The organism is Falsiroseomonas sp. (genome assembly GCF_041690465.1).
In the GTDB taxonomy this organism is placed as follows: domain Bacteria; phylum Pseudomonadota; class Alphaproteobacteria; order Acetobacterales; family Acetobacteraceae; genus Falsiroseomonas.
This window is the reverse complement of record NZ_JAWLHG010000005.1, coordinates 1-115,343: the sequence shown is the minus strand read 5'-3', so window position 1 is coordinate 115,343 and position 115,343 is coordinate 1. Positions and strand designations below refer to the sequence as shown.

General features: G+C 71.7%; 74 protein-coding genes (1 of these 74 running past the window's edge). 38 read left to right on the top strand and 36 right to left on the bottom strand.

Annotation, left to right across the window (positions count from 1 at the left end; translation table 11 throughout):
• The 6 genes from ACESM1_RS07935 to ACESM1_RS07910 all read right to left on the bottom strand — a co-directional run.
• Positions 1-165, bottom strand: partial view of a DUF4089 domain-containing protein gene (locus tag ACESM1_RS07935; protein WP_372619166.1) — the 5' portion only. 39 nt of this gene lie to the left of the window's left edge; only the first 165 of its 204 coding nucleotides appear in the window; it begins with the start codon at positions 163-165; its stop codon lies off the left edge, out of view.
• 63 nt (positions 166-228) lie between these two features.
• Positions 229-2,208: a hypothetical protein gene (locus ACESM1_RS07930; protein WP_372619165.1), complete on the bottom strand. Its 1,980-nt coding sequence runs from the start codon at positions 2,206-2,208 to the stop codon at positions 229-231.
• Positions 2,209-2,272: 64 nt separating this feature from the next.
• Positions 2,273-4,420: a hypothetical protein gene (locus tag ACESM1_RS07925; protein ID WP_372619164.1), complete on the bottom strand. Its 2,148-nt coding sequence runs from the start codon at positions 4,418-4,420 to the stop codon at positions 2,273-2,275.
• A 4-nt stretch (positions 4,421-4,424) separates the two neighbouring features.
• Positions 4,425-6,299 carry an HlyD family efflux transporter periplasmic adaptor subunit gene (locus ACESM1_RS07920; protein WP_372619163.1) on the bottom strand — a complete coding sequence of 625 codons (1,875 nt, stop codon included), beginning with the start codon at positions 6,297-6,299 and terminating at the stop codon, positions 4,425-4,427.
• Between the two features lie 18 nt (positions 6,300-6,317).
• On the bottom strand, positions 6,318-31,952 hold the full coding sequence (locus ACESM1_RS07915; protein ID WP_372619162.1) for a LamG-like jellyroll fold domain-containing protein: 25,635 nt from the start codon (positions 31,950-31,952) through the stop codon (positions 6,318-6,320).
• A gap of 264 nt (positions 31,953-32,216) precedes the next feature.
• Positions 32,217-33,080, bottom strand: coding sequence for an efflux RND transporter periplasmic adaptor subunit (locus ACESM1_RS07910; RefSeq protein WP_372619161.1), 864 nt, complete (start codon positions 33,078-33,080; stop codon positions 32,217-32,219).
• Between the two features lie 155 nt (positions 33,081-33,235).
• On the opposite strand from ACESM1_RS07910, the gene ACESM1_RS07905 reads away from it, so the two are divergent.
• Positions 33,236-33,511 carry a DUF3467 domain-containing protein gene (locus ACESM1_RS07905; RefSeq protein WP_372619160.1) on the top strand — a complete coding sequence of 92 codons (276 nt, stop codon included), beginning with the start codon at positions 33,236-33,238 and terminating at the stop codon, positions 33,509-33,511.
• An 84-nt stretch (positions 33,512-33,595) separates the two neighbouring features.
• Here the strand turns inward: ACESM1_RS07905 and ACESM1_RS07900 are convergent, their stop codons facing one another.
• The gene (locus ACESM1_RS07900; RefSeq protein WP_372619159.1) at positions 33,596-33,814 is read right to left on the bottom strand and encodes a hypothetical protein; all 219 of its coding nucleotides are present in this window, start codon (positions 33,812-33,814) and stop codon (positions 33,596-33,598) included.
• A gap of 230 nt (positions 33,815-34,044) precedes the next feature.
• Between ACESM1_RS07900 and ACESM1_RS07895 the strand changes: the two genes are divergently transcribed.
• Complete coding sequence (locus tag ACESM1_RS07895) at positions 34,045-35,058, top strand: glycosyltransferase family 2 protein (RefSeq protein WP_372619158.1); 1,014 nt, start codon at positions 34,045-34,047, stop codon at positions 35,056-35,058.
• Here ACESM1_RS07895 and ACESM1_RS07890 read toward each other — a convergent pair.
• From ACESM1_RS07890 to rfbF, 4 genes are read right to left on the bottom strand one after another with little or no spacing between them, the layout of a single operon-like run.
• Positions 35,044-36,270 carry a class I SAM-dependent methyltransferase gene (locus ACESM1_RS07890; RefSeq protein ID WP_372619157.1) on the bottom strand — a complete coding sequence of 409 codons (1,227 nt, stop codon included), beginning with the start codon at positions 36,268-36,270 and terminating at the stop codon, positions 35,044-35,046. The two genes, ACESM1_RS07895 and ACESM1_RS07890, sit on opposite strands and share 15 nt — an antisense overlap.
• A gap of 4 nt (positions 36,271-36,274) precedes the next feature.
• A complete protein-coding gene (locus tag ACESM1_RS07885; protein WP_372619156.1) occupies positions 36,275-37,537 on the bottom strand; it encodes a methyltransferase domain-containing protein in 1,263 nt (420 codons plus the stop codon).
• Positions 37,534-38,592, bottom strand: a complete 1,059-nt coding sequence (locus ACESM1_RS07880) for an NAD-dependent epimerase/dehydratase family protein (RefSeq protein ID WP_372619155.1) — start codon at positions 38,590-38,592, stop codon at positions 37,534-37,536. Before ACESM1_RS07880 ends, ACESM1_RS07885 begins: the two co-directional genes overlap by 4 nt.
• A 36-nt stretch (positions 38,593-38,628) precedes the next feature.
• A complete protein-coding gene (gene rfbF, locus ACESM1_RS07875) occupies positions 38,629-39,417 on the bottom strand; it encodes a glucose-1-phosphate cytidylyltransferase (RefSeq protein ID WP_372619154.1) in 789 nt (262 codons plus the stop codon).
• A 213-nt stretch (positions 39,418-39,630) separates the two neighbouring features.
• On the opposite strand from rfbF, the gene ACESM1_RS07870 reads away from it, so the two are divergent.
• On the top strand, positions 39,631-39,894 hold the full coding sequence (locus ACESM1_RS07870) for a hypothetical protein (RefSeq protein ID WP_372619153.1): 264 nt from the start codon (positions 39,631-39,633) through the stop codon (positions 39,892-39,894).
• Positions 39,895-39,901: 7 nt separating this feature from the next.
• Here ACESM1_RS07870 and ACESM1_RS07865 read toward each other — a convergent pair whose 3' ends face one another.
• Positions 39,902-40,834 (bottom strand): LysR family transcriptional regulator, encoded by a 933-nt coding sequence (locus ACESM1_RS07865; protein ID WP_372619152.1) that lies wholly within the window; start codon positions 40,832-40,834, stop codon positions 39,902-39,904.
• A 132-nt stretch (positions 40,835-40,966) separates the two neighbouring features.
• Here ACESM1_RS07865 and ACESM1_RS07860 point away from each other — a divergent pair, with 132 nt between their 5' ends.
• The 15 genes from ACESM1_RS07860 (at position 40,967) to ACESM1_RS07790 (ending at position 61,193) form a co-directional block, all read left to right on the top strand.
• Entirely contained in the window at positions 40,967-41,401 is a 435-nt protein-coding gene (locus ACESM1_RS07860; protein ID WP_372619151.1) for a DoxX family protein, read from the top strand.
• Positions 41,402-41,647: 246 nt separating this feature from the next.
• Positions 41,648-42,412 carry a winged helix-turn-helix domain-containing protein gene (locus ACESM1_RS07855; RefSeq protein WP_372619150.1) on the top strand — a complete coding sequence of 255 codons (765 nt, stop codon included), beginning with the start codon at positions 41,648-41,650 and terminating at the stop codon, positions 42,410-42,412.
• A 110-nt stretch (positions 42,413-42,522) separates the two neighbouring features.
• Positions 42,523-43,350 carry a calcium-binding protein gene (locus ACESM1_RS07850; protein WP_372619149.1) on the top strand — a complete coding sequence of 276 codons (828 nt, stop codon included), beginning with the start codon at positions 42,523-42,525 and terminating at the stop codon, positions 43,348-43,350.
• A gap of 19 nt (positions 43,351-43,369) precedes the next feature.
• Complete coding sequence (locus ACESM1_RS07845; RefSeq protein ID WP_372619148.1) at positions 43,370-45,580, top strand: glycosyltransferase family 2 protein; 2,211 nt, start codon at positions 43,370-43,372, stop codon at positions 45,578-45,580.
• 5 nt (positions 45,581-45,585) lie between these two features.
• Positions 45,586-46,860, top strand: a complete 1,275-nt coding sequence (locus ACESM1_RS07840) for a glycosyltransferase (protein ID WP_372619147.1) — start codon at positions 45,586-45,588, stop codon at positions 46,858-46,860.
• Positions 46,861-46,883: 23 nt separating this feature from the next.
• Positions 46,884-47,612: a hypothetical protein gene (locus tag ACESM1_RS07835; RefSeq protein WP_372619146.1), complete on the top strand. Its 729-nt coding sequence runs from the start codon at positions 46,884-46,886 to the stop codon at positions 47,610-47,612.
• Positions 47,612-49,324, top strand: a complete 1,713-nt coding sequence (locus ACESM1_RS07830; protein ID WP_372619145.1) for an ATP-binding cassette domain-containing protein — start codon at positions 47,612-47,614, stop codon at positions 49,322-49,324. Before ACESM1_RS07835 ends, ACESM1_RS07830 begins: the two co-directional genes overlap by 1 nt.
• A complete protein-coding gene (locus ACESM1_RS07825) occupies positions 49,321-50,961 on the top strand; it encodes an ATP-binding cassette domain-containing protein (protein WP_372619144.1) in 1,641 nt (546 codons plus the stop codon). The genes ACESM1_RS07830 and ACESM1_RS07825 overlap by 4 nt, the downstream gene beginning before the upstream one ends.
• The gene (locus ACESM1_RS07820; protein ID WP_372619143.1) at positions 50,958-52,313 is read left to right on the top strand and encodes an HlyD family type I secretion periplasmic adaptor subunit; all 1,356 of its coding nucleotides are present in this window, start codon (positions 50,958-50,960) and stop codon (positions 52,311-52,313) included. Before ACESM1_RS07825 ends, ACESM1_RS07820 begins: the two co-directional genes overlap by 4 nt.
• A gap of 150 nt (positions 52,314-52,463) precedes the next feature.
• Positions 52,464-53,543 (top strand): dTDP-glucose 4,6-dehydratase, encoded by a 1,080-nt coding sequence (gene rfbB / locus ACESM1_RS07815; protein ID WP_372619142.1) that lies wholly within the window; start codon positions 52,464-52,466, stop codon positions 53,541-53,543.
• Between the two features lie 5 nt (positions 53,544-53,548).
• Entirely contained in the window at positions 53,549-54,883 is a 1,335-nt protein-coding gene (locus ACESM1_RS07810) for a glycosyltransferase (RefSeq protein WP_372619141.1), read from the top strand.
• Positions 54,880-55,977, top strand: coding sequence for a hypothetical protein (locus tag ACESM1_RS07805; RefSeq protein WP_372619140.1), 1,098 nt, complete (start codon positions 54,880-54,882; stop codon positions 55,975-55,977). The genes ACESM1_RS07810 and ACESM1_RS07805 overlap by 4 nt, the downstream gene beginning before the upstream one ends.
• A 4-nt stretch (positions 55,978-55,981) precedes the next feature.
• Complete coding sequence (locus ACESM1_RS07800) at positions 55,982-57,754, top strand: glycosyltransferase family 2 protein (protein WP_372619139.1); 1,773 nt, start codon at positions 55,982-55,984, stop codon at positions 57,752-57,754.
• Entirely contained in the window at positions 57,751-58,890 is a 1,140-nt protein-coding gene (locus tag ACESM1_RS07795) for a polysaccharide pyruvyl transferase family protein (protein WP_372619138.1), read from the top strand. The genes ACESM1_RS07800 and ACESM1_RS07795 overlap by 4 nt, the downstream gene beginning before the upstream one ends.
• 47 nt (positions 58,891-58,937) lie before the next feature.
• A complete protein-coding gene (locus ACESM1_RS07790) occupies positions 58,938-61,193 on the top strand; it encodes a polysaccharide pyruvyl transferase family protein (protein WP_372619137.1) in 2,256 nt (751 codons plus the stop codon).
• A 42-nt stretch (positions 61,194-61,235) separates the two neighbouring features.
• On the opposite strand, the gene ACESM1_RS07785 is transcribed toward ACESM1_RS07790, so the two are convergent.
• The 7 genes from ACESM1_RS07785 to ACESM1_RS07755 all read right to left on the bottom strand — a co-directional run bounded on the left by ACESM1_RS07785 (position 61,236) and on the right by ACESM1_RS07755 (position 68,157).
• Positions 61,236-62,228: a calcium-binding protein gene (locus ACESM1_RS07785; protein ID WP_372619136.1), complete on the bottom strand. Its 993-nt coding sequence runs from the start codon at positions 62,226-62,228 to the stop codon at positions 61,236-61,238.
• A 139-nt stretch (positions 62,229-62,367) separates the two neighbouring features.
• Positions 62,368-62,676, bottom strand: coding sequence for a Na+/H+ antiporter subunit G (locus ACESM1_RS07780; protein WP_372619135.1), 309 nt, complete (start codon positions 62,674-62,676; stop codon positions 62,368-62,370).
• A gap of 10 nt (positions 62,677-62,686) precedes the next feature.
• Entirely contained in the window at positions 62,687-62,956 is a 270-nt protein-coding gene (locus ACESM1_RS07775) for a K+/H+ antiporter subunit F (protein ID WP_372619134.1), read from the bottom strand.
• A complete protein-coding gene (locus tag ACESM1_RS07770; protein ID WP_372619133.1) occupies positions 62,950-63,447 on the bottom strand; it encodes a Na+/H+ antiporter subunit E in 498 nt (165 codons plus the stop codon). The genes ACESM1_RS07775 and ACESM1_RS07770 overlap by 7 nt, the downstream gene beginning before the upstream one ends.
• A complete protein-coding gene (locus ACESM1_RS07765) occupies positions 63,444-64,973 on the bottom strand; it encodes a monovalent cation/H+ antiporter subunit D (protein WP_372619132.1) in 1,530 nt (509 codons plus the stop codon). Before ACESM1_RS07765 ends, ACESM1_RS07770 begins: the two co-directional genes overlap by 4 nt.
• On the bottom strand, positions 64,970-65,311 hold the full coding sequence (locus ACESM1_RS07760) for a Na+/H+ antiporter subunit C (protein WP_372619131.1): 342 nt from the start codon (positions 65,309-65,311) through the stop codon (positions 64,970-64,972). The genes ACESM1_RS07765 and ACESM1_RS07760 overlap by 4 nt, the downstream gene beginning before the upstream one ends.
• Complete coding sequence (locus tag ACESM1_RS07755; RefSeq protein WP_372619130.1) at positions 65,311-68,157, bottom strand: monovalent cation/H+ antiporter subunit A; 2,847 nt, start codon at positions 68,155-68,157, stop codon at positions 65,311-65,313. Before ACESM1_RS07755 ends, ACESM1_RS07760 begins: the two co-directional genes overlap by 1 nt.
• Before the next feature lie 294 nt (positions 68,158-68,451).
• Between ACESM1_RS07755 and ACESM1_RS07750 the strand changes: the two genes are divergently transcribed.
• Genes ACESM1_RS07750 through ACESM1_RS07735 form a run of 4 tightly spaced genes read left to right on the top strand, consistent with a single transcriptional unit; the run spans position 68,452 to position 72,560 of the window.
• A complete protein-coding gene (locus tag ACESM1_RS07750; RefSeq protein WP_372619129.1) occupies positions 68,452-69,459 on the top strand; it encodes a c-type cytochrome in 1,008 nt (335 codons plus the stop codon).
• Entirely contained in the window at positions 69,456-71,660 is a 2,205-nt protein-coding gene (locus tag ACESM1_RS07745; protein ID WP_372619128.1) for a cbb3-type cytochrome c oxidase subunit I, read from the top strand. The genes ACESM1_RS07750 and ACESM1_RS07745 overlap by 4 nt, the downstream gene beginning before the upstream one ends.
• Positions 71,661-71,715: 55 nt before the next feature.
• On the top strand, positions 71,716-72,174 hold the full coding sequence (locus ACESM1_RS07740) for a c-type cytochrome (protein WP_372619127.1): 459 nt from the start codon (positions 71,716-71,718) through the stop codon (positions 72,172-72,174).
• Complete coding sequence (locus ACESM1_RS07735; protein WP_372619126.1) at positions 72,174-72,560, top strand: DUF1622 domain-containing protein; 387 nt, start codon at positions 72,174-72,176, stop codon at positions 72,558-72,560. The genes ACESM1_RS07740 and ACESM1_RS07735 overlap by 1 nt, the downstream gene beginning before the upstream one ends.
• Here the strand turns inward: ACESM1_RS07735 and ACESM1_RS07730 are convergent.
• The 8 genes from ACESM1_RS07730 to ACESM1_RS07695 form a co-directional block, all read right to left on the bottom strand.
• Positions 72,499-73,527: a hypothetical protein gene (locus tag ACESM1_RS07730; protein ID WP_372619125.1), complete on the bottom strand. Its 1,029-nt coding sequence runs from the start codon at positions 73,525-73,527 to the stop codon at positions 72,499-72,501. The genes ACESM1_RS07735 and ACESM1_RS07730 overlap by 62 nt on opposite strands.
• Positions 73,524-73,928 carry a c-type cytochrome gene (locus ACESM1_RS07725; RefSeq protein WP_372619124.1) on the bottom strand — a complete coding sequence of 135 codons (405 nt, stop codon included), beginning with the start codon at positions 73,926-73,928 and terminating at the stop codon, positions 73,524-73,526. Before ACESM1_RS07725 ends, ACESM1_RS07730 begins: the two co-directional genes overlap by 4 nt.
• Positions 73,925-74,458, bottom strand: a complete 534-nt coding sequence (locus ACESM1_RS07720) for a DUF3341 domain-containing protein (RefSeq protein ID WP_372619123.1) — start codon at positions 74,456-74,458, stop codon at positions 73,925-73,927. Before ACESM1_RS07720 ends, ACESM1_RS07725 begins: the two co-directional genes overlap by 4 nt.
• A 55-nt stretch (positions 74,459-74,513) precedes the next feature.
• Positions 74,514-75,848: an NrfD/PsrC family molybdoenzyme membrane anchor subunit gene (gene nrfD / locus ACESM1_RS07715; protein WP_372619122.1), complete on the bottom strand. Its 1,335-nt coding sequence runs from the start codon at positions 75,846-75,848 to the stop codon at positions 74,514-74,516.
• 11 nt (positions 75,849-75,859) lie between these two features.
• Positions 75,860-78,589: a 4Fe-4S dicluster domain-containing protein gene (locus ACESM1_RS07710; RefSeq protein WP_372619121.1), complete on the bottom strand. Its 2,730-nt coding sequence runs from the start codon at positions 78,587-78,589 to the stop codon at positions 75,860-75,862.
• Positions 78,586-79,212 (bottom strand): cytochrome c3 family protein, encoded by a 627-nt coding sequence (locus ACESM1_RS07705; protein WP_372619120.1) that lies wholly within the window; start codon positions 79,210-79,212, stop codon positions 78,586-78,588. Before ACESM1_RS07705 ends, ACESM1_RS07710 begins: the two co-directional genes overlap by 4 nt.
• 108 nt (positions 79,213-79,320) lie before the next feature.
• Complete coding sequence (locus tag ACESM1_RS07700; protein WP_372619119.1) at positions 79,321-80,349, bottom strand: TauD/TfdA family dioxygenase; 1,029 nt, start codon at positions 80,347-80,349, stop codon at positions 79,321-79,323.
• Positions 80,349-81,137: a hypothetical protein gene (locus ACESM1_RS07695; protein ID WP_372619118.1), complete on the bottom strand. Its 789-nt coding sequence runs from the start codon at positions 81,135-81,137 to the stop codon at positions 80,349-80,351. The genes ACESM1_RS07700 and ACESM1_RS07695 overlap by 1 nt, the downstream gene beginning before the upstream one ends.
• Before the next feature lie 378 nt (positions 81,138-81,515).
• On the opposite strand from ACESM1_RS07695, the gene ACESM1_RS07690 reads away from it, so the two are divergent.
• From ACESM1_RS07690 to ACESM1_RS07680, 3 genes are read left to right on the top strand one after another with little or no spacing between them, the layout of a single operon-like run.
• Positions 81,516-83,603: a hydantoinase/oxoprolinase family protein gene (locus ACESM1_RS07690; RefSeq protein WP_372619117.1), complete on the top strand. Its 2,088-nt coding sequence runs from the start codon at positions 81,516-81,518 to the stop codon at positions 83,601-83,603.
• Positions 83,596-85,347 carry a hydantoinase B/oxoprolinase family protein gene (locus ACESM1_RS07685; RefSeq protein ID WP_372619116.1) on the top strand — a complete coding sequence of 584 codons (1,752 nt, stop codon included), beginning with the start codon at positions 83,596-83,598 and terminating at the stop codon, positions 85,345-85,347. Before ACESM1_RS07690 ends, ACESM1_RS07685 begins: the two co-directional genes overlap by 8 nt.
• Positions 85,347-86,324 carry a Bug family tripartite tricarboxylate transporter substrate binding protein gene (locus ACESM1_RS07680; RefSeq protein WP_372619115.1) on the top strand — a complete coding sequence of 326 codons (978 nt, stop codon included), beginning with the start codon at positions 85,347-85,349 and terminating at the stop codon, positions 86,322-86,324. Before ACESM1_RS07685 ends, ACESM1_RS07680 begins: the two co-directional genes overlap by 1 nt.
• Before the next feature lie 9 nt (positions 86,325-86,333).
• Here the strand turns inward: ACESM1_RS07680 and ACESM1_RS07675 are convergent, their stop codons facing one another.
• From ACESM1_RS07675 to ACESM1_RS07665, 3 genes are read right to left on the bottom strand one after another with little or no spacing between them, the layout of a single operon-like run.
• The gene (locus tag ACESM1_RS07675) at positions 86,334-87,320 is read right to left on the bottom strand and encodes a D-2-hydroxyacid dehydrogenase (protein ID WP_372619114.1); all 987 of its coding nucleotides are present in this window, start codon (positions 87,318-87,320) and stop codon (positions 86,334-86,336) included.
• On the bottom strand, positions 87,320-88,291 hold the full coding sequence (locus ACESM1_RS07670; protein ID WP_372619113.1) for a Bug family tripartite tricarboxylate transporter substrate binding protein: 972 nt from the start codon (positions 88,289-88,291) through the stop codon (positions 87,320-87,322). The genes ACESM1_RS07675 and ACESM1_RS07670 overlap by 1 nt, the downstream gene beginning before the upstream one ends.
• Before the next feature lie 57 nt (positions 88,292-88,348).
• Positions 88,349-89,566 (bottom strand): mandelate racemase/muconate lactonizing enzyme family protein, encoded by a 1,218-nt coding sequence (locus ACESM1_RS07665; protein ID WP_372619112.1) that lies wholly within the window; start codon positions 89,564-89,566, stop codon positions 88,349-88,351.
• A 153-nt stretch (positions 89,567-89,719) separates the two neighbouring features.
• Here ACESM1_RS07665 and ACESM1_RS07660 point away from each other — a divergent pair, with 153 nt between their 5' ends.
• The 4 genes from ACESM1_RS07660 to ACESM1_RS07645 all read left to right on the top strand — a co-directional run bounded on the left by ACESM1_RS07660 (position 89,720) and on the right by ACESM1_RS07645 (position 96,377).
• Complete coding sequence (locus ACESM1_RS07660; protein WP_372619111.1) at positions 89,720-91,315, top strand: ABC transporter substrate-binding protein; 1,596 nt, start codon at positions 89,720-89,722, stop codon at positions 91,313-91,315.
• Between the two features lie 131 nt (positions 91,316-91,446).
• Positions 91,447-92,076: a TetR/AcrR family transcriptional regulator gene (locus ACESM1_RS07655; protein WP_372619110.1), complete on the top strand. Its 630-nt coding sequence runs from the start codon at positions 91,447-91,449 to the stop codon at positions 92,074-92,076.
• 75 nt (positions 92,077-92,151) lie between these two features.
• A complete protein-coding gene (locus tag ACESM1_RS07650; RefSeq protein WP_372619109.1) occupies positions 92,152-93,264 on the top strand; it encodes an efflux RND transporter periplasmic adaptor subunit in 1,113 nt (370 codons plus the stop codon).
• Positions 93,265-93,566: 302 nt separating this feature from the next.
• A complete protein-coding gene (locus ACESM1_RS07645; protein WP_372619108.1) occupies positions 93,567-96,377 on the top strand; it encodes an efflux RND transporter permease subunit in 2,811 nt (936 codons plus the stop codon).
• A 55-nt stretch (positions 96,378-96,432) separates the two neighbouring features.
• Here ACESM1_RS07645 and ACESM1_RS07640 read toward each other — a convergent pair whose 3' ends face one another.
• Together ACESM1_RS07640 and ACESM1_RS07635 are read right to left on the bottom strand one after the other, a co-directional pair.
• Complete coding sequence (locus tag ACESM1_RS07640; protein WP_372619107.1) at positions 96,433-98,640, bottom strand: response regulator; 2,208 nt, start codon at positions 98,638-98,640, stop codon at positions 96,433-96,435.
• A gap of 182 nt (positions 98,641-98,822) precedes the next feature.
• Positions 98,823-100,457, bottom strand: coding sequence for a gamma-glutamyltransferase family protein (locus ACESM1_RS07635; protein ID WP_372619106.1), 1,635 nt, complete (start codon positions 100,455-100,457; stop codon positions 98,823-98,825).
• Between the two features lie 84 nt (positions 100,458-100,541).
• Between ACESM1_RS07635 and ACESM1_RS07630 the strand changes: the two genes are divergently transcribed.
• Positions 100,542-101,012 carry a GlcG/HbpS family heme-binding protein gene (locus tag ACESM1_RS07630; RefSeq protein ID WP_372619105.1) on the top strand — a complete coding sequence of 157 codons (471 nt, stop codon included), beginning with the start codon at positions 100,542-100,544 and terminating at the stop codon, positions 101,010-101,012.
• Between the two features lie 94 nt (positions 101,013-101,106).
• Positions 101,107-101,715: a glutathione S-transferase family protein gene (locus tag ACESM1_RS07625; RefSeq protein WP_372619104.1), complete on the top strand. Its 609-nt coding sequence runs from the start codon at positions 101,107-101,109 to the stop codon at positions 101,713-101,715.
• A gap of 42 nt (positions 101,716-101,757) precedes the next feature.
• Here the strand turns inward: ACESM1_RS07625 and ACESM1_RS07620 are convergent, their stop codons facing one another.
• The gene (locus ACESM1_RS07620) at positions 101,758-102,405 is read right to left on the bottom strand and encodes a Tat pathway signal protein (protein ID WP_372619103.1); all 648 of its coding nucleotides are present in this window, start codon (positions 102,403-102,405) and stop codon (positions 101,758-101,760) included.
• 149 nt (positions 102,406-102,554) lie between these two features.
• Between ACESM1_RS07620 and ACESM1_RS07615 the strand changes: the two genes are divergently transcribed.
• The 3 genes from ACESM1_RS07615 (at position 102,555) to ACESM1_RS07605 (ending at position 105,676) form a co-directional block, all read left to right on the top strand.
• A complete protein-coding gene (locus tag ACESM1_RS07615; RefSeq protein ID WP_372619102.1) occupies positions 102,555-102,878 on the top strand; it encodes a hypothetical protein in 324 nt (107 codons plus the stop codon).
• A gap of 128 nt (positions 102,879-103,006) precedes the next feature.
• Complete coding sequence (locus tag ACESM1_RS07610; protein ID WP_372619101.1) at positions 103,007-104,719, top strand: tetratricopeptide repeat protein; 1,713 nt, start codon at positions 103,007-103,009, stop codon at positions 104,717-104,719.
• A 48-nt stretch (positions 104,720-104,767) separates the two neighbouring features.
• Positions 104,768-105,676, top strand: coding sequence for a 4-(cytidine 5'-diphospho)-2-C-methyl-D-erythritol kinase (locus ACESM1_RS07605; RefSeq protein ID WP_372619100.1), 909 nt, complete (start codon positions 104,768-104,770; stop codon positions 105,674-105,676).
• A 42-nt stretch (positions 105,677-105,718) separates the two neighbouring features.
• On the opposite strand, the gene ACESM1_RS07600 is transcribed toward ACESM1_RS07605, so the two are convergent.
• The gene (locus ACESM1_RS07600) at positions 105,719-108,037 is read right to left on the bottom strand and encodes an Ig-like domain-containing protein (RefSeq protein ID WP_372619099.1); all 2,319 of its coding nucleotides are present in this window, start codon (positions 108,035-108,037) and stop codon (positions 105,719-105,721) included.
• A gap of 427 nt (positions 108,038-108,464) precedes the next feature.
• Between ACESM1_RS07600 and ACESM1_RS07595 the strand changes: the two genes are divergently transcribed.
• Entirely contained in the window at positions 108,465-109,217 is a 753-nt protein-coding gene (locus ACESM1_RS07595; RefSeq protein WP_372619098.1) for a lipase family protein, read from the top strand.
• Between the two features lie 27 nt (positions 109,218-109,244).
• On the opposite strand, the gene ACESM1_RS07590 is transcribed toward ACESM1_RS07595, so the two are convergent.
• Both ACESM1_RS07590 and ACESM1_RS07585 read right to left on the bottom strand, forming a co-directional pair.
• The gene (locus ACESM1_RS07590) at positions 109,245-110,414 is read right to left on the bottom strand and encodes a pyridoxal phosphate-dependent aminotransferase (RefSeq protein WP_372619097.1); all 1,170 of its coding nucleotides are present in this window, start codon (positions 110,412-110,414) and stop codon (positions 109,245-109,247) included.
• Between the two features lie 16 nt (positions 110,415-110,430).
• The gene (locus ACESM1_RS07585) at positions 110,431-111,762 is read right to left on the bottom strand and encodes a gamma-glutamyltransferase (RefSeq protein ID WP_372619096.1); all 1,332 of its coding nucleotides are present in this window, start codon (positions 111,760-111,762) and stop codon (positions 110,431-110,433) included.
• A 100-nt stretch (positions 111,763-111,862) separates the two neighbouring features.
• Between ACESM1_RS07585 and ACESM1_RS07580 the strand changes: the two genes are divergently transcribed.
• From ACESM1_RS07580 to ACESM1_RS07570, 3 genes are all read left to right on the top strand, one after another.
• Positions 111,863-113,272, top strand: a complete 1,410-nt coding sequence (locus tag ACESM1_RS07580; RefSeq protein ID WP_372619095.1) for a M48 family metalloprotease — start codon at positions 111,863-111,865, stop codon at positions 113,270-113,272.
• A gap of 11 nt (positions 113,273-113,283) precedes the next feature.
• Positions 113,284-114,069: a DsbA family protein gene (locus tag ACESM1_RS07575; RefSeq protein ID WP_372619094.1), complete on the top strand. Its 786-nt coding sequence runs from the start codon at positions 113,284-113,286 to the stop codon at positions 114,067-114,069.
• 230 nt (positions 114,070-114,299) lie between these two features.
• Positions 114,300-115,247, top strand: a complete 948-nt coding sequence (locus ACESM1_RS07570; RefSeq protein ID WP_372619093.1) for a succinylglutamate desuccinylase/aspartoacylase family protein — start codon at positions 114,300-114,302, stop codon at positions 115,245-115,247.
• Positions 115,248-115,343: the final 96 nt, after the last annotated feature.

Sequence of the window (115,343 nt, the reverse complement as noted above, 5' to 3'; positions counted from 1 at the left end):
GTCCGCCGGCCCGAGCGGCATGCCCTCGAGGGCCGCCGCCATGCGCGCTGCGATGCGCAGGTTGGCGGCAACGCCGGGCAGATGGCGCGCATCGAGCGGCAGGCCGACCAGCGCGGCCGCGGCACGGGCATAGGCCTCGGCGTCAAAGGGGGCAGGGTCACTCATGCGGCGGCCGGCTCCACTGTGCGGTGCAGCATAGTGGCCGAGCGCCTGCGATCGGGGAAGCCGCTACTCCGGCAGGCCGGCGAAGCCCAGCTGCTTCCGCGTCTCGGTGTCCGAACGCAGCGTCTGGCGGCGCGTGCCGGCATGCATCGCCTCGGCCCGCCATTGCGAGACGCGCCGCAGCAGGACGACGCCGCCACCCGGCAGCAGCCGCGCAAGTTGCGCCGCGCGGCCGCCGCCATGCTTGCGGAACAACTCGTCCTCCAGGCTGACGATGGCCTCGAAGCTGCCCGGATTGCCCTGCCGCGCACCACGACCGATCAGCTGGCGATCGATGCGCGGGCTGTCATGGTACTCGGCCACGATCACGTGCAGGCCGCCAAGTTCCTCCATGCCTTCGCCCAGATGGATGTCGGTGCCGCGGCCGGCCATGTTGGTCGCGACGGTGATGCGGTTTCGCTCGCCGGCGCGCGCGACGATCTCCGCCTCCTCCTTGTCGAAGTGCGCGTTCAGCACGCTGTGCGCCAGGCCGAGCGCATGGAGCCGCATGGAAAGCTGCTGCGACGCCTCGACACTCTTGGTGCCGATCAGCACGGGCCGGCCGGTGGCGCTCATCGTCCGGGCGGCCTCGGCCACCGCGTCCCATTTCGCATCCATCGTCGGCAGCAGCCGCGCGCCGAGATCGCGCCGGCGGCTGCGCCGGTTCAGCGGGATGCGCACGACCGGCAGGCCGTACACGGCGCGCAATTCGCCCGAGAGCTCCCAACCGGTGCCGGTCATGCCGGACAGGCGCAGGTAGCGGCGGAAGAAGCGCTGGTAGGTGATGCGGGCCAGCGTCTCGCGCCGGCCACTCAGCTCCACGCCCTCCTTCGCCTCGATCAGCTGATGCAGGCCGCGCTGCCAGGTGCGGCCATCGGCGATGCGGCCGGTGTACTCATCCACGATCTGCACCTTGCCCTCGGCCAGCACGTATTGCTGGCCGCGCTGGTAGAGATGCAGCGCCGCGAGCGCCTGCTCGGCCAGTTCCTCCCGGGCGCGGCGGATCGCCCAGAGGCCGCCGCGCAGCCGGGAGTCCTGCTCGACCCGCGCGCGGCCGGCATCCGTCAGCCGCACCAAGTGGCGCGCGCGCATCAGCTCGTAGTGCGGCCCCTCGTTGAGCCGCGAGGCGATCTGCAGGGCGAGCGCATAGGTCGCGCCGTCGTCCTCGCCCCCCGCCTCGGCCGAGATGATCAGCGGCGTGCGCGCCTCGTCCACCAGCACGCTGTCGGCCTCGTCCACGATGGCGAAGCCGAGGCCGCGCAGCAGCAACGGCGCGGCGGCGCCATCGCGGAGCACCGCCTGAACCGCCCGCCCCGCGCGGTGGCGGCGGCGGCCGAGCGCGATGCGGTCACGCAGGTAATCGAAGGCGATCTCCTTGTTGGCGCCGTAGGTGATGTCGGCGGCATAGGCGGCGCGCCGTTCCGGCGGTTCCTGGCCGTGGCGGCAGATGCCGACGCTGAGTCCGAACATCTCGTAGAGTGGCATGACAATCCCGGCGTCGCGCTCGGCCAGGTAGTCGTTGACAGTGACGACATGCACCGGCAGGCCAGCCAGCGCCGCGGCGATGGCAGGCGGGCCGGCCGTGATGGTCTTGCCCTCGCCCGTCGCCATTTCGGCGAGCCAGCCTTCCACCAGCGCGCGGCCGCCCATCAGCTGTACGCGGTAGTGCCGTTTCCCGAGCACGCGCCGGCTGCCCTCCCGCGCGAGCGCGAAGCAGCGCACCAGCAGGTCGTCGCGCAGGCCGTGTCGCAGGAAAAGCGGCCGGAGCGCCTGCGCGGCGTCGCGCAAGCCGTCATCGGTCAGCGCCTGCACCTCCGGCTCCGCGGCGTCCACCAGGTCGCAGAAGCGTTCCAGCATCCGGCGGCGATGGCCGAGACCGCGCGCCAACGCTTCGCCCCACGCCATCAGCGCACGATCGGCAAGGTTGGGGTCGCGCTCCGCGCGTTCGGGATAGGGGCCGGACTGGCGCTCCTCGGTGCGCCAGGGCTTGAGGCGCTCCGCGCTCATGCGGCCCGCCGCGCTTCGGGCGCGCAGAGGCCGCGAGCGCGGTGCCCGGCGTCCGAGGGCATCATCAGAGCTGCAGGCGCGCCAGCACCAGCTGCCGCACGCGCCGCCACCACTGCACGCCAAGCGGCTCGACACCATGGTCGAAGCGCACGAAGACGCGGGCGCCGAAGCCCTCGGGCACCGCGGCTTCGGGCAGCGCCAGGTCGAACTGGAACAGCCGCTCCAGGCTCCGCGGGTTCTCGCCGGACGCGGCCGGATCGGCGGCGAAGCGGCCACCGCCCTCCACCGAGAGCGCGCGGCTCGGCAAGGTGTCGGACGCCGCCGGCACCTCGCGCACGAGCCGGGCGGGCAGCGGTTCCCAGATGCGGCCGGGCAGCTTCACCTCGACGCCTTCCAGCCGCTCCCGCACCAGCTCGATATCCGCCTGCGGCACCACCACGCGTGCGAGGTTGGCGGTCGGCTGCGTGACGAAGCCGAGCACATCGCCGCGCTTCACATAGCGGCCAGGCAGGTCCTCGGCGCGCGGCACGCGGAAGGTGCCCTCGGCGGCGCTCAGCACCAGCAGTGCCGACAGCCTCTCCTCGGCGCGGGCGAGTTCGGCGGTCTTCAGCGCGATCTCCTGCCGCGTGACGCCGGCCTGGACACGATCGGTGAACTGCTCGGAGTCGAGCCGCGCGCGCAGCGCCTCGATCTGTGCGCGCAGCACCGCGGCCTCGGCCACGAGATCGGGATGCTCCGCCTGCACCAGCGGCGTGCCTCTTCCCACCCAGCTGCCGGGCGCGGTGGCGACGAGGCGAACGAAGCCGTCGCTGCCGGCGCGCACGATCGCTTCCTCCGGCAGCCAGAGCACGCCCTCCGTCGTGGTGCGCAGCGGTGCCGGCACGACCGTCAGCAGCAGCGCGGCCGCCACCAGGCCGCCGAAGGTCATGGCCATGGCCCGGCTACGCTTCAGGTGCAGCCGCGGGCTGGTGCCGACATGCCAGAGCGCCTTGGCCATCGGCCAGACGACGCTCATCAGGATGCCGGCAATCGCCATCAGGGCGCCGATGACGAAGAAGCTCTCGGCGACGAACAGCGCGATGCCGATGATCACGCCGATGCGCCAGGCAAAGGAGGTCGGCGCGTACAGCGCGAACCAGAACCGCTCCCACGCCGTCGCGTTCGGCTCCTCGACGTCCGCGCCGAACAGCTTCCGCTCGGCGAGCCAGCCCCACCATTTGTTGGCCCGGCCGCCGAGATTGGGGATCTCCAGCAAGTCGCACGCGATGAAGTAGCCGTCGAGCCGCATCAGCGGATTCAGGTTGAACACCACCGTCGAGACGCCGGCGACCAGCATCACGTTGAAGCAGATGGCGCGCGCGAGCCCGGGCTCCAGCAATGTCCAGGCGATCATCGCCAGGCCGGCGATGAACGCCTCCACGATCACGCCGGCCGCGCCGACGCCGGCACGCCGCCACTTACTGCGGAAGGCCGCGGAGGCAGAGCCATCCACATAGGGAACCGGGGCGAGCGCGATCATCATCACGCCCATCTCGTGCACCTCGCCGCCGCCGGCCCGCGTGGCATAGGCGTGCCCGAGCTCGTGCAGCAGCTTGAGGACGGGAAAGACCAGCGCAACCAGCAGCAGCCCGTCCGGCGTCAGCACGCGGTCGGCCAAGTTGGCGGTCAGCTCCTCCCAGTGCATCCCGGCGAGCAGCAGGCCGAAGCCGACCACGGCGAGCCAGACCAGCGCACCGAAGCGCGACATCAGCGGCCGCAGGAAGGGCAGCGTGGCGACCAGGAAGCGGTCGGGATCCCAGAGCGGGATGCGGATCGCGATCGGGTTGCCGGCGCGCTGCATCACCTTGCGCCGCTGCTGCTTGCCACGCCGCTGCAGCATCTCGGCCGGGTCCGCCGCCACATCGGTCTGCAGCAGGTCGGCCGCGTGCAGTTGCGACAGCAGGTTCACCACCGAGGTCTGGGTCGGCGCATCGTCGCCAAGCTGCGCAACGAGCTCCTTCCACAGATCGTCCACCGTCCGCTCGCCATCCATCATGCCGGCGAGTGAATAGGCGGAGGGGCTGAAGCGGTGGTGGCGGCCGGAGGCGTGGTCCTGCAGCACGTACCAGGTGTGCCCGCGGTAGCGGTGCCGGTGGATCTTCACGTGAGATCGCAGCCGCGGCTTCAGCCGCGCGACGCGATGCCAATCCGCGCTGAGGAATGCCTCGGCCATCTGCTCAGGGCAGCCAGGTCCAGAGGCTCATCCGCACCCAGTCGATCAGGCTGCGGGTCCAGATCCAGACCAACGAGCGCTCCTCGACCGCCAGCTTGGCGACACCTTCCATGCCCGGCCGCAGCCGCGCCTGTGCGTCCGTGACGGTCGCCTCCACGCGGAAGACGTTGCGGCCATCCTGCGCATTGGCGACCGGCGTCACCTTGGTGACGCTGACCGGGAAGGCTTCGCCGGCGAGGCCGGTGAGCACCAGCTGCCCACCCTGCCCTTCGGCCACGTAGCGCATGTCGCGCTCATCCACCCGCAGCACGACGCGGAACCCTTCGAGCGGCGCGATCTCGAACAGCACCTTGCCGGTTTCCACCGGTGCGCCGAGCTGCTGCGAGAGGTCGCCCGACACCACCACGCCACGGAACGGCGCGCGGATGCGGGCGCGCTCCAGCTTGCCTTCCACCAGCGCGAGCTGCGCTTCCGTCTGCCGCACCTGCGCGGCGAGCATGCGGGCCTGGGCGCGGTCCTGCTTGCCGAGCGCTTCCTGGTAGCGCAGCAGCTGCTGTTCGCGCTCGGCACGCCAGCGTGCCGCTTCCAGCGCGAGCTCACGGTCGTCCAGCGTGGCGAGGATCTGGCCTTCCTCGACGATGTCGCCGGCACGCGCCGGGGCGGTGGCGACGAAGCCCTCGAAGGGCGCCACGGCAGCCCGCTGCACGGAGCCCTCGATCGCCGCCCGCGCGGCCACGCGGAACTCGCCGGTGGCAAGCGCGAGCCAGGCGATCGCAGCCACCGCGGCGGCCAGTGCGAGCTTCAGCGCTGGCCGGCGGGGCCCGAAGACGGCGCGCAGCGCGTCGCCCATCGCGGTGACGATGCGGCCGGTGACCAGCTTCTCGGCATCGGCCTTCGCCGCGACGACGGGGCCAAGCGCATGGCCCACCGCCTCGAGCATGCGAAGCGTGGTGGCGTCGAAGGGCTGGTCTCCTTCGCGTTCAAGGGTGAGCACGCCGATGGTTCGCGCGCCGCTGGTCAATGGCACGCCTGCCACCGAGGTCGCGCCCGAAAGCCGCGCGAGCTCGGCGGCGGCGAGCGAGATGCGGCGTGCGGTCTCCGGCAGGGCGGGCAGCACCACGGCGCTATCCTGATCGAGCACTTCCTCCATCGCCGCCTCGATGGCGGCGACGGTCTGCGCCTTCTCCTCGAACCACGCGGCGTGCGAGATCGCAACCAGCTTCGCGCCGCGCCGTCTGGTCAGCCCGAGGCAGACGCGCCGGCAGCCGAGCCGCGTCGCGAGATCGGTCGCCACCGCCACCGAGCTGGCGTGCAGCCGGGCATGTTCGCCGGCCACCGCCACGACATCGAGCGCGACCGCCGTGCGGCGCAGCTGCTCGCCATCCAGCGAGGCCTGGCGGCGGCGGAACAGCGTCTCGAGCCAGCCCGCGCCCCAATGCAGCTGGCGAAGCGCGGTCTGCAGCGCCGTGCCGGAGGCGCGCAGCTCCAGCACCACCGCGCCCTGCACCGCACCGTCGAGTTCCAGCGGATAGGCGACTTCCGAGGTGCCGTCGCGGCCGGGCAGGACGATGCCGCGCTTTTCGGACAGTGCCTGCTGCGCGGCCTTCGCCAGGTGCGTGACGTCGCGCGCACGGTCCGGCCAGACCGCTGCCGGGGTGAAGCGCCCGCGGCCTTCCTGCAGCAGCAGCAGGCCGCTCACCGCATCCGGCACCGTACGGCACTGGATGCCGAGCCAGGCGTGGCAGAATTCGCTCGCCTGGCTCGCGCCGGCGAAGGAGGCCCAGAGCGCGGCCTCCTCGGTCTGCGGCACCACCAGCCGCAGCTTGGGTCCTTCCTGCGGGGCAGGGGCGGGACGCTTGGAGTCCTCGGCGATCGACATCGTCCTGCCTTCCCGTCCCTACGCGACGTGCTCGATGGAGACGGCGAGATCCTTGTTCGGATCCTCGGCTTCCGCCCCCTCCGCGACAAACCCGACCTGCCAGGATGACATGCCCGCCGTCGCTGCCGCCGCCTCGAACCCCGCGAATTCGGCGGCAAGATCGATGACGATCCCATCCTCCTCGGGCAGCACGGGCGCGGTCCGCCGGAAGCCGGAACTCGCCGTCGCCAGGCTGCTGGCCTGCACGGCGGGTTGGCCCGTCACCGTGACGACGACCGCGGCGGTGGAGCGGACGCCGAACTGGTCCGTGATGGTGTAGGTGAAGCGGTCGTTGCGCACCGCACCCTCCGGCAGCGCGGCCAGCGTGGCGGAGGAGCCCGGGTCGTAGTGAAGCGTTCCGTCAGGGTTGATCGAGACCGCGACACCGAAGCGGCTCAGCCCCTGCACCTCCAACACCGTCAGCATGGCCCCGTCGTCGGGATCGTTGTCGTTGTCGAGCACCGCGATGTCGATCGGCGTCAACGAACCGGTGGTCGCCCGGTCCAGCGATGCTACCGGTGCATCGTTGCGTCCGACAACGGTGATGCTGACGGTTGCCGTGGTGCTGCCGCCGGCACCGTCGGAGACGGTGTAGCTGAAGCTGTCGGTCGCCACCTGCCCGAGGGCGAGCGCCTGCAGCGCCGCCGCGCCGCGCGGGTTGTAGACCACGCGGCCCTGCACATCGACGCTGAGCGCCGCGCCGAGCGCACTGGTCGCGCCCGTCGCAACCGACAGCACCGCGCCGGCATCCCGGTCGTTGTCGTTGGCCAGTACGCTGATGCGCAACGCCCTGTCCTCGTCCGCGGTCGCGACATCGTCGCGTGCGACGGGCCCGTCGTTGCGGCCGGTCACGGTCATGGTCACCGTTCCGCGCGAGCGGGCGCCGGCATTGTCGCTGACGAAGTAGTCGAAGCGGTCCTCGATCACCTGGCCGGCGGCGAGGGCCTGCAGCGCCGCCGAACCGGTCGGGTCGTAGCGCACCGAGCCATCCGCAAGCAGCGTGAGCCGCGCCCCGAAGGCGCTCCGCGCCACCACGCCGGTGACCGCGATGGCAGGGCTGTCCACGTCGCTGTCGTTGGCGAGCGGGTTTACCACCGTGGCGGTATCCTCGTCCGTCGCGCCGGTGTCAGGCGCTGCGTCCGGCGCGTCGTTGCGGCCGATCAGCGTGACCGTGGCCTGCGCGGTGGAGCTTGCACCGTGCTCGTCAAGCAGCGTGTAGGTGAAGCTGTCGGTCGCCGACTGGCCAACATTCAACGCCCGGAAGGCCACGACCGAAGTGGGGTCATAGGCGACCTTGCCGTCAACCACCGACAGGGCCGCACCGCCGGCGCTGACCGACGGCACCTGCACCAGCAGCACCGCGCCGGCATCGAAATCGGCGTCGTTGCGCTGGACGTTGAGCTGCGTGGTGCCGCGATCGAGGGCGAAGAAGCCATCGTCCTGTGCGGCCGGCGCATCGTTGACGCCCGCAACCTCGACCGCGATGCGCACCTGGCGCGTGACGCCGAGCGGATCCAGCGCGGTCAGTCCGATGCTGTCCTGCGCCGACTGACCCTGCGCCAGCGCCCGCAACGCAGGCGCCACCTGCGGTGCATATCGCACCTGTCCGCCGATGATGGCCACCGCCGCGCCCATCGGCGTGCGTGCCTCCACGTCGAGCATGGTCCAGCCGGCATCCAGCGCAAACCGGATCGTGCTGTCCTCATCGGTTGCCCGCGATGCGAAGGGACTCTCGGGCGGCGCCGTGCTGCGGCCGGCGACGGTGATCGTCACCCGCGCGGTCGCGCTGCCGCCCTCGCCGTCCTCGACCTCGCATTCGAAGCTGTCGGAGGCGTATTCGCCGATGCGCAGCCCCTGCAGCAGCGCCGAGCCGCTCGGATCGTAGAGCACCTGGCCGCCGACCAGCGACAGGGCTGCCCCGAAGCGGCTGCTCGCAGGCATGTTGGCGATCGTCAGCACATCGTCGCGGTCGCGATCGTTCGCCGCGGCCAGCACGTCGATCTGCAGCGTCGTGTCGGCTGCAACCTCGAGCGCGATCCGCGGCACGCGCGGACTGTCGTTCACGCCTCCCACCAGGATGGTCAGCGTGCCCCGCACCGTCTCGCCGAGCGTGGTGGTGCCGGTGAATGTCACCACGTCCGTCAGGCTTGAGCCGGAGGAAAGGCCCTGGGTCCGTGGGTGGGCGGTGGGATCGTAGAGGATCTTGCCGGCGGACAGTGCCACCGGCACGGTCTGCTGGCTGACGGAGCCGACCGCGGTCACCACCACGTCCGGGATCTGCACCAGCAGCGAGGTGTCTTCGTCGGTCACGGCAGCGTGCTGTACTTCCGGGTCCGGGCGGCCGGTCACCATGACGGTGACTGTCGCCTCGTCCTCGCCGCCGGCAGCGTCCGAGATGCGGTAGGTGAAGCTGTCCACCAGCGCCTCGCCGAACAGCAGCGCCTGCAGCTCCGCCGAGCCGCGCGGATCGTAGGCGACGCGGCCGTCACCCAGCACACTCAGCGCCGCGCCGCGCGCGCTGGCCGCGGGCAGGCTCAGCAGCGAGAGAAGCTGGCCGGCATCGACCTCCACGTCGTTGGCAAGGACGCGGATCGCGATCCCGGCGTCCTCATGCGTCACCGCGTTGTCGTCGAGCGCATCCGGCGCGTCGTTGAGGCCGGAGACGGTCACCGTCACGGTGGCCTGCGCGGTGGCGCCGAGCTCGTCCTTCACGATGTAGCCGAAGGTGTCCAGGATGCTCTGCCCCGGCGCAAGCGACCGTAGCGCACCGGCCGGATCATAGGTCACGCGGCCATCCGCGCCGAGCTCAAGGCGTGCACCGAGGGTCGAGCGCGCCGGCAGCCAGCTCAGCGTGAGCGCTGCGCCGGCATCCGCGTCTCCGTCGTTGCCCAGCACGTCGATCAGGACGCTGCTCGCCTCTTCGGTCGCCGCCGCGTCATCGGCGGCAACCGGCGCGTCATTGGCGCCCGCGAAGGTGAGCGTGACCGTGCCCGTCGCCTCGCCGCCCAGCCCGTCGCCGACCACATAGGTGAAGCTGTCCGCCAGCGTCTCACCCGGTCGCAGCGCCAGCAGCGCGGCGACCGCCGAGGGGTCAACCGCCACCTGGCCGCCCTGGACCGACAGCGCTGCACCCAGCGCCGTCGTCGCGGGTACGGAGACGATCGCCGGCGTGTCGCCATCCGAATCGCTGTCATTCGCCAGCACGTCCACGAGCCCGCCCGCGGAGGCGTTGAGCGTCGCCGCATCGCCCACCGCGACCGGTGCCTGGTTGGTCGGCTTGGCGCCGAACAGCAGGGTGAGCGCCGCACCGCTGGTGGGCGCGACGGGAAGCGGCTGCGGCGTGGTGGCGGACCACTCGGCCGGCAGTTCCTGCACCAGGGATACCGTCCCCGGGCCGAGCAGCCCGAGGTCGAACGCGCCAGCCATACCGGTCAGCGCGAACACCTCGCCGTCGTCGTGCGACTGGTTGCCGTTGCTGTCCACGAACACCTTGCGGCCGGCGATGCCGTCCTCGCCAGTGCCCTGCGAGCCGTTGCCATCGGCATCAAGGAACACCACGCCAGTCGCGGTCGCCAGCCTGAAGTTGCCGAACTCCACCGAGCTGCGGCTCTCGCCGGCGACCAGCGTCACGGTGTGCACGCCCGGCGCTGCCGTCTCCTGCGGCCGGGCCGTGCCGGCGCCGGTACCTCCGCCGCTGCCCCCGCCGCCACCGGTCGGCGGCGCCGAGGTGTAGGTGAGGATCTCCTCGAACAGCCGCGTGAACTGGATGCGCGGGAAGCTCGCGGAGGTGTTCCGGACGTTGTCGTTCTCGTCGTCGCCGTCCAGCACCAGGTCGCCCGTACGCTTGAGCAGCTCGGCGAACTCGGCGGTGGTGAGCTTGCGGCCCAGCACCTCCATAGCAAGCTGCTGCGACAGCGCGGCGGCACCGGAGACGAAGCCCGCTGCCTGGCTGGTGCCCTGCATCGTCTGCACGCCGCCGGTCGCGCTCGCCCCGTTGAAGCGCGCGCCCGGTGCCATGATGTCCAGCAGCTCGTCGTCACGCTGCGAGAAGGCGGCGATACGGTCGGCGTCCGTGGTGTAGTCGGTCGCACCGGTGGCCACCGTCCAGGGGCCGCCGAAATCGCCCGCCCAGACAGCGCCCACGGCCAGCACGGCCGGGTCCGCGGCCGGGTAGGCGACGCCCATCGCGTTGAACTGGTTGTAGTAGTTGCCCGCCGCGCCGACCGTGATGATATCCATCCCCGCCAGTGTGGCGAACTCATCACCCAGCCCGTAACGCGGGGTGGTCGTGCTCCAGTTGCCGTTGTCGCCGAGCGACATGTTGATCACGCCGATGTCGAAGGCCTCGGCGTTGGCGATCACCCATTGCAGCGCCTTCTCGACATTGGCGAAGGTGCCGCGGCCGCTGTCGCTGAATACCTTCAGCACGATCAGGTCGGTGCCAGGCGCCACGCCGCCATAGCGTGCATCGTCGCTCGCGATCAGGCTAGCCACATGCGAGCCATGCCCCTTCGCGATGTCGGAGGCATCGGCGTCGTTGTCGGCGAAGTCCCACTGATAGACGATGCGATCGGCCACGCCGTCGCCGTCGGAATCCGGCCCCCAGAAGCTGTGGTCGAGGTCGATGCCGGTGTCGATGAGCACCGTCCGCACACCGCTTCCCGTCAGCCCGGTGAAGCGCCCGTCCTGCAGCGCCGAGGTCAGCCCCGTCAGGTCGCGCGAGGCGCGCGTGGACATCGCGCCAAGGTCCACCACGTCCGTGCCGTCCGGAAGCACCCAGCTGCCGCCGCAGCTGCAGCCTTCCATCGTCAGCTCGACGTCGGAGCCGGCGAGGCTCACCTGGATACCGCTGCCGGCGGCCGAGGCGGTCGGCGTGGTCTGCACCCAGCCGGCTCGCTGCACCTCCGCGATGATGTAGGTCCCGGGCAGCAGGCCCTCGAAGCGGTAGGTGCCGTCCGCACCGGTCAGCACCCGTGTCTCGGTCTCACCGAGGGCGCCGTCGCCATTGGCGTCGATGAAGATGGTCCAGCCCTCGACGCCGCCCTCGCCCTCGTCGCGAAGCCCGTTGCCATTCACGTCCTCGAACTTCATGCCCGAGATCGAGACGGTCTCGACATTGCCGATCATCACGTCGGGCTCGGCGAATCCGCTGATCACCCGCATCGAGGCCGGCGGCGTGGTGCGCGCCCAGCCCTGCTGCGCCACCTCCCCGATCCGCACGGTGCCGTAGGAAAGCCCCTCGAAGCTGAAGCTGCCATCCGCTGCGGTGACGGTGCTGACCTCGCCATCATCCAGCAGGTTATCGCCGTCGCGGTCCACGAACAGCGTCACACCCGCGAGCCCGTCCTCACCGCCGTCGCGCACGCCGTCCGCGTCGAGGTCATGGAACTTCACGCCGGAGATACCGCCCAGCTTGAAGCGCGCGAAATCCGCACCGCCGAGGATCTGCTCGGCGGTCACCGTCACGTCGATCCGGTTCGACAGCGGCCCGGTCGAGATCCAACCGTCGCGCAGCTCCGCCACCAGGCTGTACTCACCGGCGGCAAGGCCGCTGATCTCGTAGCGCCCATCGGCGCCGGTGATGGTCGAGACCTCGCCAGCATCGAGCTCGCCATCGCCATCGCCGTCGACGAACACCGTCCAGCCGGAGAGGCCCGCATCAACCGTCCCGAAGGCGGCGGTACCGAACACGCCGTTGGCGTCGAAATCCTCGAAGATCCGGCCGCGAACGCCGGTCGGCAGGTTTTCCGCCCGCGTCCAGGTGACCGCCTGGCTGCCCGTGCCCGCATTTCCGGCGCGATCCGTCAGGCCGACTCCGGCGACCGTCAGCTCGTAGTCGCCCGCCAGTGCCGTGACGGCATCAAGGCCGGAGAGGCGGTAGGTGCTGCCGCTCACCAGCGCCACCGTGACGGCACCCGAGATATCCACCGCGCCGCCATTGCGCGTCAGCGCCACGTCCTGCCAGTCGAAGCCGGCCAGATCCACCTGCTCCGACAGCGTCACGTCGAGCGTGGAGACGGAACTCGTCCGCGGATTGGGCGAAACGCCTTGCAGGCCAGTCACCGCCGGCGCGGAGACATCCACGAACACGGAGAGCACCACATCGGTCGTGTTGCCCGCATCGTCCACCGTGCGCACGCGGATATCGTGCTTGCCCGGGCTGGACAGCACGACCGCGCCCTCGAAGGCGAGCCCGTTCACCACCGCAACGCCGAGATCGGTGCTGGTCGTGAGGTCGTAGAGCCGCACGGTGAGGTCCGTCTCGCCGAGGTCGCCAAGGATCGAGAAGGACTGCGTGTTGATCAGCCGGTCGTCATCCGCAACGCCGGTATCGGGCGTGACGCGCAGGTTGCCCGCCTCCGGCGGCGCACCGATATCCATGGTCCAGCTGGAGCTGGCTACGCCGGTGCCGGCGTTGCCCGCGAGATCGAGCACGCCCGCGGCATCCACCGTCAGTACGTAGTCGCCGGCAAGCCCCGACACCCAGTTGAAGCCGGCGATGCGCCATTCCGTATCGCTCAGCTGCGTCAACACGATGTCGCCGGGAATGACCAGGTTCGCACCACCATCGCGGGTCAGCGTGATGTCTGCCGCCGTGAAGCTCGTGGGATCGATCGCCTCGGAGAAGGTGACGTCCAGCGAGAGCAGCACGGTGTTGCGCGGATTGGTCGCGACGTCCTCGACATCCAAGACCGACGGCGCAGTGGTATCGGTGGTCCAGTGCTCGCTGAGCTGCCCGGTGCCCGCTGCGCCGCCCGCATCCGCCACGCCGGCACCGAAGACGGTCAGCGCATAGGCGCCCGCCTCGCCGGTGAGCGTGCCGAGCCCGTCCACGCGGAAGCGCGTGTCGCTCAGCTGCGTCACCACCACGCGCCCGTCGAGCGGAACGCCCACGCCGTCGCGCGTCAAGCTTAGATCCGCCGCGGTGAACGTCGCCGGATCGATCGCGCGCGAGAACTCCACCTCCAGCGAACCGACGGCGATGTTGCGCGGGTCGGGCTCGACCGTCTCGACGCTCGCCACCACGACGGAGACGGCGGACATCGCCCAGGCGACACTGCGGGCGTTGGTACCGGCATTGCCGCCGAGATCCGCCATGCCCCGGCTGTCGACCGTCAGCTCGTAGTTGCCGTCCACGCCGGTCAGACCGGCCAGGTTCGCGATCCGATAGAGGCTGGTCGAAACCTGGGTGATGGTCGCCGCCGAAAGATCCAGCGCCACGCCATTCCGGGTCAGCAGCAGGTCATCGATCGTGAAAGTGGCGAGATCCATCGTCTCGCTGAAGGTCACGTCGAGCTGATCGACGGCCGTGGTCGCCACCGCTGCCGGCTGCTCCACCGCCGTCACGGAGGGTGCCACGCGGTCATCCACCGCATAGTGCAGCGTGTACTCGCCGGTGCTGTCGCGGTCGAGGATGTGCAGCAGGTTTTCAAGCGTCGCGCCGGGCTCACCCGGGCGGAAGGTGCGGTTGGTCCGCCACGACATGCCCTCGAGCGGCACGTCCGTGCCGTCGGAGCGCTCGATCCGCGTCAGCTTGAAGCCGGGCGCCGGATCCATGGCCTTGAGATAGGTCCAGCCCGCCTGAACATCCGCGGTCAACGTGCGCGTCAGCCCCCCGCCGGCGATCTGCACGTTCTCGGCAACCGTCACCGGCGCCTTGCCGCCAGTGGAGAAGTAGAGCGTATCGGGCAAGTGGTCGGCATCTGCCAGGTCGTTGACCAGGTAGTCCGGGATGTCGTCGCTCGTCGGGTGGTCCACCTCCACCTGGCGGATCAGCTCGTGGATGTTGACGCTGTCGATCAGCGAGGTGCGCAGTCCGCCGAAGCTGTCCAGGTGCTCGAAGGTGGCGTTGTACTCGATGAACTTGCCCTGCAGGGACGAGATCATGTTCCACTGCGCGGTCACCGTCTCCCCGGCTGCGATGCGGCCGAGATCCACGGTCAGCGAAGGCTGCGCCCCCGCGGCGCCAACCTGGGAACTGATGATCTCGAAGTCGATCAGCAGGCCCTTCTCGTTCTCGATGATCTCCGGCTGTGCGGAGGTGATGGTCATGCGGTTGGCGTCGCCCTTGCCGACATTCACCACCTGCAGGCCAAGCGCGAAGGCCTCCGATTCCTCGATCTCGTCGGTGAAGGGATCGTCGCCGATCACATCGCGCTGCCAGAAATAGTCGAGCTGCAGCTTCGCTTCCGGATAGACGGTGATCTTGGCGGACAGCAGCGGCACGTCCACGGCATTGCCGCCGTCCTTGTACACCAGTCGCCCGCCGATCGAGTAGCGCGTCGGCGAATCCGCCGCGGCGTCCACGGTCGGCAGGAACGTGAACTTCAGTGCGCCGGAGCTCTGCGGCCCCAAGGACCAGAGGTCGGGCCCGCCGGCGAAGCCTGTCACATCCGGGCCGGAAATGAAGAACTTGTCGTTGGCGACGTTACCGTTCTCGTCCCGGATGTCCAGGATCAGCTGCACATCTTCGAGTGTGCCCGCCGTGCCGTTGTCGAGCTCCAGGGTGCCGAGGAAGGCAGTGCGTGTGATCACCGCCTCCTGCTCGAGCTTCAATCGAACCTGCGCGCACACGCCCGCGGCAAGCGGGGAAAGTTCCGTCCCGTCGCCGTCGAGCACGGTCGCGTCGGAGCTGGAAGGGCCGCAACTGATCGGCGCGGAACTCCACGTGACCGGCGTCGAATAGGGCACGCCCGGACCACCGCCGTAGCCGTACCAGCCGCCGCCGCCGCCGCCCCCTCCGCCGCCCGGCCCGCCACCCGTCCCGGTGCCGCCCCAGTCCAGGCTGCAGAGGCAGGCCAGAATGTCGTCCAGCGCGCCGCCAAGCCCCGCCGCAGCGCCCGCGGGCCCGCCGGTGAGCGCACCAAGTCCGACGCCGCAGATGGTCGAGACGATCGCCTGCGTACAGTCATCGGCGCCGGCGCATTGCAGGATGGCGCCGATCACGTCGCAGATCAGGCCGGAGGGGTTGGCGTTCTTCGGGTTCTTGATGAAATCGAGGTAGAGGTCCTTGCCGCTGCCGGCCGCGCCGAGGATGTCCTCGGCGCAGAAGATGGCATCGAGCTTGGTCGGCACCGACACCCATTGGCCGTTCTGGCATTCGTAGGTGTAGATCGTCTCGATGCCGAGGCATTTGGCGATGGTGTTGCCCCAGCCCTGCGCCGTGATCGGAATGTCGAGCTCGGAAGCCGGCACGATGCCGTCGCCGAGCGGCATGACGCCACCGGCCGATGCCGCGGCCATCTGCGCCGCCAGCGGCGATCCCTCGCGCAGCCGGATGGTGACGGGAATGGTGATCGAGCTCTTCGCCGGCAGCACGTCGATCACGTCGATCAGCGGAGTGATGATGAGGTCGGGATCGTCCGGCACCCGTACCTGCACCTGCTCGGCCTGGATCAGGCCGTGGTTGCGGAGGGTGATCTCCATCTGTGTCGTCTCGCCGGGGAGGATCAGCGGCATGAGCCGCGGCTCGTCCACGGTCACGACCGGCATCGGGACCTCGGTCTCGAACACCGTCTCCAGCACGATCTTGTAGCGGTCCTCGATCTCGATCGGCACCACGGTCCAGTTGTAGGAAACCACCTGGCGGTGCAGGAAGGCCGTGGTCTCGTTGGTGATGCCGGGCTTCACGTCGAAGGCCGTGGTCAGGCTGTCATGCTTGTCCGCGCTCACGGACAGCATGTAACGCCCTTCCTGCAGATTGCTGAACCGTACGAAGCCGTCCGCATCGGCGATGCCGCTCGCAACCACTTGGTACGTGAAAGGGTCGGTGAGCGTCACCTTTGCGCCGGCGAGGCCAGGATTGCCCTCCGCGAAGTAGGTGTACTCGTCCTCCACCTTGATCACCGCATCCCCGACCGCTTCGGAGATCGCGCGGAACTGGTAGGCGACGGAGAGCGACGTGCGCGCGCCGTTCAGCACCACGCTGCCGGTGTAGAGGATCAGCGGGATGTCGTCCGGCGGCGTCAGGCGCAACGTGACCGTGGTGCTCTCGCCGACGCCGAGCGAGGCGATGCTGGTCGGCGTCAGCGCCGAGAGCCACGGCTCGTTCGGCAGCGCGAGCGTCAGCGGCCCGGTTTCGGTGCCGCCATTGTTGGTCACCTCGAAGGAGATGAGCGTCTGCTCGCCGCGCATCATGCCGGCCTGCAGGAAGCCGGGCTGCGCGACCAGCCGCGGCGTCAGCGGGGTCACGGTGACGCCGAGCGGCACGCGCAACGTCGCGCCCTCTGCCGTGGTGACCACGAGGACCAGGCGGCCGGCCGTCTGCTGATCCAATGTCGCCGTGAGATCGACGGTGACGGTCGCCGTGCCATCCGCCCCGATGCCCTCCGGCGCGGTGATGTCCAGGTCCATCCAGGGCGGCAGGCCCTCCACCGCGATATCGAGGCCGGTCAACGCCACATCTGCCAGGTTGCGCAGGTCGAAGGTGAAGCTGCGCGGCTCCTGCGGCAGCAGGTCGACGCTGCCCGGGGCGCCGACCGCCCGCATGCCAAGCAGCACGAAGCTGTCCTGGGCGCTGCGCTGGGTCACGCCGGGATGGTCGGCGGCGACGGTGTAGCGGCCGGTCTCCTGCGCCAGCGGCGTGAAGTCGAAGGCGAAGTTGCCGTCGAAGTCGGTAACCGTCGTCAGTGTCCGCGTGTTGCCGTTCGCCGAGGTCACCTGGATGGTCACCGGCTTCAGCGCCACGCCCGCATCCGTTGCCGGATCGAACGCGCGTCCGGTCAGCGGAATGGTCGTGCCGGCCACCGCCATGTCCACATCGGTCGAGACCACCGCACGGTAGGCCGGCGTCAGTTCGACCGAGCCGAGGGACTGGTTGTTGCCGTTCGAAAGCTCCTCCAGCGCGCCGTTCGGGTCCGACACCACGATCATGTAGACCGGCCCGGTGCGGTTGCCGGCGATGAACTGCACCGTTCGCTCATAGGCCTCGTTCACGTCGAGCGCCTCGCCGGCCAGTTCCGCCACCATCACGTCATCGGCGCCGAGCGTCACGTCGGCCGAGACGTAGACGCGGTCGACCCAGGCGCCGTTCGCCGCGCCGAGCCCGCGATTCGCCACGGTGAACATCGCATTCACCACCTGGCCGGTGGCGACCGAGGTGGGCAGGGCGATGCTCGTCACCTGCAGGTCGGGCCGGTCGCGATCGGTCACCTGCAGCCCGGCGGAGCCGGCATTGAAGCCGGCGGCGCTGGCCAGCAGGGTCACGGCGTGCGTGCCATCGTTCACGCCGTCCAGCACGCCGGTCACGGTGAAGGTGGCGCTGTCCTGGCCGTCCAGGATCGTCACCGTTGCCGGGACGGTTGCTTCGCTGGTGTCGTCGCTGGTCAGCGTCACCACCAAATCGCCGGTGGTGCCGGTGTTGCGGCGCACGGTTCCGGTGGTGGAGCCGACCTCGCCGATCACGTTCTGCGCCAGCGAGACGGACAGCGTCGGCCCGTCATCGTCCAGCACCTGCACGCCGATCTGCTGCGCGGTACCGGGCACCGGCACCTTGAGAACGCCATCGGCGATGTCCACGCGCATCAGCGCCAGCCGGTTGCCGTCAACCTGCGCATTGTCCACGATCGCGATCGGCACCGTGACGGTCTGCTGGCCGCTTTCGATGAATACGCGCGTGGGGAAGCGAAGCTGGGTCGGATCGCCGCGCAGGATCAGCTCCAGCGGCTGGGCCGAGACGAGGCTGCGCGTGATCGTCAGGTAGGTCGCCGTCGCGCCCGCGCCCTCCGAGACAGCGGACTGGCTGAGCGAGAGGGCGATGTCCGGAATGTCGTTGTCCAGCACGGTCACCAGCGCCGAGCCGGTGGCGTGGCTCGCGGCTTGCGCGGTGATGCGCACGTCGCGCGCACCTTCGATCACCGTGTCGTCGATCAGCGTGACCGGAACCTGCACGCTGGACTCGCCGGCGGCGATGGTCACCGTTGCCGGCACCGTCGCCTTCCAGCTCTTGTCCACGGCGAGGGTCACCGTCAGCGGCGCATCGGTCGGCGTGTTGCGGGTGATGGTGGCCAGGACGATGCCGGCCCCTTCGCTTTCCGCTGGCGAGGGCAGCGAGACGGTCAGCGCCGCCGCGTCGTTGTCGGTGATGCGCAGCTCCGACGTGCCGTCGCCGTAGCCTGCTGCACTGGCGCTCAGGCCGGCGGTGCGGACGCCATCCACCAGGGCATTGTCGGTGACGCCGATGGCGAAGCTCGCCGATGAAGCGCCGGCGGCGATGATGACGCTGGCCGGCAGCAACAGCTCCGGCTGGTCGCTGGCGAGTTGCACGACCAGCGCCGCGCTGGTGTCACCGCTGCGGGTCACGCGGCCGGTCGTGGCATTCGCGCCCGCGGCTTCCGACACGGCGGATTGCGCGATCGAGAGCGACAGGCTGGAGGCCAGGTCGATGGCCGCATCGTCCAGCGACAGGTTGTTCGCCTCGTTCAGCTCGAATAGGGCGTTGGACGCATCGGCCCGCACGGCGAACCAATGCATGCCCTCAGCGAAGAGCGGCAGCGTCACGGTGGCCGTGCGGGTGACGGAGGCGCCGGCCGCAATGGATTGGTCCTGCACGAATTCGGTGCGCAGCAGGTTGTCGCCGCCGAGCACGGCATCGGCCGAGAGCAGGATCTGCTCGCTCCAGCTGCCGCTGGCCGTGCCGGTACCCTGGTTCGTCACGGTCCATGTGAGCTGTACGCTCTGCCCCGCCGCCGCGCCGGCCGCTGCCACGATGTCGCTGATGACGAGATCCGCGTAGGCACCGAGCGTGGCGTCGAAGGTGAGGGCGGCGACGTTGTTGTCCTCGCCGGAGGCATTGCCGGCGCGCTCGAAGACCTGGTTCGAGGCGTCGGTGGTCACCCGCACCAGGATCTGCCCGGTGCCGCGCAGCCCGTCCGGCAGGCGCACGCTGGCCTGGGCCGGGATGGATTCACCGGCCGGCAACGGTGCGGCAGCGCTGCCCCCGAAGCCCGGATAGGCGATGAACCGGTCGTGCAGTGTCTCGCCGGTGGTCTGGTTGAAGACCTGTAGCCGCTGGGTGAAGGGCCCGGCCGGCGCGATGCCGGCATTCGTGCTGTCCCACGCGATGGTCAGCAAGTCGCCCGATTGCGGCGATGCCGGGCCGACCGTCAGGTTCTGCACCTGCAGGTCGGCATAGTCCGCCAGCGCAACGGCGCGCGTGATCGTCGCGCCGTTGTTCGTCTCCGGCGCGCTGCCGGCGGCACCCTCGTAGGCGCCGTTGTAGAAGTCGGTGACGACCGTGACCTGCAGGTCGCCCACCCCGCGCTCGCCATCCGGCAGGCGGAACTGGAACTGGCGCGCCACGCCTGCGCCGGAGCCGATTGCGCCGGCCGATGCCGCATCGCGGAACAGGTTGGTGTCCAGCAGCCATTCGCCGGTGGTCAGGTTCTGCACCCGCACGCGCTCGTGGAAGGAGGCGGCGGCAGCGCCGGGCCCGGTGTTCTGCGTGGTCCAGCTGATGGTGGCCAGCGCGCCCGATTGCAGCGGCGCGCCTGTCATCTCGAGGTCCTGCACGACGAGGTCGGGCAGCGGCGCCTGCGTCACCGTCACGGCGGCGGAGACGGCGCGGTTGTTGCCCTCGTCCAGCCCCTCGTTCACCTGGTTCCAGTGGTCGCCGGAAACGATCAGGTACCACTCGCCGGAGATGTCGACCGGCAGCGTCACGTCCAGCGTCCGAACCGCGGTGGCGCCGGCCGCCATGCCCGGCGTGCCGCCGCGCTCGCCGAGGAAGCGCGCACCCGCCCCGAGCGTCGGCGTCGGCGAGAGGAATACGCGCTCCGTCCAGCCGCCCGGGATCGGCGCGCTGCCCTGGTTCTCCATCGTCCAGGAGATGCCGACGGTCTGGCCTGAGGTGGCCGTGGGCGGCACCGTCAGGGCGGTGATGACCACGTCCGGATGCGTGACGACGATCTCATCCGTCGAGGTCGCGCTGTTGTTGCCGTCCGCGCCGGCCTCGAACAGCTGGCTGGCATGGTCGGTATCGATCCGGATCCGCCAGTTTCCATCCGCCACCGCGGGCAGCTGGAAATTCGCCGAGGCAGTGTAGCTCTGCCCGGCAGCCAGCCCGCCGCTGCGCGAGACAGTCGCGAGCAGAAGGCTGCCTGGCTGGCCGTCCTGCACCAGATACACGCGGTCCGACCAGTTGCCGATGGCATCGCCGAAGCCGCCATTGGTGACAGTCCAGCTCACCGTGCGAAGCTGGCCCGGCACTGCCGCTGCCGGGACCTCGATGTCGGTGACGGTCAGGTCGGGGCTCTGCAACGTGATCGGTGAGCCGGTGGCGGCGACGTTGTTCGCCGTCAGCCCCTTCTCGTAGACTTCCGCCAATGCGTCGGTGCGCACGATCACGTGGCGCAACCCGGCAGCGCTGGATGGCAGCGTCACCGTCAGCGTGCCGTCGTAGCTGGCCCCCGCCGCCAGCGGCGTGGCGCTGCGGATGAAGGCGCCGAGCAGCGTGTCGCCGGCGTCGAAGGCGTCGTCCGCCGAGAGATAGACGCGGTCGCGCCAGGTGCCGGAGCTGGTGGCGCCGTCACCCTGGTTCTGCACCGTCCACCCGACGGTGATCTGGTCCCCGCTCGACGCCGTGGGTGGCGCGGCGACCGCCAGCACAGCGAGATCCGCATAGGGCGAGGTGATCTCGATCGGACGGAAGGCGGTGGCATTGTCGCCGCGCGTGTCGGGTTCCAGCACCGCGCTGCCGGAATCGGTGCGCACGGCGAGGTAGTAGGTGCCTTCGAGGCGCGGCGGCAACGACACGTCGAGCGTCGCATCATAGGTGCCGCCTGCGGCGAGTTCGCCGTTTCGCTGCAGGGTGCCGACAACAACGTCATCGGCATCGCCGAGCACTTCGTCATCGCTGAGGATGACGATGTCGGTCCAGCTGGTGGCATCGGTCGCGCCGGTGCCCTGGTTGGTCACCGTCCAGCCGACGCTGATGCTGCCTTCCCCACGGCCGGTCGCCGGTGCGACGAGGTCGGATGGCAGCAGGTCGGCATAGGCGCGCAGCGCCACCACCTGCTGTATCGTTGCGTCGTTGTTGCTTTCGGCATTGCCGACCGGCAGCGCCTCTGTGATCTGGGTGGCGCCGTTCGGCGCCCGGTCGGTCGTGACGGTGATGGACAGCGTCCCCGCCCCCGCCAGCCCGTGCGGCAGCGCGAAGGAGAGGCTGCGCGGCACGCTCGCACCCGCCGCGAGCGGTCCGAGCGCCGCATGGTCGTAGGCGACCGAGGTATCCAGCAGCACCGCGCCGGTGGTGGTGTTCACCACCCGCACGCGGTCCACCCAGCCCTGCGGCGTTGCGGCATTGCCGGCGTTCTCGTCGGTCCAGGTGATGGTCAGCGTGTCGCCGGATTCCGGCGCCGGGTTGGTCACGGCCAGTCCGGCCACGCGCAGATCCGGCGCGGAGACCACAGCCGTGCTGCCGGCATTGTTGGCCTCGCCGGTGCCGCCCGCATTCGCCTCGAACACGACATCGGTGATGTCGGTGGTGACCGCGAACTCGAAACGGCCGGTGGAGGACAGGCCGGCAGGCCAGGTGACCACCGTGCTGCGCGCACGCGTCTCGCCGGCCGCGAGCGGTGCGGCGGCGCTTGCGGGCAGCGTCAACGTCGCCAGCAGGATCTGCTGGTTGGTGGTGGTGTTGCGCACCACCAGGCGTTCGCTGAGGTCGGTTTCGACATCTGCGGTGCCGTCATTCCGCGTGGTCCAGCTGACGGTGACCGCATCGCCCGGTGCCCAGCCGCTGGCCGGCGTGGTGGCGATATCCGCAACCGTCAGATCGGCGTAGGGCGCAAGCTCCGCGGTCAGCGCGACCTGCGTGGCGTTGTTGCTCTCGCCCGTGCCGGAGGGGTTCTCCTCATCCAGCGCGTTGGTGAGGTCGGTTGTCACCTGCACGGTCAGCGCGCCGGCGCCGCGGTTGCCCGCCGGCAGCTGGATCACCGCCTGCCGCTCGACGAAGGCGCCCGCCGCCAGGCCGTCCACGCCCGGCGTGTAGGGCACTACGACGCCGGCGAGGATCTCGCCAGTGTCCACGCGGCGCACCAGCACCCGATCCGACCAGCCGGCCCCGGCCGCGAGGTTGCCGGCATTCACGTCGCGCCAAGTGACGGTGATCGAGCCGCCGGATTGCACGGTGCCGCCCACCGGCGCCACCGCCAGGTTCTCCACCACCAGGTCCGGCGCCGGGACGCCTTCCAGATAGGAAAGTCGGACCGGCGCCTGCACCGGATTGGGATAGACGCCGAAGCGATAGGTCTGGTTGGCGCCGGCATCGGCCGGATGGCCGTCCACCATCAACAGGTATGCGCCGGTCTCGCGGAGCGTGAGCGTGGTGCGATCGTTCGAGATGGCCTGGGCGAAGAGCACCTCGCCATAGGGGCCGATCAGCCGCCAGTTCGTGTTGCCGGAACTCCACTGCTGCGCATCGAAGAAGAAGCGTTCGCCGGCTGTTGCCGCGAAGCTGTAGAGCTCCGCCTCGCTGCCGGGGCTCAGCGTGCCGCTGATCGGCGAGCCGATGGTCAGCGGCGTCGCCGTCGCCACATCCAGCAGGCGGAAGCTGAAGCTGCCGGTGCGGTCCACGGTGGAGCGCACCGCGAGCGTGTAGTCGCCCGGCGGCAACGTGAGCACCGGGTTGCCGCCGCCAAACGGCGTGCCGTTGCCATTCTCCCAGGTACGCTCCGTGACGAGCCCGTTCGGCCCGGTGAGCGACCAGCGGAGCTGGCCGGAGGACCAGCTGGAATCCACGCCGTTCAGCAAAGTGTCCACGAACAGCCGCGTGGTGTCGGCCAGCGAGAAGGTGAAGTTCGCGACCTGGCCGGCATGCTCGATGTTGCCGGTCGTCTCGGCGCCGAGCGATACCGGCGCCGTGCTGTCGCTCACCGGCTGCAGGTTGAAGCGGTAGCCCGCGCTGCCGGTGTTGTTCGGGTAGCCCTCGACGAGCAGCGTGTACTCGCCGGTCGCCGGCAGGGTGACGAAGTTGCGGTCCGCGAAGTCGGCGCGGAACAGCTGCCGGCCCCAGGGATCGACCAGCCGCCAATAGGCGCTCGGCTGCTGCTGCACGTCGAAGAACAGCCGCTGGCCGGCAGCGCCGGAGAAGCGGTAGGCATCGCTCTCGTTGTAGGGATCGAGCGTGCCGGAGACGGGCGTGCCCGGCGTGAAGTCCGTTACCGTTGCCGGATCGCTCAGGTCGAGCAGGCGGAAGCCGTAGTCGCCGATGGTGTCGCCGTCACCGTAAACCACCAGCGTCCAGTCGCCCGGCTGCGCGAGGAAGGCCGCACCGTCCTGGTAGAGGTCACTCTGGTTGAAATACTGCCAACCGATACGGGCGCCGTTCGGGCCGTCGAAATAGTAGCGGATGTCGCTGCGGTTGGTGAAGGTATCGAGGTAGAGCAGCCGCGCTGCATCGAGCGTGAAGGTGTAGCGGTCCACCTGGCCCGGATGCGCGATGCCGTTGTCGATGCGGGCGCCGAAGGCAAGCGGCGCGGCCTCGTCGGTCACCGGCTGAAGGTTGAAGGAATACCCGTTGGCAGCCGTGTTGTAGTAGCGCCCCTCGATGGCCAGCACATAGGTGCCGTCCAGCGGCACGGCGAACGGGCCGGTATCGCCCGCCGCATGGTTGCGCCAGGTCACCAGCTGTCCGTTGGGCCCGAACAGGCGCCAATACACGTCCGACCCACCGCTGAGCCGGTCGAAGAAGAACCGGTCGCCGGCGCTGGCGGTGAAGCTGTAGAGATCGCTCTCGTTGCCCGGATTGACGGCGACGCTGCTCACCACCGTGCCCGGCGTCATCGGCGTGGCGCCGGCGAGGTCGAGCAGGCGGAACCGATAGCTGCTGCTGGCACTCGGGAAGGCGGACACCGCCACCTCGTAGGTGCCGGCCTTGAGCTTGAGCGGCAGCAGGTCGTAGCCGTCCCAGGAATCCGATTGGTAGAAGGTCCGGTTGACGATCACGCCGTCCGGCCCGGTCAGCGTCCAGCGGGTCTGGCTGTCGGTCGTCTGCCCATCGAACAGCACGGTCGTGTCGTCGCTGAGCGTGAAGCGATGCAGGTACACGCCGCCGGTACGCAGCGAAGCCAATGCATTTGCTGCCAGGATCTCGGCGCTACCGGTGCCTTCGCCGATGTTGAAATCCACGGCCGAGGAGTTGCCGGCAACCGTGGCCACCGCCACGTTGTCGAGGTCGTGGTCGGCCGACCAGCCGCCATTGCGCGCGCCGAAGGCGACCCGGCTGGTCCTGAGATCCAGCCCCCCCACGAAGACGGCGTCGATCGGCGTGATGGCGGCACCGCCGCCGGGCGGGGTCAGGGTGACTGTGACGAAAGCGCCGCCCGCCGTGCGCTCGGCGAGCACGCGCACGCCGAAGAACTGCCCCCCGCCGAGGTCGAGCGAGGCAGTGGCGATCGGGAAGTCGCCCAGCTTGCTGCCGTTGAAATGCAGCGAGACATGGTTGTTGCTCACCTCGCCATTGCTGACGATGTCGAACCCGATGCCGAGCGCACCGGCCAGGTTGGGTTCCTCGCCGAAGTTCGGCGCTCGCCCGCCCGTGCCGTAGATGTTCACCGGGAGCAGCGCCACCGCCATGCCATCCCCCGATTGCAGGCGGCCGGCAGCGGACGGCGTCATGCGCGCGTCGAAGGTGACCTCGACGGAGTCGAACGGTCCCTCGGCGGTTGAGGAGAAGCCGACCGTGTTGCGGTTGGTCGACGCCGTGGCCGCGGTGAGGCGCAGGAAGCTGCCGGTCGGACCGCCGGCGATCACCTGCGCGGCCGGGCCCTGGTAGTTCGCCAGCGCATAGGGCAGGCCGCCGCCCTCGAAATCCTGCGTCGTCTCGCCGGCGGCGGCCGGCTGTGCCTCGCTGTGCAGGGTGAAGCCGTAGGTGATGTCCACCGCCGGCGTTTCGTAGCGCCGCCCTTCCACCAGCAGGGTGTAGGTGCCATCCATGGGCAGGGTGAACAGCTCGCTGTCGGCAAACTCCGCCAGCCCGAAGACCTGACGCCCCAGCGGATCCAGGATCCGCACCTTCGGGCTGCCTGAGGAAAGACTTTCGCGGTCGAACCACAGCCGGTCGCGCGCGGCACCTGTGAACACATAGGCAGCCGTCTCGGCGCCCGGCGAGAGCGTGCCGGTGGTCAGGGTGTCGAGCGTCAACGGCGTGCCGGTGCCCAGCTCGAACAGCCGGAAGCCATAGGCCGGCGTGGCATCCGTGGTGGCGTTGATGCTGAGCGTATAGGTGCCCGGCAGCAGCGTGATCGCGGGCGAGGAGGCGAAGTTCTCCGAATCCGTGGCCTGCCAGCTACGGCCCGAAACTAGCGCATGACCAGGTGCGGAGAGCGACCAGCGCAGCGTGCTGTTGTCCTGCAGCACGTCCATCAGCACGCGCGTCTCGCTCGCCACCGTGAAGGTGTAGCGGTCCACCTGGCCGCGCTGGTCGATGGCGCCGGTTACCAGGTCCCCGAGCGTCAGCGCCGCCGTCTCGTCGATCACCTCCTCGACGATCAGGTTGAAGAATTGGCGCGCGCCTTCTCCCGGGTGGCCTTCCACCGCGATGATGTAGGTGCCGGTCACGCCCAGCGTCTGCACGCCACGATCGTGCAGGTTGCCGAGATAGACCGGGCCGAAGAGCTGCTGACCCAGCGGATCGTAGAGCCGCAGATAGGTCGAGTTGGTGAACCCCAGATCATCGAAGAAGAATCGCTGCCCCGCCGTGGCATCGAAGGCGAAGAGCCGCGTCGCGCTGCCCGGCAGCAATTCGCCGGAGAAGCTGGTGCCGGGCGTCACCGGCGTCGCCTCCGCGAGGTCGAGCAGGCGGAAATTGTACCAGCCGGTCCAATCGCCGGCACCGTCCACCGTGATGGTGTAGCTGCCTGCCGGCAACGTCAGCAGGCGGTTGCCGCTGCCTGCCGGCGAGCTGTCGGCATTGTCGAAACGCCAGCCGGAGAACTCCGTCCCGCGCGGCCCTGCCAGGGTCAGGTTCACGCTGCTGCTGTAGGGGGAGAGCAGGTCGAGCAGCACCTTCGTCTCGGTACCGAGCGTGAAGGTGAAGCGGTCGCGCTGCCCGGCATGGTCGATGCGCCCGGTGAAGCCGCCCGCGTTGAGCCGGTCGAGCGCGCCGTGATTGCCCGTGCCTGAACTGTCCGTTGCGACCTCGCCGCCGCCGTCCTCGAGGCCGAGGCGCATCACCAACCCGGCCTGCGGATCCGGCAGGGCGCTGTCCTTGCTGGCGGCGATCTCGGCGGTGCTGCGCGCGACGGACCACAGCCGCACCTCGTCCACGCGCCCCTGCATCAGGTCGTAGCTGGTGGAGGTCTCGGTGGTGCGGCCGATCAGCAGCGGCTCCGTCGTGCCCACTGCCGGGCCCGCCCGCACCGCGCCGGAAGCGCGCTCCACGCCATCCACCACGATGCGCATGGTGCCGGTGGTGCGGTCGATCACCGCCGCCACATGCGCCCATTGCCCGGCCTGCACCACGCCCGTCGCGGTCTGCACGCCCTGCTCGCCCGATGCGTCGCGCGTGCCGAGATAGAGCAGGCCGTCGTTGCGCGCCCACAGGCTGTAGCTGCGATGGCCGCTCGGCCCGTCGCCCTTGTAGAAGACCGGCGCCCAGCTGTCGTTGAAGGTATCGAACCGGACCCAGGCCTCGATCGTCAGGTTGCCCGTCTGGTCAGTGCCGGGGCCGGCCACGGTAATCGCATCGGCGCCGGTAAGCTGCACGCCGCCGCCGAAGCGGCCCTCTGCCCAGAGCGGTCCCGGCGCCGGATTGGCGCCAAAGGTCGCGGCGACGCTGTCGTCCTGCACCCGCTGCAGCACGAGCTGGTAGGTGGCGGCGCCCTCGTCCCAGACCCGCCCCTCGACCAGGACCGTGTAGGTGCCGGCCAGCGGCAGGGTGAGGTTCTCGATATCCTGGAAATTCGTGTCGGCCAGGATCTGCCGGCCGGTCGGGTCGAAGAGCCGCCACGCCGCGCGGTCGCTGCCCTTGCTGAAGCCGCGGACGTCAAGGAACACGCGGTCGCCCGCATCCGCTTCGACGCGGAAGATGTGCGTCGCATCGCCGGGCGCTAGCGTGCCGGCGACGACATCGCCGAAGCCGACCTGCTGCCCCGCCTGCGCATCCAGCAGACGGAAGGCGAAGGGCGGCGTGCCATCGCCGCTGGCATCCACCGTGATCGTGTAGTCGCCCGCAATGGCCGCGAAGAGCGGGTTCCCCGCACCGAACTCGAAGCTGTCGCCGTTGCGCAGGTTGCGCGAGAAGCCGAGGCCGCCCGGCCCCGTCACCGTCACCGTGACATCGCTGTTGTCCGTGAAGGTGTCGAAGTAGAGCAGCGCGTCCTGCGCCAGCGTGAAGCTGTAGCGGCTGACCGCGCCCGGCGCCGGGATTCGGCCGGTGATGAGGCCTGGGACGCCCTCATGCACGTCGAACACGGTCGCATCCGTCCCGGCCGGCCCGAGATCGGCAAGGGTCTGCGCGCCCGCCCCGTCGGCCATCGGCAGATAGAGTGCCAGGCCCGTTTCGTTGCCGACCAGCGGCTGATCGAGCGTGCCCTGGATCTCCGCCGCGCTGCGCGCCACGGACCAAAGCCGCACCTCGTCCAGCGTGCCTTGGAAGGCGCCCTGGCCCCAGGTCTCGGCGCTGCGGCCGATGTAGAGCGGGTTGGTGGTGGTCACCGCCTGCGCATTGCGCAGCGCGCCGGAGGCCGCCTCCTGCCCGTTGAGAAGGATCCGCATCTGCCCGGCCGTGCGGTCGAGCACCGCCGCGACATGCACCCACTCGCCGGGCAGCACCGATCCTGCGACGGTGCCGATACTCTGCGCTCCGGGCGCGTCCGCGGTGCTGAGCAGGAGATAGCCGCTGTTGTGCAGCCAAACGGAATAGCTGCGCCCGTTGCCGTCCTGCGGCGAGCCGGCGCCCTTGTAGATCACCGGCGTCCAGGTGGTGGTGGTGCTGTCGTAGCGCAGCCAGAACTCGATGGTGACGTCGTCGTGCAGGTCGGTGCTGGCGCCGCTGGGCACGGTGGCGTATTCGACACCGGTGAAGCTCAGCGCCTGGCCGATCCTTCCTTCGGCATCAAGAGGCCCGCTGTTGCCGGGCCCGCCGATGACGACCGGCGAAGCGGCATCCACAACCTTGTTGACGATGAAGCTGAAGGCACGGCTTGCGTCGCCGATCCACACCTCGCCGTCCAGCACCAGCGTGTAGCGGCCGGCGACCGGCAGGCTGATCGGCCCGGCATCGCCGGTATCCTGCTGCAGCATCTGCCGCCCGGAGGGGTCGAGCAGCCGCCAGTCCGTCCAATAGACTGCATTGCGCAGCATGTTGAGGAAGATGCGGTCGCCCGCCTCCGCCTCGAAGCTGAACAGGCTGGCGCCACGCGCCGGCGTGTTCACGGCATTCACCGTCTCGCCGAGCGTGATCGGCGTCGCCGATGCCTGGTCCGACAGGCGGAAGGCGAAGTCGCCGACGCCATCGCCGTCGCGGTAGATGCGCAGGGTGTAGTCGCCCGGCCCCGCGTTGAACGGCAGGTCGGCGGAACTGAAGGCACGGCCGCCAACCAGCGTCGCGTCGGGCCGCGTCAGAGTCCAGCGCAGCGAGCCGTCATTGTTCAGTGAATCGAAGTAGAGCCGCGTCTCGTCCGCAAGGGTGAAGCTGTAGACCACCGACTGCCCAGGCAGCGCGATGGTGCCCGCGATGTCGTCCCCGAGCGCCAGCGTCGCCGTGCTGTCGGCCACCTGCCGCAGTTGGAACCTGAATTCGGTGTCGGTGCCGGTCACCCACACCTCGCCCGCCATGACCAGCGTGTAGGTGCCCGTGTGCGCCAGCGTCATCGGGCCGGCGGCGTTGAAATTGTCCTGGAAATCGCCGCTCCGCACCTCGCGGCCCCAGGGATCGAGCAGCGTCCAATCGGTCCAGTAGAGATTGTTCCGGGTCGCATCGAAGAAGATGCGGTCGCCCGCCGCTGCCTCGAACTTGAACGTCGCGGCGCCGTTGTTCGGCGTCGCCGCATGGATCACCTCGGTGTCGTAGGCGATCTCGGTCGCGGCGGCCAGGTCGAGCAGCCGGAAGGCGTAGGCGCCGGTCACCGAGCTGACGGTACGGATCGTCAGCCGGTACTCGCCTGCCACCGGCAGGTCGATGAAGCGGTCGCCGGAGGACATCGGGTGGTCGGAGAACTCGCTCCCGCGCGGGCCCTCCAGCGCGACGCGGAAATTGCCGTTGTTGAGCAGGCTGTCGAAGTAGAGCCGCGTCGGCCCTGCCGTGGTGAACAGGTGGCCGTCCACCTCGCCGGCGACGGAGATCGTACCGTCCACCCGCGTGCCGAGCGTGAGCGGATCGCCGGTGAAGGCGGGGATCGGCGTGTTGCCCTGGTGGACCACGGTGAAGCCGTACGACGCCGGCGCATCGTTCGCGACGGCGCCCTCGATCAGCAGCGTGTAGGTACCCGCCAGGACGATGCTACGCGTGGCATCGGTGAAGCTCTGGTCCACCATCTCCCGTCCGGACGGATCCAGCAGCCGCCAGCGCACTCCGCTGCCGCCGGAGGTCGCATCGAGCAGGATCTGGTCGCCGCTGGCGAGGTCGAGGCCGTAGAGATGTGTCTCGCGCCCAAGGCTGCGGATGGTGCCGTCATTGCCGCTCGGCCCGGAATCGCTCACCGTCGGGCCCGACGCCTCGTCCAGCTTCCAATACGCGGCCAGCCCGGCCTCGTTGCCGGCAAACGGCGCGCCCATCGTCGCCTGGATGTCCGCCGCGCTGCGCGCCACGTTCCACAGGCGCAGGTCGTCGATCGCGCCACGCCAGGCATAGTCGCCGCCGCTGCCGGCGCCGACACGCAACTCGCCGCTGCTGTGGTTGATCGGCACCGCGTAAGCCAGTTCCTGCGCCAGGTTGCCGTCGATGAACAGCCGCAGCGTCGTGCCGTCATAGGTGCCGGCGACATGCGTCCACTGGTCTGCCGGCAGCACGGCACGAACGCGCACACTGCTCCAGTTGTTGACGAAGAAATTGATATGACCGTCGTTGGAGTAGTAGAGACCGTAGCCGTTGTTCCAGCTGCTGCTCGTGCTCTTCATCGCGACGCCGGCATTGTTCGGCGCGGTGGCATCGCGTTTCACCCAGGCTTCCAGCGTCAGGGCGGCGGGATTCAGGCTCGCATCGTCGGGCACGCTGGCCCAGGTCTGCGTGCCGATGCTCTGCAGCGCACGGTTCGTCGCGCCGTCCGGATAGGTGATCGGTGCGTCGGATGGCACGCGGATCGCTGCCGCCGCGAAGCCCGCATCCTGCAGCGTGCCGGAGATCGCGGCGCCCGGTGCGATACCGGCCGCGCTCGCGATGTCGAGCAGGCGGAAGCCGTAGCGGCCGGTGCTGGCGCCCGCGCCATCCACCGTCAGCGTGTAGTCGCCGGCCGGCAGGTCGAGGATGGTCGCGCCGCCGTTCCCGCTGCCGTCGGACTGGTCGAAGCGCCGCGCGCTCACCTCCGTCCCGCGTGGACCAATCAGCGTCCAGAGCTTGCCGGAGTCGTTGGAGAGCGAATCGAAGTAGAGCCGCGTCTGCGCGCCCAGCGTCAAGGTGTAGACATCCTCGCGGCCCGGCGCCTCGATGTTGCCGATCACCGTCTCGCCGATCGTCAGCGCGGCGGTATCGGCCGAGTGCAGGTGCACCGCGAAGCCATAGTCGATGGCCGCCCCGCCATTCGTCACCTGCCCTTCGACGAGCAGCGTGTAGGTGCCGCTGAGGCCGATCGTGATCGCTTCCACGTCGGTGAAGTTCGTGTTGTTGAACACCACTGCGTTGCCGGGCCCGATCAGGCGCCAGGCTGGTGCGCCGCCGGCGGTCGCGCCGCTCAGGAGCAGGCGCTGGAAATGCAGCGTATCGCCGGCCTGCGCGTCGAAGCGGTAGCTGTCGGTGAAGTCGGCTTCGGTGAGCGTGCTGGTGACCGCCTCGCCATAGCCGACCTGCTCGCTCTGTGAGGTGTCGAGCAGCCGGAAGGCATAGCTGCCGGTGGAATCGTTTCCGACGAAGCCGGATCCGCTGGCGTCCAGGCCGGCGACCGAGAGGATGTAGTCCCCCGGCAGCAGCGACAGCGTCGGCGAGCCACCGATGTTGTTGGTGAAGTTGTTGCCGTCCGACTGGTCGAAGCGCCGCCACTCCGCGCTGCCAAGGCCGAGTTCCGCCCCGCGCGGGCCGGCAAGCGACCAGCGCAGGTCGCTGCGGTTCACCTGGCTGTCGAAGACGATCTGCTTCGCTTCGGTCAGCGTGAAGGCGTAGCGGTCCACCTCGCCGGGCACGTCGAGGCTGCCGGCGATCACCGGCGCCGTGACGCCGCCGAGCGCATCGGAGGGCGCGACCACCGCATCATAGTCGCTCGCGTCGTTGCTGCCGCCGAGGTCCACCACTGTCGCCGGCGCGCCGAGGGAGGAGGTGAGCGCCGTGCTGCCGAGCAGGTCCAGGTCGGCCGACAGCAGGACCCGCGGTTCGAGCGTCTCCAGCAGCAGCCTTCGATCGGCCCGCGGCGCCGCGGCAGCCTGGCGGGGCTTGCGCGAGCCGCCGCCACCCGGGCGCCAGCGCCGCCGCCTGCGTTCCAACAGAACCGACTGCCCTTGCCGCGGATCGACGCCGTCCCCTGCCATGCGGCAACCCCTCATGCGAAGCCATGTCCGGAGCCGCTTGCAGGAGTAACGACTCCGAGCAGTTGCAGACTTCTTGTCCGGTCCAGACGAAACTGCCCGGGAGGAAAAAGCAGCCCTAACGGATCGTCAACAGAACTTTATGCTTTCGAATCATGTCAAAAAATCCATGTCCGGGTGATGACGGCGCGACTGATTCTACCTTTGCGTAAGGGAGACGGACCGAAGCGACCACCCGGCCGAGCGCCGCATGGGCCTGATCTCCGGCTATCCGCGGGCGCCGAAGCGGATCCGACACCGCAGGCCCGCGGGCAGGGCGAGGTCCGGGTTCGGCAACTGCAGCCGCACGCCGAATGTGCCACTCGCCGCATCCATCACCCGGTCCACAACCGAGACGCGTGCCAGATGTGCGCCGCCCACCGGCGCCTCCGGCATCACCGTCGCGCCGTCCCCGGGTGCGATCTGCCCGAAATAGGCTACCGGCAGGTACACCTCGACATGGATGGGGTCGATCTGCGCCAGGGTCAGCAGCTGCGCCTGCTCATGCATGTATTCACCCGCGGCGAGGTGCCGCTCCACCACGATGCCATCGAGCGGGCTGACGATCTGCCGCTGCCCCACCTGTTCCTCTGCCCGCAGCAGCTCGGCCTGCGCGGCTTCGAGGTTCATCCGGGCGTCCCGCAAGGCCAGCGCGGCGACGCGGGCTTCCGTCGCCGCCTCGTCGTAGTCGCGCTCGCTCACCGCCTGGCTGGCGCGCAGCCGCTCCAGCCGTCCGGCGCGTCGCTGCGCGTGTTCCGCCCGCAGCTCCGCGCTGGCCACCGGGGCGTCGTTGCGGGCACGCACGCGGGCCAGTGCGGCATTCGCCTCCTCCACCTCGGAAGCCAGCTGCGCCACCACCTGGCCACGGCGGACGATGTCGCCGCGGGCGACATGCACGGCGCGGATCAGGCCCGTGACCGAAGCACCGAGCTTCACGCGCTGCGCGGCATCCATCAGGCAGTCGAACTCGCCTTCAGGCAGCGCCGGAGCGGGCTGCGCGCTGGCCGGCAGCGGTGTCGCGGCAAGCCAGGAGGCCAGCAGAAGCCGGCCCCACAGCCGCCTGACATCACCGGCGATCCTCGCGATGTCCATCCAGGCCCCCGGAGCCGTTGCGCGCTGCGTTCGCCCAGCATCTGTAAATCCACGAAAAACGCAACCGTTGCGGCAGCCGCACGCCTTGTCCCGCCATGGGCCGCCGCGTATCGTCGAGCGGCGCGATCACGCGCGGTGGGGAGCCAGGGACGCGGATGAGCCAGGCGAGCGGACAGCCCGAGATGAAGCTGGACACCAGCCAGCTCAAGAGCAGCTATTGCAACGTCTGCAGTGCCACCAGCACGCGCGAGGAAGTGGTCCTCACCTTCGGCGTGAACCAGAACTGGGATCTCCAGCAGCAGCGCGGCGGCGGGCCGATGGATGTGCAGCTGCTGCACCGGATCATCATGAGCCCGGTGGCCGCGAAGCGCTTTCACGACCTGCTGACCCGGCTGATGGCGGAGCACGAATCGCGCCACGGCACGCTCTGACGGCCGCGCGCGGCGGTGCCGACCCGGCGCCGCCGAGGGCCGTCGCGGCCCGCCTTTCAGGGCTGCGGTATCGAGTCAGACCACTCAGGCCTGCGGCGCCGCATCGAACTCGCCCCGCAGCTGCTCGGTGCTGAGCAGGAGCACGCGCCGCGCGTCCAGAATCTGTGGCGCGTGGTCGCGCAGCGATTCCCAGCGCTGCTCGACCGCGTCGAGCGCCGCATCGAGGTCATCGAAGCGCTCCATCTCCGGCGCCGGAGCGCCCGTCGGCCGCCAGCGCAGGTAGACCGGCCCGGTCTGGCTCATCCCCAATTCCCCCTTCTCGACCCATCGCCGGGCCTGCCGCCCGGCCCCCACCATCGGAAACCGCGCACGCCCGATCAAGTGGGGCAGCAATGGGGCAGCCATGGCATTCCGGCAACGGTGCCGCGCGATGCCATGCCTCAAGCGCTTGTGCGGAAGCCAAGCCTGACCGCTCCCGCGTTGCGCGACCAGAGTGCCAGCCGTCACCCCTGGAGGCTTCGAGCCCGCTCAACATGGTCGCATCACCCCCTGCCCCACCCACCGTCAGCATCGGGCTTCCCGTCTACAACGGCGAGCGCTATCTGGATGAGACGATCCGTTCGATCCGCGATCAGGATTTCGCCGATCTGGAGCTGATCGTCTGCGACAACGCTTCGACCGACGCGACCGGCGAGATCTGCCGCCGGCATGCCGCGGCCGACGCCCGCATCTTCTACCACCGCCAGCCGCGCAACCTCGGCGCCGGGCCGAACTACGATGACTGCTTCCACCGCGCGCGCGGCCGCTACTTCAAATGGGCGGCGCATGACGATCTGCTCGCGCCGGACTACCTCGCGCGCGCCGTGGCCGCGCTGGAGGCGACGCCCCAGGCGGTGCTCTGCACCACCGGCATCACCGAGATCGGGCCCGAGGGAGAGGAGTTGCGGCGCTACGCCAACATCTTCCCCGGCATCGACTCGCCGGATCCCGCGCGCCGCCTCGGCGCGGTGATCCATACCTGCCACCAGTGCGAGGATTTCTTCGGCCTCTTCCGGCGCGAGGCGCTGGTCGGCTCCGGCCTGCACGGCACCTATAGCGGGTCGGACCGCGTGCTGCTGGCGGAGATGGCGCTGCGCGGCCCCTGGGTCGCGGTGGCGGAACCGGTGTTCCTGCATCGCGAGCATCCGCACCGCTACACCCGCGCCCTGCTGCTGAAGGACCGGCGGGAGGCAGCGCTGTGGCAGGACAGCACCGTGGCCACGCGGAGCACCAGCACGCTGTTCCACTGGCAGGTCTGGCGGCAATACTGGCATGCCGTGGCGCGCAGCGTGCCCGATCCCGATCTCCGCCGCGCCTGCCATGCGGAGCTGATGCGGTGGTGGCTCACCGGCGGTCACACCGGCGAGGTGGCGCGCGACCTTGTGCAGGCCGCCAGCCCGCGCCTGTTCCAGGCCATGCGCAGCCTGAAGCGGTCGCTGGTCGGATCCCCCGCCCGGCTCCCGCCCGGCGCGCTGCCGCCGCCGGGCTGGGGCTCAGAGCGCCACTAGCCGCGGCGCCAGCCCGAGCGCCGAGAGCGCGGCGCCCACCTCCTCGACATAGACACGGTTCATCACCACGACCGTGTCGGGGCGGATGTCGCGCAGTGCCGCCGGGGCGATGATCGGGTGCCCGCTGCCGATCATGTACATGCCCTGGCGATGCGGGTTGATGTCCACCGCATGCGTCACCGCACCGGCCATCTCCCCGAGTCCGCCGAGAAAGGCGACGCCCTTGGAGCCGGACCCCCACACCACGATCCGGCCCGCATCGGCCACGCGCCGGCGCCACGCGGCGAGCTTCGCCGCATGCGCGGTGGCGAAGATGCCGGCGAGGCGGGAGAGCTGCATCAACTCGGCCGCCGGCGCCATGCCGCCCGGCACGCCGGTGAAGCGCGCAAGCAGACCGAGATACTGCCCGTCATAGTCGCGCCACACCGCCTCGGCCGCGAAGCCGTGGCGGGCGAACAGGCCGCGCAGCGAGGCCTCGGTGAAGTAGCAGCAATGCTCGTAGTAGATGTCCTCGAACGCGATGTCGCGGAGGATGCGCTGGCTGTCGGGCACCTGCACGAACAGCCGCATGCCCGGCGCCGAATTGCGCGCCACCTGCGCGCAGAGCGCCGCGAAGCGGCCGACCGCCGGAATGTGCTCCAGCGTCATCTTGCTGACCAGCAGGTCTGCCTGCTCCGACGCCGCCGCGGACTCGTCGAAGAAATCGGCGACCAGTCGTACCTCGGCCACGCGCTGCTCCACCACGTCGCCGCGGCGCGCATCCACGCAGGGATCGAACCCCACCCCGGTGGCGCCCGTCAGGCCGCAGAGCAGGTGCAGGAACTCGCCCTGGCCGCAGCCGACCTCCACCACCCGACGCCCGGCCAACGGCACCGCTTCGGCAAGCCGTCCGGCCAGTTCGCGGTGATAGCGGCGGAAGGCAGGGCTCCAGCCCTGGCTCGGCTCGTAGCGTTCGGAATACTCGGTCAGCCGCGGTTCGAAGGCGCGGTTGGCGATGAAGCCGCAGCTTTCGCAGAGCTGCAGCACGATGTCGCCGCGCGGCCAGGCGCGGGCGGCGGCCTCGGTCGCCAGCATCAGGCAGGAATTGGTCGGCACGCCGCGCAACTCGGCGAGCTGCACGCCTCCCTTCGCCCCACAGGCGGCGCAGTCATCAACCGCCACGCAGGAAAGCGACGAAGGCGATGCGCGCCGCGGCCGCTGCAGATGCGTCATGCGCTCAGCTCTCCACCAGGACGGGCTGCGGGATCGGCAGGATGAAGCGGCCGCCCGCAGCGACGAAGGCGGCCTGCTGCCGCACGATTTCTGCGCGATGATTCCAGGGCAACAGCAGAAGATGCGTCGGGCGGTCCTCGGCGATGCGCTCCACCGGCACGATCGGCAGCTTCACCCCGGGCACGAAAAGCCCGTGCTTGTGCTGGTTGCGGTCGGCGACCCAGATCAGGTCGCGGCGCCCGATGCCGAAATGGTTGAGCAGGATCGTGCCCTTGGCCGCCGCGCCGTAGCCGCCGATCCGCGCGCCCTCCGCCTTCAGCCTGTCGAGCAACGCGCGAAGATCCTGGCGCAGCTGGGCCACGCGGTCCGCCAGACCACGGAAGGCCGCCGGCCGATCCAGCCCCTCTGCACGCTCCTGCGCCAGCAGCGCGGTCAGTCGCGCGCTCGGCGCCGGCGCGTGCTGCACGAACAGCCGCAGCGAGCCGCCGTGGATGGGGATGCGCTGCGCGTCGTTCAGCGCCAGCCCTTCGCGCGCGAACAGCGCCGCCAGGGCGCGGAGCGAGAAGTAGCAGAGATGCTCGTGGTAGATGGTGTCGAACTCGACATGGTCGATCAGGTCGCGCAGGTAGGGCACTTCGATGATCGCCGTGCCGTCCGGTGCGAGGATGTGGCGGATGCCGCGTACGAAGCCACGCGTGTCGGCGACATGCGCCAGAACGTTGTTGGCGAAGACCAGGGCGGCGCGGCGCCCCTCGGCCGCCAGGCGTTGCGCCAGAGGCTCGGTGAAGAAGGCGTGGACCGTCTCGATGCCCGCCTCGCGCGCCACCCGCACCGGCCCCGGCGCTGGATCGATGCCGAGGACCGAGAGGCCCGCCGCGGCGGCATGGCGCAGCAGGTAGCCGTCATTGCTCGCCAGCTCGACCGCGAGCGCGCCCGCCGGCGGGCGGAAACGCACCACCGCCTCGGCCACGTTGCGCGCCGCATTCTCCACCACGGTCGCGCTGACCGAGGAGAAGTACGGGTAGTCCTCGGCGAACAGCACCTCCGGCGCCACGGTGTGGCGCAACTGCGCAAGGCCGCACTCGGCGCAGGAGACGACTTCGAGGGGCCAGGTCGGATCGGGCCTCACCGCTTCCGCGGTGAAGCCGTCCGACAGCGGCATCCGACCGAGATCGAACACGCTGGCCAGACTGCCGCCGCCGCAGCCGCGGCAGGCGAGGATCTCGGTACAGGCTGACGGCGCATCGGCCAGGGCGGCTTCGCTCACGCGGGCACCTGTTGCGGGACACGCTGGCGCGGCCGCAGGTCCGGCGCGACCTGGCCGGCAGCGATCAACGCGTTCAGATGCGCCAGCCGCTGGTAGCGCGGCCCTTCGAATTCCTCAGGCGCGGGCGGGAAATTGCCGTACGCCTCCAGCAGTTCCTCGACCGACTCGCGTACCGCGCGGCGCGGTGCCGCATGCGGGAAGCGCTGCACGAACTTGTCGCCGCTGACGCGGTAGTTCAGGCGGTCCGGCCCGGCGCCCGGCGCGAAGCGGATCTCCGTTTCAGGCACCACCTCTGCGACGATCCGCGCGATGTCCATCACCCGCTGGTTCGCCCAGGTCGCGCCGATGTTGAAGGCCTCGGCATGGATCTGCTCGCGCGGGGCCTCGCACACCGCGAGGAAGGCGCGCGAGATGTCCTCCACATGGACCAGCGGGCGCCAGGGCGTGCCGTCCGATTTCAGCAGCACCTCGCCGGTGGAGACGGCCCAGGCGGTGAGATTGTTCACCACGAGGTCGAAGCGGATGCGCGGCGAGAGGCCGAAGGCGGTCGCGTTGCGCAGGATCACCGGCGAGAAGTCGCGGTCCGCGAGCGCGAGGATGCCGCGCTCCGCATCCACCTTGGACTGGCCATAGGGCAGCAGGGGCGCGAACGGTGCGCTCTCGTCGATCAGCGCCTCGCCCGCCGCGCCGTAGTTCGCGCAGGAGGAGGAGAAGGCGAAGCGCGGCACGCCGGCCAGCTTCGCCGCGCGCGCCACCTGCACCGCCGCGCGGTGATTGATCGCATCCGTCACCGCCGGATCGCGGTTGCCGAGCGGATGGTTCGACAGCCCGGCGAGATGCACCACGGCGTCGAAGCCAGCGAGATGCTCCGGCCGGAGGTCGCGGATGTCGAGGCCGAGATCCGGCACCTCCGCCGCCGCGCCTATGCCGTGGCCGAAGGTGCTGCCTCGGAACAGGTCGGTGTCGCAACCCGTTACCTCATGGCCGCGCTCGAGGAAGAGCGGCACCGCAACGGTGCCGATATAGCCGAGATGCCCTGTGATCAGGATTCGCATGCGCGCGCGGTCTCCTCCGTCATGCGGCCGAGCCGCTCAGTTCCAGACTTTCCAGGGCGCCCGTCCGGAGCCCCAGAGTTCTTCCAGCCGCGCGCGATCGCGCGGCGTGTCCATGCACTGCCAGAAGCCTTCGTGACGGAAGGCCATCAGCTCGCCCTCGCGCGCCAGACGCTCCAGCGGCTCGGCCTCGAACTGCGTCGCGTCGCCCTCGATCCGGTCGAAGATGTCGGGCTCGCAGACGAAGAAGGCGCCGTTGATCCAGCCTTCCGCGTCGCGCGGCTTCTCGCGGAAGCCGGTGATCCGGTCACCATCCAGTTCGAGGTGTCCGAAACGCGGCGGCGGGCGCACCGCTGTCATGGTGACCATCCGGCCATGCGCCGTGTGGAAGGCGAGCAGGGCATCGAGATCCACATCGGACAGGCCATCACCCCAGGTGAGCATGAAGCGTTCGCGGCCGATCGCCTCCCGCAGGCGACGGATGCGACCGCCAGTGTTGGTGTGGCGGCCAGTCTCACGCAGCTCGATGCGCCATCCCTGCATCGGCCACGCATCGTCCTCGGCCTCGCGCATCTCCACCGTCCGGCGGTCGTAGTCGATGCACAGATGGCCGCCCCCCAGAGTAGCGAAATCCGTCGCGTAGCGCCGGATGACATCACCGCGATGACCGAGCGCCACCACGAAATCGCGATGCCCGTAACAGGCGTAGTAGCGCATGATGTGCCAGAGGATCGGCCGCCCGCCGATCTCCACCATCGGCTTGGGACGAAGCTCGGTCTCCTCACCCATGCGCGAGCCGAGTCCACCGGCGAGTATCGCAACCTTCAAGTCAGAAGCTCCCGTGTTCGGCCCAGCCTTGCATTAACGCAGTATTCGGTCAGTGGAACGTCCGGGCGAGTCACAAGCGACGGAGAGACGCCTCGCGGCTGCGCGAGATGCGAGTTCGTTGCGGCATCAGCCGGGTTCGCGACGCAGCGCGCACGGATGCGCGCGCGGCCCTGCGATGACCGAACGGGCGCTGGCGTGCGGCGTTCGCCGCGGATGTCCGACCATCCGAACCCGAACGGGCGGCGTCTTCGCACGCCGCTGCGGCACGAACCACGCGAAGCGCAGCATCATTCCGCCGCCGTGGAGGCGCTGGAGGCGGGCATGCTGCACAAGCTGCTGGCTGCGGCCGTGCTGTTCGCGCTTGTCGCGCTGCTCTCCCGGCTGCTCGCCGCCAGTGTCGGGGTGGTGCTCTACCTCATCCTTGGTGGCGCGCTGCTGGCGATCTGTGCTGCGGCGATGGAACGCGCGCGTCGCTGAACGTCGCTCAGGCGCCGACGCCCGGCACCGGGCCCATGTCGCGGGCCACCGCCAGCAGCGTGCGACGCAGCCAGGCATGGCCGGCATCCGCCTCGAGGCGGCGGTGGAACACCAGCGAGAGCCGCACATGGCGGATCTCCACCGGGCAGGGGCGCAGCACCAGCCCCTGCGTCTCGGCCAGCCGGTACGCCAGCCGCGCGGAAAGCGTCATCACCAGCTCGGTTCGCATCAGGATCTCCGGCACCGCGCCGAGATGAGCGACCACCGCGCCGATGCGCCGCGGATGGCCGGCCTCCGCCAGCGGCCCGTCCAGCGCGCCATCGCGTGAGCCGTTCGCCGAGTGCAGGAGATGCGGGAAGGCGGTGAACCGCTCCAGCGTCATCGGACCTTCGGCCAGCGGATGGCCGGGCCGCACCAGGGTGAGGAAGTTCTCGGGCAGCAGTCGCACGCGGGTGTAGAGCGCCGGCGGCTCCGCCAGCACGGCGACGGCGAGTTCGGCGTCGCCGGCCTCGAGCAGGTCCAGCGCATTGGTGCGGTCAGCGTGACGGATGGCGAGCAGCGCGCGCGGCGCCTCCTTCGCCATCATCTCCAGCAGCGGCGGCGCCAGCACGCTTTCGGCGTACTCGCTGAAGGCGACGGTGTAGATCCGCTCGGTGGTCGCCGGGTCGAAGGGGGCATGCACCGAGAGCATCTGGCGCAGCCGGTCCAGCATCTCACGGACGGGCCCGGCGAGGGAGAGCGCAAGCGCGGTCGGCTCCACGCCGCCGGGGCGGCGCAGGAACAACTCGTCGCCGAGCGCCTGGCGCAGCCGCGCCAGGGCGTTCGAGACGGCGGGCTGCGAGAGGTTCAGCTTCTCCGCCGCCCGCGTCACGTGCCGCTCGCGCGCCACCGCGTCGAACACGCGCAGCAGGTTGAGATCGAGGTTCTGCAGATCGGCCAAGCGACGGCACCCTGTCATTCGCCACAGTGATGATGACTGTTCCGGTCCACAGTTGGAAGGCTGCGGCATCGCGGGGCCATACCGGCGGCGACGGAGGCGCGAATGCCTTCGGACCCGACAGGAGATGCCACGATGAACCTCGACGAGCGCACCACAGCCCCCTACGCGGCCTTCCTGCTGCGCGTGACGATGGGCGTGATGTTCCTGGCCCATGGCCTGCTGCTGAAGGTGATGACCTTCGGGCTGCCCGGTACGATGGGCTTCTTCGGCTCGCTGGGCTACCCGCCGGTGCTCGGCGCCGTGGTCGCGATCGCCGAGATCGCGGCAGGCCTGGCGCTGCTCGCCGGGGTGTGGGTGCGGCTGGCGAGCCTGCTGTCCATCCCGATCATGATCGGCGCCACGATCCAGCACCTGCCCGCCGGCTGGCTGTTCAGCGCCCAGGGCGGCGGCTGGGAGTTCCCCGCCTTCTGGACGGTGGCGCTGCTGGTGCAGGCCGGGCTGGGCGCAGGCGCTTTCGCGCTCGATCCGGCGCAGCTTACCGGGCGCGCCGCGGCCGCGCGCGCCTGACGCGCCTGAAGAAATCGCAACCTATGCGAGTGGGGCGGTCCGGTGCGCCGGGCCGCCCCGAGCCCGCCGGGCCGGCCAAATACCCGCGAATGTGATTGATAGGTAACAGTTTAACGTTAGATTAAAGGTTGACAATTCACGACACACGCATTGCCCCCCGACGAAGTTACTACTAGGGGTTGTGGCGACCGGGGCGTGAGCGCACGGGCGGCACCCACGTCGGCAGAGGCACCAGTGACTCCCAGGATGGCGGCGCGAGTCTTTCTCGTTGATGCGGATCCGGCGGACGGCAGCAGCCTTGCCGCCTACCTGACCCGGAACGGCCTGCCGGCCGAGACCTGGCCGGCGCGCGACCCGTTGCTGCACCGGCTGGCGGCCAACCCGCCCTGGCTGGTGGTGCTGCATCGCCGGGTAAAAATGGAACCCGACCTAGGCACGTTGCGCCGCCTGCGCGCCGTCTCCCCGGTGCCGGCGATCCTGCGGGCGATGGACACCGATGACGAGCACGACCGCGTCCTCGCGCTCGAGGCCGGCGCCGATGACTACGTCGCGAGCGGCACCAGCCCGCGCGAGCTGCTGGCCCGCATCCGCACCGTGCTGCGTCGCACCCGCATCGAAAGCCCGACGGCTTCGCGCTCCGGCTGGCGGCTCTGCCTCCGCCAGCGCGAGCTCTTCGCCCCCGATGGTGGCGCCCGCAACCTGACCTCCGCCGAGTTCGAGCTGATGCAGATCCTGGTCCGACAGCAGGGCGCGCCGGTGCAGCGCGATGCCCTCTCGCTCGCCGTGCTCCGCCGGCCCTACCACCCGGAGGACCGCGCGCTCGACAACCTGATCCTGCGGCTCAGGCGCAAGCTCGGGGACGACGGCGCCAGCGCCAGACTCATCAAGTCGGTGCGCGGGGTCGGCTACGTCTTCGTCGGCTTCGATCCGGCCGCCCCCGGGCGGCCCGCGGGCGGCCCTGACGGCGGCGACCAGGCCGCCCTGCAGGGGCAGCCGCTCGCGCTGTGTTGAAAACTGTATCCACCACCTTCCCGTTCACTATTGCATCGCAATACAACCTGGACGTGCGGATGTTCCGGTGATGCGCCGGCGCCCCGCTCCTCCAGGACAAGGATCGACGCATGGCTGATTTCGCCTCAATACCGGGCGCCTGGTACGGGACGCAGCAGTCCGACGTGATCGACGCAGACGCTGCCTTTCCCGGGGTGCTGGACAACCTGCTGGTCGCCTTCGGCGGCAATGACTACGTGTTCGCCGGAGCAGGCGACGACTTCGTGCTGGCCGGCAACGGCGACGACACCGCCCTTGGCGGTGCCGGCGACGATGTGCTCGACGGCGACAACGGCGATGATCGGCTCGAAGGCGGCGCCGGCAACGACGTGGCAGACGGCGGCAAGGGCGACGACCTGCTGCTCGGCGGTGCCGACGACGACACGCTGCTCGGCGGCGAGGGTGACGACGTCGCCGATGGCGGCGATGGCGACGACGTCATCGATGGCGGCAAGGGCGACGACCTGGCCAGCGGCGGCAATGGCAACGACCGCATGACCGGCGACAAGGGCGACGACGTGCTGTTCGGCGGCGCCGGCGACGACTGGCTCGAAGGCGACAAGGGCGACGACTGGCTGGTCGGCGCGAGCGGCGCGGACACCCTATTCGGCGGCGAGGGCGACGACAGGCTCGCCGGCGGCAGCGATGCCGACACCTTCTACTTCGAGTCGAAGTTCGGCGGTGATGTCATCCTCGACTTCCGCCCGGGCGAGGACATGCTGGCGATCAAGGCCGGCATCAACGGCACCGCCATCAACAGCCCGACCGATCTCGCCGCCTATGTGAAGGGCGGCGCGATGGGCGCGGTGATCTCGATCGGCGGCGACAGCATCACGCTGGTCGGCGTCTCGCGGAACGACCTGCTCAACAACCTCGACGACTACGTGAAGATCGTCTGAGGCGGCGGGCGGAGGCGGGATGGTCCAGCACGCCGCCCGGCAGGATGCCGGGCATCCCACGGTCGGCGTGCACGCCGCCCCGCCTCCCCTCCGCTGCGCCTGGCAGCCTTCGGGCTTCCTGTTGATCGAGCTGGCCGCACCACCGGCCCCGCCGGGCACGCTCCCGGCGGGGCCGATGGCGCTGTGCCTCGGCGGCATCCCCGTGGCGCCGCCGGTCGCGAGCCTTGCCCTGCCGGGTGCCACGCTGGTGCTGGCTCGCGCCGGCGCCGCCTGCATGGTGGGTGTGGCGGTGGAGCTGCGACGCGATGGCGGCATGCTCTGCCGCATCGAACTCACCGAGCCGGCGCCGCCGGATGCGCTGCTGCGCGACCGGCCGGCGGCCGAGCAACTCCTGCTTCTGCGCCGCCTGCTTGCCGCCGCGGCCGCCTTCCGTGGCCGCAGCGACCCCGCTTTCGGCGCGCTCTGCCATACGCTCGCGGGCGGCGTCGCGGCCGGGTTGCCGCCGGCCCGCCCGCTGGCCGGCGGCGGCGGCGATCTCGTCTCGGTGTGGCGCCTGCCGCAGCCTGCCGGGGCGCAGCCGGGCGGCTGGCATCTGCTCGCGCCGGCTGCGCCGCTGCGCCACGTGCCGGCGCCGGAACCGGGCGCGCGGCTGATCCTGCTGGACGGGCTGCCCGGCCACGGGGCGCTGCTGGTGCCGCCCGAGGGCCCGCCAATTCCGCTCGTCCGGCCAAGCCCGGCGCTGCCCGGCCTGCTCGCGCTGGCCCGGCGCGGCGGCGTGGTGCGCCAGGCATTGTTCGACCTGCTCGCGCCGCGCGCCCGCGCCGCGGAACCTGCGGCGACCCTGCTGCGCGACCTGCAACTGCTCGCCCCCGCCCGCGCCACGATGCTCGACGATGCGGCGCTGCCGGTCGGCGGGGCGCTGGAACTCGCGCTGCCGGATGGCGAGGGCGGCGTGTTCCTGCGCGGCTGGCTGCGCGACCCGCTCGGCCTGGTGCGCGGGATGGCGCTGCGTGGGCCGGGCGGCGCGGTGGCGATCGACTCCGCGGCCCTGCACCGCCAGCCGCGCCCGGACTTGGCCGAGCGGCTGCGTCGCGCGCCACAGGGCGAGGGCGGTCCGCGGCCCGGCTTCCTCGTTCATCTGCCGGCCGCCGGCCTGCCGCCCGGCACCGCGCAACTCGCGCTGGAACTGCATCTGGCCTCCGGCCAGGTGCTGCGGCTGGTGGCGCCGCCCGGCCTGCTGCCGCCGGCCACCGCGCGTGACCTGGTGCTCGCCGCGGCCGAGCCGGCCAATGCCGGCGAGGCGCTGCTCGATGGCTGCATCGCGCCAGCGGTGGCTCGGCTGCAGCGCGCCGCCATGGCGCCCGGCGGGCCAGCGGAGCGGATCGTGCTGGGCGCTGCCGCGCCGCGCCGGCCCGCCGCGCGCATCGTGGTGCCGCTCTGGCGCCAGCTCAGCTTCCTGCGCGCGCAACTCGCCGGTTTCGCCCGCGACCCGGCCTTCCGCGGCGCCGCCGCGCCCGAACTCGTCTATGTGCTGGACAGCCCGGAGCAGCGCAGCGAGGCGGCGGCGCTGCTCGGCGGCCTTGCGCTGCTGCACGGGCTGGCGCTGACGCTGCTGGTGCACGACCGCAACCACGGCTACGCCAGCGCCTGCAACAGCGGCGCGGCGGAGTCGTCCGCGCCGCTGCTCGTCTTCCTCAATTCCGACGTGGTGCCGGAGGCGCCCGGCTGGCTGGCCGCGCTGCGCCGGCGCCTGGCGCGCGATGCGCGGCTCGCCGCGGTCGGGCCGAAGCTGCTCTACCCCGACGGCGCGATCCAGCATGCCGGCATGTTCTACGCGCCGGCGGCCGAAGGCGGCTGGGGCATCAACCACCATCATAAGGGATGGCCGCGGGACCATGCGCCGGCCTGCCGCGCGCGACGCGTGCCCGCCGTCACCGGCGCCGCGCTCGCCGTGCGCCGCCCTGCCTTCGAGGCAGCAGGCGGGTTCTGCACCGACTACGTGCTCGGCGATTTCGAGGACAGCGACCTCTGCCTCAAGCTGCACGCGGCCGGCCACGCCATCGGCTACGAGCCCGCCGCCGAGCTGGTGCATCACGAACGGCAGTCCATCGCCGCGCATCCCGGCCATGCCGGCACCCTCGCTGCGGCGTACAACCGCCGCCTGCACGCGGCGCGCTGGGGCGAGGCGATCGCCGCGCTGATGCACCGCCATCCGCAGCCGCGGGGCTGAGGCGCATGCGCGCGCTGTTCCTCTCCCCCGGCCATCCGGCGCTGCAACCCGGCGGCACCGAATTGCTGACGCAGGGCCTGTTCCGCACGCTGCGCGAGCGCCATGGAGTCGAGGGCCTGCTGCTCGCCGCGGTGGATCCCGCGCAGCGCGCACCGCTGCCCGGCACGCGGCTGCAAGCGGTCGGCGGTGGCGCGCCGGATGACGAGCTGCTCGTCTCGCTCGGCGGCTTCGACCGCTTCCACCTGGCGCAGCCCGATGCGCTCGGCCTCGTCGCCACGCTCGGCCCGATCATTGCGCGGCTGCGCCCGGACATCATCCATCTGCACCACCTGCTGCATTGGGGCGTGGAGACGCTGGATCTGCTGCGCCGCCTGGCTCCGCGCGCCGCGCTGGTGGTGACGCTGCACGACTACTTCGCGCTCTGCCCGCGCGAGGGCCAGCTGCTGACCTCCGAAGGCCGCCCGTGCCACGGCCCCTCCGCCGACGCCTGCCGGCGCTGCCTGCCGGAGCGCGGCGCAGGCGACCTCGCGCTGCGTCGCAGCCATCTGGCCGGCGCACTCCGCGCCGCCGACATGCTGGTGGCGCCGAGCGAGTTCCTGCGCGAGCGCTTCCTCGCCGCCGGCTACCCCCCCGCGCGGATCGCGGTGATCCGCAACGGCATCGCCGCCGGCCCGCCCGCGCCGCATCGCGCCGCGCCGGATGGGCGCCGCGACCGCTTCGCGATGTTCGGCCAGCTCACCCGTTTCAAGGGCGCGCTGGTCGCGCTGCGGGCCTCGGCGCGGCTCTCCGCGCGCGGCATCGCACATCGGCTCGACCTGCACGGGCCGGTGGCCCGCCACGCATCTTCCTTCCTCGCCGAGTTCGAAGCCGCGCTCGCCGCCGCGCCCGATGCGCGTCACCACGGCGCCTATGCGCCGCGCGACCTGCCCGGGCTGATCGCCGGGGCGGACTGGGTGCTGGTGCCCTCGCTCTGGTGGGAAAACGCGCCGCTGGTGATCCTCGAGGCCCTGCATCATCGGCGCCCGGTGGTCTGCACAGGCATCGGCGGCATGGCGGAGCTGATCGCCCCCGGCGTGACGGGCCTGCACACCCCGCAAGGCGATCCGGACGGCTGGGCCGCCACGCTCGAGACCGCGGTCTCGAATGAGGGGCTCTGGCAGCGCCTGGCCGATCGAATCCCGACCCAGCGTGATCTCGCCGCCGTCGGCGACCAGCACATCGCGCTTTACCGTGCCCTGCTCGCCGCGCGCGCGCCGCGCCGCAGGCCGGCAGCGGCCTGAGCCCGAGCAAAGGAGAGGCAGCCTTGCCCCCCGATACCGCCCTTGACGCCGCCGCGCGCCCCGATCCCGTCACCCCGGCCGGCGGCATCCGCGGCGCGGTGGACAATGTCGGCGCCGAGAAGATCTATGGCTGGGCCTGGCATCCCGACCACCCGGACGAGCGGCTGCGCATCGAGGCGCGGCTCGGGAGTCGCGTGGCGCTGACGGCGCGCGCCGATTTCGCCCGGCCGGACCTGCCCGCCGCCGGCATCGGCGACGGCAACCACGCCTTCGAGATCAAGCTGACGCCCGAATGCGTCGCGCGCCGTGCGGAGCTCGCCATCGTCGCGGTCGCCGCCGATGGCAGCGAGGCGAAGCTGCCCTTCCGTGTCCGCCGTACCCCCGCCATCGCCGCCGCCGAGGCGCGCCGCGACGTGGAGCAGCTCGTCGCCAATCAGCGCGCGCTGCGCGAGGAGATGCGCGCCGCCATCGCCGGCCTCGCCCGCGCCTCCCGCGGCGACACAGGTGCGGCCACTGCGGCGATGCAGGTGGCCACCACGCAGGCGCGGCTGGAGGAACGGCTCGGCACCCTCGACATCTGGCTGGCGCGGCTCGACCAGCGGCTTGCCGTGCTGGCCGAGGTGGCGATGCAGGAGAAGCCGCGCCGGCGCGTGGATGCCTGGCAGATCGTGCTCGGCGCGGTGCTGGCGCTGGCCGGCGGTGCCGGCTTTGCCGCCGCCGTGCTGCTGCTGCGCCAGGGCTGGCCGGGCTGATGCAGCCATCGCCGCGCCCGCTCGATCTCGCCCGCAGCGAGCTTGCGGCGGCGCTGCGCCTGGCCCTGCCGCTGGGCGCGGTGGTGACGGTCGGCGGCTACCTGTTGCTGCTGCTGAAGCTGCAGGTGTTCAGCCTGGTGCTGCCGACCGGCAGCATGGGCACGCTGGCCGGCATCGCCTGTGGCTACCTGATCGGCGCCGCGATGCTCGCCGCGCTCGACCATGGGCGGGAGGTGCTGCTGCTGGCGGTGGGCAACCGGCTGGCGCGCGCGCTCGCACCGCCCGCGCTGCGCAGCGCCGCCGCGGTGCGCGCGCCCGGCACCAGCCCGGCCGCGCTGGCCGGCCAGGCGCTGAGCGACGTGGGCGAGTTGCGCCGCGCGCTGGGCGGACCGCTCGCCGCCAGCGCGCTCGATGCGCTGATGGTGCCGCTGCTGTTGCTGCTGCTGCTGGTGATGGATGCGCGCCTCGCCGCCTTCGGGCTTGCCTGCGGCGCGGTCGCGGCGCTGATCGGGCATTTCGGCGAGCGCCGCACCGCCGGCGCGCTGGCCGAATCCAACCGCACCGCCGCCGAGACCACCGCCATGGTCGCGGACGCGATGCGCTGCGCCGAGCCGGTCGCCGCCATGGGCATGCTGCCCGCGCTGCAACGCCGCTGGCTGGACCGCATGGCGCGCAGCGCGTCGCGGCTGCGCCAGGCGCAATCTGCCGCCCGCGGCGCTGCGACGCTGGCGCTGATGGTGCAGACCGTCTCCGGCGGCGGCGCGCTGCTGCTCGGCGCCGCGCTGATGCTGGCGGGTGCCGAGCTCGGCATCGGGCTGCTGCTGGCGATGCTGATCATGCCGCGCATCGCCGGACCCTTCGCGCGCCTTGCCGGATCGCTCAACGACCTCGCCGCCGCGCGTGCCGCCTGGGCACGGCTTGCCGCGCTGCTCGCCGCCGCGCCGCCGGCCGCCGCCGGCCGCGCCTTCCCCTGCCCCGAAGGCCGGCTGGTGCTGGAGCGCATGACGGTGCTGGTCCCGAAGGAGCCGCGGCCGCTGCTGCGCGAGGTCTCGCTGGTGGCCGCCCCCGGCGACATCGTCGCCATCGCCGGCGCGGTCGGCTCCGGCAAGTCCACGCTGCTGCGCATCATCGCCGGCGCATCGCGCCCCGCCGCCGGTGCCGCCTTCCTCGACGGCCACGCCACCTGGCAGTGGGATCGCGAGGACATCGCCCGCCATCTCGGCATGCTGCCGCAGGAGCCGGTGCTGACCGAGGGCAGTGTCGCAGAGGCGATCGCCCGGCTCGGCACGCCTGACCTGCCGGCGGTGATCCGCGCCGCGCGGCTGGCCGGTGCCGAGCGGCTGATCGCCCGCCTGCCCTATGGCTATGCCACGCGCATCGGCCCCGACACGCCGCTCTCGCTCGGCCAGCGGCAGCGGCTGGCGCTGGCCCGCGCGGTGTATGGGGAGCCGCGTCTGCTGCTGCTCGACGAGCCCTCCGCCTGGCTGGACAGCGAGGGCGAGGCCACGGTGCTGGCGCTGCTCGGCGCGCTGAAGGCGCGCGGCGCGACGGTGCTGTTCACCTCCCACCGTCCCATGCTGCTGCGCGCCGCCGACCGCGTGCTGGTGCTGCGCAACGGTGCGCTGGTGCAGGCCGGGAGGCCGCAGGCGCTGCTCGCCGCGCCGCGCCGCGCCGCGCCCGCGCAGGCCGTGGCGACGAGGCGCGCGGCATGAGCACCGCGCAGCTCCGTGTCCTCGGGCTCGGCGCGCTGGCGCTCGCGCTGTCCGTCGCCGTGCAGGGCGCGATGCTGGCGGCGCCGCTGCTGACCATGCATGTCTATGACGGCGTGCTCTCCTCGCGCAGCGTGGACACGCTGGTCGTGCTGGCCGGCGCCTGGCTGCTGGCGATCCTGCTCGGCGGGCTGCTGCGCGGGCTTCGCGCGGCGCTGCTCTCGGCGATGGCGGAGCGGCTGGCGCGGCGGCTGCAGTTCCAGACCATCGGCGCCGCGCTGCGGCGGGCGCTGGCTGGCGACCGCACGGCCGGGCTGCTCGCGCTCTCGGACGCGGCGGAGGTGCGGCGCATGCTCGGCGGCAGCACGCTCTCCGACGCGCTCGATCTGGTGGCGCTGCCGGCGGCGCTCTTCGTGCTGTTCCTGCTGCACCCGCTCTATGGCTGGACGGCGCTGCTCTTCTGCCTGCTGCTCGGCCTGCTGGGTGCGCTGGCGGACCGCACCACGCGCGGCACGGTGCGCCGGGCCGGCGCGTTGCAGGCGCGCGTGACCGCCGACCTCGCCGGCCGACTGCGGCAATCGGAGCTGCTGGACTGTCTCGGCATGCTGCCCGCCGTGCTGCGCCGCTGGCAGCCACGCTACCTGGAGATGCTGGAGGCGCAGGATGCGGCGCAGCGCCGCGCGCGCGCCCTTTCGGGCCTCGCCGATTTCACGCAGCAGATGCTGCTGCTGGCGATGGCCGGCGTCGGCGCCTGGCTGGTGACGCGCAATGCGGCCTCCGCGGGCAGCATCCTTGCCGCTTCGCTGCTCGCCGGCATGGCGGCGGCGCCGGGTGCAAGGCTGGTCGGCGCCTGGCGCGACTGGGCGTTCGGCGCCGCGGCGCTGGGCCGGCTGCGCGAGACCATTGCCGGGGGCCGCGCGCCCGCGACCGCGGCGCCACAGCCCGGCGCGCCCCGCGGACTTCGCGTGACAGGCCTGGGCATCGAGGTACCGGCAACCGGCCAGGTGCTGCTGCGGAACCTCGACCTGCATCTGCCGCCCGGCGAGTTGCTGGTGGTGGCGGGCGCGAACGGCGCCGGCAAGACCAGCCTGCTGCGCGCGCTGATGGGCATCGCGCCGCCCTCCGCCGGGCAGGTGCTGCTGGATGGCCAGGACACCACGCGCACGCCACGCCGCGTGGTCGGCCCACGCATCGGCTACCTGCCGCAAGGCTCGATGCTGCTGGAAGGCAGCGTGCTGGAGAACATCGCGCGGCTTGGCGAGGCACCCGCCGCCGCAGCCATCGCCGCGGCGCGCGAGGCCGGCGCGCATGAGGCGATCGGCCGCCTGCCGGAAGGCTACGGCTCCGCCGCCGGCCCGAATGCGGGCCTTTCCGGCGGCCAGCGGCAGGCGGTGGCAACGGCGCGCGCGATGTTCGGCGCCCCCGCCCTGCTGGTGCTGGACGAGCCCGAGGCCGGTCTCGACGCGATCGGCCTTGCGCGGCTGCAGCGCGCGGTGGCGACGGCCAAGGCGCGCGGCGCGGCGGTGGTGCTGGTCTCGCACCAGCCCGCCGGATGGGCCGAACTGGCCGACCGCCAGCTTCGCCTCGGCGCCGACGGCGCCTGGGAGATCAACGCACGCAGCATGGAGACGGCCGCATGAGCACGGCCCTGGTGACCACCACGCCGGATGACGACGCGGTGCCGGAGGCGGCCCTGGAGAAGGCGATGCCCGCGCCTTCGCTGCGCGGCATCGCGCTGGCCTCGGTGGTGACGCTGGTGCTCGGCGTCGGCGGCCTGATCGGCTGGGCCGCCGCCACGCCGATCGAGCGCGCGGTGGTCGCCAATGGTGCGCTCGTCGCCGAGGGCCGGCGCAAGACCATCCAGCTTCTCGAACCGGGCCTGCTGCGCGAATTGCTGGTGCGGGAGGGCGAGCGCGTCGCCGCCGGCCAGCCGCTGCTGCGGCTCGACGTGACGCAGGCCGATGCGCTGGCCAACCAGGCACGGGTGCAGCGCTGGGCCGCCGCCGCCCGGCTCGCAAGGCTGCGCGCCGAGCAGCGTGATGCGCGGGAGCTCGCCATGCCCGCGGAGGTTCTGGCCGCTGCCGAGGCCGACCCGGTGATCGCGGCGATGGTCGGCGACGAGCAGCGCCTCTTCGCCGCGCGCTGGCTGGCGCTTGACGGCACGATGGCGGTGCAGGAGGCGAAGCTTGCGCAGTTCCAGGAGCAGCTCGCGGCCGCGCAGGCACAGAAGGCCGCCTTCGCCACCCGCCTGCGCGCGACGCGCGAGGAGCTGGCCGGCGTGAACCAGTTGCTCGCTCGCGGCTTCGCCACGCGCACACGGCAGCTGGAACTGCAACGCCAGGAGGCCGAGCTGCTCGGCAGCCTCGGCCAGTTCACCGCGCAGGAGGCGCAGACGCGCCAAGCCATCGCGCAGTCCGAGCTGGAACGCGGCACGCTGATGCTCAACCGCCGCTCCGAGATCGCGCGGGATCTGCAGGAAGCGCAAGCGCAGCTCGCCGATTCCACGGAACGCCTGCGCGCGGCGGATGACCTGCTGGCGCGGCGCGAGGTGTTGGCGCCGGAGGATGGCGTGGTGACCGACATCCGCTTCGTCACGCCCGGCAGCAGCATCGGCGCCGGCCAGCCGGTGCTGGACCTGGTGCCGCTCGACGACCGGCTGGTGGTGGAGACGCAGGTGGCCCTGACCGATATCGAGCAGGTGCAGCTCGGCAGCCGCGTGAACATCCGCCTGACCGCCTTCCGCCAGCGCGAGACGCCGCTGATCCCCGGGCGCGTGACCTATGTCTCCGCCGACCGCCAGCAGGATGCCCGCGGCCTCAGCTTCTTCGTGGTGCGGGCGGAGATGGACGCCGACGCGCTCGCCGCCGCGCCCGGCCTGCAGCTCGCCGCCGGCATGCCGGCAGAGACCTTCATCCTCGGCGAGCGGCGCTCCGCGCTCGACTATCTCGTGCGCCCGGTGGAGGACAGCCTGCGCCGCTCGCTGCGCGACTGATGCGCGCGACATAAGGAGCGAATCCCCGACAAATTCCGACTGTCACGCCGCCGTGAGCGAGGCCATTGTGCGTCGCACAACCATGACGTGCAAAACCATCAGAATGTTTATTCAACCTTTCATGACGGCGGTCGCGCGGTGACGGCCGGGATGCGCATTCTCGTCACCGGCGGCGCTGGTTTCATCGGCTCCGCGCTGACGCGCCATCTGGTGCTCGATCTCGGCGCCGAGGTGCTGGTGGTGGACAAGCTCACCTATGCCGGCGACCGCCGCAGCCTGCGCGACTGCGAAGGCCGGCCGGGCTTCGTCTTCCTGGAAGCCGACATCGTGGATGGCGCGCGCATGGAGGCTGCGATCAACGCCTTCCAGCCCGACGCGGTGATGCACCTCGCGGCCGAGAGCCATGTGGACCGCTCGATCGCCGGCGCGACGCCCTTCATCCACACCAACATCGTCGGCACCTTCGCGCTGCTCGAAGCCGCGCGTGCCTACTGGCAGGATCTGGAGCCCGAGGCGCGCGCCGCCTTCCGCTTCCTGCACGTCTCCACCGACGAGGTGTACGGCTCGCTCGGCGAGACCGGCGCCTTCACCGAAGCGACTCCCTACGATCCGCGCAGCCCCTACTCCGCCTCCAAGGCCGCATCCGACCATCTGGCGCGCGCCTGGCACGAGACCTATGGCCTGCCGACGCTGGTGACGAACTGCTCGAACAATTACGGGCCGTTCCACTTCCCCGAAAAGCTGATCCCGCTGGTCGCGCTGAACGCGCTTGAGGGCAAGCAGCTGCCGGTCTACGGCGATGGCGGCAATGTGCGCGACTGGCTGCATGTGGAGGACCATGTGCGCGCGCTGGTCGCCGTGCTGCGCGGTGGCCGCCCGGGCGCCACCTACAACATCGGCGGCCGCGCCGAGCGCACCAACCTCCAGGTGGTGCAGGCGATCTGCGACACGCTCGACCGGCTGCGCCCGGACCCCGAGGGCCCGCGTCGGCGGCTGATCAGCTTCGTCCCGGACCGCCCCGGCCACGACCGGCGCTACGCCATCGACCCCACGCGCATCGAGCAGGACCTCGGCTGGCACGCGCGCGAGACCTTCGAGACCGGGCTCAACCGCACGCTCCGCTGGTATCTCGACAACGACTGGTGGTGGCGCCCGCTCCGCGAGCGGCGCTACGGCGGCGAACGGCTCGGCCTTGCGGGCCTGCTGCGTCGCGCAGCGGTCGCGGGGTGAAGGCGATGGCCAGGTCCCGCACCTCTCGCCGCGCCGCCGCGTCGGCCCGCAAGCTGCGCGCGCTGGTGATGTCGCACATGCACCCGGCGGTGTCGCGCGGTGGCGCGGAGATCGCGGCGTATCAGATGCACAAGGCGTTCGGCGCCAAGCCCGGCGTCGCCTCGGTGTTTCTCGCCGCCGCCGGCGGGAAGCTGCAGGACCGCCTCGGCGCGCGCTTCATCCAGCCCTTCGGCGAGGGCGAGTGGGTCTATTCCGGCGCCGGCTTCGACCACTGGATCCACGCCAACCCCGATCCGGAATTCCCGCCCGAGTTCACCGCCCTGCTGCGCGAGATCGCGCCGGATGTGGTGCACCTCCACCACTACACGAATTTCGGCGTCGAGGCGCTGCTGCACATCCGCCGCACGCTGCCTGAGGCGGCAATCATCGTGACGCTCCACGAATACCTCGCCATCTGCAACCATTTCGGCCAGATGGTGAAGCGTCCGGGCCTCGGCCTTTGCGAGCGCGCCTCGCCGCGCGACTGCGCACGCTGCTTCCCGGAACGCAGCGAGCAGGACTTCTTCCTGCGCGAGACCTATCTCAAGCGCTTCCTGCGCCTGGCCGACCATTTCGTCTCCCCCAGCCGCTTCCTCGCCGAGCGCTACGTCGCCTGGGGCCTCAACGCGCGCCGTATCTCCGTCGTCGAGAACGGCATGCCGGAGCACGGCCTACCGCCCGCCGACCCGCCGCGCGCCGACCCGGAGGATGGGCTGGTGCTCGGCTTCTTCGGCCAGATCTCGCGCCTCAAGGGGATCGACGTCCTGCTGGACGCGGCCGCACTGCTGGAGAAGCAGGGTGTCGAGGGCCTGCGCATCGACATCCACGGCGACCACACCGGCCAGCCCCCCGCCTTCCGCGAAGCCTTCGAGGCGCGGCTGCAGAAGCTGCCCGCGAATGTCCGCTTCTGCGGCCCCTACGAGAACCGCCGCGTGCACCAGCTCATGCGCTCCGTGAACGCGGTCCTGGTCCCCTCGATCTGGTGGGAGAACTCGCCGCTGGTGATCCAGGAGGCGCTGCTGAACCGGCGCCCCGTCATCACCTCCGACATCGGCGGCATGGCCGAGAAGGTGCGCGACGGGCTGGACGGCTTCCACTTCCAATCCGGCAGCGCCTTCGCGCTCGCGTCGCTGCTGCGCAGCCTGGCGGCGAAGCCGGAGCGTCTCGCCGGGTTGCAGGCCACCCTCGCCACGCCCCCCAGCGTGCAGGACAGCGCCGCCGCGATGCTGCGCCTCTACCGCCGCCTGCTGGCCGCGCGCCGCCCCGAAGCCCCCCCGACCGCACAGGAGATCGCAGCGTGAGCATCCGTGGATCCGTGGATAGCCTCACCCCTGGAGGCGCCGTCGGCTGGGCCTTCGACGGGCGTGCCGGCGAGCAGCTAGTCCTGCAGGCGCTGTGCGGCGGCCGCATCATCGGCGAGGCGACCGCCGACCGCTTCCGCCACGACCTGGCCGAGGCCGGCCTCGGCGATGGCCATTGCGGCTTCGAGCTGCCCTTCTACGAGAAGCTCGATCCCGCGCTGCTGCCCTTCGTAACAGTCAAGCCGCGCGGCGGCGACGTGGAACTGCCGCGCTACGCCGCCGCCGGCTTCGCCGACTTCTTCCGCAGCCTGTATGCGCGCCACCCCGCGGCCGGCCGGCACCGCAGCGTCTTCGGCGGCCTCTGGACCGACCGCACCGATGCCCGTCGCCTGCTCGGCGGCCGCATCGCCGCCGGGACCGCACCGGCCGACCTCGCCGGCACGCTCGGCACCCTGATCGAAGGCGGCTACGCCGTGCTGCGCAACGCCCTGCCGCCGGCCGGCGAGGCGGCGCGCGCGCATCTCGCCGCCAGCACGCCGGCGCAGCCGATCCTGGCGGAAGGCGAGGGCCGCACCGCGCTCGCCGCCCTTGCCGACCTGCTGTTCCGCGAGGCGACGCTGCGCCCGCTGCGCGCCGCGCTGGATGACCAGCCGGTCTGCACCCGCGTCGTGCCGGCGCGCGGCATCGAGCACGGCTTCCAGCAGCCCAGCACGGCGGAGGCGCTGCCCTCCCCCGCCGAATGCCTGCTGCTGGTCGCCGCGACCGGCGGCGAGATCACGCTCGACATCGTGCGCGACAGCCACGCGCTGCCGGAATTCACCGCCGACGGCCGCAGCCGCTGGATCGCCGCCTCAGCCGACACCGCGCTCGATCTGGCGCTCGCGCAGGGCCTCTCGATCGAGCAGGTGGAGCTTTCCCCCACCGACATCGCGATCGTCGGCCCCGGCACGCTTCACCGCATCCGGGTGGAGGGCGAGGCGACCGCACTCCGCGCCTGGGTGCTGCCGCGTCGCGTCACGCCGGCGCGCTTCCTCGCCGGCACCGCCGGCACCTTCTCGCTGCGCCACCCGACCGGCGCGATGCTGGCGGCCTGAGCCGATGTGTTCCGCGCGTGTCGCCGCCGCGCCCGCCGCGCTCGCGGCCGACGGCTATGTGGACTTCTACGGCCATGCCTCGGCCGCCGGCGGCTGGCTGTTCTGCGGCTGGTCGCGCGAACGCTGGCCCGAAGCGCTGCGCGCCGGCGCCGTCGTCGCGCTTTTCGAACGCGGCAGGGTGATCGCCGAGACGCTATCGGCCTGGCACGACCGGCCAGATCTCGGCCGCCAGGGCATGGGCGTGATGGTGTTCGTCCGCGCCGTCGAGCGCCCGCTCGGCGAGCTCCTAGGCCTGGAGGTGACGATCGAGCCCGGCCAGGCGCCGCTGCGCCTGCACGCCGTGCGCCCGCTGGTGCATCTGCGCGAGGGCGACCTGCTCGGCCGCGTGCGCCCGGTGCTCGTCCGCTCGGTCGGCGCGGATCGCGCCCGGCTGGCGGGGCTGCTCTCGCGCAGGCCCTTCACCGGCGCCGACACGCTCGGCGAGCTTTCGGCACCAGTGCAGTTCGAGGTGGACGAGACCATCCTTTCGCCGCCCGACGGCCTTGTGCTGCTCGGCTGGTGCGCGGATCCGGCCGGTGCCGTCCTCGCCATCCGCATCCGCCGCGGCGGCGCGACCTCGGCGCCGATTGCCGAACGCTGGCTGCGGACGCGCCGGCCGGACGTGTTCGAGGCGGTGGGCGGCAAGCTTGGCCTCGCCGATGACCGCTGCGGCTTCCTCGCCTTTGCGCCCGGCTGCGTCGGCGAGATCGGTCCGCTCTATGCCGAGGTCGAACTGCGCAACGGCGAGGTCGGCTACAAGCGGATCCCGCTGCCCGCGCGCACCGGCACTGCCGCGATCCGCCGGATCCTCGGCGCGGTGGAACTGGCGCCCGACGAGATCGGCGGCGCCTTCGACCGCGTGCTCGGCCCGGCGCTTGCGCCGATCAACGCCGCGCGGCTCGCGCGCCCGCGCCCGGTCAGCGAGATCGCCTTCGGCACGCCGCCGGAAGACCCTGTCTGCTCCGTCATCGTGCCGCTCTACGGCCGGATGGATTTTCTCCTGTACCAGCTTGCGCTGTTCAGCGAGGATCCCGGCTTCGCACGGCACGAGCTGATCTACGTGCTGGACGATCCGCCGCGCCGGCGGGAGCTGCTGGACCTCGCGCATTCCGCCCACCGACGCTTCGGCCTGCCCTTCCGCGTGCTGCTGCTCGAGGAAAATCTCGGCTATGCGCCGGCCAACAATGTCGGCCTGGCCGCCGCACGCGGCACCTTCACCTGCTACCTCAATTCCGACGTGATGCCGGAAGCGCCGGGCTGGCTCGACCGCATGGTCGCCGACCTGCAGGCCGACGACACGCTCGGCATGGCCGGCGCGCTGCTGCTGTTCGAGGACGGCACGGTACAGCATCAGGGCCTCACCTTCGAACGCCTGCCGCAGCTCGCTGCCTGGCCTTTCCCGATGCATCCCGGCAAGGGCCGCCTGCCGCGCCCGCCCGCCGAGCCGCTGCAGGAGGTGGAGGCGGTCACCGGCGCCTGCATGGTGCTGCGTACTGCGCTCGCGCGCGAACTCGGCGGTTTCGACGAGGGCTTCGCCATCGGCGATTTCGAGGACAGCGACCTCTGCCTGCGCATCCGGGCGAAGGGCCTGCGGCTGGCCGTGGACCATCGCGCACGGCTGCATCACCTCGAGCGGCAATCGCAGGTCACCCCGGACCGGATGTGGCGCTTCAACGTCACCCTGCTCAACGCCTGGACGCATACGCGGCGCTGGTTCGCCACGGAGGAATGCCGATGAAGGTCGCCTATCTCGCCGAGAATTTCGGCCGTGTGGACCGCGCCTGGAGCAAGGGTGGCGACGGGATCATGCACCACACCGGCCACAATGTCGGCAATCTCGCCTTCTGGTACGCCGCGCGGATGCTGATCGACGCGGATTGCCATCTCGTCGGCCGCAGCACGCGCGCGAAGGACGTGCCCGACGACGTGCGCGCCTTCGTCATCCCCGCGGCGAATTTCCTCAACAAGGGCGCCGACCTGACGCAGCTTGCCGCGTTCGTGCGCGAGCTGGACCGCCCCTGCCTGGTCCTCGGCCTCGGCGCGCAGGCGGAGAGCGCCGACGCACCGCCCGAACTGCGCCCCGGCACGCTGGAGTTCCTGCGCGAGGTGGCGAAGCGCACGCCCTCGCTCGGCATCCGCGGTGCCTTCACGCAGAAGCTCTGCGGCACGCTCGGCGTCGAGAACACCACCGTGCTCGGCTGCCCTTCCATCCTGATCAACCCGTCGCGCGACCTCGGCCAGCGGCTGAAGCGGAAGATGGAGGCGCTGACCGAAGACGGCCCCTTCGCCATCCACGCCGCCTGCATCAAGAGCGTGGTGCAGGGCGTCGAGCGGGAACTGGTGCGCCTCGCGCAGCTCAACCCCGGCTCGGCCTATGTGGTGCAGCGGCCGGTCGAGCTGATCAAGGCCGTCTATGGCGAGACGCTGAACGAAGCCGAAGCGGAAGGCCTGCGGAAGTGCGCGCACTTCCTCGGCTTCGGCGGGCGCGTGGAGAAGCTGGTCGCCTTCCTGCGCACCACGCTGCTGGTGCCCGATTCCATCGACGGCTGGGTGCACGGGCTGCGCCGCTTCTCGGCCGGCGTGAACACCCGCATCCACGGCACGCTGATGTGCACCGCGGCCGAGATCCCCGGCGTCTGCATCTGGCACGATACCCGCACGCAGGAGCTGACGCAGGAGATGCGGCTGCCGAACCTCTCCGTCCGTGCCTTCACCGACAACCGCTACTCCGTGCGCGACCTCTTCGCCGCGTCCGGCTTCGACGCCGAGGCCTTCGATGCACGACGGATGGAGCTCGCGCGGATGAACATGGAGGTGATCACGCAGGCCGGCCTGCTCCCCTCGCGCCACCTGCGCACCTTCCTGGACGCCTGACCGCGCGGGCGCCGCGCGCCCGTGACGCCCCTGTGAGGAAACGAACCATGACCAGGCCCATCGCCGTGATCGGCACGCCCGGCCGCGTCCCCGCCTCGTTCCGCCGCGACACGGCCGGCGCCTTCGCCGAGGTCGGCCACAACACCGGCAACCTCGCCTTCCAGCACGCCGTCTGGTCGCTGCTGGAGGAAGAGAAGATCCCCTTCGGCTTCGACTTCGATCCGGCCGTGGTGAAGGAGCGCGCGCGGCTGGTCTGCGTGCCGGCGGCCAACTTCCTCTATTCCGGCTTCGATCTCGGCGGCCTGGCGGATCGCCTGGCGGCGACGGAGCTGCCGCTGATGGTGCTCGGCCTCGGTGCGCAGGCGATGAAGGACATCGCGGAGGTGAAGCTGCAGCCCGGCACCGAGCGCCTGCTGCGCCTCTTCGCCGAGCGCTGCGCGTGCATCGCCGTGCGCGGCCGCCACACCGCCGCGGTGCTGGAGCGCCACGGCGTGACGAATTTCGAGGTGCTGGGCTGCCCGTCCAACTTCATCAACCCCGATCCGCGGCTCGGCGCCGGCATCGTGGAGCGCTGGCGCGGCGGATCGCGCGCGCATCTCGGCTTCGCGCCCACCTTCTACGGCTACAACGCCGCCTTCGAGGGTGCGCTGCACGCTTCCCTCGGCGCCGCGCTGGTCGAGATCGTCGCGCAGGACCCGCTGCATGCGGTGGCCCTGGCGCGGGGCGACCGCTCGGCAACGGTGACGCAGTGGCTGGAGGCGAAGGCCGGCTACCTCTCCGCCCTGCCGCCGGAGGAGCAGGCGCGCGCCGTCGCGCTGCTGCGCACCTATTTCGACGCCGAGGCCTGGATGGAATCCTACCGCCGGCTGGACGGCGTGATCGGCTCGCGCATCCATGGCGTGAACCTCGCCTGGCAGGCCGGGCGCGCGGCGATGGTGGTCAGCTACGACCTGCGCACCGCCGAACTCGCCGAGACCATGGGCATTCCGCTGGTGCAGGCCAAGGGCCTGGATGCAACGGCCGCGCTGCGGGTGATGGACGAGGCAGTGGAGAGCTGCGCGGTGCGCTACGATGCGCAGCGCACCACGCTCGCCCGCCGCTTCGCCGCGGCGCTCGAGGCGCATGGCGTGCGGCCGGCGGCACAGTTGCGCGCGCTGGCCGAGACCGCCCCCGCCGCACCGGCGCCGGCGGCGTCCACGCCGCGCGGCTGGGGCTTCCTGGAACTCTACAACCGCAACCGCGTGGCCGGCTGGATCGCCTGCAGCGAGAACAGCCCGCCGCAGGTCCGCATCCTGCTGGACGGCCGCGATCTGGGTCTGGCGCACATCGGCAGCCGGCGCGACGACGTGGCCGCCCATGCCTGGTCATTCAGCCTCGACGTGCCGAAGGAGGCGCTGGCCAGGCCGGTGATGCGGGTGGAGGCGGTGCTGGCCGCAACCGGCGCGCAGCTCACCAACTCGCCGGTGGTGACGAGCTTCGCCGAGGAGGATGCGCGCAAGGTGCTGCAGGGCCGCGACGGCTTCCTGTTCCTGCAGAACGACACGAATGGCGTGCTGGACCAGATCCAGGGCCGCCGGCGCCTGACCCCGGCCGAGCTCGACGCCTGGGAGGGCTTCCTCATCGAGCTGGACGCGCTGGCCGTCGCGCGCGGCGCGGAGGCCTTCTACCTGGTCGCGCCGAACAAGGAATGCGTCTTCGCCAACCGTCTGCCCGAGGGCATCGCGGTTTCGGAGCAGCGTCCCGTGCGGCAGATCGAGGCCCTCGTGCAGCGCCTCGGCTTGCGCGCGACGCGACTGGTCTACCCGCTGCAGGCGCTGGCACGCGCCGCCGCACATCCCGCCTATCCGCGCGGCGACAGCCACTGGAGCGACTACGGCGCGATGCTGGCGCTCGCCGAACTGGAAGCCCTGCGCGGCTTTGGCGCGGACACGCCGCCGGACGAGGCGTTCCGCACGGAGTATCGCAATGCCGACCTGCTCTCCAAGCTCGGTGGCGTCTGCGTGGAGCCGCAGCCGGTGCTGCGCCGGAGCTTCGCCGCGAAGCTGGTCGGCGACAACGGCGTGGTGAACACCGGCCGCCGCCGCGACTGGCGGAGCGACGCCCCACGGGAGGCAGGGCGGCTGCTGATGGCGCATGACAGCTTCGGCGAATGGCTGATCCCCGCCCTCGCCTCCCGCTTCGCCGCGGCGACGACCGTCTGGTCCGCCAGCGTCGAGCGCCGCCTGGTGGAGGAGGTCGCGCCGACGGTGCTGCTGTTCGAGCGCGCCGAGCGCTTCCTCACCACGCCCGCAAGGCTCGCCTGAATACGGCCCCGGGCGCCCCTTGCGGGGCGCCCGGGCGGCGGATCAGAAGCTGATCCAGTCCTGCCCGATGAGATCGGCCTCCGCGAGGCCGTAGAGCAGCATCGCCGGTGCCAGCACGCCGCCGAGATCGAGCGTGACCAGCAGCCCGTCCGCGGTGTCCTGCAGGTTCACCGCATCCGCGGCCCAGGACGTCAGGTCCACCCGGTCGCCGGCCGCGAAATCGGCGATGATGTCGGGCTCGGTGGCGATGCCGTCGCCGGCGCGGCCGATGAAGGTGTCGTTGCCGGCGCCGCCGACCAGCGTGTCCTCGCCGGCGCCGCCCACCAGCCGGTCATTGCCGAGGCCGCCTTCCAGCAGGTCGTCACCGAAGAAGCCGAACAGCGCGTCGTTGCCCGCCTCGCCGTACACCGCGTCATCGCCGCTGCCGCCTGAGATCACGTCGGCGCCGCCGCCGCCGCGGATCACGTCGTCCTGGCGGTTTCCGTCAACGGTGTCGTTCCCCCCGCCGCCGAGCAGCAGGTCGAAGCCGGAATTGCCGAGGATGCGGTTCGGGGCGTCATCGCCGGCGATCAGGTCGTCATGCAGCGAGCCGGTGACGTTCTCGATCCCGACCAGCGTGTCGAGGTCGCTGCCCATGCTGGTGAAACCGGCACCGAGGTCCACGAAAACGGCTTCCGGTGCATCGAGATAGAGCGCGCGGTCGCGCCCTTCGCCACCGATCAGCAGGTCGGAGCCCGCGCCGCCCATCAGCCGGTCATTGTCCGGCCCGCCATCGAGCGTATCGTCGCCGACGAAGCCGAACAGCGCGTCGTGCCCCGCTTCCCCCGCGACGCTGTCATCGCCGCTGCCACCCGAGGCGACGTCGCCATCCTCGCCGCCCAGGATGCTGTCCGCCCCGGTGTTGCCTTCGACCGTGTCAGGGCCACCGCCACCCCCAAGGAGGTCCGCCCCCGCGCCTCCTATCAGCCGCTCGGCGCCGCCGAGGCCGTTGATCGTGTCAGCTCCGTCGGTGCCCACCAGTTCGTGCGTGCTCATGCGCTTCCGCCTGCGTCAGTGAAGCTCCACGCACGGCAGCGCCGCGGCGGAGGTGCGGGCGGAATGTCCGGCATGAGCACGCCATCAACAAGAAACGGAGCAAAATCTTACAATCACGGGTTGTAATTCAACCTGTAGGTTATTGGTCTCGCCCCTTCCGGCGGCGCACCTCGGCCAGGGCCGCCTTGGCCAGCAGGTGCGCGGTGATCGGCGCGGTGATGAACAGGAACAGCGTGACCGCCAGTTCCCGCAGCCCGGCCGTGCCTTCCTCCGGCCCGGTGTGCACCAGCGAGGCCAGCACGATCGCGCCCACGCCGAGCGTCGTCGCCTTGGTTGGCCCGTGCAGTCGCATGAAGAAATCCGGCAGCCGCGCGAGCCCGATCGAGCCGAGCAGCGTGAAGCCCGCGCCGAGCAGCAGCAGCAGGCCGACAAGGATGTCGAGGATCATCGCTTGCGCCTCATTCGATGATGTCGCCGGAGAGGATGAACTTGCATAGCGCGACGGTGCCCACGAACCCCATCATCGCGAGTATCAGCGCCGCTTCCAGATAGATGACGCTCCCGAGCACGATGTCGAGCAGCATCACCAGCGCAATCGCGTTGATGCTGAGCGTGTCGAGCCCGAGGATGCGGTCCGGCAGCGATGGCCCGATCGCCATCCGCCACAGGTTCAGCGCCATGGCCAGGACCACCGCGCCGATCGCGATGGGCAGCACCAGGTTCAGCATGCGAACACCCTCTTCAGCGGAGCCTCGTAGCGGGCCTTGATGGTGGCGATTGCCGCCGCCGGATCCTCGATGTGCAGCGCGTGCACCTGCAGCACGCGCCGCGCACGGTCGATGTCCACCGAGACGGTGCCCGGCGTCAGCGAGACGATGCTGCCGAGCAGCGTGGCGACGAAGGGGTCATCGAGGTCGAGCGGCACGTCCAGGAAGCCGGGCCGGAGCGCCTCCGGCGGGCCGAGCACCTGGCGTGCGACCAGCACGTTCGCCATGACGATGTCGGCCAGCACCACGCCGGCAAGCCGCAAGGCGGCAATCGGCTGTGTCAGTTGCGGCTGGTCCGGCCAGAAACCGCGCGTCGCCCAGGGCAGCAGCACCGCCAGCACCGACCCGAGCAGCACCTGACCGAAGCTCGGCGTCGGGGCGAGGATCAGCCACAGGCCGAGGATCAGCAGGCTGAGCACCGGCTGCGGCAGGATGCGGTAGAGCAGGCTCATGGCCGCCTCTCCCGCGGCACCGGGACCGCGCCGGGCGGGAACACCGCGTCGAGATAGGCGCGCCGGCCGACCACCTGCTCGGCGGTCGCGCGCGCATGCGCCGAGAGCGGCGCCGCGCCGAGCACCAGCAGCGGCACGAGCCCGATTGCCAGCGCCAGTGCGGCCGCCGCGGCGGGGCGGGTGGGCAGCGGCGGGCATGCAGGCAGATCCGAGCGTTCCCAGAACACCGTGCTCGCCGCGCGCGCCATCGCCAGCGCGCCGACGAAGCCGGAGACGATGAAGATGATCCACATCGCCGTGCCGGCGGGGCCCGCCGGCGCCGCCGTCAGCAGCATCAGCTTGCCGAGGAAGCCGGAGAGTGGCGGCAGACCCGTCACCGCCACCGCCAGCAGCAGCCAGGCGGCGCCGAGCCGCACCGGGTGTCGCAGCCGCGGGCCATGCGCGATCGCGTCCCCCACCTCGCCGCGCGCTTGCGCGATGCGGCCGACCAGCAGGAACAGCGCGGCGCTCACCAGCGTGGTGTGCGGCAGGTAGTAGAGCATCGCAGCCAGCATCGTCGCGCCGCCCGCCGCAATCGCCGAGGCCAGCATGCCGGTCGAGAGCAGCAGCAGATGCGCGACCATGGTGCCGAGCCGCGCCGCCGCCAGCACGCCGAGCGTCGCCACCACCACCGTGGCGAGCCCCACCGGCATCAGCCAGGGCGCCACCAGGTCGGCCGTGAACGCCGTGCCGTCGAGCGCGGTGCCGGAGACCCGCAGCATGGCGTAGATGCCGACCTTGGTGAGCACCGCGAACATCGCCGCCACCGGCGCCGTGGCCGAACCATAGGCATGCGGCAGCCAGAAGCCGAGCGGCAGCAGCGCCGCCTTGAAGGCGAACACCGCAAGCAGCAGCGCGAAGGCCGCGCGCGCGGGCGCCGCATCCGCCTCCTCCAGCAACGGCAGCCGCCCCGCCATGTCGGCCAGGTTCAGCGTGCCGAGCGTGCCGTAGAGCAGCCCGAGCGCGAACAGGAACAGCAGCGACCCGGCCAGGTTGAGCACCACGTAGTGCACCCCCGCCCGTGCGCGCGCCGGGCCCGCCCCATGCACCAGCAGCGCATAGGAGGCGATCAACAGCACCTCGAAGAAGACGAACAGGTTGAACAGGTCGCCGGTGAGGAAGGCTCCGTTCAGCCCGGCGATCAGCAGCTGGAAGAAGGGATGGAAGTGCAGCCCCGCGCGGTCCGTCCCGTCGGTCGCCGCCAGCAGCGCAGGCAGCGCGACGGCCGCCGTCACCGCGAGCATCGTCGCCGCCAGGCGGTCCGCCACCAGCGTGATGCCGAAGGGTGCCGGCCAGTTGCCGATGGCCACCGCGAACGGCCCGGCTTCGGCCGTCGCCTGCAACAGCAGCGCCGCAAGCAGCGCGCAGCAGGCCGCCGAAGCCAGGCTGATCCCACGCGCGATGCCGGTGCCGGCACGGTACAGCGCGAGTTGCAGGATGGCCGCGGCGAACGGCACCAGCACCGGCAGGACGACAAGATGGATCATCGGCCATCCTCCCCGCCATCCACGTGGTCGCCGCCGGTCTCGCCCACTGCGCGCAGCGCCAGCGCGACCAGGAAGGCGGTGGTGCCGAAGCTGATGACGATCGCGGTCAGCACCAGCGCCTGCGGCAGCGGGTCCGCCGGCATGGCGCCGGCGGCGACCTCGCCCACCAGCAGCGGCGGTGGCGCGGGGGCGAGCCGCCCGGCCGCGAAGATGAACAGGTTCGCCGCATAGGACAGCAGCGCAAGCCCCAGCACCACCGGGAAGATGCGGGCGCGGAGCAGCAGGTAGATCCCGGCGGCGGTGAGCCCGCCAATGCCGGTGGCGACGACGAGCTCCATCAGGCGCGTACCTCCTCGGCCGGGGCGGGCCGCGCTGGCGCTGCCGCCTGGCGCGATTGCGGCGCCCATTCACGGGTGCTGAGCCGCCCGATCTCCGACAGGATCAGCAGCACCGTGGCAACCACGGTGAAATACACACCGATGTCGAACAGCATGGCGGAGGCCAGCGGCACCTCCCCCACCAGCGGCAGTGTCGCGTAGCCATGCGCGCTGGTGAGGAAGGGCAGGCCGAAGGGCATGCTCGCCAGCCCGGTGACGACCGCGAGGCCCAGCCCCACGGCGAACAGGCGCACATGGTCGAGGCGCATGCGCGCGCTGGTCACCTCGATCCCCACGGCAAGGTACTGCAGGATCAGCACCACCCCGGTGATCAGCCCCGCGATGAAGCCGCCGCCCGGCAGGTAGTGGCCGCGCAGCAGGATGTAGATCGCCACCGCCAGCGCCAGCGGCAGCAGCGGCCGCATGAGCATCGCCAGCATGATCGGGTGGCGATCCGCCTCGCTCTCCGCGGAGGGCGCCCGCGGCCGCAGCCGCAGCCCTTCCAGCATCGCATGCGCGCCGAGCGCGGCGATCGCCAGCACGGTGATCTCGCCCAGCGTGTCGAAGGCGCGGAAATCCACCAGGATCACGTTGACCACATTGGTGCCGCCACCGCCTTCATAGGTGTTGGCGGTGAGCCAGCCGGAAATCGTCTCGAAGGGGCGCGTCATCATCGCATAGGCCAGTGCGCCGATGCCGAGCCCGCCGCCCGCGGCCAGTGCGATGTCCACGCCGCGGCGCAGGCGTGGCGTCTCCGGCGCGGCCTCGGCGGGCAGGTAGCGCAGCGAGAGCAGCAGCAGCACGATCGTCACCACCTCGACCGAGAGCTGCGTCAGCGCAAGATCGGGCGCCGAGAAACGGATGAAGGCCAGCGAGACGATCAGCCCCACCAGGCTGGCGAAGGCCACCGCGACCACGCGCCGGCGGTGCAGCGCGGCGCAGGCGAAGGCGCCGGCCAGCAGCGCGAGCAGCGCGCCATGCGCCGCCGGATCATCCGGCGTCGGCGGCGCCCCGCCCGCCAGCCTGGAGGACCCCGCACCAAGAAAGCCGTACAGCCCGAGCGCGCCGGCCGCGAGCAGCAGATAGACCACGTACCGCCACAACGCGCGCGGATCCATCGCCGCCATCGCTGCGCGGGAGAAGGCGACGGCGGCGTTGAACACCCGTTCGAAAGCCACCGGGCTGGCCACGTTCGGCGCGTAGTTCTCATGCAGGTCGTACAGCACGCGGCGGAAGCGGTACCACAACACGCCGCCCGCCATCGCGACGAGGCTCATGACCAGCGGCAGGTTGAAGCCGTGCCAGATGGCGAGCTTGGCTGCCGGCGGCGGCGCCTGCAGCACCGCGGCGGAGGCTGCTTCCAGCAGCGCCCCGACCGCGAACTGCGGCAGCAGCCCCAGCAGCAGGCACAGCACCACCAGCACCTCCACCGGCGACCGCATCCACCGCGGCGGTTCATGCGGCATGCGCGGCAGGTCCACAGGCTCGCCGTTGAAGAAGACGTCGTGGATGAAGCGGATCGAGTAGGCGACCGAGAGGATGCCCGCCAGCGTCGCGAAGGCAGGCAGGAGGTAGTCGTAGCCGGCCACCGCGGGATGCGTGACGGTCTGGGTGAAGAACATCTCCTTGCTGAGGAAGCCGTTCAGCAGCGGCACCCCGGCCATGGAGCCCGCCGCAACGATGCCGAGCACCGCCGTATGGGGCATGTAGTGCCACATCCCGTTGATGCGGCGCATGTCGCGGGTGCCGCATTCATGGTCGATGATGCCGGCGGCCATGAACAGCGACGCCTTGAAGATGGCGTGGTTGACGATGTGGAACAGCGCCGCCGTCGGGCTCTCCGCGGTGTTCATGCCAAGCAGCAGCGTGATCAGCCCGAGATGGCTGACGGTGGAATAGGCCAGCAGCCCTTTCAGGTCGTGCTTCAGAAGCGCCACATAGGCCCCATAGGCGAGCGTCACCGCCCCCGTCGCGCTCACCAGGGCGAACCATTCCAGCGTGCCCGAGAGCGCCGGATGCAGCCGCGCCAGCAGGAAGATGCCCGCCTTCACCATGGTGGCGGAATGCAGATAGGCGCTGACCGGCGTCGGCGCCGCCATTGCGTTCGGCAGCCAGAAATGGAACGGGAATTGCGCGGACTTCGTGAAGGCGCCGAGCAGCACCAGCACCAGCACCACGGGATAGAGCGGATCGGCGCGGATCGCATCGCCCGCTGCCAGCACCACCGACAGCTCGAAGCTGCCCACGATCCCGCCGAGCAGCAGCACGCCCGCCAGCAGCGCCAGCCCGCCGCCGCCCGTCACCGCCAGCGCCATGCGGGCGGCGATTCGCGCCTCCGTGGCGTCCTGCTTGTAGGCGATCAGCAGGAAGGAGGTGATGCTGGTCAGCTCCCAGAACACCACCAGCAGCAGCAGGTTCTCCGACAGCACGATGCCGAGCATCGCGCCGGCGAAGGCCATCAACGTGCCGTACAGCCGGCCGAGCCCGTCCTTCTCCGGCATGTAGTAGGCGCCGTAGAGGATGATGAGCTGCCCGATCCCGAGGATCAGGATCGCAAACAGCAGCGCCAGCCCATCGAAGCGAAAGGAAAGATCGAGGCCCCACTCGGTCAGCCAGGGAATCCGCAGCACGCGCGTGCCGCCCGCCAACGCATCGGGCGCCAGCGGCAGCAGCAGCAGCGTGGCAAAGCCGAGGGTCGCCGCCGCCGACCAGGCGGCCTGCACCCGGCCCATTCGCCGCGCCGTCAGCGGCACCACGGCGGCGCCGAGGAACAGCACCAGCACCGCCATCGGCAGCAGCGCCGCCATGGTCATGTCCACGCCATAGCGCGAATGTTGCGTTCAATCACTGGCACGGCGCTCCCATCGTCACCTGCCCAACCCGGGCGCGACCGAACGGTGCGCGGAGGCGCCCGCTTCACGCATGCGTGCAACGCACCACACCCTGCCCGGCTCTTTCTTGCCACCAAGAATACCAGCACGGGCGCGGTCAGGAAACCGCAGCCGTTCCGAAGTGTTGCGTCCGTGCCCCCAACGAGCCCAGCGCCGGCGAGGAGGTCGAGGCTTGCCCATGCATTGCCGCCGCAACGGCCCGGCGAAAGTGTGACCATATCTCCCAGTCCGCGCGCCGGCGGCCGGGCGGGGGCGCTGCTCGCACTGGCTGCCGCGATGCTGGCCGCCGGTTCGTCCGCCGCCCTCGCTCTCGAAGCGGCGGGGCCGGATGCGCGCGAGAAGCTGGAGCTGCTTCGCACCGCGCTGTGGATCGCGCTGCCGGTCGCGCTGCTGGCGACGGCGGCCCTCGCACATGCGCTACTGTTTCCGCAACATCGTCTCGGCCCGCGCGCCGCGCGCTGGATGGTGGTCGGCGGCGGCCTCGCACTGCCGGGGATCGCATTGACGGCAATGCTGCTCGTGCTGCCGCGCGGCCCATTGCCCGCCGCGGCCGAAGCCGGTCCGACCATCGAGATCGTCGCGCGGCAGTTCTGGTGGGAGATCCGCTATGCCGGTCCCGCGCCGGGCGCGCCGGCGGTGGTGACGGCGAACGAATTGCACATCCCGGCCGGCGTGCCGGTCCGGCTGCGGCTCACCTCGCGGGATGTCATCCACGGCTTCGCCATCCCCGCGCTTGGCGGTGCGGCGGACCTTGTGCCCGGGCGAACCGAGGAACTCGTCCTGCGCGCCGATGCGCCTGGCGCGTTCCGCGCTGCCTGCTACGCGTTCTGCGGAGTGCAGCACGCGCACATGGCACTCCCCGTGCTGGCGATGCCGCGCGACGAATGGCAGACTTGGCTGCGCGCCCAGGCAGCCGCGGCGGCGGCGCCACAAGCCGGGCCGGCATTGCAGGGGCGCGACATCTTCATCGCGTCGGGCTGCGGCTCCTGCCATGCGGTGCGCGGCCATGGGGCAGACGGCGAAGCTGGCCCCGACCTGACGCATTTCGCCTCGCGCGAGACGATCGGAGCAGGGATGCTGCCGAACACCCGGGCCGCGCTGACCGGCTGGATCGCGGCGACGCAGCAGATCAAGCCCGGCGCGAAGATGCCGAGCTTCCACCTGCTCACCGGGCCCGAGTTGCACGCGCTGGCAACCTACCTGGAGGGCCTGCGGTGAACGCGGCCACCGCCATGCGCTCGCGGCTGGCGCCGCTCGATGCGGCACCGCCGCGGGGGTGGCGCCGCCTCGCCGCGCTGCACCACCGACGCACCGGGGCGCGCTATGCCGCCAGTGCGTTCGGCTTCTTTCTGGTCGCCGGCGTGCTCGGGCTGCTGATGCGCGCGCAGCTTACGCTGCCCGAGCGGGCGTTGCTGGACGCCGGACAGTATGTCGCGGCGTTCACGCTGCACGGCACGCTGATGCTCGCCTTCTTCGCCGTGCCGGCGCTGCTCGGCGCGGCGATCTGGCTGCTGCCGCCGATGCTCGGCGCGCGCGACCTGCCGCTGCCGCGCCTGGCTGCCTTCGGATCCTGGTGCCAGGTGCTTGGCGGCCTGGTCCTGCTCGCGGCCGTCCTGATCGGCACCGACGCATCTGCGATGGCGACCGGTCTCGCCGCGATCGCCGGCATCGCCGGTGCCGTCGCGCTCGCGGCCGGCATCCTGCGCGGCCGCGCTCCCGGCCTGAAGCTGGCGCGCATGCCGCTGCTCGCCTGGTACCTGCTCGCGCCCCTGGCGATGATCCTGATCGGCTTCCCGCCGCTGCTCCTGGCCTGCGTGTTGCTCGAACTCGAGCGCGGCTGGGGCTCGCCGGTCTTCGCCGCGACGGGCGGCGGCGACCCGCTGCTGTGGGACAGGCTGGTCACGCCGTTCGGCTGGCTGCAGGCGGCAATCGTCGTCCTGCCGGCGATGGGCCTCCTCGCCACCTGGCTGCCGGCATACGCGCGGCGGCCGATGGTCATGCCGCGCTGGCTGGCCGCGGCGGCGGCGGCGATGCTGCCCCTTGCGGCCGGGGCCTGGCTGCACCGCATCCTCGCCGCCGAGGCGCCGGCGCTGCTGGTGACCGCGTCGGGATTCGCGGTCGCAATCCCGGCCGCGATCTTCGTCTCCGCCGTCGTCGCGACGATCGGCGCCGGCCGTCCGCGGATGGGTGCGCCGCTGCTGTTCGCCGCGGGCTTCGTCGTGGTCTTCCTGGCCGGTGGGATCTCGGCCGCGATCCTGGCCTTGCCGCCGCTCGCGCAGGCTGCGCAGGGAACGCATGCGCTGGTGGGCACGCTGCATCTGGTGCTGATCGGTGGCGCAGTCTTCCCGCTCCTCGGCGCCCTGCACCATTGGTGGCCGGCGGTGACGGGGCGCATACCGGGCGAGCGCAGTGGCCGGCTCGGCTTCTGGCTGCTGCTGGCCGGCACGCTGCTCACCTTCCTGTCGCTGCACCGGCTCGGCCTCGCCGGCATGCCGCGGCGGGTGTACACCTATCCGGAGGGCCTTGGCTGGGCCGCCCCGAACCTGGCGGCAAGCGCCGGCGCCGCGATCCTGGCGACGGGGATGGCGGTGGTCCTGGGCGGCCTGCTGCTGGCCGCGATACGAGGCCCCCGGGCGCCGGCCGAACCGCAGGACGCAACCAGCGTCCGCGGCGGCAACGCGCAGCTGGTGCAGGACCTGCCGGAACGAAGCTGGATGCCGCTCATCACGGCGCTCTGCGTCACCGCGCTGGTGCTCGGCGCACTCGCCGGGAGCCCGCCGGTCGCGCTGGCCGGCGCCGGCGCGGCGCTGGTGAGCGCACTGGTCTCGGTGTGGCCGCTGGCGCGCGACACGGCGGCGCCCGGCGTCACCTCTCCGACCGCCCATGGCCACCGTCACGCCCCGGGCTGGACGGCGCTGTGGCTCGCCCTGGTCGCGGATGCCGCGCTGTTCGTCGCGCTCGCCGCCGCACTGCTGCGGCTGCACGGCACGACGGCCTGGTCGCCCGGCGCGGAGCCAGCCGCGGCGATGGCATTCGCGCTGGCGCCGATGGCACTTGCCGTCGCCGCGATGTGGCTCGCGGAGCGGGAAGTGCGCCGCGGCCGGCGAGGCTGGCTCGGCGGATGGCTCGCCCTTGCGCTCCTTGGTGGCGCAGCCGCGCTGACACTGCTCGGCCTTGGCCTCAGCGCGACGCCGGCGGCCATGCCGGACGCCGGCAGCACGCTGCTGCACGTGGTCGCGCTGCATCAGGGGCTCGCGGTCGTCGTCGCGATGGGGATCTCGCTGCTCGTGCTGGCACGCGCGATGCGCGGGGACCTGTCGCCAGAGCATCACGTTCCACTGCGAATCGCGACGCGCGCCTGGTCCTATGTGGCGGTGCTCTGGCTCGCCGGCCTGCCGCTGCTGCAGATCGTGCCATGAAGCCATGCGCCCGCGGCCCGCGCCGCCAAGCTGTCGAGGTCGCACCGATATGCCGATGAGACAAGCCAAGCTGCCCCTGCTGCTCCTGTTGCCCTGGCTCGCCGCCTGCGACGAGCCGGCGCCGCCACCCCATCTGCGCGTCGTCGGCGGCGATGCCGAGCGCGGGCGCGTGGCAATGGTGGAAAGCGGCTGCGGCGCCTGCCACCGCATCCCCGGCGTGCGCAACGCGCGCGCCATGGTGGGGCCGCCGCTCGACGACTATGCGCAGCGCGGCTACGTCGCCGGCCTGCTGCCGAACCGGCCGGCGAATCTGGTTGCCTGGCTGCGCGACCCGCCCGCCATCAACCCCGGCACCGCGATGCCCGATCTCGGCCTGAGCGAGGCGGTGGCACGCGACATGGCCGCCTATCTCTACACCCTCGGGTCGAGCGGCGCCGGCGTCTATCCGCCCTGGCCGCAGCCGGTGCGCACCAGGTTGCCGGACGGCCCCTCGGAGCTCCGCCCGGAGCGGTGATGCTGAGCCAGAGCGAATCCTTCATCGCCTCCGCGGCCCATTGGGTGATGACGGGGCTGGAGATGGCGGGGCTGGTGGCCGTCCTGCTCGGCGCCACAGTGACCACGCTGCGCTACCTGCGCGACATCGCCATCGGCAAGGCGGAGGAAGGGTACGAGCGCTACCGCAAGCGGCTCGGCCGCGCCATCCTGATCGGGCTGGAGTTGCTCGTCGCGGCTGATATCGTCGGCACCGTCGCTGCGCCGCTCGACCTGCAGAGCGTGATGGCCCTGGGGCTGATCGTGGTGATCCGCACGTTTCTCAGCCTCTCGATCGATGTCGAGATCAGTGGGCGCTGGCCTTGGCAGCAGCATCAGGCGGAGCGGAAGGACCCGCAGGCGGGCTGACCGCAGCGCGCAGCCACGCCAGGCAGAGCGCCAGCACGGCCAGCGCGATCGCACCATCCAGCCACGCCGGCGGCACCTCCCGCGCCGCCGGGCGCAGCAGCCAGTAGACCTGCCCGACATGCTGCGCCGCATACAGCGCCGAGACCGCCGCCAGCCGCTTCGGGCCGCTGCCTGGCGGGATCGCCACCAGGATGGCGAGCGCGAGCGCGGCAACCAGCGCGGCTTTCAGCCAGGCCCAGGCCCCACCGCGGCGCAGGTACCAGCGGGCCTCGGGCGGCAGGTCCGCCATCCACACCACCACGAACTGCACGAACCAGAGCCACAGCGTGAGCAGCGCAAGGGTGAGCAAGGCGCGTTCCGCGGCGCGCAGATCCGCGCCGCCACCGCCACGCGCCACCACCAGCAGCACCGCAACCGACAGCGCGGCGCCAAGATGCTCAACGAACAGCGCGGTGCCCTGCAGCGAGCCGAGCCACCCCGGCTCGCGCGACAGCACCAGGTCGTGCGGCAGCAGCATCCCCGCGGGAACCAGCAGCAGCAGGGCGAATGCGCTGCGCCGCCGCGATGCGCCGGGACGCGCGACAAGCCATGCCGCCAACGCGACGGCGCCGAGGAGCAGCAGGACACGCGACACGAACACCTCCGGCGCAAACCACATGGCGCGCAGTCCGGGTTGCGGCTGCTCGGACAGCCAGGGATGCAGCAGCGCCGGCGCAGCGATGAGCGGCATGGCGAGCAGCAGCACCATCGGCGTCAGCCGGGCAATGCCCATGAGCGGCGGGTGCAGCGGTGCGAACCAGTCCTCGCCCAGGATGCGCCCCGCGATCAGCGCACCCAGCGCACCGATGACAAGACCGAGCGCCAGCACGAAAGGCGGCAGCCAGGCCTCCAGCGCGGCTGCCCCTCCGAGCGTCAGCACGACGCCACCCAGCAGCAGCGCACCCGCCGCGGCAAGGGCGCGCCTCACCGCAGGCGCTCCACATGCCGCGCGATGGCCCAGCGGTCGCGCGGCGGAATGCGGTCGTCGAAGGGATGCGCGCCGGCCAGGTTGGTCGCGATTGCCGCCATGCTGCGCGCGGGCTCGCCTGGCAGCGGCGGCGGGCGCGGAAAGCCGCGCGCGACCGCCGCGCCGTCGCCGGCGCCGCCGCTTCCGTGGCAGGGCGTGCAGAAGATCGCGTAGCGTTCGGCGCCGCGCGCGAGCAGCGCCGCATCCGCGTCCGGTCCCGGCCACGCGAGGGCGGCGCGTCGGGCCGCATCGCCGCGCGGCACCGCGCCGTCCGGCGGCGGCACGGGCGGCGGTGCCGGCGCGCTGCCCGGCCAGCCATCGCATGCCGCGAGCAGCAGCGCGAACAGCCAGGCGCGCCTCATGCCGCCGGCACCGGCGAGATGCGCAGCGCATCGAAGCCGCGCAGCAGATGCTCGGCGTGCGCTGCATCGAAGCCGGGCTCGTCCACGAAGAGGCAGAGGAAGAAGCGGTCCTCGCTGGCGCGGTCGAAGCCGGGCGCTGCGAAGACCGGGTGGTGCAGCCGCGGCAGCCGGTTCAGCACCAGCATCCCCACCAGCGCCGCGATCGCCGCCCAGAGCACCGCGACGATATAGGTGGCCGGCAGGAAGACCGGCCAGGCATGCAGCGGCCGTCCGCCGACATTGATGGGGTAGTCCACCACGTTGAGGTAGTACTGCGTGCCGTATTGCAGCACCGCGCCGGCCAGGCCCGCCGCCACCGTGATCGCCGCCACCGGCCAGCCGCGCACCGCAAGAAGCTCCGCGGCTTCCGGCACGGGATAGGGCGCATAGGCATCGAGCCGCCGCCATCCCGCCTTCCGCGCCGCGCGAAGGGCAGCCAGCATCTCCTCCGCATCGGCGAACTCGGCGATCATGCCGGCGGGCTGGGTCATGTCGCCTCCGATCGGCGGAGCGTGCGCAGCGCGCCAAGCCGTGAATCGGCGGCCCTCATGCCGCCTCCGACTCCGCCTCCTCGTGCCGGGTCTCGTACATGGAGACCACCGGCACGAGTCGCGCAAACAGCAGCAGCAGCAGCACGAACAGCCCGCCGGTTCCGAGCAGCAGCATCCACTCCGCGTCGCTCGGGACGTAGAGCGGGCGCGCAACCGGCAGGTTGGTGCGCTCGATGCCCGCGACGACGATGGAATAGCGGTCGAACCAGGCGCCCGCGGCCGCGCACAGGCCGAGCGGCACCGCCGTGGCGGTGCTAAGGCCGATGCGTCGGCTCCACAGCAGCTGCGGGAGAATGGCGGTGAGCAGCAGGCCCGCCCAGTAGTAGGCGGCATAGGTGCCGGTGACGCGCACCAGCATCGCCTCCCGCGCCACCGCATCCTCCAGCACCAGGCCGAACAACAGCCCCTCGGCGTAGATCCAGAGGCTGGCGAGCGACGCCGCCGCGGTCAGCCGCGAGAGCAGGTCCATGTCGCCCGCGTCGATGAAGGCGTGCAGGCCGAGCGTCCGCCGCAGCATCGCCGCCAGCGCCAGCACCAGGCCGAGGCCCGAGGGAAGGCCGGTGACAACCACATGCAGCGGCAGCCGCGCCTGGTGCCAATCGGGCACCAGCGTCGTGGCGAATTCCAGTGCCACCACGGTCTGCGCCGCGAGCAGCAGCGGCAGCAGCAGCGCGGCGACCAGCCGGTAGGCCGCCTGGTGCCGCGACCAGTGGCACACGGAGCCTCGCCAGCCCAGCGCGAAGACACCGTAGAGACGCGCGACCACCAGCCTGCCCTGCCGCGCCGCGCGATCGCGCATGGTGGCGAGGTCGGGGATCAGGCCGATGTACCAGAACAGCCCGGTCACCAGCACATGCGCGGTGATTCCCCAGAAATCCCAGATCAGCGTCGAGCGGAATTGCGGCCAGACCTGGTACGTCGCGGGGTAGGGGAACACCCAGAAGAACAGCCAGGGGCGGCCGAGATGCAGGATCGGGTAGAGCCCGGCAGCCACCACGGCGGCCAGCGCCGCCGCCTCCGCGAAGCGGTTCACCGCGGTGCGCAGCCCGTGTCGCCGCAGCACCAGCACCACGGCGAGCAGGCTCGCCGCGTTGGCGATGCCGATCCACCAGACATAGTTGATCAGGTCGAAGCCCCAGACATGCGGGACGTTGGTTCCCCACACGCCGGTGCCGAAGCGGAGCAGCGTCGCAACGGTGACGCCGAGCAGCACCACCCCCGCCGCCGACGCCGACAGCGCAATCCAGTAGGTGGCGCCGAAGCGCTGCAGCGGGATCCTCGCCACGGGTGCGGTGTCCGCCACCTCGCGCTCCTCCGCAGCCCGCGGCATGTCTGCGCCGCTCATCGCCCTGCCTGCACGCGGGCGAGGTAGGTGGTGCGCGGCCTGGTATCGAGTTCGCCGAGCAGCGCGTAGTTGCGCTCGGCGCGCTTGGCGCGCGCGACGGCCGTGTCGGGATCGTTGACATCGCCGAAGACGATGGCGCGCGTCGGACAGGCGCGTTGGCAGGCGGTCTCCACCTCGCCGTCACGGATTGGCCGGTCCTCCATCCGCGCCTCGCTGCGCGCGGCGGCGATGCGATGCTGGCAGTAGGTGCATTTCTCCATCACGCCGCGCGGGCGGATCGGCACGTCGGGATTGCGGACCTTCACCGGCGTCTCGTCGCGCGCATAGTCGTACCAGTTGAAGCGGCGGACCTTGTACGGGCAGTTGTTCGAGCAGGTGCGCGTGCCGATGCAGCGCGGATAGACCATGACGTTCAGCCCCTCATGATCGTGCACCGTCGCGTTGACGGGGCAGACCACCTCGCAGGGCGCCTTCTCGCAATGCATGCAGGGCACCGGCTGGAAGATGGCGGATACGCCATGGCGGTAGATGTCCACGCGCAGCCAGTGCATCCGCCGCCCCATCGCCATCTGCTCCGGCCCGACCACGGGGATGTTGTTCTCCGACTGGCAGGCGACGACGCAGGCGTTGCAGCCGATGCAGGTGTCGAGGTCGATCGCCATGCCCCAGGCATGGCCCTCGTATTTCCAGTCCGGGTAGAGCGAAGGCGCAGGCGCCGGCGGCGCGAAACCCTCGCCGGGCGCCACGATGCGCGCCGCCGCCGGCCCGTCGAAGTCGCGCTCGAGCTGGCTGGCGATCACGCGGGCGTGGCGGCCGGTCGGCGCCATGGTGACGTGCTCGCCGGTCCAGGGCGTGTCGGGGTCGCGCAGGATCTGCGCATCGAGGCCGCGACCCAGCCCCACCTCGGTGCTGGCAATGCGACCGCCGCCGAGCGGCAGCGTGATGCAGCCGGGTGCGTGCCATGGCACCGGCCAGACCGGCGCCAGCACGCGCCGTCCGGCGCGCTCGATCACCACCTCGTCGCCGGCGGACATGCCGTATTCGGCCGCCGTGGACGGGGCGAGCAGCACGGCATTGCCCCAGGCGATCTTGGTCAGCGGCCGCGGCAGTTCCTGCAACCAGGCATTCTCGGCGAAGCGGCCATCCAGCGTGCAGGGATCCGGCGTGAAGACGGCAACCAGCCCCGCTTGCGACTGCCGTGCAGGGCCGGGATCCCAGCCCGGGCGCAGCGGCAGATGCAGCCGCGGTGCGGCGCTACCGGGGATGACACCGGCTTCCAGCGCGGCGCGCCAGCCTTCCTCGAACGCCGCGCCCCAGGCCTCGCGCCAGGTGGCCTGCACCAGCGGCAGGGCGCGTTCCTCCGCGCCGAGCAGGGCGGCGAGCAGCTCGTCCACCGTGCGCGCCGCGCCGACCAGCGGACGCGTGGCAGGCTGCCGGATCGCCGCGGTGCCATCGAAGGCGCGGCTGTCGCCCCAGCTCTCCAGCTCGTGCGAGAGCGGCACCTGCCAGGTGCAGAGCCGCGCCGTCTCGTCGGGGTAGAGCCCCGCATGCAGGCTGAAGGGCACGCGCGCCAGCGCCGGCGCGAAGCCAAGCTCGGCCGGCACGTCATAGACGGGGTTGACGCCGAGCAGCAGCACATGCGTCGCCGCGCCATTCGCCATGGCCTGCACCAGCGGCCGCAGCGCGGCGGGGCCCATCGGCGCCGGCCGCGCCAGCGCCGGCGCGGCGTGATGCACCACTTCCGAGCCGAGCGCCGCGTTCACCGCATGGGCCAGCGCGTGCAGCCCCGGCGCCTCGGCGCGGCCGGCGAGCATCACCGCAGCCGGGCCCGCGCGCCGCAGCGCCGCGGCGACCGCTTCTGCCTCGGGATGCGATGCCGCACCTTGCAACCCCGGCACGCCGAGCGCCGCCGCCACCGCGCGGCCGAAGGGCTCGATCTCGCGGGGGTGCAGCAGGATGTGGCGATCGGCCTTGGCGCCGCTCAGCGTCGGCGAGGCCTCGGCGACGATCAGCGAGGGCAGCACGCCGCGTCCGCGCCCCTCGGCACGCGCCAGCGCCCAGTTGCGCGCAAGATGCAGCTGCGCCGGTCCCGGGCCGAGCGGATCGGCGCCGAGTGCCAGCACCACCTGCGCCCGCGCCAGGTCCGGCCAGGTCGCGACCGGCGTGCCGAACGCAAGCTCCGCGCCGGCCAGCGCCGCATCCTCCGCCAGCGGGTCGTATTGCTGCCAGCGCGCGCCGGGCCATGCGGCGAGCAGCGTTGCCAGCAGCCGCGCCGTGGTGGGCGAGGCGATCGGGCCGGTCACGACATGCAGCCCCGCGCCGTTGCGTGCCGCCAGCTCCGCGCGCGCCGCGGCCAGGGTGGCATCCAGCGCTGCCGGCGCACGCGTCCAGCCGCCTTCCCGCAGGCGGCGCGCGCGGGCGGGGTCGTGCAGCGACAGCACCGCGGCCTCGGCGAAGACATCGGTGGCGCCGAGGCTCGCCGGATGCAGCGCATTGCCATCCACCTTCACCGCATGCCCGGCACGCGTGCGCACCAGCATGCCGCGGCCGAGGCCCTGCAGATCCAGAACCGTGGCATAGGTCGCGGCGTCCTGCACCTCGCCGCGCGGCGGCGCGTAGAGCGGCTGGCCGAACTCCGTCGGCTCGTCGCAGCCCGCCGCGGCCAGCGCGAGCGAGGCGGCGGAGAGGCGCAGGATCTCGCGCCGGCCGGGATGGCTCCCGCTCATCGGTGGCAGGTCGAGCAGCGCGTGAGCGGCGGCAGCTCCACGCCGCCGTGCCAGAGGCCGAGCGGCCCGAGCTCATCGGGCGCCCGGTTCGCGGTCGGCACCATGGCCGCGGCAGCGCGGTGGCATTCCAGGCACCAGCCCATCGACATGCTGTGCACCTTCACTGTGCGCGGCATCGTCTGCACGGCGCCATGACAGGTCGCGCAGTCCACGCCCGCCTGCACGTGCACGCCGTGATGGAAGCGCGCATGGCCGGGCAGCCGGTGCACCGAAGCCCAGGCGATCGGATCGCCGAGCTCGATGCTGTCATGCAGCGGCGCCAGGATGGACGCGCCCATCCAGACCTGCTGGTGGCAACCCAGGCAGAGCGCCGCGCTCGGCATGCCCGCATTCCCGGACCGCTCCACCTGCGCATGGCAATACCGGCAGTCGAGCCCGATGTTGCCGGCATGCAGCGCATGGCTGAAGGGGATGGGCTGCGGCGCCGGCTGCCCGATCGCCCAGGCGCGGTCCGACCGCGCCAGCGCATAGGCGAGCAAGGCCGCACCAAGCAGCCCAGCCACCAGGAGAAGCAGCGTCAGCCGGAAGCGGCCATCGGCACGGGGCGAGAAGATCTGCGGCATCGTTCCGGCTTCGGATCCCCTCGGGCGCAGGAGGACACCCGCTGGCTGCGGGGCGCACCGGAACAAGGATCGAGCGCGGCTTTGGTTCCTTGCGCCCCGTCCCCCGCCTCAGCCGGCGAAGGCGCTGCGCCCCGGCATGGCACCGCCGCGCAGCGCTCCGGCGCGCACATCGCCCCATTGGCCGGCATGGCCCGCCGGCAGGGCACGGCTGATCGGGCTCGACAGCCAGATCCGCAGCAGGTTGCGCCGCCCGCCGGCGCCATCCGCATAGGCGGTGCGGCCGTGATAGGTGACGTGCTGGTTCATCAGCTGGATCTGGCCGGGCTCGAACGGCATCTCCAGGCAGAGTTCCTCGGCGAGGGCCGCCAGCAGGTCCATCGCCTCGATCTGCGCAGGCGTCAGCGGTGGCACGCCCGGCATGCCCTGCGCGAGTTCCACATAAGTGCGGCTGTACTGGCTGGTGAAATCCCCCTGCGGGCCGCGCGCGAAGACCGGCATGGGGAAGGGCCGGGTCGCCATGCCCGCGCCCTCCTCATCCGCCGGCCGGGCGCGCCAGAAATCCGCATGCAGCACCGCCAGCAGGTCGGGCCGGCGGGCGAGCATCGCGTCATGGATCGCCACGGTGGAGACGATGCGGGACACGCCGCCGGCGATCCCGTTGGACGCGCACAGCAGGCAGAGCAGGTCGCACTTGTCCGTGTGGAAGCGCAGCGGGCCGGTTGAGCGGCTGCGCGCGCGGGCCGTGCCGCTGGCCACCGCGGCGCCGGTGCCGGTCTCGTCCTTCACCTCGGCGATGATCTCGCCGCTGGTGTTCGGCGGCAGCGGCGTGCCGAGATGGCACATCAGCCCCCAGAAGACGCGCTTGAGATCCGCCTGCGTGTAGCGCGCCGGGTCGAGGCCGATGAGGCGCACCAGCCCGCGGCCGCTCTCCAACTCGTGCGCGACCGACGCCAGGAAAGGTGCCGTGCGCGGCAGCGGAAAATCGCGCGCGTCGAATCCGGGCGGTGCGCGACCGCCCAGAGCCGCCAGCGCGGCGTCGATCTCCTCCGCCGCGCCGTCCGGCAGCGCCATGATCCAGCCGGCATCCCGCGCCAGCTCCGCGCCGGTCCAGGCGGCGCGCCCGCCAATCGGGTTCATCAATCCGGCCTCCCGCCACCGCCCACGCGTCGGGCCAGGTAGCGCCGACCCCAGCCTTCGCCGCGCACCCACGCAAGCAGGTTCTCCCCGCTCGGCGCCGCGCCATCCAGCGCGCAGACGCTCCGCCAAGCCAGCGCCAGCATGCAGGAGAGCACCGGCACGCCGCCATGGAACGGTGTGCGCTGGATCGGCGCGAGCGTCGGCATCCCGGTGCCGAGCATCGCGATGGCATCCAACCCCGCCGGGTCCAGCGCCATCAGCGCCTGATGCGCGCCCTCTCCGCTCATCGCGTAGATCGGGTGGAATCCGCCATCCTCCAGCGCGGAGCCGGAGATGCGCACCACCTCGAAGCCCATCGCCTGCCAATAGGCGGCGGCCGCGCCGGTCAGGTCCTGCGGATAGGGGCTGACCAGGCCGATCCGCCTCGCGCCGAGCGCGTGGAAGGCATCGCGCACCGCATGGCCGGCGGTGATGAAGGGCACGCCGCGCGCCGCGGAAATGCGCGCGACCGCCGCCTCCTCCTCGGCGACACCGGCGTAGTAGGAGGCGCCGGTGCAGGCGAACGCGATCGCCCCGACCGGCGCATTGGCGAACTGGTCCGACCACGCCTCCAGCGCGGCGAGGTAGTCCAGCAACCGCGCAACGATGGTGGTCTTCGCGGAGGTCATGCGCGCATTCACCATGGCGACGCCGGGCGGCAGCAGCGCCATCAGCTCGGGCTCGACCGTGGTGTTCGCCTGCGGCGTCAGCACGCCGAGCAAGCCGCGCGGGGCGTATTCGACCGCCATCCTGCTACTCCGTCCTTTCCCGTGAGCCGCGCGGCGATGCACGCCGCATCGGCAGGATCCTTGTTGCCGCGCCGGCAGACATGCCCATCCGGCCGTGCCAGCACCAGCCCCGGCGCGCCGCAGGACCGCACCGCCTCCAGCAGGCACTTCACGATGCGCGCGATCACTGCCGAGCCTCAATCCCACCGGGCCGCCGCCCGCAATCAGCACCGGCACGCTCCGGCATCCTGTGGCCTCCTTACCCGCGGGACGGTAGCCAGCGGCACGGGGCGCGGCAACCGCCCGCGCCGGACCATATTTCGAAATGCAGCCGGTTGCGTCTCGACGCAGGTGGCGGCCAGTGCGAGGCTGCCTTCCGACAGATCGCGGAGCATCCTCATGGCGCGAAGGCTGCGGATCGGCCTCGATGTCGGCGGCACCTTCACCGACCTCGCCCTGGTGGACGAGGCGACAGGGCGCATCACCTTCCACAAGGTGCCCTCCACGCCGCACGACCCCTCCGAGGCGATCGAGGCGGGAATCCTCGGCCTGCTCTCGCGCGCGCAGGGCGCAGCCGGCGAGGTGGTGTTCCTCGGCCATGGCACCACGGTGGCGACCAACATGGTGATCGAACGCCGCGGCGCGCGCACCGGGCTTCTCACCACCAGGGGCTTCCGCGACGTGCTGGAGATCGGCCGGCAGACGCGGCCCAACCTGTATGACTACACGGTGAAGCGGCCGGAGCCGCTGGTGCCGCGGCGGCGGCGGATCGAGATCGCCGAGCGCATGGCCGCCGAGGGAACCGTGCTGCGCGACCTCGACGAGGCGGAGGTGGAGGAGGCGGCGCGCGCATTGCTGGCGCAGGGCGTGGAAGCGATCGCCGTCGGCTTCGTGCATGCCTGGCGCGACCCGCGGCACGAGCTTTCCGCCAAGCGCGTGCTGCAGCGCGTGGCGCCGGACACCTATCTCTCGATCTCGGCCGAGGTGCTGCCGGAATTCCGCGAGTTCGACCGCTTCTCCACCACGGTGATGAACGCCTATGTCGGCCCGCGCATGGCCCGCTACCTGGAGCGGCTGCAATCGCGGCTGCGCGACTCCGGCATCGTGCCGGGCCCCTACACCGTGCATTCGAATGGCGGGCTGATGTCGGTGGCGACCGCCGGCGCGGCGCCGGTCCGCACCTGCCTCTCCGGGCCCGCCGCGGGCGTGATCGGCGCGGCGGTGGTGGCGGGCGCGGCGGGCTTCCGCGATGTTGTGACCTTCGATGTCGGCGGCACGTCCACCGACGTCTCGGTGATTGCGCAGGGCGCGCCGACCTCCACCTCCGCACGCGATGTCGCGGGGCATCCGGTGAAGGTGCCGGCGATCGGCATCGACGTGATCGGCGCCGGTGGGGGCAGCGTGGCGTTCATCGATGCCGGCGGCGCGCTGAAGGTGGGGCCGCGCAGCGTCGGCGCGCATCCCGGCCCGGTCGCCTATGGCAAGGGCGGTACGGAGCCGACGCTGACAGATGCCAATATCGTGCTCGGGCGCCTCGATCCCGTGGCGCTGCTGCGCGGCGCGATGCCGGTGGATGCCGCCGCGGCGCGCCAGGCGGTGGCGCAGAAGATCGCGACGCCGCTGCGCCTGCCGGTGGAGGAAGCAGCCCTCGGCATCATCCGCGTCGCGGTGGCGAACATGGGCCGCGCCATCCGCGGCGTGACGACGGAGCGCGGCTATGCGCCGGAACGCTTCGCGCTGTTCGCCTATGGCGGTGCCGGCCCGCTGCACGCGACCGAGGTGGCAGGCGAATGCGGCATCCCGGTCGTCGTGGTGCCGCGGGAGCCGGGCACGATGTGCGCACGCGGCATCCTGCTGGCCGACATCGCGCTGGATTTCGTGCGCACCGCCATCGCGCCGCTCGACGAGGCAAGCTGGTCGCGCGCCGGCGCGCTGTTCGGCGAGATGGCGTCCGAAGCGCAATCCTGGCTCGAAGGCGAAGGCGTGCCGCCGGCCCAGCGCGACGCCGCGCGCGCCGTGGACCTGCGCTACGATGGCCAGAACTTCGAGGTACGCGTGAAGCTGCCGGAAGGCGGGCTCGATCTCGCCGCGCTGCGCGAGGCCTTCGCGATGGAGCATGAACGCACCTATGGCTATGCGATCCCCGGGCGCACGGTGGAGCTGGTGAATTGCCGGCTGACCGCGCTGGGCCGCGTGCCGCGCGGCGCGCCGGAGCCACCGCCCTCCGAGGGCTCGCCGGAGGCGGCGCGCATCGGCCAGCGGCGGGTCTATTTCGATCGCGAGATCGGCTGGCGCGACACGCCGGTCTATGACCGCGACAGGCTGCCCGCCGGCGCGCGCCTCACCGGCCCCGCCGTGATCGAGGAGATGAGCGCAACCACCGTCGCCTTCCCCGGCCAGCTCGTCGAGCTCGACGGCGATGGCAACATCGTGCTGCGCCAGACCGCACGCAACGCCGCCACGCAGGAGGCGACCGCCCATGCCTGACACCCACCAGGCCCCGGCCGCCGACCCGGTGGCGATGGAGGTCTTCGCCAACCGCCTGCTCTCCATCACCGAGGAGATGGGGCACATCCTGATCCGCGCCTCCTTCTCCACCAACATCAAGGAGCGCAAGGACTGCTCGGTCGGCATGTTCGACGTGCGCGGGCGCTGCATCGCGCAGGCCGCCCACATGCCGCTGCACCTGGGCTCGCTGCTCGGCGCGGTGCGGTCGGTGCTGGAACACACGCCGGCCAGCGCAATGAAGGATGGCGACGCCTTCGTCTGCAACGACGTCTTCCTCGCCCGCGGCACGCACCAGCCTGACATCACCATCGTCACCCCGATCTTCCGCGATGGCCGCGTGGTGTTCTTCGCCGTGAACACCGGCCACCACTCCGATGTCGGCGGTCCCTACCCCGGCTCGATGTCGCAATCGGCGCGCAGCATCTTCGAGGAAGGGCTGCGCATCCCCGTCATGCGCATCGCGCGGGGAGGAGTCGGGCCGGAAGGCCGCGGAAGCGAGGTGGATGAGGACCTGCTCCGCCTGATCGCGCACAATTCCCGCGAGCCGATCGAGCGCACGCTGGACCTTCGCGCGCAGATCGCCGTGAACCGCCGCGGCGCCGACCTCATGCTGCGCCTTGTCGATGCCGACGGGATCGACAAGGTCGAGCGCGCGGTCGACGACCTGATCGCCTACACCGCCCGCCGCCTGCGCGCGCGCATCGCCGCGATGCCGGATGGCGAGTGGCATGGCGAGCGCTGGATGGACTCCGATGGCCTGCCCGGCGGCGGCAGGATACGCCTCGCCGTGCGTGTCGCGGTGAAAGGCGACGACCTGCTGCTCGACTTCGAAGGCTCCGCGCCGCAGGCGCGCGGCGCGATGAACGTCGCGGGCGTCGCGCTGGAAGCCACCTGCTACTACGCGGTGAAGGCGCTGCTCGATCCCGACCTGCCGGCGAACAGTGGCCTGTTCGAGAGCATCCGCCTCTCGGCGCCCGAAGGCAGCATCCTCAACCCGCGCTTCCCGGCCGCCACCGCGGTGCGCGCGATCACCTGCAATCGCGCCGCCGGCGCGATCTTCGACGCGATGAACCGCGCCGTGCCGCCGGAGCGGCGCATGGCGGCCAGCCACGATTCAGTCCCCCTGCTGCTGGTTGCCGGGGAGCGCCGCAACGGCGGCCCCTATGTCTATCTCGAGACGCTGGCCGGCGGCATCGGCGCGACCTGCGGCGCCGATGGCGCTGATGCCGCGCAGGTACACACCGTCAATTCCTCCAACCTGCCGGCCGAGGCGCTGGAGATCGAGTACCCGCTGCTGGTGGACGAATATGCGCTGGTGCCGGATAGCGGCGGCGCCGGCCGCTGGCGTGGCGGGCTGGGGCTCGCGCGGCAGGTTTCCTCGCGGGTGGACGGCTCGCTGCTGACCGCGCGCGGCGAAGGCTACCTCACCGACGCGCCGGGCTGCGAGGGCGGGCTGCCCGGCGGTCTCGCCAGGCTGCGCCACAACCCCGGCACGCCGGGCGAGAAGCCGCTGCCCACCGCGACCACCGCGCTGCCGCTCGCCGCCGGCGAGGCGGTGCGCATCCAGACGCCGGGCGGCGGCGGCTTCGGCGCGCCCTCCCAGCGCGACCCGCATGCGCTCGCCGCCGACATCCTCGATGGCAAGGTTTCCCGGGACGCCGCCGAACGCGACTACGGCGTCGCCCATGTGCAACAGGCTCTTGCGAACTGGGAGGACCGCTGATGACCTTCACGATCCCACGCCGTGCGCTGCTCGCCGCGGCCCTGCTGCCTGCGCCGGCGTTGGCCCAAGGGGCGGCAGGAGCGGCCTATCCCAGCCGGCCCGTCCGCCTGGTCGTGCCCTTCCCCGCCGGCGGCGGCACCGACATTGTTGCGCGGATCTACGCGCAGAAGATGACCGAGCTGCTCGGCCAGCCGATGGTGGTCGAGAATCGCGGCGGCGCCGGGGGAAATCTCGGCATCGAGAACATCGTGCGCTCCGCACCGGACGGCTACTCGCTGGTGCTGTCGAGCAACGGCCCGGTGGCGGTGAACCGGCACCTGTTCCGCGACATGAACTTCGATCCCTCGACGGATCTCGCGCCGATCTCGGTCACCTTCCGCATCGAGCAGGCGCTGATCGTGAATCCGACGCTGCCGGTGAACAGCGTGCAGGACTTCATCGCCCTGGCGAAGCAACGGGAGCTGACCTGGGGCTCCGGCGGCACCGGCAGCTCGCTGCACCTGGCGGGTGAGCTGTTCAACCTGCGCGCCGGCGTGAAGCTGACGCATGTGCCCTATCGCGGCGGCGCGCCGGCGATGAACGACCTCGTCGCCGGCAACATCCACGCGATGTTCGACAGCCTGCCTTCCCTGGTGCCGCAATTGCGCGGCGGCCGCGTGAAGGGCCTTGCGATCTGCGCCGCGCAGCGACACGCGCTGGTGCCGGAACTGCCGACCATGCAGGAGGCGGGCGTCGCCAACTACGTGGCCGGCACCTGGGGCGCCGTCTTCGCGCCGAAGGGCACGCCGGAGCCGATCATCGCCCGCCTCGCCGCGGCGACGCGCGCGGCGCTGACGCATGAGCCGACCAAGGCCGCGCTGGCCCGCGCCGGCGGCGATGCGCAGCACTCCACCCCGGCGGAGCTGGCGGATCTGCTGCAGCGCGAGATCGCGCTCTGGGGCCAGGTGGTGCGGGAGGCCAACATCACCGTCGGCTGACCCGCCAGCTCAGTATCCGCGGCCGCGCTCCACCACCTGGTGGAGCGCCTCGCCGGCCAGGAATCGGCGCAGATTGGCACGGAACAGATCGAGGCAGCGCGGGCCATACGCCACCGGGTCATAGAGCCCGCAATGCGCGGTCACCACCAGGTTCGGCGTGTCCCAGAGTGGGCTGTCCTCCGGCAATGGCTCCTGCGGCAGCGCGTCCAGCACGGCGCCGGCGAGGCTGCCCTCGCGCAGCTTCGCGGCCAGCGCCACCGCATCGAGCTGCTCGCCGCGGCCGATATTCACCACGCCGGCATGGCGCGGCAGCAGGTCGAGCTCCGCACGGCCGATCAGCCCATGCGTTTCCGGCGTCAGCGGCAGCGCGATCACCAGGAAATCGGCCGCCGGCAGGTGCGTGCGGAAGCCGTCGCCCGCCGTCATCACATCCACCGAGGGATGCGGCCGGCCGGAGCGGCTGTTGCCGACCACCCGCATGCCCTGGGCTTTCAGCGCCGTCGCCGCCGCGCCGCCGAGCGCGCCCATGCCGAGGATCAGCGCGGTCTTCCCCGCCACGACGGAGGCCGGGCGCGGCGCCCAGCGATGCGCGCGCTGCGCCGTCATCAGCTGCGGCAGCTGGTTGTTCAGCATCAGCACGGCGGTCAGCGTGAACTCCGCCGCCTTCGGCTCATGCGTGCCGCTGGCATTGGTCAGCACCACCTGCCGCGGCAGATCGAGCTTCAGCAGCCCCTCGACGCCCGCGCTGGTGCAGCTGATCCAGCGCAGCTTCGGCGCGCGTCGCGACAGGTCGTGCAGCGGCGCCTGGCCGGTGAGGAACAGCACCTCCGCCTCAGTCAGCGCCGCCTCGAACGCCTCCGCCGTCCCGCCGTGGCTGAGTTGCACGGCGCCGCCGAGATCGGCCAGCGCCGCGGCGATCCGGTCCTCGGTGAACTGCGGCGCAGTGCCGGCATCCGGGCTTACCTGCGCATGCACACGCACCGTCCGCCGCAGCATCATTCGATCCGCAGGTTGTTGGCGCGGATGATCCGGCCGTAGCTCTCGGTCTGCGCCACCAGCCGCGCCCGGAAGGCGGCCGCGCCATCGGCCTGCACTTCGCCGCCGATCTGCGCGATGCGCGCCTTCACGGCCGGCTCGTTCAGCACCGCAGCGACCTCGCGCTCCAGCCGGGCGACGACGTTGGGTGGCGTCTGGCCCTGCACCAGCAGGCCCTGCCAGGTGCCGGCATCGGGCTCCGGCCAGCCGAGCTCGCGGAAGGTGGGCAGGTTCGGCAGGTTGGGGAAGCGGCGCGGGCCGGTCACGGCGATGCCGCGCATCTGGCCATTGACCACATAGGCCATGGATTGCGTGGCGCCCGCCATGGTCAGGTTGGATTCGTTCGACACCAGCGAAAGCAGCGCCGGCGCGCCGCCGCGATAGGGCACATGCTCCATCGCCCCGCCCCAATGGTTGGCGAGCGAGAGGGCTACGATGTGCGTCAGCGTGCCGGTGCCGGAATTGGCGGCGTTCAGCCTGCCCGGATTCGCCTTGGCATAGGCCGCCAGCTCGGCGGCGTTCTGGACAGGCAGCGCATTGTTCACCGCCAGGATGTAGGGCGCGAAGACCACCATCTGCACCGGCGCCAGGTCGCGCAGCGGGTCGAACGGCATGCGCGCGAACAGCCAGGGATTGGTCGCCAGCGCGGAGATGTCGAGCAGCACCATGGTGTGCCCGTCCGGCCGGCTCTTCGCCACATGGTCGGCGCCGATATTGCCGCCGGCCCCCGGACGGTTCTCGACGATCACGTTCTGGCCGACCCGCGCCGAGAGCGGCTGCGCGATCAGGCGGGCCAGGATGTCGCTGGTGCCGCCCGGCCCGAAGGGCACGATGATGCGCAGCGTCTGGTTGAATTCCTGCGCGTGCAGCGCGGGCGCGGCCAGCGCCAGCGGCGCGCCGGCCGCGGCCTGCAGAAACCTGCGTCGTTGCATGAAACGGTTCCTCCGGTGCGGGTGCGCCTGCTACCCGCGTGCCTCTCGCAAGATCATCTACCCGCGTGCTTCCCGCACGACCGCATCCTTGCGCGATGCAACCCCGGGCAGCAAGGAGGTTCCGAGCCCCGGCGCGGTCGGCGCCTGCGCCATGCCCTGGCGGATCACCGGCAGCCCGGTCACCAGGTCCCGGTACCAGGTCGCGAGGGTTGCGCGCACCACCTCCTGGAAGATCGCGGTCGGCGCGTGCAGCGCCAGGTGCAGCCCCGCCATCAGCGTCACCGGCCCGGTGCAGTCATGCGGCGCCAGCGGCCTGGCGTAGGCCTCGGCAAGCGCGGCGATCTTGCGCCCCTCGGTCAACCCGCCGCACCAGGCGAGGTCGAGCATCACGATGTCCACCGCCTGGGCTTCCAGCATCTGCCGGTAGCTCACCGCCCCGCCCAGGGTCTCGCTGCCGCAGATCGGCGTTCGGGTGCGGCGGCGCAGATCGGCGAGCGCGCCGAAGTCGTTCATCTTGCCGATCGGGTCCTCGGCCCAGAAGACGCCGACATCCTCCAGCGCGCGACAGATCCGCTCGGCCGCCGACGCGCTCCACAGGCTGTGGAGCTCCGCCATCAGCTCCATCCGGTCGCCCACCGCGGCGCGCACCTTGCGGAACGGCTCCAGCCCCGCCTTGAGGTCGGCCAGCGCGATCATCTGCCCGCCCGTCGAAGCGGCGTAGCCGTCGAACGGCCAGATCTTCATCGCCGTGAAGCCTTCGGCGAGCAGGCTCTCGGCCAGCGCGCCGGCGTCGCGCATGAAGGCGACCTGGTCGTCATAGGGGCCGACCGCTGCCTCGTCGCCCGCGACATCGCGTCGCCCCGCCGCGCCGCCGCCCTTGTTGCCGCTGTTGTAGGCGTAGCCCGCGCAGGTGTTGTAGCTGCGGATCTCGCTGCGCGCAGCGCCGCCGAGCGCCTCATGCACGGGGATGCCATGGCGCTTGCCGGCCAGGTCCCACAGCGCGATGTCCACCGCGCTGGCCGCGCGCAGCTCGGCACTCGCCGCGCCGAAGCCGACATAGGGCGTCGTCAGGTGGCGGGAGATCGCCTCGATCCGCCGGCTGTCGCGGCCGAGCAGCCAGGGCGCGGCCTGCTCGTGGATCACCGCCTCCACCGCCTCCGCGCCGCGGAAGCTCTCGCCCAGCCCGGTCAACCCCTCATCGGTCTCGAGTTCCACCCAGACTAGGTTCGGCCGCTCCGCGATGCGGATGGTGCGGACGCAGCACAGCTTGGACATCGCGGACCTGGCTCCTGGTGCGGGCGTCGTACCCCGTCCGACTCTCCGCCGCCGGGCGGCACTGTCAATGCATGGCCGGCACCCGCTTTCTCTCTGTCGGCGCCGCCATGCCGACAGTAGTGTCGCGCCGCACACGGCAGCGCGAGAGCCACGATGGACCATGCCCACCCCCGGCGGATGATGGCGCTGCGCCGCCTGCTCGGCATGGTCGTGATGGGACCGGCGCTGCTGTTCGGCGGCCCGGCCCGCGCGCAGGATGCGACCGTCGGCGTGCGGGCCGGCCCGCTCTCGATGGACCCGCATGTCTCCTCGGCCGGCCAGCACGCATCGGCGCTGCGCAACATCTTCGATGCCCTGGTCCGCCGTGGCCCCGAGATGGAGTTGCAGCCGAACCTCGCCGAAAGCTGGCAGCGCATCGACAGCACCACCTGGGAGTTCCGGTTGCGCCGCGGCGTGACGTGGCACGACGGCACGCCCTTCACGGCGGAGGACGTGAAATTCTCCGTGGCGCGCATCCCGACCGTGGTGGCCGGCACCGGCGGGCTCGCCGCCTATGTCCGCTCGATCGCCGCCGCGGTGGTGGTGGACGAGCACACCATCCGCTTCCGCACGCATGCCCCGGCGCCGACGCTGCTTGCGGAACTCGATCGCGTCTTCATCGTGCAGGCGCGCAGCAATCCCACCTTCCGCTCCGGCGATGCGGCGATCGGCACCGGACCCTACCGCTACGTCACCTGGGCGCCGCGCGGCGAGCTGGTGCTGGAACGCAGCGACGCCTATTGGGGCGACACGAAGCCACACTTCCACCGCGTGACCTTGCGCGAGATCCCCAGCGACAGCGCACGCGTCGCCGCGCTGCTCGCGGGCAGTGTGGACCTCATCAACCAGGTCCCGCCGCCCAGCGTCACCGCGCTGCGTCGAACCCCGGGCGTGGACGTGCTGCAGGTGCCCTCAATCCAGGTGTTCCTGCTGCATCCCGACGGGCGCGAGACATCACCGCTGGTGACCGACAACGAAGGCCGCCCGCTCGCGCAGAACCCGTTCCGCGACGTGCGGGTCCGGCGTGCGCTGTCACTCGCGATCGACCGCGACGGCATGGCACGCACCGTCATGCAGGGCCTCGCGGAGCCGGCGGACACGCCGCTGCCCACCTCCTTCTTCGGCGTGCCGCGCGGGGCCGGCCAGCTGCGGCACGACCCCGCCGAGGGCCGCCGCCTGCTGGCCGAGGCCGGCTATCCGCGTGGCTTCCGGGTGCAGCTGCATTGCACCAACGACCGCTTCGCCGGCGATGCGCAGGTCTGCGCCGCGCTCGGCCGGTCGCTGGCCTCCATCGGCATCACGGCGGAGGTGATTGCACTGCCGGCCTCGGTCTACTTCACCAACTTCACGCGTGGCGACTACAGCCTGACGATGAATGGCTGGGGCACGCTGACCGGCGATGCGACCTACATGCTCGCCGCGCTGCTGCACAGCCGCGGCGTGGATCCGCGCTTCGGCACCTTCAACCGGATGCGCTACTCCAACCCGGAGGTGGACCGCATCACCCGCGCCAGCCTGGACGCGCTGGAGGAAGCGGAGCGGCGCAACCTGGTCGAGCAGGGCATCCGCACCGCGATGGACGAGAACGCGATCATCCCGGTCGTGAACCTGTCCGCGGTCTGGGCGGTGCAGGCGCAGCGCATGTCCTTCACCGCGCGGATGGACGAGGAGACGCTGGCGCTCGACATGCGCCCAGCCGCCACACGATGACCCACCCGCCGCAGGCATCCTGCGCACTGCCGAACGGATCGGGCATGGCCGCCGCAACCCCGATGGCCACAGCCGCCCCCCGTCGCGAAAGTTTATGGCAATCTGACGACTGAGGGAATATATCATAATTTATGAGCACGAGCACGGAAGCGCCCCCCCGGCGCGGCGCCTCCCCCGAGGAGACGAAGCGGCGCATCGAGGACACCGCCGAGCGGCTGTTCCGCACCATGGGCTACCAGAAGACCGCGGTGGCCGACATCGCGCGCGAGCTCGGCATGTCGCCCGCCAATGTCTATCGCTTCTTCCCCTCCAAGAGCGCAATCAACGAGGCGATCGCCGCCCGCATGCTGGGCGGGCTGGAGGCCGAGATCTGGGCCATTGCCCGCGGCGAGGGGCCGCCGGAGGAACGCCTCGCCACGCTGCTCCGCACGCTGCACCGCCGCCATCTGGCCCTGTTCTTCTCGGAGCGCCGCCTGCACGACATGGTGACCGCCGCCATGGCCGAGCATTGGGGCGTGGTGGAGCGCTTCATCCATGCCACCACCACCGCGGTCCGCCACGTGCTGATGGACGGCATGGCCAGCGGTGCCTTCGCGAAACTCGATCCGGAGGCGACGGCCAAGGCGGTCAAGCAGGCCGTGATGGCCTTCATGCACCCCGTGATGATCTGCGAATGCGTCGGGCGCAACACGCCTGAGGAGGAGATGGCGGGGGAGCTCGACACCATCATCGCGCTGCTGCTGCGGGGTCTCCGACCCTGAAGGCTCCGAACTGACGGTTATTGACTTTCATCAGTCGGTAGTCATGATAGTGCCTCCTGCACCGGAGGCCCCTCCATGCGCCACCTCGTCCGTGCTGCGCGCACTCCCGCCCTGCTCCTGCTGTTGCCGCTGCTTGCCGCCTGCCGCGCCGAGCCGCCGGCGGCGGCCCAGGCCACGCCCGCCCCCGAACCCCGCCCCGTGCAGGTCGCCCAGGTCGCCTTCGCCCCTGCCGAGGCCGGCACCGCCTACACCGGCATCGTCCGCCCCCGGCACGAGGCCGAGCTCGGGTTCCGCACCGGCGGCCGCATCACCGCCCGGCTGGTGGAGCTGGGCGAGCGCGTCGTCGCCGGCCAGGAGCTCGCCCGGCTCGACCCCGCCGACCTCGCCCTGGCGCTGCGCAGCGCCGAAGCCGATCTCGCCGGCGCCGAGGCGCAGGCCCGCCAGGCTGCCAACGATGCCGCGCGCTCCCGCTCCCTGCTGACGGCCGGCCATGTCGCGGCCGCCTTCGACGACCAGCGCCAGGCGGCCGCGCGCGCCGCGGCGGAGCGCGTTGTCGGCGCCCGCGCCGCGCTGGAACTGGCGCGCAACCGCCTCTCCTACGCCACGCTGCGCGCGCCGAGCGATGGCGTCGTCGCCGCCCTGCTCGCCGAGGCCGGCCAGGTGGTGACGGAAGGCCAGGCGGTGCTGCGCCTGGCCGACACGAGCGAGCGCGAGCTGGTGGTCCGCGTGCCGGAGGCCACGCTGCCCGCGCTGCGCGACGCCGCCGCCGAGGCGCGCTTCTGGGCGCGGCCGGAGACGCCGCTCGCCGCCACGCTGCGCGAGGTGGCGCCGCAGGCCGATGCGGCGCTGCGCACCTATGCCGTGCGCTTCTCGCTGCCCGATGCGCCCGATTGGGTCGCCCTCGGCATGACCGGCACGGTGCGGCTGGCGCGCGAGGCCGCGCCGGTCGCCACCCTGCCGCTTTCCGCCCTGCACGACCGCGGCGCCGGGCCGATGGTCTGGCGCGTCCTGCCGGAAGGCCGCGTCGAGGCGGTGCCGGTCGCGGTGCGCCATCTCGGCGCCGAGACCGTGCAGGTCAGCGGCCCGCTCGCGCCGGGCGAGCAGGTGGTGGCGCTCGGGCCGCAGTTGCTCGATCCCGCCAGCCGCGTCCGCGTGGTCTCCACGCGGCTTTCCGCCTCGCTGCGCTGAAGGGGGAGCGCCAATGGCCCGCTTCAACCTCTCCGCCTGGGGCGTGCGCAACGGCGCGCTGACGCTCTTCGCGATGATCCTGCTCGCGGCGCTCGGCGCCGGCGCCTGGCAGCAGCTTGGCCGTGCCGAGGATCCCTCCTTCACGCTGAAGGTCATGGTGGTCAGCGCCGCCTGGCCGGGCGCGACGGCAGAGGAGATGCAGGCGCAGGTCGCCGACCGCATCGAGAGCCGGCTGCAGGACCTGCCGCATCTGGGATCGCGTCGAGACCTTCGTCCGCCCGGGCATCGCCACCACCACCGTCGTGCTGCGCGACACCACGCCGCCGCGGGAGGTGCAGAACCTCTGGTACCAGGTACGCAAGAAGGTCGGCGACATCGTGCCGAACCTGCCCGCCGGGGTGCGCGGCCCCTTCTTCAACGACGAGTATTCCGACGTCTATTCCGCCGTCCTCGCGCTGACCGGCGCCGACAATGCCGAGCTGGTCCGCCAGGCCGAGCAGATCCGGCTTCGCCTGCTGCGCGTCCCCGGCATCGAGAAGGTCGCGATCCAGGGCGAGATCGAGCAGCGGATCCATGTCGAGGTCAGCCACGCCCGCCTCGCCACGCTCGGCATCCAGGCTTCGGCAATCATCGAGGCGTTGGCGCGGCACAACGCGATCCAGCCCGTCGGCGTGGTGGAGACCGGCACGACGCGCGTGCATCTGCGGCTGGAGAACGCGCTGGATGGCGTCGCGGCCGTGCGCGCGGTGCCGATCGCAGCCCCCGATGGCGGCACGCTGCGCCTCGGCGCCATCGCCGAGGTCAGCCGCGGGCCGGCCGATCCGCCCTCCGCGGCGGTGTTCCACGAAGGCCGCCCCGCCGTGCTGGTCTCGGTCGCCAAGCAGCGCGGCTTCGACGTGCTGGCGCTGGGTGAGAGCCTGGAGGCCGAGCTGGCCGCCATCCGGCGCGACCTGCCGCTCGGGCTGGAGCTGGAGGCGATCTCCGACCAGCCGCGCATCGTCGCGGCAAGTGTCAGCGAGTTCCTCACCAAATTCGCCGCTGCGCTGGGCGTGGTGCTGCTGGTTTCGCTCGCCTCGCTCGGGCTGCGCGCCGGGCTGATCGTGGCGCTGTCGGTGCCGTTGACGCTCTCGGCCGTGTTCATCTTCATGCTGTGGTGGGGGATGGAGCTGGAGCGGATCTCCCTCGGCGCCCTGATCCTCGCCCTCGGCCTGCTGGTGGACGACGCCATTATCGCCATCGAGGCGATGGCGGTGAAGCTGGAGGAAGGCTGGGACCGCGCGCGCGCCGCCGCCTTCGCCTGGGGCAGCACCGCGGGGCCGATGCTGTCCGGCACGCTGGTGACGGTGGCGGGCTTCATCCCGGTGGGCTTCGCCAACTCCACCTCCGGCGAGTATGCGGGCGGCATCTTCTGGGTGGTCGGCGCGGCGCTGATCGCCTCCTGGCTGGTGGCGGTGTGGTTCACCCCCTGGCTCGGCGTGAAGCTGCTGCCGACGCCGAAGCGGGTGACGCATCACGAACACCTTTACGACGGCCGGGGCTACCGCGCGCTGCGCCGGCTGGTGGCCTGGTGCACCGACCATCGCGCCATCGTGCTGCTGGCGACCCTGGCCGTGCTCGGCGCGGGCTTCGCCGGCATGGCGATGACGAAGAAGCAGTTCTTCCCCACCTCCGCGCGGCTCGAATTGCTGGTGGATGTGAACCTGCGCGCCGGCGCCGGCTTCGAGGCCACGCGCGCCGCGGTCGAGCGCATCGCGGCCGAGATCGCCGATGACGCGGACGCGACCACCCACACCGCCTATGTCGGCGCCGGCGCGCCGCGCTTCTTCCTCGCCCTCAACCCGGACCTGCCGAACGAGGCCTTCGGCAAGCTGGTGATCCAGTCCCGCGACGTGCCCGCACGCGAAAGGCTGCGGGAGAAGCTGGTCGCCTTCGCCGCATCGGGCGCCGTGCCGGAGGCGCGCATCCGCGTCTCGCGCCTGGATTTCGGCCCGCCGGTCGGCTTCCCCGTGCAATTCCGCGTGATGGGCGGCAGCCCCGACCAGCTGCGCCAAGCCGCCGACCAAGTGATGGCGGAGCTGCGCCAGGTGCCCGGCACGCGCGACGTGCAACTCGCCTGGGGCGAGCGCGCGCCCGCCATGCGCCTGGTGCTCGACGAGGAGCGCATTGCGCAGCTCGGCCTCTCGCCGCAGGCGGTGGCGCAATCCATGGGCTCGCTGCTCTCCGGCACCACCGCCACGCGCATCCGCGAGGGCGAGCGGCTGGTGGATGTGGTGCTGCGCGCACCGGCGGCGGAGCGCGGCGCGCTCGATGCGCTGGGCGACCTGACCATCGTCACCCCTTCCGGCGCGGTGCCGCTGGCGCAGCTCGCGCGGCTGGAGCCGACGATGGAGGAGCCGATCCTCTGGCGCCGCAACCGCGAGCCCTTCCTGACCGTGCGCGCCGAGATCGCGCCCGGCCTGCAGGCGCCCGATGTCACCGCCGCCGCCCTGCCGCGCATGGAAGCGCTGGCTGCGGACCTGCCGGTCGGCATGCGCATCGAGGCCGGCGGCGCGGCGGAGGAATCGGCCAAGGCCAATGCCAGCCTCTTCGCGCTGTTCCCGGCGATGATCGCGGTGATGCTGCTGATCCTGATGGTGCAGCTGCGCCATTTCGGCCGCACCGCGCTGGTGGTGGCGACCGCGCCGCTGGGCATCCCGGGCGCCGCGGCGGCGCTGCTGCTGATGGACATGCCCTTCGGCTTCGTCGCGCTGCTCGGCGTGATCGCGCTGGCGGGGATGGTGATGCGCAACACGCTGATCCTGGTGGACCAGGTGCGCCAGGACACCGAGGCGGGGATGGAGCTGCGCGAGGCGATCATCGAGAGCACGGTGCGCCGCGCACGGCCGGTGGTGCTGACAGCGTTGGCCGCCATCTTCGCCTTCGTGCCGCTGACGCTCTCGGTCTTCTGGGGGCCGATGGCGGTGGCGATGATCGGCGGCCTGGCGGTGGCGACGCTGGCGACGCTGCTGGTGGTGCCGGCGCTCAATGCGCTCGCGCTCGGCCGGCAGCGCGGCGGGTCGCCCGCGACGGTGCCGCTGCCCGCGCCGCGCGCCGCCGAGCACCACGCGGCGTAGAGCCGATTGACGCCTTCGGGCGATGCCGCCCCGCGGCGATCTGCGCTGGCCCGGTTCAGCGGGAGGCGGCCGCCTCCCCCGCCGCATGCAGCAGCGCCTCGGCGCGCGCGACGAGTTCGCGTGCGTCGAGCGGCTTGCGCAGCAGGGCGAAGGGGCCGTCACGCACCACCTCGGCCAGCGCCGCCTGCGCGGCGGCGCCGTCCCCCATCAGGCCGGTGAGCAGCACGGTGGGCAGGCCCGGACGGCGCCGCCGCATCTCGCGGATCAGCGCCAGCCCGCTCATCCCCGGCATGGACAGGTCGGTGACCAGCAGGTCGGGCTGCAGCGCGCCGATGTCCAGGGCATGCAGCGCGGCGGCACCGTCCGCCACCTCCAGCACCTGCCAGCCACGCTCGGTCAGTTCCGCGCCGAGCGTCTCCCGCACCAGCGCCTCGTCATCCACCAGCAGCACGCGCGGGGCGCCATCCACTCGCGCCGGCGCCGCCTGGGCGCCACCTGCCACGACGCCCGCCGCCGCGCCCGCACCGCGCGGCAGCCACAGCGTCACGGTGGTGCCGCGCCCCTCCTCGCTGTCGATCGCCAGGCCGCCGCCCGACTGCTCGGCAAAGCCCTTCGCCATGGCGAGTCCGAGCCCGGTGCCACGGCCCGGCGGCTTGGTGGTGAAGAACGGCTCGGTCGCGCGCGCCAGCGTCGCGGCATCCATCCCCGCCCCGGTATCGGCGACGGCCAGCCGCAGATAGGCGCCGGGCGCCAGCCCAGCCGGATGGGCCATGCCCGGAGCGACACGATCCTCGGCGGCCGCCAGGGTCAGCACGCCGCCGTCGCGGCCGGCCATCGCATCCCGCGCATTGGTGGCAAGGTTGAGCAGCACGGTCTCCAGCTGGCCCTTGTCGGCGCGCAGCGGCGGCAGCGAGCCGGCGATCGCCGTCCGCACCTCCACGGACGCGCCGAGCGTGTGGCCCAGCACCGCCTTCAGGTCATCGAGCATCGCCGCAGCATCCACGTCCGCCGCGCGCAACTCGCCCTGGCGGGCGAAGGCCAGCAGCCGCCGTGCCACCGAGGCGCCGCGCTCGGTCGCCTCAAGCACCATGGCAGCGAGCCGGCGCACCTGCTCGGCATCGTCCGGGCGCCGGCCGATCAGCCGCGCACCGCTGGCCGCCGCCTGCAGCACGTTGTTGACGTCGTGCGCGATGCCGCCGGCGAGCTGGCCCAGCGCCTCCATCCGCTGCGCCTGCCGCACGCGGATCTCGGCCGCCTCGCGCCCCGCGGTCTCGCGCTTCAGGTCGTCGAGCGCATGGCGCAGCCGCACGGTGGCGGCACGCTCGGCCAGCGCGCGGCGCATCGCCAGCCAGGAGACCAGCAGCAGAAGCCCGGCGGCCGCCGCGGCGACCCCGCCGTAGAGCCGCAGATTCGCGTACCAGCGGCCGAGCACGGCGGCCCTCTGCACGCCGAAGCCGACGTAGAGCGGGTAGTCGCCCACCTTGCGATAGGCATAGATCCGCGCCGCGCCGTCGATGGTGGAGACGGCGCTGTAGACGCCACCGGACGGCTGCACTGCGATGGCACGCAGCAGCGGGCTGTCGGGACCCAGCCGGTCCGGGCCACCCGCGGGCTCCCGCGCCAGCACCGCACCGTCGCTGCGGAGCAGTGCCGCGGCATGCGCCATCGGCGGTGCCGCCTCGGCGAAGAAGCGGCTGAAATATTCGGGGCTCAACGCGATGTGGATGGTGCCGTCGAAAGCGCCGTCCGGCGTGGTCAGCGGCCGGCTGAGGGCGAAGCTCGCCACCCCCGTGGCGCGCCCGCGGAAGGCGGCCGAGACGTGCGGGCCGGGATCGCCCTCGGCATGCACGCGGAAGAACTCGCGGCCATCGATCCGCATCCCGGGGTCCCAGGGCCGACTGCCGGCGCGCACCACGCCATTGCGATCCGCCACCCACATGGACACCGCCTGCTCCAGCGGCGCCTGCAGCTCCGCGAGGAAGGCGCTGGTTTCCGGCGCCGCGATCTGCTCCCAGGAGAGGCCGCGCAACCGGTCGTGCAGCCGGGCGAGCGCCAGTTCCTGCGTCTCGAACACCTTGCGGGCGTGTTCGTGCAGGATGGCGGCCGTGCGCACCACGGTATCCTCGCCCTCGCGCAGCACGTCCGCGCGATTCTGCATGGCGGCGAAGGCGAACAGCGCGGCGGGCACCAACACGGAGACGGCGATCAGCACGGCGTGCAGCCGCGGCGCGGAGACGTTCCAGAATCGCTGCTTGAAGTTCATGTCGTGCGACGTTTGACCTTCACTCGTCGAAATCCCCTGCAAGCCCAGCCGCGCTCCCTTTGCCGTGAGCAATCTTGGCTCCCTTCGCCGTTTGAGGAATGGTGCCTGTGCTGACAATCGCGCGACGGTGGTAGCCGCGGATCATGCACAACCGCACAGCCATCCGCCCCAAGCGGCTGACGTCAGGCCACGCCCATCGCCATCCCGTCGCGCTGCGGATCGGCGCCGCCCTCCGGCACGCCCTCCCACAGCGCGATGCCGTGCGGCGCGGCGAAGGGGTAGGAGTGGAAGGCCCGCTTCACCTGGTGGCCCATCCGCTCCAGCTCCCGCTGCACCGCATGCGGAATGCGGTTGGCAATGTCGATGGCCGGCGTGGTGGCGGAGAAGCGCGGCGCCAGCACCGCCTCCTGCATGCCCATGCCGAACTCCAGAAGGTTCAGCAGCACCTGGATCAGCGCCACGCCGATCCACGCCCCGCCCGGCGCGCCGAGCGTCGCAACCGGTTTCGTGCCGTCGAACACGATGCAGGGCGCCATCGAGGAAAAGCGCTTCTTGCCCGGCGCGATCGAGCCCGGACGGCCCGGCCGCGGATCGTACCAGTTCATCGCGCCGTTCAGCATGAAGCCGGTCCCCGGCGGGATCACGCCGGAGGGCACGCCGAGCGTATGGGTCAGCGTCGCCACCATGCCGTCGGCGTCCACCACGGAGATGGTGGTGGTGTCGCGCGGCTCGCCGGCCGCGGCCATCGGCCGCGCGCGTTCGCCGCGGCGGATGCGCGCCGCGACCTCCCCGGCATAGGCATCTGACAGCAGGCGCTCGAGCGGCGGCGGATGGAAGGCCGGGTCGCCGATATGCGCCTCCCGGTCGGCCAGCGCCACGCGCATCGCCTCGCTGACAGTGTGGATGTAGGTGGGGCTGTTGTGGCCCATCGCGGCGAGGTCGAAATGGCCGAGGATGCGCAGCGCCTCCGCCACCACGATGCCGCCCGAGGGCGGGGCGGGGAGTGCCACGGTGAGGCCGCGGAAGGGGATGCGCATCGGTGCGCCCTCCGCCACGCGGAAGCCCGCCAGGTCGGCGCGGGTCAGCAGGCCGCCATGCGCCGCCATGTCGGCCGCGATGCGCGCGGCAATGTCGCCCTCGTGGAAGGCCGCCGCGCCCCCCGCGGCCACATCGCGCAGGCTCGCGGCGAGGTCCGGGTTGCGCACCAGGTCGCCCGGCCGCTTCGGCGTGCCATCCTCGCGCAGGTACAGCGCGCGGCCATCGGCGGTGAAGCCCAGCTTCTCGGCGAAGGAGACGCGGCCATAAGCGGCCTCGTTGGCGGTGAACATGGCGTGGACATGCGGCCGCACGATCCAGCCCTGCTCCGCGAAGCCGATCGCGGTGTCGAACAGGCCCCTCCAGGGCCTCCGGCCCCAGCGGCGATGCGCCAGGTCGAGCAGGCGCAGGATGCCCGGCGTGGTGACGGCACCATGCCCGATCTCGTTGAGCGCGCCCTCCAGCCGGTAGCCATAGCCATCCGTGCATTCGCCGAGGTAGCGATCGGCCCACATCGTCGGCGTCGCGGCGGCGGGACAGGTGGACAGCGCATCGAGCACCACCGTCTCGCCGCTCTGCGGATCGTGCAGCTGCAGCACGCCGAGGCCCGCCAGGCCGCACATCATCGGGTCCACCACGCCCTGGGTGAAGGCGCAGGCGAGCAGCGCATCCACGGCCGAGCCGCCAGCCGCCAGCACCGCCGCGCCGGCTTCCACCGCCTCGGGCTGCGGCGCGACGATCATGGCGCGCGGGGTCGGCAGTCGGCGGGCGGGGCGAGGCATGCGCGGCGTCTCCATGGGCCGGCGAACCTAGACGGGCGGGCGACGGCCGGGCAGAGGGGACCGCATCACCCCAGGAGATCCCCCATGCCGCACGCCGCCCCCGCCGGCTTCCAGCACGGCGTCACCCTCGCCGCCGCCCGCACGATCGTCGATGCCACGCTTTCCAAGGGCCGCGAGATGGGCCTGGCGCCGCTCACCGTGGTGGTGCTGGACGCCGCCGGCCAGCTCAAGGCAGCGCTGCGCGAGGACGGGGCCAGCCTGGCGCGGGTGGATATCGCCTGGGGCAAGGCCAATGGCTGCCTTGCAATGGGCTTCGGCGCGCGGGAGCTGGCGCGGCGCGCCCAGTCCATGGGTCCCTTCATGAACGCCCTCTCCGACCTCACCGGCGGCCGCGCCGTGCCGGTCCCGGGCGGGGTGCTGGTGAAGGACGGGGCGGGCGCAGTGCTGGGCGCGGTCGGCGTCTCCGGCGATCTTTCGGACAAGGACGAGACCTGCGCGGTCGCCGGCATCCGCGCCGCCGGGCTGCTGGCCGACACCGGCGACGCACCGGCCTGATCCCGCCCGCCCGCATGGTCTTGTGCGGGCAGGCGAAACGGTGTCTCCGTGGCTCCACCCCAAGGGGAGCCCAAGGGGGGAGACGGAGACATCCATGCTGCGCATCCATGGCACCGCGAAAAGCCGCGCCTTCCGCTGCATCTGGGCGGCGGAGGAAGCGGGGCTGCCCTATGAGCACGTCCCCGTCGCCTTCGGGCCGCAGATGAAGGCGGAGCTCGCCGCGGTGAACCCGAACGGCAAGATCCCGGCCATGCAGGACGGTGCGCTGACGCTGTTCGAGAGCCTGGCGATCAACCTGCACATCGCCGCCAAGGCCGGGGCGCCCTTGATGCCGTCGGGCGACGATGCCTCCCGCGTGCTGCAATGGACGCTCTGGGCCGCCACCGAGGTGGAGCCCGCGATCATGCAATGGGCCTACAACACCTATATCCGCCCTGCCGAGCAGCGCGATCCCGCACTGGCGAAGGCCGGCGCCGCCGAGGCCGCAGCGCGGCTCGCGGTGCTGGAAGGCCATCTGGCCGCGAACGGCCCCTGGCTGCTCGGCCGCGACTTCACCGTGGCGGACTGCAACCTGGCCGGCGTGCTCTACGGCTCCTGGCTCAACGGCTTCGACTATGGCCGCTTGCCGAAGGTGAAGGCCTGGCTCGATGCCTGCTTCGACCGCCCGGCGGCGCTGAAGGCGCGGAAGCTGCGGGAAGGCTGAGCAGCCTGCCGGGCGGCGTGTGGCACGCCGCCCGGCCTGGCCTCAGCGCCAGTTCAACTGCGAGATGCTGCAGGTGTTCAACTGCCGCCGCTCCGCGGCGCGGCCATCCATGTAGACGACACGGACATCCACCAGGCAGGTGACACCGGCCGGCAGGCTGACCTGCAGCCGCTGCCCGGGCTGCAGCACATTCGCCCCCAGCCGGTCATTGCCCCAGGTGCTCTGCGTCGCCAGCGAGACATAGACCTCGCGGATCGTCAGGCCGGTCTGGTTGGCCAGCCAGAAGGACGGATTGCCCGCCACGCCGGGCGAGACCACCGCCCCCGCACCACCGCCGACCCGCGCCCCGGCGCCCGCGCCGCCGCGCCCGAAGACGATCTGCGAGATGCCGCAGGCATTCACCTGCCGCCGCTCCTCGTCGCCGCCGCCCTGGTAGGTGACGCGCACATCGAGGACGCAATCCCCGAAGTTCGGCGTCACCCACACCCGCCGCCCGGACGGCAACACGCCGGTGCCCAGGATGTCCGGCCCCCAGTTCGAGACGCGGGAGGAGGAAACGTAGGCGCGCTCGATCACCCGCCCGGTCTCGTTGACCAGCCAGAAGCGGTTCTGCGCCTGCGCCGCCGCCGGGACGAATCCTCCTAGGAGCCCGGCCAGCAGGGCCAGGGCGACAAGCAAGTGGCGACGCATGCGGGAATCTCCTCCGAATCTGCAACGTTGCGGGCGGAGCCTACCAGTCAATTCCTGGAGAGCGAGTGAAAGCGCCTTAATGTCATGCAACGCGATTGTCCGTTGCGATTCCGATCGTCACTCTGTCCCGGAAATCACAGGGACGTGATATGAGCGATCGGGCGGAAGAAGCGGGCGAGTTGCGGCGGCTGTCGGCTGCGGTGGTGGAACTCCGCGCAGAGCTGATGGTCACCCAGGCGGCGCTCGCCGCCGCCATGGCGGAGATCGCGCGCCAGGCGCCGGAGCCGCGGCCGGTGCTGGCGGACGCGGTCTCCCGGCTGCTCGGCTTCGCCGATGCCGCCGCCGCCGGCCTGCGCGGCCAGCCACTGGTGCGGCCGGACGCCCCCACCACCGCCGCGCTGCGCATGGCGGACTGGGCCGAGGGCCTGCTGCCGGCAGGCCAACCGCCCGCCGGCGGCCCCTTCCCGCGCTGACCTCGCCCAGGGCCGAGCCGGATGGATCGCAACCGCGTGGCGCAGGCGCATCAACGGCGGGTGGCATGCTGCAGCGCGGCGACAGCGCGGTGGCGCGCCAGCGGGTCAGGCTGCTAGGCTTCCAACCCATGTACGCACTCGTCCCCCCCCGCCGTGCGCTGCTGCTCGCCGCGGCCCTGCTCTCGGCCTGCGGCGCGGCGGGTTCGCCCGCCCCGTCCGGCGCGCCGACCGCCGCAGCGGACCGTCCCGGCTTGTTCGGCACCTATCTCTCCGGCCGCTTCGCCCAGTCGCAATCCGACACCGTCGTGGCCGCCGATCGCCTGCTGGAGGCGCTGCGCCACGACCCCGAACAGCCGGAGCTGATCGCCCGCACCTTCGTCGCCGCCTTGCTGGACGGCCGGCCGGAGGCGCTGCGCCTCGCCCGCCGCCTGCCGGACAACCAAGCCGCCGCGCTGCTGCTGGTCGGCGCCGAGGCGCAGGCCGGCCGCTGGGATCGCGCCGAGCAGCGCATCCGCACGCTGCCGCGCCAGGGCCCCTCGGCCCTGCTCGGGCCGCTGATGCTGGGCTGGACCCTGCACGCCAAGGGCCAGACCGACCAAGCGGTCGCCCTGCTGCGGCCACTGGCCGAGGGCGGCCGGCTGCGCAGCATCCATGCGCTGCACTTGGCGCTGATCCTCGACCTCGCCGGCCGCGGCGCGGAGGCCGAACGCTACGCCCGCATGGCGCTGGCGGAATCGCCGGACGCCTCGCTCCGCCTGCTGCAACTCGCCGGCGGCATCCTCACCCGCAACGGCCATGCGGAGGAGGCGGAGCGGCTGCTGGACGGGATGAGCCGCGGCGCCGGCGACCTCGCCCTGGCCGTGGCGACCGAGGCGGACCGCCGCGCCCTGCTCGCCGCGCGCGGCGTCGCCTCCGCCGTGGAAGGCATGGCGGAGGCGGAACTCGCCCTCGCCGCCGCGCTGCGTGGCCAGGGCGGCGGCGATTCGGCGCTGCTGCTCGCCCGCCTGGCGCTGCGGCTGCGCCCGGATTTCACCCCGGTCCTGCTGCTGGTCGCCGAGCACTATATCGATGAGAGCCACCAGGAAGCCGCGCTCGCCGTGCTCGACAAGGTTCCCTCCGGCGATCCGCTGGCCCGCGTGGCGGCCCTGCGCCGCGCGACGCTGCTCGACCGCATGAACCGGGTGGACGAGGCGGAAGCCGCCTATCGCCGGCTCGGCGCCGAGCTGCCGGCCGCGCCGCAGCCCTTCGCCCGGCTCGGCGACATGCTGCGCCAGCGCAGCCGCTTCGCCGAGGCCGCCGCCGCCTACGACACCGCCGTTTCGCGCTCCGGCGCGCTGGGCTCCGACGACTGGCCGCTGCTCTACGCCCGCGCCATCGCCAATGAGCGCTCCGGCAACTGGCCGCGCGCCGAGGCGGATTTCCAGAAGGCGCTCGAGCTCGCGCCCGAGCAGCCCTATGTCATGAACTATCTCGCCTACACCTGGGTCGAGATGGGCAAGAACCTCCCCGAGGCGCGCCGCATGCTGGAGCGTGCGGTGGAACTCCGCCCCAACGACGGCAACATCGTGGACAGCCTCGGCTGGGCGCTGTTCAAGCTCGGCGACGTCCCGGGCGCGGTGCGCTGGCTGGAACGCGCGGTGGAGCTGGAGCCCCGCAACAGCGTGATCAACGACCATCTGGGCGACGCGTACTGGGTCGCCGGGCGGCAGCGGGAAGCGGAGTTCCAGTGGCGGCGCGCATTGCGGCTGGAACCCGAGGCGGGCGACATCCCGAAGATCGAGGCGAAGCTGCGCGAAGGGCTGGCAACGCCGCCGGCGGCGACGGCACAGCGGAATGACTGAAGGACGCAGGGGCGCCGCCCCTGCAACCCCGCCAAGGGCCTGAGGCCCTTGGAACCCCACCGCGAAGACGCTCCGGCCAAGGTCAATCTGTACCTGCGCGTCACCGGCCGGCGCGACGACGGCTACCACACGCTCGACAGCCTGGCGGTCTTCGCGGGGGCGCATGACCGCATCGCCGCGACGGCGCATGGGCGGCTGACTCTCACGGTGAACGGCCCTGAAGCGGCCGCGCTGGCCGGCGAGGCCGACAATTTGGTGCTGCGCGCGGCCCGCGCCCTCGCGGCCGCCACCGGCACCCGGGACGGCGCGGCGCTGACGCTGCAAAAACACCTGCCGGTCGCCTCGGGCATCGGCGGCGGCTCGGCCGATGCGGCGGCGGCGCTCCGCACGCTCGATGCGCTGTGGGGCACGCGCCTCGGCGCGGCGGGGCTGCGGACGATCGCCGCCGGTCTCGGCGCCGACGTGCCCGTCTGCGTCGAGAGCCGGCCGGTCCGCATGCAGGGCATCGGCGACGTGCTGTCAGCCCCGCCCGTCCTGCCAAGCTTCGGGTTGCTGCTGGCCAACCCCCGCATCGCGCTGCCGACACCGGCGGTGTTTCGCGCCCGCAGCGGCGCCTTCTCGGCGCCGGCGGAGATGCCTGCGCGGCTGCCCGACGCGGCGGCGCTCGCAGCCTGGCTCCGGCCGCTTGGCAACGACCTGCAGGCGGCGGCGATTGCACTGTGTCCGCCGGCGGCAGAGGTGCTGGCGGCGATCGGCGCGCAGCCGGGCTGCCTGCTGGCACGGATGAGCGGTTCCGGCGCCACCTGCTTCGGGATCTTCCCGACGGAGGCGGCGGCGGAATTGGCGGCCGGCGCCCTGCCGGCCGCCTGGTGGCGCTGGGGGGGTGCGCCGGCTCTCAGGACCACACGCGGCCGAGGTGAAAATCGGCAGCGGCGGTTCGGCTCGGCAGTTCGATGATCCGCCAGGGCCCCAGCGACGGCGACCCTGGCGGAGCCCCGTTCAGGCGGCGAAAACGAGATCCTGCGAGCCGAAGTTCAGCGCGAAGGTCGCGTCGTAGATGTCGGCCGACCCCAGCGGCAAGGTGCCGCCGGCCTGGAACAGCGGACCGATCGTCACCTCGTCCGAGCCGAGATCCACGTCGAACAAGCCGAGGTCAAGACTGAGATCGTAGCCGGCCACGAGCTTCAGGATCGTGAAGAGGTAGCCGACATTGAAGCCGAGGTCCGTGTTGTTGGTGAGGGACACGTCGGGGTCGAGCGTGAGGGTGAAGTCCACGTCGCCGTCGTTGTTGCCCGCAGCGTCCACATCGCTGGCGTCGAGCACCGTCACGTCGTTGCCGAAGATGAAATTCTGCGACGTGCCGTCCTCGAAGTGCAGCGTGCCAGGCAGGCCCTGCACCGCCATGTCGAAGGCCTGAAGGAAGTTCAGCCCGCCAAAGAGGTCCAGGTCGATCAGGTCGAGGTTGGCATAGACGGCGCCGCCCAGGATGCTGAAGTTCAACTCGAACAGGCTCGGAAGGCCGAAGAGCCCGAAAGCGAACTGGTCCACGTCGAGGTTGAGCTGGAAGAAGTTGTTGCTCGCACCCGACGCCTCGTAGACGTTCGTGTTGTCGCTCGTCGTGTCGAGCTGTGGCCAGGCGATGCTCGCAGTCAGGCCGGGTATCGGCAGGTCGAATTCCAGGGCTATCTCGTCGCTGGTGACGTCGAGGATGTTGGCTGTGTTGTTGCTGCCGAGCGTGATGTCGATCGGGAACCAGTCATCCGCGGGGCTCGGCAGATCGAGGCCCGCCTTGGCGCGCAGGTAGTAGTTGAAGATGAAGTCGAGTACGTAGCTGCCTTCCGGCCCTTCCGTCGTGAATCCACCGCCCGTCAGCGCCGCGCTGGAGCCGATCACCAGCATGTCGGTGGTCTTGTTGTAGTTGGTGTCGATGGTGATGTCGTAGGGCAGGTTGGCGTCGATCTCGCCGCCCTCGAAGCGGAAGTTGGACTGGAAACCCGCCTTCAGCGCCGCATCGAACTCGTAGGTGATGAAGCCGCTGCCCGATACGGCGGCCGGATCCACGTCCACACCGATGAACCTGTTGTCCTCCAGCACATACTGATCGCCGGCCTGCCAGATGCTCTGGTCAGTGGCGAGGAACGTCGGATCGAAGCTATTGCTGTTGTACTCGTAGACGATGTCGAGGCTGACCGTGTTGCTCTCCTCGTCGCCGTTCGAGGTCTCCTTCGACCAGGCGGTGATGTCGAGCGTGTAGCTCGTGTCCTGGTCGAGCGGTACGGTGATCAGGAAGTCCTGCACGATCTGGTCCGGCTCGGTGCCCGGGTTGAAGGCGCCCGGCACGATGGTGCCGGCCGGCAGGCCGCCATCCACGCTCAGCAGGATGCGGTCGATGAATTCCGAGCTGTCGGCGTCGTTCTGCGTCGCGGTGACGCGCACGATGATCTCGTTCACGGCGGCGCCGGCAATCACCTCGTAGCTCAGCAGCGGCACGTCCGCCACGGCGGCCATGGTCAGCGTCACCTCGGCGAAGTCGGTGCCGCCGTTGTTGTCGGTGATGCAGTAGATGAAGCTGTCGTCGCCCGCATAGTCGAGGTCGGGCGTGTAGAGGATGGCATCGCCGGGATCGAGGTCGGCGTCGTCGCCGTCCACGATCTGCACCGTGCCGTGCAGCGGGCCGCCATCGAACCCGGTGATGGTCAGCGTGTCGCCATCGGCGTCGGTGTCGTTGGCCAGCACATGCAGCAGGATGCCCTGTGGCGTCTTGGAGGGATCGCCGAGGCCGGAGGCGCCGTCCTCGAAGAGGTCGGGGTAGCTGTCGTCCACGGCATCCGGCGCCGCCGGCGCGATCACGGTCAGCTTCGCGGACCCCTCACGCGGGCCGTCCGGTGCGCCGATGCTGGTCAGCCTTGCGCCGAACTCCATCTGCGCGATGTCGTCGAGGGTGAGGTCACCGTCCGCATTGGTCAGCGTGAAGGTGGCGGTCTGGATGTCGTCCTTGCCGATGCCCTGCGTGCCGAACTCCAGCCCGGCATCGAAGGGCTTGGCCTTGCCACGCATGTTGGCGCCGTTGCCGAGGTCGATGACGTCGTGGGTGTCGAAGTCGGTCACCTTGTCGCCCTCACTGACCGTCAGGCCCGTCAGCTGGCTGTCATCGGCGACGTTGAAGAACAGGCCCCGGAGGTCCGCCGTGAGCGTCGGTGTGGACAACACCGTGACGGTGAACACGAGGGAGCCGTTCTGCTCCTCGACATAGACCTCGACGTCCGGCGCGCTGCCGTTGCCGGGAATGGTGAACTTGATGCTGCGCACACACGTCATGTCCGGTCTCCCGCTCTTGCCGCCGGCGCCCCCGCGCATCGCGCGTTGTAACAGCGACGGTCGGAACGGAAGGATGTGTCGAAACGTTCCGATGTGGAACTACTGATTCCTTACATATCCGCTACATTTCAGATCTGTTTCGTCTTTGAAACCTGTGTTTCGTGTGCGTCGCGCAAAGACTTCGCGTGTTTCGCGAGTGAGACACGAGAAGGCGTGCGTAACCCGCTGATGGGGCAAGAACCCGCATCCCCTATGGAGGCGCGCAGCCGCGGCGGCTGCCGGCTGGTGGCGCTGGCCGGGAAATCGGCCGACGCGGAAGCCAAATCAGTTGCTTCGTCTCAGGCGCGCAAGTTTATTGGACATTTCCGCGTCTTGGTTGAATTCTTCGTGCGTCGCATGATCGGAGCATCCTGGATGGGAACCGACCATGAATCTGACGACGCTCGGCTTCGCCGTGCTGGCGAATGCCGTGTACTTCGACAATCAGCCCGAGGTGGGCGGCTTCGCGCGACACCTGCTCCGTCGCGAGGATGCCTGCGGCTTCCATGCCGCGCTCTACGTCCGCCAGGCCGAGAAAGGCGCCGAGTTCATCCTCAGCTTCGCCGGCTCCGAGCTCACCGAGGGCGCGGTGGACTGGCAGGCCGATCTCGGATTCGGCGGCAGCAGGGTCGAGGCCGGGCTGAAGGTGCTCGGGGCGATTTCCCCGATCGGCTACGTCGCCGCGAACATGGCGAATGCGCGGGCCAAGACGCTGTTCCTGTCGCAGAAGAACAACGCGCTCTCCTTCGCGACCCTGGCGCGCACCATGGCCAGGGGCCGGCCCTTGTGCATCACCGGCCATTCGCTGGGCGGTGGCTTGGCGCAGATGGCAGCTGCCTTCTCCGGGCTGCCGGCGGTCACCTTCTCGGCACCGGCCGTCACCGGCGTGGACGGGGTCCGGGCCGCCTTCGTCAGGCAGCGGCCGAAGATCGTGAACTTCCGAATCGCCAACGACCCGGTGAACGTGTCGGAGCTGGCCGGTGAGCGCATCGGCCATACGGTGACGCTGATGAGCCCGCGCAACGTCGCCAAGGCGCACCTGATGGGCGACACCATCGCCGAGCTGATGCCGCAAGGGCAGTTCGCCAGGACCGGATCGCGCCAGCCCTTCACGATCGCCGAGGCCACGGTGAACAGCTGACCGGCGACAGCCCCGGCCGGCCGCCGCTCAGCGGCCGAGCCAGGCCTTCAGCCGTGCCGGCGCCTGCGCCATCGCCTCTTCCGGCCCGCAATAGCTGAAGCGGAGGAAGCGCGCGCCACGCTCGCGGTCGAAATCCACGCCGGCGGAGGCGGCGATGCCGGCGCCTTCCAGCATGCGCGCGCAGAAATCCAGGCTGTCATTCGTCAGGTGCCCGACATCGCACCAGAGATAGAAGGCGCCATCCGCCTGCGCGATGCTGTCGAACCCCGCGCCCGGCAGCCCGGCCAGCAGCGCGGCGCGGGACCGCGCATACCGTGCCTTGTTCGCCTCCAGCTCCTCGATGCAGTCGAAGGCGGCCTCGGCGGCGACCTGCGCCACATGCGGCGCGCTGATGAACAGGTTCTGCGCCAGGCACTCCACCGGGCGCACCAGATCCTCCGGCAGCACCAGCCAGCCGATCCGCCAGCCGGTCATGCTGAAATACTTGCTGAAGCTGTTCACCACGATGGCGCTGTCGCTGAACGCGGCCGCGGTGCTCTCCGCCACCGCGCCATAGGAAAGGCCGTGATAGATCTCGTCGGAGACCAGCCGCACGCCCTTGGCATGGCACCAGCGCGCGATCGCGGAAAGTTCCTCGGGCGGCAGCATGGTGCCGGCGGGGTTGCAGGGGCTCGCCACGATCAGCCCGGCCGGCAGGGGATCCAGCTTCTCCAGCATCGCCAGCGTCGGCTGGAATCGCGTGGAGGCATCGCAGGGCAGCAGCTGCGGCACCATGCCGAGCGCCGCCAGGATGTTCGCATAGGGCGGGTAGAAGGGGGCCGCCATCGCCACCCGGTCGCCGACGTCGAAGGCGGCGAGGAAGGCGAGGGGGAAGGCCCCGGAGGCCCCGACCGTTACCGCGATGCGCGCGGCCGGCACCGCCACGCGATACTTGTCCGCGTAATGCCGCGCGATGCGGGCGCGCAGCGATGCGAGGCCGAAGGCTTCCGTGTAGCCCATCGGCGCGCCCACCTGCAGCGCCCGGATGGCCGCCTCCGCCGCGCCCCGCGGCGCGCCGGTGCCGGGCTGGCCGACCTCCATGCGCAGGATACCGGGCGCGCCGGGCGGCAGGCTCGCCGCACGCGCATTCGCGGCGGCGATCACATCCATCACCAGGAAGGGCGGCGCCTCCGCCCCGCGGCCGACCTTCAGCGCCATGGGCGTGCCCCGCCGCTCACCGATCCATGGCACCGACCGCCAGCCCGCCCCCGCGCGGATCGGCCGCCGCCGTGCAGCCTTCCGGTTGCCCAGGCAGGTAGCGCGTGCAGCCAACCGCCACCGCGCGGCCCGGCTCGGGCACGCCCGCCAGCGCCGCGCTCGCCGCCTGCCCGCGCAGCATCGCCGCAAGCGCCGCCGCCGCCGCCGCCGGCGCGGCCGCCTGGCCGCTCCCCGCCGCCGCCGCGCGGAAGGCGCGCAGGCTGTCATTGTGGGCGATGCCCGCGGCATAGAGCGGCGGCCGCACCTCGCCGAGACCCGGCGCGGCGGCCAGCAGCACGCCGGTGCCCGGCGCCACCCGGCCGGTGCCGAACAGGTTGTTCATCGTGAAGGCGCAGGACACCGCCATCCCGTCCCGGTCCAGCACGACGAGCGCGGTCGAGGCGGGCAGCGCCGCCGCCTGCGGCACCGGTGCCGCCCCCCCGGCCATCGCCGCCTGGAATGCCGCCGCGGTTTCCTGCCCACCGGGCACCGAGGCCGGCAGGAAGGAGGCGGTATCGTTGCCCACCCGGACCTGCAGCGGTGCGAGCACCTGCGGCACCGAGGCACGCAACTCGCCGGCCGTCAGCCCACCGCCGGCCGGCACGGAGGTCTCCTCCAGCCGCCGTGCCAGGCCGCCCTGGTGCAGGTCACCCACGCCGGCCGTGCGCAGGATGGCGAGCGTCGCGCTGAGATCGGTCTGCACAATGCGCTCGCCCACCGCCGGCGGCCGCCCGCCCGGCCCCGCGAAGGCCGCCGCCGCCCAGGGGTCGGCGAACAGGGGGCCCGAGACCGCCGCCAGGTCGGCGGCGAAGGCGCGGCTGACCTCGGTGCCGAGCCGCGCCGCCTGCTCGGCAGGCACCAGCAATTCCTCGAAGGGGCGTCGCCCGGCGCGGGCATGCAGCGCGAACAGGCCGCGCGCCAGCATCGGCACCGCCGCCGGCCGGTCGGCCCCGGCCGGCACCGCTTCCCGTGCGCCGGGGGGGAACACCACCGCCTCCGCCTCGTTGCGGCGCGGATGGAACAGCAGGCAGGCGCCGCCACCGCCGAGCCCGGCGCGGGAGGGCAGCGTGACCGCCATGGTGAAACCGGCTGCGACCGCCGCATCCGCCGCCGTCCCGCCGGCCGAGAGCACGTTGCGGGCGACCAGCGCCGCACGCGGCTCCTCCGCCGCGACATGGCCGAGGAAGCCGCGGACGAAGCCTTCCTGCCCCGCCTCGACCGTCGGCCCGCCCCCGGCCGCGCTGCCGATGGCCGAGCCGACGGCGCCCAGCGTGCCGCAGCCGGGCAGCGCCAGCAGCGCCAGGGCCAAGGCCGGGGCTGCCTTGCTACGGCCAGTGCCTCTGCAACGTAGGGTCACGCCACCGTATCCGGGGTTCGCCCGGCCGCCGGAATTGCCTAGGGTGGAGATCATGCGCCGCCCAACGGCCTGCCGCTGGCCCTCCCCCACCGCGCTGCTCTCCATGCTGCTCGCCCTCGCCATGCTCGGCGCCGCGCTGCCGGGCTGGCCGACCCCCGCCGCGGCGCAGGTTTCACCCCAGCGTATCGTCACCATCCGGGACGCGGAGACGGAGAACCTCATCCGTCGCCTGTCCCATCCCCTGTTCCGCACCGCCGGACTCGATCCGGCGCTGGTGCGCATCACGCTGATCCAGAACCGGGCCATAAACGCCTTCGTCAGCACGGGCAACCGCATGTTCCTCCACACCGGGCTGATCCAGCAGGCGCGCTCCGCCGGCGAGGTGGCCGGCGTGCTGGCGCATGAGACCGGCCATATCGCCGGCGGCCACCTGGCCCGCCTGCCGGACGAGATGCGCAACGCCATGCTGCGCTCGCTCGCCACCATGCTGCTGGCCGGCGCGGCGGCGGCGGCCTCCGGCGATTCCGGCGCGATGGCCGCCGGCATGCTGGGCGGCCAGGCGCTGGCGATGGGCCAGTTCTTCGCCTTCACCCGCGGCCAGGAACAGGCGGCCGACCAGGCGGCGCTGACCTATCTCGACCGGCTCGGCTGGTCGCCGCGGGGCATGGAGCGGTTGCTGGAACGGCTGCTGGACCAGGAACTTCTCGCCGTCGGCCGGCAGGACCCGTATTTCCGCACCCATCCGCTTTCGCGTGACCGGCTGGAATTCGTCCGCGAGCAGATGAGCCGCGCCCGCCACGCCGACGCCCCCCTGCCCGCCCGGCTGGAGCAGGACTTCGCCATGGTGCGCGCCAAGCTCGACGGCTTCATCGAGGCGCCGGCCACCACTTGGCGCCGCTATCCGGAGAGCGACAGCTCCGCCCCCGCCCGCTATGCCCGCGCGATCGCGCAGTTCCGCTCCGGCCGGATCGCCGATGCGCTGGCCATCCTGGAGACGCTGCTGCGCGAGGACCCGTCGAACCCCTGGCTGCTGGAGATGAAGGGCCAGATCCTGTTCGAGGGCCACCGCCCGACCGAGGCGCTGGCCCCCTATGCCGCCGCCGCCCGGCTGGCGCCGCAGGAAGGGCTGATCCGCCTCAGCCATGCCCGCGTGCTGATCGAGCTCGGCCAGCCCGCCCAGCTGCGCCAGGCCGTGACGGAGCTGGAGGCGGCGCTGCGCACCGAGCGGGAGAGCGCCTTCGCCTGGCGCCAGATGGCGATCGCCCGCGGCCGGCTCGGCGAGCTGCCGCTCGCCGACCTCGCCCTGGCGGAGGAAGCGCTGATCCGCGGCGATCCCCGCACCGCCCGCACGCTGGCGCAGCGCGCCGAGGCCGTGCTGCCCGCCGGCCCGCTGCGCCTGCGCGCGCAGGACATCGCCAATGCCGCCGCGCCGGAGAACCAGCCCGTGCGCTCCCGCCGGTGAGGAGAATCGCCTTGCAGAGCCTGACCAGGTGCCTCGCGCTCCGCGCGGCCATGTACCTCGCGCCACTTGCGCTCGCGCTGCCGCTCGCCGCCCCCGCCGCCGCGCAGGGCCTCACCGAGGCACAGCGTGCCGAGGTCGTCGAGATCCTGCGCCGCGCCCTGCGCGAGGACCCCTCGATCCTGCGCGACGCGCTGACCGGCCTCGAGGCCGCGGAGCGGACCGCCCGCGCGGATGCGCAGCGCACCGCCCTCTCGCGCCATGCCGAGGCGCTGTTCCGCGACCCCGCCGACCCGGCGCGCGGCAACCCGCAGGGCGATGTGGTGATCGTGGAGTTCTTCGATGCCCGCTGCGGCTATTGCAAGCAGATGCACCCCGCGATGGAGGCGCTGCTGCGGCGCGATGCGAATGTGCGCGTGGTGATGAAGGACCTGCCGATCCTCGGCCCGACGAGCGTGGTCGCCTCCCGCGCGCTGCTCGCCGCCCAGCGCCAGGGGCGCTACCCGCAATTCCAGGATGCGCTGCTGACGCTGCGCGTGGAGCCGACCGAGGCGGTGCTGCGCCAGCAGGCGGAACGTGCCGGCCTCGACTGGGCCAGGCTGCGCCGCGACATGGAGGATCCCGCGATCGCCCGCCGCATCGAGGCGAATATCCGCCTCGCCCAGGCGCTCGGCGTCGAGGGCACGCCGGCGCTGGTGATCGCCGGCGCGGCGGGTGCCGGCAGCCCCACCCTGGTGCCCGGCGCGGTGGACCTGCCGGCGCTGGAGCGGCTGGTGGCCCAGGCGCGCGCCGCGCGCTGAACCCAGGGGCGCGCGCCGCGCGCTGAACCCACCCCGCGCCCCGCTCGGCCCGCCCGGTTTGCCACCTCGGCGCCTGCGTATAGACTGCCATGCGCACGGGAGTGGTCATGGGATCGGGGGCAAGGAGACAGGTCGGGGAGATGCGCGCGCAGCGGCCGCTGCGGGCATGCCGCGTCCCCCGGCGCCTTGCGGCGCCTGTGGCCTGAAACATGGACCACCGCGCGACAGCCATGCCGCTGCCGATCCCGCCGCGCCTGGAGATACGGCTGCCATTGCCCGATCTCGCGCCCTGGCGCGCGGGCAATACCGGGATCGAGGGCGTGTGGAGCTTCGCGGCGGCAGAGGCCGGGCCGCACCTGCTGATCACCGCGCTGGTGCACGGCAACGAGATCGCCGGCGCGCTGCTGCTGACGCGCTGGCTGCGCGATGCTGTCCGGCCCCGACGCGGCACGCTCTCGCTCTGCTTCGCCAACCTCGCCGCCTTCGACCGCTTCGACCCCGCCGACCCGACGGCAAGCCGCTTCCTCGACGAGGACCTGAACCGGCTCTGGGCCGACCATCTGCTGGCCGGGCATCGCCGCTCCGCCGAGCTCGACCGCGCGCGCGCGCTGCTGCCGCTGGTGCGGCAGGCCGATGTGCTGCTCGACCTGCATTCGATGCTGTGGCCCTCCGACCCGCTGTTCATCGCCGGCCCCGGCCGGGCGGCGCGCGAGCTGGCGCGCGCGGTCGGCACGCCGCCGGTGGTGGTCTGCGACGAAGGCCATGCGGCGGGCATGCGGCTGATCGACCATGCGCATTTCCAGGATGGCGCCACCGCCCTGCTGGTCGAGGCCGGATCCCACTGGCAGCCGGAGACGCTGGTGCAGATGGAGCAGACCGCCGCCCGCGTGCTGCGCCGCCTCGGCATGGCGCAGGACGGCGCGAGCCTGCCTCCCGACACGAAGCTGCCGCCGGGGCGCATCGCGCGGGTGACGCGCACGGTGACGGCGCAGAGCACCGACTTCGCCTTCCTGCGTGGCTTCCGCGGCGGCGAGGTGGTGCCCCGGCGCAACACGCTGATCGCGCTCGACGGCGAACAGGAGCTGCGCACCCCGCATGACGAGTGCCTGCTGGTGATGCCGAGCCCCCGCGCGATGCGCGGCCACACCGCCGTGCGGCTGGCCAGGTTCGAGGACTAGAGCGGCGTGCCGAAATGCTGGTGCATTTCGGCCTTCAAACGCCAGCGCCGCTCCGCGGCTCGGCTTCGCCGCACTGGCGGCGGCGGCCATTCGGCC

Coding starts and splice junctions, on each gene's coding strand:
- ACESM1_RS07930 (WP_372619165.1), bottom strand. CDS start 2,208: ATGAGCGCGGAGCGCCTCAAGCCCTGGCGCACCGAGGAGCGCCAGTCC.
- ACESM1_RS07925 (WP_372619164.1), bottom strand. CDS start 4,420: ATGGCCGAGGCATTCCTCAGCGCGGATTGGCATCGCGTCGCGCGGCTG.
- ACESM1_RS07920 (WP_372619163.1), bottom strand. CDS start 6,299: ATGTCGATCGCCGAGGACTCCAAGCGTCCCGCCCCTGCCCCGCAGGAA.
- ACESM1_RS07915 (WP_372619162.1), bottom strand. CDS start 31,952: ATGGCAGGGGACGGCGTCGATCCGCGGCAAGGGCAGTCGGTTCTGTTG.
- ACESM1_RS07910 (WP_372619161.1), bottom strand. CDS start 33,080: ATGGACATCGCGAGGATCGCCGGTGATGTCAGGCGGCTGTGGGGCCGG.
- ACESM1_RS07905 (WP_372619160.1), top strand. CDS start 33,236: ATGAGCCAGGCGAGCGGACAGCCCGAGATGAAGCTGGACACCAGCCAG.
- ACESM1_RS07900 (WP_372619159.1), bottom strand. CDS start 33,814: ATGAGCCAGACCGGGCCGGTCTACCTGCGCTGGCGGCCGACGGGCGCT.
- ACESM1_RS07895 (WP_372619158.1), top strand. CDS start 34,045: ATGGTCGCATCACCCCCTGCCCCACCCACCGTCAGCATCGGGCTTCCC.
- ACESM1_RS07890 (WP_372619157.1), bottom strand. CDS start 36,270: ATGACGCATCTGCAGCGGCCGCGGCGCGCATCGCCTTCGTCGCTTTCC.
- ACESM1_RS07880 (WP_372619155.1), bottom strand. CDS start 38,592: ATGCGAATCCTGATCACAGGGCATCTCGGCTATATCGGCACCGTTGCG.
- ACESM1_RS07870 (WP_372619153.1), top strand. CDS start 39,631: ATGTCCGACCATCCGAACCCGAACGGGCGGCGTCTTCGCACGCCGCTG.
- ACESM1_RS07860 (WP_372619151.1), top strand. CDS start 40,967: ATGAACCTCGACGAGCGCACCACAGCCCCCTACGCGGCCTTCCTGCTG.
- ACESM1_RS07855 (WP_372619150.1), top strand. CDS start 41,648: ATGGCGGCGCGAGTCTTTCTCGTTGATGCGGATCCGGCGGACGGCAGC.
- ACESM1_RS07850 (WP_372619149.1), top strand. CDS start 42,523: ATGGCTGATTTCGCCTCAATACCGGGCGCCTGGTACGGGACGCAGCAG.
- ACESM1_RS07845 (WP_372619148.1), top strand. CDS start 43,370: ATGGTCCAGCACGCCGCCCGGCAGGATGCCGGGCATCCCACGGTCGGC.
- ACESM1_RS07840 (WP_372619147.1), top strand. CDS start 45,586: ATGCGCGCGCTGTTCCTCTCCCCCGGCCATCCGGCGCTGCAACCCGGC.
- ACESM1_RS07830 (WP_372619145.1), top strand. CDS start 47,612: ATGCAGCCATCGCCGCGCCCGCTCGATCTCGCCCGCAGCGAGCTTGCG.
- ACESM1_RS07825 (WP_372619144.1), top strand. CDS start 49,321: ATGAGCACCGCGCAGCTCCGTGTCCTCGGGCTCGGCGCGCTGGCGCTC.
- ACESM1_RS07820 (WP_372619143.1), top strand. CDS start 50,958: ATGAGCACGGCCCTGGTGACCACCACGCCGGATGACGACGCGGTGCCG.
- rfbB (WP_372619142.1), top strand. CDS start 52,464: ATGCGCATTCTCGTCACCGGCGGCGCTGGTTTCATCGGCTCCGCGCTG.
- ACESM1_RS07810 (WP_372619141.1), top strand. CDS start 53,549: ATGGCCAGGTCCCGCACCTCTCGCCGCGCCGCCGCGTCGGCCCGCAAG.
- ACESM1_RS07800 (WP_372619139.1), top strand. CDS start 55,982: ATGTGTTCCGCGCGTGTCGCCGCCGCGCCCGCCGCGCTCGCGGCCGAC.
- ACESM1_RS07795 (WP_372619138.1), top strand. CDS start 57,751: ATGAAGGTCGCCTATCTCGCCGAGAATTTCGGCCGTGTGGACCGCGCC.
- ACESM1_RS07790 (WP_372619137.1), top strand. CDS start 58,938: ATGACCAGGCCCATCGCCGTGATCGGCACGCCCGGCCGCGTCCCCGCC.
- ACESM1_RS07785 (WP_372619136.1), bottom strand. CDS start 62,228: ATGAGCACGCACGAACTGGTGGGCACCGACGGAGCTGACACGATCAAC.
- ACESM1_RS07780 (WP_372619135.1), bottom strand. CDS start 62,676: ATGATCCTCGACATCCTTGTCGGCCTGCTGCTGCTGCTCGGCGCGGGC.
- ACESM1_RS07775 (WP_372619134.1), bottom strand. CDS start 62,956: ATGCTGAACCTGGTGCTGCCCATCGCGATCGGCGCGGTGGTCCTGGCC.
- ACESM1_RS07770 (WP_372619133.1), bottom strand. CDS start 63,447: ATGAGCCTGCTCTACCGCATCCTGCCGCAGCCGGTGCTCAGCCTGCTG.
- ACESM1_RS07765 (WP_372619132.1), bottom strand. CDS start 64,973: ATGATCCATCTTGTCGTCCTGCCGGTGCTGGTGCCGTTCGCCGCGGCC.
- ACESM1_RS07760 (WP_372619131.1), bottom strand. CDS start 65,311: ATGGAGCTCGTCGTCGCCACCGGCATTGGCGGGCTCACCGCCGCCGGG.
- ACESM1_RS07755 (WP_372619130.1), bottom strand. CDS start 68,157: ATGGCGGCGCTGCTGCCGATGGCGGTGCTGGTGCTGTTCCTCGGCGCC.
- ACESM1_RS07740 (WP_372619127.1), top strand. CDS start 71,716: ATGAGACAAGCCAAGCTGCCCCTGCTGCTCCTGTTGCCCTGGCTCGCC.
- ACESM1_RS07735 (WP_372619126.1), top strand. CDS start 72,174: ATGCTGAGCCAGAGCGAATCCTTCATCGCCTCCGCGGCCCATTGGGTG.
- ACESM1_RS07725 (WP_372619124.1), bottom strand. CDS start 73,928: ATGAGGCGCGCCTGGCTGTTCGCGCTGCTGCTCGCGGCATGCGATGGC.
- ACESM1_RS07720 (WP_372619123.1), bottom strand. CDS start 74,458: ATGACCCAGCCCGCCGGCATGATCGCCGAGTTCGCCGATGCGGAGGAG.
- nrfD (WP_372619122.1), bottom strand. CDS start 75,848: ATGCCGCGGGCTGCGGAGGAGCGCGAGGTGGCGGACACCGCACCCGTG.
- ACESM1_RS07710 (WP_372619121.1), bottom strand. CDS start 78,589: ATGAGCGGGAGCCATCCCGGCCGGCGCGAGATCCTGCGCCTCTCCGCC.
- ACESM1_RS07705 (WP_372619120.1), bottom strand. CDS start 79,212: ATGCCGCAGATCTTCTCGCCCCGTGCCGATGGCCGCTTCCGGCTGACG.
- ACESM1_RS07700 (WP_372619119.1), bottom strand. CDS start 80,349: ATGAACCCGATTGGCGGGCGCGCCGCCTGGACCGGCGCGGAGCTGGCG.
- ACESM1_RS07695 (WP_372619118.1), bottom strand. CDS start 81,137: ATGGCGGTCGAATACGCCCCGCGCGGCTTGCTCGGCGTGCTGACGCCG.
- ACESM1_RS07690 (WP_372619117.1), top strand. CDS start 81,516: ATGGCGCGAAGGCTGCGGATCGGCCTCGATGTCGGCGGCACCTTCACC.
- ACESM1_RS07685 (WP_372619116.1), top strand. CDS start 83,596: ATGCCTGACACCCACCAGGCCCCGGCCGCCGACCCGGTGGCGATGGAG.
- ACESM1_RS07680 (WP_372619115.1), top strand. CDS start 85,347: ATGACCTTCACGATCCCACGCCGTGCGCTGCTCGCCGCGGCCCTGCTG.
- ACESM1_RS07675 (WP_372619114.1), bottom strand. CDS start 87,320: ATGCTGCGGCGGACGGTGCGTGTGCATGCGCAGGTAAGCCCGGATGCC.
- ACESM1_RS07670 (WP_372619113.1), bottom strand. CDS start 88,291: ATGCAACGACGCAGGTTTCTGCAGGCCGCGGCCGGCGCGCCGCTGGCG.
- ACESM1_RS07665 (WP_372619112.1), bottom strand. CDS start 89,566: ATGTCCAAGCTGTGCTGCGTCCGCACCATCCGCATCGCGGAGCGGCCG.
- ACESM1_RS07660 (WP_372619111.1), top strand. CDS start 89,720: ATGGACCATGCCCACCCCCGGCGGATGATGGCGCTGCGCCGCCTGCTC.
- ACESM1_RS07655 (WP_372619110.1), top strand. CDS start 91,447: ATGAGCACGAGCACGGAAGCGCCCCCCCGGCGCGGCGCCTCCCCCGAG.
- ACESM1_RS07650 (WP_372619109.1), top strand. CDS start 92,152: ATGCGCCACCTCGTCCGTGCTGCGCGCACTCCCGCCCTGCTCCTGCTG.
- ACESM1_RS07640 (WP_372619107.1), bottom strand. CDS start 98,640: ATGAACTTCAAGCAGCGATTCTGGAACGTCTCCGCGCCGCGGCTGCAC.
- ACESM1_RS07635 (WP_372619106.1), bottom strand. CDS start 100,457: ATGCCTCGCCCCGCCCGCCGACTGCCGACCCCGCGCGCCATGATCGTC.
- ACESM1_RS07630 (WP_372619105.1), top strand. CDS start 100,542: ATGCCGCACGCCGCCCCCGCCGGCTTCCAGCACGGCGTCACCCTCGCC.
- ACESM1_RS07625 (WP_372619104.1), top strand. CDS start 101,107: ATGCTGCGCATCCATGGCACCGCGAAAAGCCGCGCCTTCCGCTGCATC.
- ACESM1_RS07620 (WP_372619103.1), bottom strand. CDS start 102,405: ATGCGTCGCCACTTGCTTGTCGCCCTGGCCCTGCTGGCCGGGCTCCTA.
- ACESM1_RS07615 (WP_372619102.1), top strand. CDS start 102,555: ATGAGCGATCGGGCGGAAGAAGCGGGCGAGTTGCGGCGGCTGTCGGCT.
- ACESM1_RS07610 (WP_372619101.1), top strand. CDS start 103,007: ATGTACGCACTCGTCCCCCCCCGCCGTGCGCTGCTGCTCGCCGCGGCC.
- ACESM1_RS07600 (WP_372619099.1), bottom strand. CDS start 108,037: ATGACGTGTGTGCGCAGCATCAAGTTCACCATTCCCGGCAACGGCAGC.
- ACESM1_RS07595 (WP_372619098.1), top strand. CDS start 108,465: ATGAATCTGACGACGCTCGGCTTCGCCGTGCTGGCGAATGCCGTGTAC.
- ACESM1_RS07590 (WP_372619097.1), bottom strand. CDS start 110,414: ATGGCGCTGAAGGTCGGCCGCGGGGCGGAGGCGCCGCCCTTCCTGGTG.
- ACESM1_RS07580 (WP_372619095.1), top strand. CDS start 111,863: ATGCGCCGCCCAACGGCCTGCCGCTGGCCCTCCCCCACCGCGCTGCTC.
- ACESM1_RS07570 (WP_372619093.1), top strand. CDS start 114,300: ATGCCGCTGCCGATCCCGCCGCGCCTGGAGATACGGCTGCCATTGCCC.